The following is a 112444-nucleotide window of genomic DNA, read 5'->3' as shown; positions in this document are numbered from 1 at the left end:
TCCCACGAGGTAGGGCACCGCGGCAAGGACGTCGGTGGGGCTGGTCAGGGTCAGGCAGGGCGCGGAGGCGTTGGTCGTCATGAGGCATGAGGGTGCCCGGACGGAGGGTGTCTCCGATGCGCCGAACCGCGTTCTGGGGATAAGGGGATGGACAACTGAGTCGGGGCCGCGCGGGGTCAACGACTACTGGATGAGGGCGGGGTCGTGGATGATCGCGGGAGGCCAGGGGACGGAGGTCGAGGGGGTCAGGGGGTGGAGGTCGGGGGGACGGGAGTTGGGGCCAGGCGGTTGCGGACGAACAGGGCCGCCCCTGCCACCCCCGCCGGCATCGCGACAACCGCCACAAAAGGCACCAGGAACAGCAAGAACACCACCACCCCGAACCCCAACGCCCCCGCCTTGTTCCCCCGCAGCAGGGCGAACCGCTCCTTACGCGCCATCCCCCGCCGTTCCAGCGCCAGCGTCGTCAGCTCCACCGTCAGGAAGAACCCGGAGACCATGGCCCCCAGCACCGGCACCACCGTCTGCCCGACCACCGGCACGAATCCCAGGAAGAACAGCGGCACGGTGAAAAGCAGCACATACCCCAACGTCACCAGACTGTCCCGCAGAGACCGGGGCAAGGTACGCCACCACGGCTGCTCCTCCGCCCCCGGCAACGGATCCACCGTGGCGGACAGTTTCTCGTAGAACGGCTCCCCGATCGCCAGCGTGAGCGCCGTGAAGGTCAGCACCGCCAGCGCCAGCCCGCCGAGGACCAGCGCGATCGCGATCAGCGTACGGAAGAGGTCCCGCCACCCCCACGTGTCGGCGAACGGCGTAAGAAATTCCGCCATGTCGGACGCGTTCGTGCCGAGGAAGACCAACGCCACCACGTACACCACGAAAGCCAGCAGCGCCGGGATCAACCCGAACAGCCACCACCGGCCATGCTTGGCGACCCAGCCCACACCCTGAAAGAAGAAGCCGACGCCCGCCAAGAAGTCGCGTACTGATCGCATGCCCGGCACGCTAGCGCCAGAACGACGTCACCGCGTAGCCCAGTTCGCCGAAAAGTTCGCGGAGCAGCGGCAGCGAGATGCCGAGCACGTTGCCGTGGTCGCCCTCGATGCCGTCGACGAACCAGCCGCCCCGCCCCTCGATGCTGAACGCCCCGGCCAGGCCGAGCGGCTCACCGGTGTCGGCGTAGGCGGCTATCTCCTCGTCAGACGGCCGGCCGAAGTGAATCACGGTGGTGGACACCTCGGCCACCTGCCGGCCGGCGGGTACGTCGATGACGCAGTGGCCGGTCACCAGGCGTCCGGTCCGGCCGCGCATCATCCGCCACCGCTCGGCCACCTCCTCGGCCGTGGCCGGCTTGCCGTACGGCCTGCCGTCGAGCTCCAGGATCGAGTCGCAGCCGATGACCAGGCCCTCGTCGAGCCCGCTCGCGACCGCCGACGCCTTGGCCTTGGCCAGCTCAAGGGCGAGCGCGGCGGGCGAGTAGGCGGAGTAGGCCTCCTCGTCGACGCCGCTGACGATCACCTTGGGGTCGAGTCCGGCGCTGCGGAGCAGGGCCAGCCGGGCAGGGGACGCTGAGGCCAGGATGATCACCGCACCAGCTTACCGTTCACCGGTCGAAGTTCGGCTGCCCGGGTACGTCCATGGAATCGCCATCGAAGATCGAGCCGAGCAGCTCGCCCAGCTCGGCGGGAAGGGTGGCGCTCTCCTGGTTCAGGGTGTCGGCGACGGCCCCGGCCTCCATCCGACCGCGGGTCGCCCGCCCGGCCAGCAGCGACATGATCATGGGCGCGATCAGCGGCAGCAACCTCATGATCGTGCGAGCGTCGATCCCCACCAGCCGTGACAACCCCTCGGCCGCCTGCTCGGTGCCCTGCCCGCCGAGTACGTGCCCCAGGATGCTCTGCCCATCACGCGACAGCGACGCCACGTCACCGTTGAACGGGTCCGCGTCCACATGGTCGTCGAGAGCGGCGCACAGCGCCTCCGCACCTTCAGGGTGCGTGGCGTTGCGCGCCAGGCCGCCGATGATGGTGCCGGACACCGTCGTGAGCACGATGCGGGCCGTCGCGGTGTCCGTGCCGAGCAGCCCGGCGACCTCCTCCAGCCCGGCATCGCCGAGCTCTGCGAGAAGCTCGTCGTTGAGTGTCACATCGGAGACCTGCCCGGCACGGCCTCAATTTACGTTCCGGGCTTGCCCAAGTCCCCGGAAAGCCCGGCGGCGGCGTAGGCGCTCGCCTCGTCCAGCGTCTCGTGCTCCAGCAGGGCGGCGACGATGGCGTCGAGCTTGTCGCGGTTCTCGCCGAGGACGCGCAGCGCGCGCTCGTAGCACTCGTCCACGATCCGCCGCGCCTCCTCGTCGACAGTGGCGAGCATGGCGGGCGAGGCCTGCGGCGGCTGACCGTCGCTGGGCAGGATGGTCAGCGGCCCGACCTTCTCCGACATGCCCCAGCGCCCGACCATGCCGCGGGCGATCATGGTGACCTGCTCCAGGTCATTCTCGGCGCCGGTGGTGATCACGCCGAACACCACCTGCTCGGCCGCCATCCCGCCGAGCGCGCCGGTGATGCGCCCGCGGAGATACTGCTCGTCGTAGGCGTAACGATCGGTGTCGGGCGTGGACAGCGTGACGCCGAGGGCCCGCCCGCGCGGGATGATCGAGATCTTCCTGACCGGGTCGGCGCCCGGCTGCAGCATGCCGAGCAGCGCGTGGCCGGCCTCATGGAAGGCGGTTCTGGTGCGCTCCTCCTCCGGCATCACGATGCTGCGCGCCGCGCCGAGCTGCAGCTTCTCCAGCGCGTCGGCGAAGTCGGCGATGCCGACCTTCTCCTTGCCGCGCTTGGCGGCCAGGAGCGCGCCCTCGTTGACGAGGTTCGCCAGGTCGGCGCCGGTCATGCCGGGCGTGGTCTTGGCGATCTGGTCGAGGCTGACCTCGCCGTCGAGCGGCACGCTTCTGCTGTGTACGGCCAGGATCGCGGTACGTCCGGCGGCGTCGGGCAACCCCACCTGCACCGTGCGGTCGAACCGGCCCGGCCGCAGCAGGGCCGGGTCGAGGATCTCCGGCCGGTTCGTGGCCCCGATGACGATGACGCCCTCGACGCCGGAGAAGCCGTCCATCTCGGTGAGGATCTGGTTGAGCGTCTGCTCGCGCTCGTCGTGCCCGCCGATGCCGCCGGCGCCGCCCCTGGCCCGGCCGATGGCGTCGATCTCGTCGATGAACACGATCGAGGGGGCGACCTTGCGCGCCTCCTCGAACAGGTCGCGTACGCGTGACGCGCCCACGCCGACGATCATCTCGATGAACTCCGACGCGCTGGCGGAGAAGAACGGCACGTTCGCCTCACCGGCCACGGCGCGGGCCAGCAGCGTCTTGCCGGTGCCGGGAGGTCCAGCGAGCAGCACGCCCTTGGGCAGCTTGGCGCCGAGCCTGCGGTATTTGTCGGGGTCCTTCAGGTAGTCGACGACCTCGACGAGCTCGTTCTCGACCTCGTCGATGCCCGCCACGTCCGCGAACGTGGCCCGCACCTGACCCGCTTCGACCGGCTTGGCCGCCTTGGACCGGCCGAGGCCGCTCAGCCCGCCGCCGCCCATCATGCTGGCGCCGCGGCGCATGACCCAGATCCAGAGCCCTGCCAGCAGCAGAACGGGGAGCAGGGAGAGCAGCAGGTTCACGAAGAAGCCGCGCCCGCCGTTGATCGGGTCGGCCTTGATGTCGACCCCGCTGCTCTCCAGCTGCTGGTAAAGCTGATCGTTGTTGGCGAAGGCGGGGATCTCCGTCTTGAACTTCGTGTACGACTTGTTGCCGCTGTCCGGATCCTTGGCCGCGGCTCGCAGATCGCCCTCGACCGACAGGCCCGTGGCGTAGATGTCCTTGACGTTCTTCGAGGTCACCTGCTTGGTGAACTCGGTGTAGGACACCGTCTCGACGGAGCCGTTGTCGAAGAAGGAGGAGACCAGGAAGAACGCCGCGTAGACGACGAGCAGCGTGACGACGAAGCGCCACCAGTTGATCTTCGGGCGACCGCCGCCGGACGAGCCGGGCAGCCCTTCCGCGCGCCAGGGCGGCTTGGGCTTGTCTCTGTCAGGCGCCTGCGGCTGTCCCGAGCGTTTGTCAGGCGCCTTCGGCTGACCTGGGCGTTCCACGGCGTCACTCCCCCATATCGCCGTACATGATCTTCTAGCCTAGAACACGCACCCCGGAAACCACGCGCGTGATGTCACGCCACCTGTTCCGCTGCGACTCCGGCACTGTCACGAACGCCAGCCCCGGCTTGGCCATTCCCCCGTCGAGCACGACCACAGCCGCCCGCGAGACGTGCTTGCCGTACCTGACCAGGTACGTGAGCAGCCAGCCGCCCTTGATCGGCTGGGAGACCTGCCAGCGGATCCGGCCGCCCTCGGGATGGTGGTTGAGCGTCCAGCGGGCGGCGAGCAGCGCGGTGTCGCGCGCCGACTTCTGCTCCTCGATCGGGAGCGGGCAGGTGACGAGCATGCCCCGCTGGTTCGAGCCGCGCTTCAGCGGGAGCACCTGCTTGCTGGTGAACGGCGCCGCTTGGTGCGCCTTCCACGGCCTGCCGAGCCTGGGCACGACCAGGCCGGTCCGCCGGTCCTTGACCACTCCCCTGCCGGGCTTGGTCATCTTCAGCCGCGCGACCTTCTTCGGCAGCTTGGGGACCCGGGGGTCGGCGTACAGGGCCTCCATGGCGGTGTATCCGGGCGCCAGCGACGGGCCGGGAGTCGGCGTGGCCTGGGGAGCGGCCGCCGCCGCGGAGTCCACCGGCGAGGGCGTCACCGACGGCTCGGACGAAGCGGAGGGGGAGGCCGTAAGCCCGGATGCGGTCGGCACGGACGAGGTCGGCACGGTCGATGGCGCGGCAACCGGCCGTGCGGCGACCTCGTCCGGCCGCGACGGGAGCAGCATGACCAGCGTGACAGTGACGACCGCCACCGCGGTCACGACCGCGAGCCCCCGGTATAGATCCCGCATCCGAAGATCGCCGATGCGGGATCGCCTGGGTGAAGAAACAGGGGTTCCCGGCCTGGCAGCAGTTCTCACACGGGAACCTTCGGTCCCATCATCCCCATCGAGCACGATCGGGAGCGTACGACAAATCCCGCCATTCCGCTTATGAAGCGGCCGAAGTGTCATCATGGCTTCGTGGAACAGGTGGAGCTCCGATTCGACCCGGCCTCGCAAGCCTCCCAAACGCACACGAACCTCTCCGCGTTACGGCACGACGGCAGCGGCCTGTGGGTGGCCGGGGACGAGACCGCCACCATCGAGCATCTGGCCTGGACCGGCGTGAACTACGCGGGTCAGCGCACCTTCCGGCTGGCCGACTACGTAAGGCTGCCCGCCGGCCCTGAGGAAGAGGCGGACATCGAGGGCCTGGCCAGGGCCGACGGCCACCTGTGGGCCATCGGCTCGCACAGTCTCAAGCGCCGCCGCGTCAAATCGACCAAGGACCCGGCCAAGGCCGTCAAACGGCTGGCGACCGTGGTCCGCGAGGAGAACCGCTTCATCCTGGTACGCCTGCCGCTCGACCCCGCCACCAACGCCCCGCTGCCGGGCGCGATCCTCTCGGGCCAGGACAACATCGCCGCCCATCTGGCGGACGACCCGCACCTCGCGCCGTTCCTCGCGCTGCCCGGCAAGGACAACGGCCTCGACATCGAGGGCATCGCGGTGCTGGACGAGCGGGTCTACCTCGGACTCCGCGGCCCCGTGCTGCGCGGCTGGGCGGTGGTCCTGGAGATCAGGCCCATCGAGGCCCACCCGGGCCGGCTACGGCTGCGCGAGCCGTATCGCAAGCACTTCCTGGACCTGGGCGGGCTGGGCGTGCGGGACCTGTGCCCGTACGGCCGCGACGTGCTGCTGCTGGCCGGGCCGAGCATGAGCCTCGACGGGCCGGTGCGCGTGCTGCGCTGGCGGGTTCACCGAGCGGGCGAGGTGGTCGCGGCGGACGAGCTGGAGACGGTCGCCGAGCTGCCGTACGGCATCGGCTGCGACCATCCGGAAGGGCTGGCCGTGCTGGCGGACGGCCGGCTGATGATCGTCTACGACAGCCCGTCGCCCGCCCGGATCACCCCGGCGGGCGGCGTCCTGGCCGACGTGATCGAGATCTAGCGCCCATCATGACCGCCGGCGCCCATCATGACCGCCGGCGCCCGTCACGACCGCGCCCGTCACGACCGGGCGACCCGCCCGTACAGCCACGGCGCATCGGCGACGAACGTGCACGAACCCGGCTCGATCTCGGTGAACCCGGCGTCCCGCACCACGGGCAGCCCGGCGGCCACCTTCGCCTGGAAGTCGGCCGCCGCCGCGGTGCGCACCGTCACGGCCAGCCCGGCCGCCCGCCACGCGGCGCGCTCGGCCTCGTCGCTGGCCCACCAGGCGAGCTGGGCGGCGTGCCCGGCCTGGGCCATGGCCTTGCCCGCCGACATGGCGAGCCCGGGGTTGGCCCACAGGATCGGCGGCTCCGCGGGCGCGAGGTCGCCGGTGTCGGTCAGCTCGGTGCCCGACACCTGCAACCGAGCGAGGTCTCTGGGCCAGTCGTCGAGCGGCACGGGCGGGTGCACGCGCACCTCGGCCGTACGGTGCTCGACGGTACGGCCGGCCAGCGCCAGCGCCCTGCGCCACTCGGCGCCCCTGGCCCGGCGCACGACCTTGCGGATCCTGCCGGTGGACTGCCAGGCGTACAGCTCCGCACCCCACTCGCCGGGGTCGTCGAGCAGGCTCAGCACGGCCATCGCGGCCGCCTCCAAAGCGTCGGTACGCTCGGGCGGCGTCGCTCTCTCGATCCTGACCACCAGCGGCAGGACCATCAACTCTGGCTCACTCATCGCCCCTTAGCATGCCCGATGGCCAGGGACATGCCGGCGGCCAGGAGGCAGAGCGCGCCCGAGACGTACCAGGCCAGGTCGTAAGCGCCCAGGTGGTCGCGGGTGAGCCCGGCGCCCACGGCGGCGAACGCGGCGCCGATCTGGTGCGAGCCGAACACCCAGCCGAACACGATCGCGCCGTCCGCCCCGTAGATCCGGCGGCACAGCGCCACGGTCGGCGGCACGGTCGCCACCCAGTCGAGCCCGTAGAACACGATGAAGATCAGCATGCTGGGCTCGGTCGTGGCCGCGAACAGCCCCGGCAGCACCATCAGCGACAGCCCGCGCAGCCCGTAGTAGACGCCGAGCAGGACCTTCGGATTCACCTTGTCGCTGAGCCAGCCGGAGGCGATCGTGCCCGCGATGTCGAAGATCCCGATGATCGCGAGCAGCCCCGCCGCGACCGGCTCGGCCATGCCGTGGTCGTGCGCGGCGGGGATGAAGTGGGTGCCGACCAGGCCGTTCGTACTGGCGCCGCAGATGGCGAAGCCGCCCGCCAGGAACCAGAACGCCCGGGTCCGCGCCGCCGACCTGAGCACCGTGAGCGCCCGCACGGCCGCGTTCTGCTGGACGGGCTGGGTACGGACGACACCGGGCTCCGCCCCCAGCGCCGTGGTGCCCACGTCCTCCGGACGGTCACGCATCAGCCACCACACGAACGGCACCACCGCCAGCGCGGCTCCCGCCACGGTCAGCGAGGCCACCCGCCACCCCGGCCCCTCGGCCAGCTGGGCGAGCACCGGCAGGAAGATCAACTGGCCGGTGGCGCCGGCCGCGGTGAGCACACCGGTGACGAGCCCGCGGTGCCGTACGAACCACCGGTCGGTCACCGTCGCCACGAACACCAGCGCCATGGACCCCGTGCCCAGCCCGACGAACACGCCCCAGAACAGCAGCAGCTGCCAGCTCGCCGTCATCAGCACCGTGAGCCCGCTGCCGATGGCCACCAGCAGCAGCGCGAGCGACACCACCCGCCGCATCCCGAACCGGTCCATCAGGGCGGCCGCGAACGGCGCGGTCAGGCCGTAGAGCACCAGGTTGACCGACACCGCGAGCGAGATCGTGCCCTTGGTCCAGCCGAACTCCTCCTGGAGCGGAGTGATCAGCACACCGGGAGTGGCACGGAACCCGGCCGCCCCGAGAATAGCCACGAACGCGACGGCCGCGACGAACCAGGCCCGATGCAGCCGCCTGGTCCGGGTGGTGGTGCTTATGGTCATCCGCTAATCCTGATTTATCCGCACTCGGCGCCGCGAGTGGCCGGATAGCCAATATATGAAAGAATCCGGCCATGGCCCATCGGATCGCGGTCCTCGTCCTCGACCACTTCGCCCCTCTCGACCTGGGCGTTCCCGGCCAGGTCTTCTGGACGGCGGAGTCACCGGCCGGCGAGAAACTCTACGAGGTCGTCACCTGCTCCCCCGGCCGCCGGCCCGTGCGCTGCTCGGCCGGATACAGCGTCCTGCCCGACCACGACCTGGACGTCCTGGACACGGCCGACACGGTCCTGGTCCCCGGCATCCACGCGGGCCGGGCGATGAAGGACGGCACGATCCAGCCCTACCTGCGCGACGCCCTGCAGGGCCACAAGCGGATCATGTCGATCTGTACGGGCGCGTTCGTCCTGGCCGCAGCGGGCCTGCTGGACGGCCGCCCCGCCACCACGCACTGGCGCGAGGCCCCCCACTTCGCCGAACTGTTCCCCAGGGTCGACCTGGATCCCTCGGTGCTGTTCATCGACGACGGCGACGTTCTCACCTCGGCGGGCGTGGCGGCCGGACTGGACCTCTGCCTCCACGTGATCAGACGCGACCACGGCACCGAGGTGGCCAACCGGGCGGCCCGCCGCTGCGTCATGCCTCCCTGGCGGGACGGCGGCCAGGCCCAGTACATCGACCGCCCCTTCCCCGACCCGACGGGCACCAGCACCGCCCCGACCCGCACCTGGATGCTCGCCCACCTGGACGAGCCACTCGACCTGGACGCTCTGGCCGGATACGCGAAGATGAGCGTCCGCACCTTCACCAGACGCTTCCGCGAGGAAACCGGCCTGAGCCCGTCACGCTGGCTGACCAAGCAACGGGTCGACCACGCCAGACACCTCTTGGAAACGACGGACGCAGGAGTGGAGGAGGTGGCCCGCCGAGCCGGCTTCACCACGACGGTCTCCCTCCGCCAGCACCTCCACGCGGCGGTCGGCGTCGCCCCACTGACCTATCGCCACACCTTCCGCCGCTAGAGCCCTCCCCCTGGAGGGGTCTCCCCCCAGGGACCCCAGCCGCCACGGACCGCCACAGGAATCGAGACGGCTGCCCGCAACGGAAGCCACGGTCAACAAGACGCACGTATCGGCGCCCGGCCCCGTGCGGGTTCAGCGGCCGTGTTCCTGGAGGCCCTCAGCCACGTGCGGCGGGTGGCGGTGGGTGTGGCTTGCCGTAACGGATGGAAAGGGGTTTATCAGATCACTCGAACAGGTCCGGTTGTTCGCGGATGATCTGGTCGTGGAGGGGCTGGTAGTTGATCCAGCCGACCAGGTCGTTGCCGATCTGCTTATGAGTGAGCGCCGCGTTGTCCGGCTCGATGGGCACCACCTGCCCGGCCGCCTGGGCGACGAGCTGCACCTGCGCCGAGCGTTCCATCGTGATGAACCACCACGCCGCCGCGTCCACGCTGTCGCCCACGGTCAGCAGCCCGTGGTTACGCAGCACGACGGCCTTGTTGCCGCCCAGCGCGGCGGCGATGCGCTTGCCCTCCTCCAGGTCCGTCACCACGCCCGTGTAGTCGTCGAACAGCGAGACGTCCTCATAGAAGGCGCAGGCATCCTGCGTGATCGGCTCGATCACCCGCCCGAGCGCCGACAGCGCGCGCCCGTACACGGAGTGGCTGTGCGCGGCCGCCACCACGCCGGGCCGCGCCTGGTGCACCTGCGAGTGGATGGCGAAGGCCGCCTCGTTGACGGGGTAGCGGCCCTCGACCACCTTGCCCTCGTGGTTGACGAGGATCAGGTCGCTCACGCGGACGTGCTTGAACGACATGCCGAACGGGTTGACCCAGAAGTGGTCGGTCAGCTCGGGGTCCCGGGCGGTGATGTGTCCCGCGACACCCTCCTCGAAGCCCAGCTTGCCGAAGATCCGCAGCGCGGCGGCGAGCCGCTCCTGGCGATGTCGCCGCTCCTCCTCGACCGTCTCGAACGTCGGCGGCAGGCGAAAGATCAGATTCTCCGGCATGAGCCCTCCTCAGAGTCCGGGATCAGGTTAACCGAACCAGGTTCTGACAGCCTCGTCCAGCGAGCCGTCCGGGGTGCCCGCCCAGGCCACGTACCCGTCCGGGCGGATCAGCAGCGCGGCGGCGGGCGGCGCCGCGCACGTGGCCGTGACCACGTCGACCCGGCCGTCCCACACGTCCTTCCGAACGCTTCCCGCGAGGTCGAGCAGGAGCGGCCGGCCCTCCCGCATGAGCGTGGGGAGAGGCACGGGCTCCAGCTCCAGGTCAGGTACGAAGTGGCCGGTCAGCGGGTGCGCCGGGGCGTCCATGGGATAGGTGACATCGGCGCCCGACATGAGCGCAGATATCCGGCCACGTGCGCTCATGTCCTGGAGCAGCCCACCGAACACCTCGCGCAGCGCCGTCACCTCCGGCCCCGGCGACATGAGCGCGAGCTGGGCCTTGCTGTGCATGGTGACCCGCTCGGCGGCCAGCCGGCGCTCCCGGTCGTAGCTGTCGAGCAGGCCGGGCGGCGCCGTGCCGCGTACGGTGGCCGCCAGCTTCCAGCCGAGGTTGGCCGCGTCCTGGAGGCCCAGGTTCAGCCCCGGCGCCCCGACCGCGGAGTGCACGTGGGCGGCGTCCCCGGCCAGCAGCACCCTGCCCGCTCGGAAGCGGTCGGCCATCCGGGTGTTGCGCCCGCTGAGGCGGCGCAGCAGGTGCGGCCCCGGGCCGGGCGGCGCGGCCAGGGAGATGTCGACGCCCAGCACTCTGGACAGGCTCTCGCCCAGCTCGCCGAGCGTCATCTCGACGTCCTCACCGGGGTCGTCGCCGCCCCACTCGACGGAGCTGATCGTCAGGACCTCGGGACTCATGGGCAGCAGGGCGTACGCGCCCCGCTCGGTGCGGTGCCAGGCATACAGGGCCACCGTCCCCACACCGGGCAGCTCCAGCTCGGCCCGGTCCATCCGGATCGTCGCCTCCGGCAAGACGACGTGGCCGGCCCGCGAGATGACGGAGAACGCGTTCACGCCGGGGAAGCCGATGCCGGCCTGCTTCCTGACCGTGCTGTGGGCGCCGTCACAGCCGACCAGGTAGCGGGTGCGCAGCCGCTCACCGCTGTCCAGTTCGAGCGTCACGCCCGCCTCGTCCTGGGTGAGCGAGGTCAGCTCCCGCCCACGCCTGATCTCCACGCCCAGCTCGCGGGCCCGATCCTCGAACAGCTCCTCCAGGCGGGCCTGCTTGATGCCCATGGCGTACATCGTGTTGCCCTCGATCTCGGCCAGGTCGAGCGGCAGCGCGCCGAACAGGAACATCGGGATCGGCCGCGGCGGCTCGGCGACGCCCAGGAAGCGCCGGTAGAGGCCGCGCTGGTCGAGCAGCCTGACGACCTGCCCGACGATGCCGTTGGCCTTGGGCGCCTGGCTGCGCTCCGGCAGCCGCTCCAAAACGATCGGCCGGACTCCGGCCAGGGCCAGCTCACTGGCCAGCATCAGCCCGTTGGGGCCACCACCGGCGATGACGACGTCCGCGGTCATTGGGGCGCTCCTTGTGCTGTCGGGTTGGACAGTCGGGTGGCGAGTGGGTCGGGCAGTCCGATGGCGAGTGGGTCGGGCAGTCCGGTGGCGAGTGGGTCGGGCAGTCCGGTGGCGAGCTGTCGCATCGCCTCTTCGATCAGCGGGAGAAGCGGCACCGCGGGCTCGACGAGCAGCCAGTGGCGCACGGCCGTCTGCGTGGCCGTGATCACGGCCGTGGCGACCAGCTGCGGATAGAGGTCGCGTTCGTGGTCGGTGCCGGTGCGCTCGGCGACGGCCGCGGCCAGCTCGGCGTCGGCGGAGAAGAGCATCCGCAGCGACTCCCCCTCCATGGCGGGCGCGCTGGTCAGCAGCCGCAGGGCGGACCGCACCTCAGGGGCGGGCGGCTGCGTGGTCCGCTCCGCGTTCTCCCACGGCGCCAGCATGGCCCGCGTCACCGCCTCCCACAGCGGCTCGCCCGGCGGCCTGTCGCGCAGCACCTGTGCCGAGTGCCTGGTCCGGTCGACGTGGCGGGCGGCGAGCGCCTCCCACTTGCTGGAGAAGTAGTTGCTGAACGTCCGCGGCGACACCCCCGCCGCCTCGGCGATGTCCTCGACCCGCACGTTGTCCAGGCCGCGCTCCATGGCGAGCTGGAGCGCGGCGGCCATCAGGGCGTCGCGGGTCGCCTGCTTCTTTCGTTCGCGTAGCCCGGTCATGCCCCCAGACTACAGAATTTTGCGGACTCGGCAAGTTTTCTCATCCCGCAACTTTCTGCGTCACCCCCTGCACCGCATGGGGAGCCCCGCCGACAGCGCAAGCTGCCACCAGCACCTGAGCGGAAAACACCCTCTTCCCGCCACAAAGGATTCAGGAAAGGGCCTTCCCGAACATTAACGTGAATAAATCTCACCGCCACCGTCCACGTCGCACTCGGCACTCCCGGCGTTCCCGAGGACATAACCACCCACCCACCTCGTCTTTCGGCAAACGCGAAGAGAATACGCAATACATTTGCGATCTTCAGCTAGGATCAGTGGCGGTTCATTAAACCGCTCCGAGTTACGCTTTATAAGCACATGGGCGAACTATGCACACATTGCCTTGATGTCCATTCTGTTCGCATGTGCAGGCGATCAAGCAGAGAATGAGACAGGCGCGCTAACCAGCTCGGCCGCTTCGGAGTTGGCGCCTGGGGGCCCGGACAGCCAGTCAGTACCACTACGAAGATCGAAAGGCAGCCTAGTGGCCATCACCCCCCGATGCCTTGGGACACCAAGGAAAGAGAATCTCGGGCCGACAAAGCTCCACCGCGAGCAGTTGGTGCAGCTCGCCAAGATATTCGAGCAGACCGGCGGCTATTCCAGCATCTGGACTGACAGCAACTACGTCGTGTACGAGTCCGACTCATCAGCGGACATCGACGGCCTCGGCTCGACGATGACCCCGACGCTGAAGATGGTGCGGATGGTCCGGCGCGACCCCGTGAACAACGAGAAGATCATGGAGTTGACGCTCTCCTCGGGGACGGCCCTGCTGCTCCGCTACCGAGTGGACGAGACGGCGAACGACGCGGCCCGGATCAGGGAGATCTGCAACGAGAAGAAGCGGACCTGGGCGCAGTTCGCCCTCATCCCCGGTCTGGCCGTCGGCACCCTCGCGGCGATCGTCGGCGCGGCGGTCGCCAGCCGCTTCCTCGGCTCGTTCTCGGGCCCGGTGTGGTGGAGCCTGCTGCCGGTCACGATGGTCCCGCTGGTCCTCGGCCTGGGCTTCAAGTACCTGTGGAAACGGCTCGGCGCCGGCCTCACCCAGGCGGTCATCGTCAACGTTCCGGAGGGCTCGCAGGGCGGGCTGCTGTCACGGAAGCGGGATGACCTGATCGTCGCGGTGACCATGTTCGCGCTCAGTACGGCCACCAACGTGCTGTTCACCCTGCTGTTGCAGCACAAGTAGGATTCCCGGCACTTCCCGCCCAGGCGCGGGCCCTGGGCGGAAGGTACCGGGAGCCTCGATTGACGTGGCGGTGGAAGCTAGCTCGGCTCGGACCATCCCCACTGCGGCACCTCTCGGAGCGGGTGGAGTTGGTCATCGGTTTCGGCATGGGAGTTCTGCATCGCCACCTTCGACCCGAACTCCACATGGGACCGCAGCGCCTCCCGGAAAGGCACGTCTTCCGGCAGTCCGGCCTGATCGGCGGCCGCCATGTAAAGCTCGACGAACCGCTGACGCTGCTCCTCGGTGATCCCCAGCCCACGATGCGCGTCGATCAGCCGGGAAAAGCCACCCATTTCCCTGGAGAACAGGTCGGGCCCGCCGAAGGTCTCGGCCGTGAAAGCCGTCAGATGTGTCACGTGCTGCGGAAGTCCTTCACCGAACAATGGCTGGAGCAGTGGATCGGACAAGACGCTTCCATAGAAGATGTCGATGAACCTATGGAGCCCTTCTTGGCCGCCCGCGTGCTCAAAGAGAGTTTCCATGATTACATCATTACACCATCAATCGCCCAAGCGCTAGGTAGCTCCGGAGACCGCGGCATCCATCCGCACGCCAGGTTCTTACACGCGAACCGCGACTGCGTCTCGCCCACTGGCTGGCAGCCGACGCTCGTCATCGCCGTCCCGGCCTCCGCCGTCGCGGGCACCTACACCGGCACCATCACCCACTCGGTCGCCTGAGCGGCACCCTGGATGGGATCATGGCCTTCTCCCGCTACCGCCAGGAGCGCCATGCCGGTCCAAAGTACGTCCGTCGCCATTCGCACCCTCGAGGGCCTGCATCTCGCCGCAACGCTGGTGACGCCCGGTGAATCAGCCGAGTCCGCGGTCGTCCTGGTCCACGGAGGCGGAGTGACCCGTGAGGAGGGCGGGTTCTTCACCCGGTTGGCGGCCGGGCTGGGAGCGGCCGGCCTGGCCTCGTTGCGCTTCGACCTGCGCGGACATGGGGAAAGTGAGGGCCGCCAGGAGGAGTTGACTCTCTCGGCGATTCTCAACGACATCCGGGTGGCGCTTGCTCACGTACGCGAGGCGACCGGAGCGACCCGGCTCAGCCTGCTCGGTGCGAGCTTCGGCGGCGGGATCTGCGGCTACTACGCCGCCCATAGGCCCGACGAGGTAAGTCGGCTGGTGCTGCTCAACCCTCAGTTCGACTACAAGAAGCGCACCATCGACAGCAGGCCCTATTGGCATGACGACTACTTGGACGAGACCGTTGCCCGGCAGGTCACCGAACAGGGGTATATCGCCTTCACCCCGAGCCTGAGGCACGGCCGGCCGCTCCTCAACGAGGTCTTCTGGCTGCAACCGCATACGGTCCTCAGCGCGATCAAGGCGGCGACGCTCATCGTGCACGGCACCAAGGACACCCTGGTGCCGATCGAGTCCTCACGCGTCGCCGTGGGGCAGTCCACCGCCACCTGTACCTTGGTGGAAATCGAGGGATCGCAGCACGGCTTCGCCGTTCACGACGACCCCCAGTACCTCAACCCCCAGAGCAGAATCTGGCAGGCGTCGGTCATTGAGAGCGTCGCCAGTTGGCTACGGGCCGGCGATTAGGCGGTGCGCCCCTCGATCAAGGCATCCCGCAACGTCCGTACGTGCGGCCGCGCACTCCAGCACTCCAAGATCCGCATCGTGTCCACCAGGACGGTAGTCGTACGCCCAGAGCGGGTGGTCTGGGCGACCCGCGCGGCTTCAGCCCCGAGGATGGCCGCCTCATCCGGCTCCCCGATCATGGCCAGGGCGCGCCGGGGGTACGCCACAGGGCGGCGGGTTGCGCGGGTCCAGTGCGCACAGTGCGGTGGTGCCCTTATTACCCGAACCAAGCGCGTTCTAGTGAGCCTGCTTGAATTGCGAAGTACGGTCACAGACGGCGATCGAGTACGGCTACGCCTGCACACATGAGAAAACCCGGCCCACAAGGAGCCGGGTGGTATGTGCTTCCAGCATAGCAGGTGACCTTTGATAGGCGTCGGCGATCACTGTCACCAGCCCGGAGGGCGAGTGTAGGCCCCGACAGTTGGGGGCAGTTGGCACGTCATCAGGTCTCCTGCGACCAGTTGATACCACCAGTGGCGCCCCACGCCTTCCGAGGACTGCCCGCGCAGCGCACCTGCGAGATAGTTACTGCTGGGGTTGACGAGCCCGACCGGCACGCGCTGCCGCGCCTGCTCAATGGGAAAGCGCAGGTCGCTGTCGTTGGAGATGACCACCGCTGCGTCGATGCTGCCGGTGAAGACATCTAGGAGAAGGTGCGAGGCGACGTTGACGTCGGAGCCCTTCTCCTCACGGTAGGCGTAGGAGACCATGAAGCTCGCATCCGGGACCGGCGCGCCCGAGGAGCCACAGACCTGGATTGGCCACGCTGAGCGGGCGAGCGCGGGTCTGCCCATCCGATCTCGTACGGCCAGCGGTGCATGCTTAACCCGAGAGACGTAGTAGCCGAACTCAATGTGGTCGACACTGCGGCCAACTCGCAGGGCGTTGAGGTAGACACTTTGATCGCGCTGGCCGTCCGGGTTATCAGCGCCATCTATGCGGGCGGTGCAGTACACGACCCGCTCGACGTATGCACCCTGCCAATTAGTGCGCCGGCCAACAAGATCGGTTGCCAAGGCTCGGAGGTCGAGCCAGCGCCAGCCCGGCGTGCCCCGTCCACACAGGCCCCGCGCTCCGTAGTAGAGGTTGTAGCCGTCCACGTAGATTCCGACCCGCATGTGTGTGACCGTATCTTGAAGCGCCCACTCTCCGTTACCGAATCATGACAAGCCATCAACCTACGTTGCCAGACTCAGCACCGCCAACGCCACAGGATCGACGAGGAGGCGATGTCATGAGATCGTTCGCCCTCGGCATGTCCGACATCGCGGCTGCGCTCATCCTGGCCAGGCTGACTCGGCTTGACCAACTGAACCCACCCCTCAACAGCTAGCCATCATGATCTCTCCGGCGGAGATCTTCAGATGGCCCGATCGGTCAACGGGAACGGCGCGTGCGAAGCCCGCGCCCAAATCAAGCATCCGGAGCGGAAGCGGAGGCCCTGCAGGTTTCGCGGCTGGAAGCGGCGCCGGAGGCCCTTGAGCGCGAAGCTCCCCGATGAAGTCCTTTATAGGGAAAGAGTGGGCCTGATCAAAAAGCGGAACCCTGATCTAAGAGCGATACATCCTGGACATCCTTAGCGGATATCTATGACGCCCTGCAAGCGTGAAGGACGGTGATCCCATGACCATGGTGAAGACCGTGATCGAGATCGACCAGCAGGCTCTGGCGATAGCCGCCGAAGTTCTAGCACGAAGACAAAGAAGGACACGGTCAACGCAGCCCTCCGCGAGGTGGGGCAGCGGTTGGTGCGAATGCGAGCCCTGGCCGCGCTTGGCGAGATGGCCGACCGCGGAGACTTCGATGAGTTCGCCGAATACAAGGCATCATATCGCCGGTGACACCCGCCGTCATCGTCCCCAGGAGCGGGAGCGAGACGCGCGACTGCCGCGCCCTCACGGTGGCGGGGGCAGGCCGGCGATCGAACGCGCCGAGGAGGAAAGCCAATGACCAGCTTCAAGAAGTGGAGCGATATCCGCGAGGAGCATGTCGCGCGAGCCGGAGGAGAAGAGGAACTGATCAAGACCCGGCGCATGATCGAGGCGTACGTGCACGCCTGGCATCTGGCCGAACGGCGCAGGAACGGTGGACTCACACAGTCCGAGGTGGCCGAGAAAATGGGCGTGACCAAGATGCGCGTGTCCCAGATCGAGAACGGCGACGTCACCTCGGTAGAGGTGCTGGCCCGCTACATCGAGGCCATCGGCGGACGACTGGAACTGACCGCCACATTCGACGACGGCACCTATCGCATGGGCGACGCGACCGCGGCCATGTGACCCGATGGGGTTCTTGAACGCCCCCGGCGCCCAACATGTGCTCACTGGGGCGGCCGACGTTTCGCGGGTCGCACGCAACACTGGACGATGAGCGGTCTTGATCGCCTACACGTCGGCCACAGCTCCCGAACAGGCAATCTGTCTAAGAGCCAGAACATCCTGGCGTTTGACAGTATCGAGCGTGATCGATGTCCGGCCGACAAGGTCTTCAGATCGCCCTATCGGTCGACGGGAAACGCGTGGGCGAAGCCCACGCCCTAATCAAGCGCCCGGAGCGAAGCGGAGGTCCTTCAAGGGTCGCGGCCTGGCGCGACTGGAAGGCAACGCCTGAGGCCCTTGAGCGCGAACCGCCCCAACGAAGCCCTTGGAGGGGGAGTGGAGCTATGGGGATTCGAACCCCAGACCTCCTCCATGCCATGGAGGCGCGCTACCAACTGCGCCATAGCCCCTTGAACCGGCACCAAGTGTATCCGACTCCGGCCCCCTCCCAGCCCCGGCCAGCCGCCGCGCGGCCTCGCCACCAGCAGCTGGGCCGCCTCTCAAAGAAGCGGCCCAGCCGGAAAATTCCTGGTCAACGGCTACCCCACCGAGCGAGCCTTGTCGATGAGTCCTGCCAGCTCAGTCACCATCGGGTCCTCCGCCGCCCCCGCCAGCCGCCTGGCCTGCTCCCCCAGCGTCGGCAGGGTCAGCCCGAACGCCTCCCGGTCCCGCATGTACACCGCGAAAGCCGCCGCCACCACGTCCACCTGCAGCCGCACCGGCGCCTTCTCCCACACCGACTCGGTCAGCGCCCCCACGTCCACCGCCTTGCTCGTCTCGGCGGGGTTCCTGGTGTCGGGGTCCTGCCAGCGTACGGTCGCCTGGGCCAGTTGCCCGGTCGCGCCTGACTTGAGGCGTACCGCGTAGAGAGCCGTGACCGAGTGGCCGGGGCCGATCTCGCCGCCGTCCCGGGTGTCGTCGCGGAACTCCTCGGTGGACAGCGCGCGGTTCTCGTACCCGATGAGCTGGTAGCCCTCCACCACCGAGGGGTTGAAGACCACCTGTGCCTTGGCGTCGCGGGCCCGCAGTTCGATCGTGGCGGGGAGCTGCGAGGCGAAGACCTTGTCCGCGTCCTCCTGCGTGCTGACGTAGACGGCGGCGCCGTCGCCGTTGTCCGCCAGCTGTTCCATCAGCTGGTCGCCGTAGTTCCGGCCGACGCCGACGGTCAGCAGGGTGACCTGCCGGCCCGCGTACTCCTTGACCCGGTCCAGGATGGAACGCCACTCGGTGCTGCCCTGGTTGGCCAGGCCGTCGGAGAGCAGGATGACCCGGTTGGTGGCCGCGGGGCGGAACGCCTTGGCCGCCTGCTCATAGCCGGTGACCAGCCCGGCCTCCAGGTTGGTGCTGCCGGCCACGGTCAGCTGGTCGACCGCCGCGTGCAGTTCGGTACGGGCGGCCAGCGGCGTCATCGAGGCCAGCACCGTGGCCTCGTCGCTGAAGGAGACGATCGACACCTGGTCGCCCGGCGCGAGCTGGTCGATCAGCGTGTGCAGGGACTGCTTCACCAGGTCGAGGCGACCGGGCTCGGCCATCGACCCCGACACGTCGATCACGAAGGTGAGGTTGGCGGGGCGCCGCGCCGCCGCGTCGGAGGCGCGGGTCTGCAGGCCGACGCGCAGGACGGCCTGGTTGCGTGACGGCATCATGGCGCCGTCGACGTGCACGGTGAACCCGTCGTCCCGCGGCTGCGCGTAGTCCTGCCGGAACGAATTGACGAACTCCTCCGGCCGGATCTGCCCCGGTTCGGGCCAGCGTCCTTCCTGGAGGGTACGGCGGGCATAGGTGTACGAAGCGGTGTCCACGTCCAGGGCGAACGTCGAGATCTGCGCCGCCGACGTGTCCTTCTGTTCCTCGGGAGCGGCACTCTGGTTCTTCGCGGACGCGCTCGCCCGAGCCTCGGGCTTGGCGTCTGCGGGGAGTTCGGGCCCGGACGAAGCCGTCGGTGCGGCTCTGGACGAAGCGGGCGCCCGTAGAGCGGAGTCTCCCTTGGTTCCCCCGGGACCGCCGCAAGCGGCCAGTGCCAGTAGTCCAGCAATTCCGACGCTGATCGCCAAAGGACGAAATTTCATCGCAACCACCTCCGGCCGTATGACGGCTCCCGGAAATGGCGTGGCCGGGCCGGTGACGCAAGCGAGCACAAACCGCGATCAACACGTGATCCGCTCAGCCGACCGGCGCCGCCTCCTCCACCCGGCTGCGAATCGTGGACAACTCCGCGTTCACCAGCGTGAACGCCAGCACGGTGAACCAGGCGAACACAAAGGGCTCACCAGTGCAGCAGGAGCAACTCGGCCGAGAAACCGGGCCCAAGGGCGAGGAGAACGGCCGGCTCGCCCGGACGGCCGCGCGTTTCCTGCAGGACGTGCAGGACCGAGACCGACGACATGTTCCCGTGCTCGCGCAGTGACCGCCACGTGACCTCCAGAGCCGCCGGATCCAGGCCCAGTCGCTCCACGAGCTTGTCGATCACCTTCGGGCCGCCCGGGTGGCAGATCCAGGTGCCGACCTGTTCGGGGGTGAGTCCGTTGTCGGCGAGGAAGCCCCTGATGTCGCCCGCGAGCACCTTCTCCACGAAGGCGGTGAGTTCGGCGTCCAGCACGAGGCGAAAACCCCGCTCGCTCACCTGCCAGCCCATGAGGTGCTCAGTGCCCGAGTACAGCCGGCTGCGCGTGGCCACCACCTCCGGCCCGTGGCCGCGTCCCATCGCGATCACGGCCGCCGCGCCGTCGCCGAACAGGCCGCTGGCGACCAGGTTCGCGATCGAGGTGTCGTCGCGCTGGGTGGTCAGCGAGCACATTTCCACGCAGACCAGCGCCGCCACCTGTTCGGGCCAGCCGCGCAGGTAGTCGTTCAGCCGCGACAGGCCCGAGGCCCCGGCCGCGCAGCCCAGCCCGAACACCGGCACCCGCTTGACGTCCGGCCGCAGCCCCACGCGCTGCATCAGCCGCGCGTCCAAGGACGGCGTGGCGAGGCCGGTGGTCGAGCAGAACACCAGGTGATCCACTCGCCGCGGCGATACGCCCGCCTTGTCCAGCGCACCACGGAGCGCCCGTTCGGCCAGGTCGAGCGCGATCTCAAGGTAGATGTCGTTGGCGCGGCCGAACGAGTCGAGCTTGGCGTAGTCGTCCAGCGGGAGTGCCAGGTTCCGGCTCTGGACGCCGGTGGCTGCGTGGAAGCGTTCGAGCTGGTCGAGGTCGGCCTCGGTCAGCCGGGAGAATGCCTCGGTGATCTCCGCCTGCGCGTAGCGGTAATCGGGCAAAACAGTCTGTACCCCCGAAATGTGCATATATCTCTTCTGCCGCTGAAAGGGGCCGGCTAACCTGCGACCGCGCTCATGCCCGTACGCGCCGGGCCTTCAGTAGGCGAGCCGCCACAGAGACGTCACCTCGGCGGCCCGCGCGGCCCTCAGCGGGTCGGTGCCGTCGGACGCGCGCCGGTGGCGCGGCCGGGTGTCGAGCCGGTCCATGACGCGCAGCCCCGCATTCTCGAACGCCGCCATCAGGTCGGCACGGGACCGCAGGCCAAGGTGCTCAGCCAGATCTGACAGCACCAGCCAACCTTCGCCGCCCGGCTCCAGATGCTCGGCCAGGCCGTCGAGGAAGCCCTGGAGCATGCCCCCGCCGGGGTCGTACACCGCCCGGTCGAGCGGCGACGACGGCTCGGCGGGCAGCCAGGGCGGGTTGCACACGACGAGCGACGCGCGCCCCGACGGGAACAGGTCGGCCGCCACCACCTCGACCCGATCGGCCAAGCCCAGCCGGGACATGTTGTCGCGGGCGCAGACCACCGCGCGCCGGTCGAGATCGGTGGCCACGACCCGCTCGACGCCCCGCTTGGCCAGCACCGCGGCCAGAACTCCGGTGCCCGTGCCGAGGTCGAAGGCCAGCCCCTTGCCGGGCAGGGGCGCCTGGGCCACCAGACCAATGTATTCGCCGCGAATCGGGGAGAAAACTCCATAGTGCGGATGGATCCGGGCACCCAGCGCTGGGACCTCGACGCCCTTCTTGCGCCATTCGTGCGCGCCGATCAGCCCGAGCAGCTCGCGCAACGACCCCACGTAAGGGCTCTCCGCCGGCCCGAAGACCTCCTCGCACGCCTGCCGTACGTCGGGCGCGCGGGCGAGCGAGATGACGTGGCCTTCGTCGTAGGGGATCAGCAGCAGGCCGAGCGTCCGCGCCCGCCGGCCCTGGGCCTGGCGGTAGCGATCGAACGTGGCGCCGGGCTCGGCCGGCTCGCACCGGCGGCCCATCGCCTGGAGCATTTGCCGGGCGTTCTGGAAGTCGCCGCGCCACAGCAGGGCGGTGCCCTCGCGAGCCAGGCGGTAGGCGGTGTCGGCCTTCATCCGGTCGTCGGCGATCACCACCCGAGCCGGTGGCGGCGCCTCCAGTGCGGATCGCCACGCCGCCGAACACTCTTCGCCCGCCTCAGTCCATCTGATCATCAGACCCCGACCGTTTCACGGACGACCGTCCCGTGGCCAATCCATTTATCAGCAGCCCGGCCACGAGAGCGCGCAGCCCCTCGCCGTAGGTGTCGCGCGCGGTGAGCTCCTCCCACCGCCCGCCCACCTCCGCGAGGCGCGGCAACGCCTCGGCGTCGAGCGCGCCGAACACCTGCCGCCGATACGTCGGCCTGCCCTCCTCCCGCCTGCGCAGCGCCGCCGCCCGCGCGGTGATCTCCCCCGCCGTGTAATGCCAGATGATCCGGTACGCGGCCACGGCCCGCTCCAGGGGCAGCCCGGCGCGTACGGCCGCGTCAATGATCGTCTCCGGGTACCACAGCGCGTTGACCGAGAGCAGGTCGTCCGCCCTGAGGACGTCCACGATCCACGGGACCCCCGCCAGCGCCTCGTGCATGGCGATGGCCGCCGCGGCCATCCGCTCCCCCGGCTCGTCCGGGAGCTCGGGCCGGGGCATCGCCGCCGCGTAGTCGTCGAGCAGCAGCAGGAGCAGCTCCTCCTTGTCGTGCACGTGGTGGTAGAGGGCCATGGGCGTGGTGCCGACCTCACGGGCCAGCCTGCGCATCGTCAGGCTCTCCGTCCCTTCGGCCTCGATGAGCCGGTGAGCGGCGGACACGATGTCCGCCCTGGAGATCTTGGGCGGCCGTCCAGTACGTGCGGGCATCCTGTCATGCTACTTTCTATACGCGTATAAAAACTTGGTACAGGAGGTGGTGCGACATGAGCGACGAACGACTCATCGCCATGGGTGACGAACTGGTGAAGCTGCACGACGGCTTCCGGCGGGAGCTCGCGGAGCTGCGGCGGGCACCCGGCTCGCGGTCCGAACTGCGGGAGCACTGCCTGACGTTCTGCGACGCGCTGCACGCCCATCACACCGGCGAGGACGGCGTGCTGTTCCCGCACCTGGCGGACGCGCATCCCGAGCTGGTGGAGGTGCTGGCCCGGCTGCGCGCCGAGCACGAGGTGGTGGCGCGACTGCTGGCGCGGATCCGCGAGCTCCCCGACGAGGGTGACGTCGGCGCCGAGCTCGATCGGCTGTCCCGCGAACTGGAGGCGCACCTCGACTACGAGGAGGAGCAGTTGGTACCACTGCTCAACGCGATGACCGACTTCCCGGAAGGGCTCTAGCCGCGTCATAAGACGATTGTCATAGCGAGGTCAGGATGGATGGCACCTCCCGGCGCGCCCGGTTCTCGGAAGGATCGGTGGCATGCGACGAATCCTGCCGGCCTTCGGGCTCGCCCTCCTGTCCCTCGCCTACGGCGTGTTCGAGGAGGGGATCATGACGATGTCGCTGTTCAACCCCAACTACGCCGGTCAGCGGCTGCTCGATCTCGGGTTCGTGCCGGCCTTGGGGATCGGGGTGCCGTGGACGCTGTTCGTGCTGGCGCTGCACACCGTGTGGAGCATGAGCGTGCCCATCGCGCTGACAGAGGAGCTGACCGTGCGCGGCGCACCACGCCGTGGCTCGGCAAGGTCGGGCTGGCCGTCACCGCCGTGCTGGCCGTGCTGGCCGTGCTGGGCGCGGCCCTGACGACAGTGTTCAGCTACATGAACGGGCACTTCCTGGCGTCCGTGCCGCAACTGGTGTCGATCGTGCTGATCGTGGTGGCACTCGTCGTGCTGACCTTCCGCCTACCGCGCCGGACCAGCGCCGACCCGCAGACCCACCGGACGGACGCCGACCAGACGATCGTGCCGACGCCTCCCCCGCTCAACCTGGTCAGCCACATCGTGTTCGGCCTCGGCGCGCTGGTCCTGCTCGCGTTCGCCGCTCGCCGCGTCGCCGCTCCCGTTCCCGCTCCTTAGAACCGGTAGTCGAAGACGTACGAGTGCGAGCCGTCAGGAGCGATGAGGATGTCCATCTCGCCCCTGAGGCCGCTCAGCCCGCCAGTGCCCGAGTCCGGGACGACCGAGACGCGCAGTGACTGCTCGCCCCGGTCGCCCACCGCGAAGTGCTGCAGGACGAAGCTGCCCGACCGCCCTTCCAGCATCCCCACGACCCGCTCCATCGCCACGTACGCACGGGAGTCCGCCACCGGGGTCAACGCCATGATCATGCTGACCAGGCTGGTGCCGGTCAGGTCGCCGTGGAAGGTCTTGCCCAGCGTGACGTGGGCGAGCGACACGCCGTCGCCCTCCTCGTACGGAGGCTGGGGGGTCCAGTCGGCGGTGTCGAAGCTTCCCTTGGCTGTCATGCCTCCCATGATGCGGGTCATACCTGTCAGATCCGGTCAGGTATCCAGCAGCGTCCGTACGAAGTCGTTGCGGAACTTGCCCGCCGGGTCGTAGCGCCCCACCAGGTCCCGGAAGCGCTCCGGGCACGACGGCCACCGGGTGAACAGCTTGCCCCAGTGCGGCCGGGGATCGAACGGCGCCAGCCGCTCCTCGACCAGCTCGACCACCGGCAGCACCGCCGCGGTGTCCTTGACCCAGGTGAAGTGCACGCCCACGGTGTCGCGGCCGAGATACGGGCTGAGCCACAGGTCGTCGGCGGCGATCGTGCGTACCTCGGAGATCTGCAGCACCGGCCGGAGGCGGTCGCCGATGGCCCGCAGCTCGCGCAGCGCCTCGGCCGCGCGCCCCCTGGGCAGCAGGAACTCCGACTGCAGCTCGTCGCCCGCGCTGCTCGGCGGCGAGTCGGCCCGGAAGTGCGGCAGCCGCTCGTGCCACGGCCCCGGCACGCCGAGCTGCTCGGTGCAGCTGCCGGCCGGCATGCCCGGCACCGGGTGGCGGGGCCCGTCGGCCGCGCGGGTGCCGTGCCAGTCGCCGGAGGGCAGCTCGCTGCGGCGCTTGAGCCACACGTTGGTCGCCAGCCAGTCGGTGAACAGGCTCACGCTGTAGCCGGCCGACATGACGGCCTCGAAGTCGAAGTCGTCGGGCAGGCCCTCCCGGACGTACTGGCGCAGCTCGAAGGCGGGCACCAGGTCGAGCGTGACCGAGGTGACGACGCCGAGCGCGCCGAGCGCCACGACCGCGCCGGGGAAGTCGGCCTCGCCCCGCGCGAGGGTGACCAGGGAGCCGTCGGCGGTGACGAGGTCCAGCGCCGCCACGGCCGCCGACAGGCTCTGGTTGCCGCCGCCGGAGCCGTGCGTGCCGGTCGCGACCGAACCCGCCACCGAGATGTGCGGCAGCGAGGCCAGGTTGCCGAGCGCGAACCCGCCGGCGTGCAGCACGGGCGCGAGCTCCGCGTACGTCACCCGCCCGCCGACCCGCACGCGCGCCGCGGCCCTGTCGATCTCGATCTCGTACGGCAGGCGATCCAGAGCGACCAGGTCACCCGTCGAGTCGGCGACGTCGTTGAAGGAGTGGCCACTGCCTAACGCCCGGATGGAGGCAGTGCCGGCGACCAGGCTCTGGAGCTCGTCCAGGGCGGAGGGATGATGCACGTTTTTCATCTGAAAGGCGATGTTTCCCGCCCAATTCTTCAACGTCACTGCCCTACAGTTCCATAGCTCTTGTCAGCGCCGCGAGGGGGCGCTAGTTTCGGGTGCCGCCGACGAAAGCGCCGACGACATAGGCGCTCAGGGCGCCGCCGAGGAGAATTCCGTGCTCTACCTGTCCGAGGCCCTCGGTCTGGCCACGCTCGTGCTCTGGCTGTACTGCCTCTTCGACGCGATCACCACGCCGGAAGAGGCGTGCCGCAACCTGCCGAAGATCCTCTGGGTGCTCGTCGTCCTGCTGTTCCCGCTGGTCGGCTCCATCATCTGGCTGGTGGCCGGGCGGCCGCAGGCGCTCCCGGCGGCGCGGCCGACCGGGTTCCCCGAGTACGACCGGCCTGGGCGCGCGACCGCGAGCAACCCCGACGACGACGAGGAGTTCCTGCGCCGCCTCCGCGAGCGGGCCGAGGAACAGCGCAGGAACGCCCCCAAGCCACCTGACGACACCCCCAACGGCGACTAGAAGCCCTGCGCCAGCCGGTAGTACGCCTGGTTCCAGCGCAGTTCCTTGGCGAATCCCCGAGCCGTCGTGTCCGCGTCGATGACGAGCAGCTCGACCCCGAGCATGTCGGCCAGGTCGGTCAGCTCTTCGGTGCCCACCGCAGTCGAGAGCACGGTGTGGTGCGGCGCGCCGGCGGTCAGCCACGCCTCGGCGGAGGTACGCAGGTTCGGGCGGGGCCGCCAGACCGCGCGCGCCACCGGCAGGTTGGGCAGCGGGTGCGGCGGCGCGACGATGTCGATCTCGTTGGCCACCAGCCGGAACCGGTCCCCCATGTCGGCGAGCCCGACGACGACGCCGGGACCCGGCTCGGCGTCGAACACCAGCCGCACCGGGTCCTCCCGGCCGCCGATGCCCAGCGGGTGGATCTCGCACGACGGGGTGCCCGTGGCGATCGACGGGCAGACCTCCAGCATGTGCGCGCCGAGGATGAGCTCCTCGCCCGGCGTCATGTTGTAGGTGTAGTCCTCCATGAACGAGGTGCCGCCCGGCGCCATGGCCTTGAGGGTGCGCAGGAGTACCGAGGTCTTCCAGTCGCCCTCGCCGCCGAAGCCGTACCCGTCGGCCATCAGCCGCTGCACGGCCAGGCCGGGGAGCTGGCGCAGGCCGCCGAGGTCCTCGAAGTTCGTGGTGAACGCGCGGAATCCGCCGGCCTCCAGGAAGCCGCGCAGGCCCAGCTCGATCCTGGCGGCGTAGCGCAGCGACTCGTTCCGCTCGCCCAGCAGCTCCGGCGCCACCCGGTAGAGCTCGGCGTACTCCTTGACCAGCGCCGTCACGTCCGCGTCGGAGGCGGCGTCCACGGCCTCGACCAGCTCGTTGACGCCGTAGGTGTTGACCGAGACGCCGAAGCGCAGCTGCGCCTCGACCTTGTCGCCCTCGGTGACGGCGACGTCGCGCATGTTGTCGCCGAACCTGGCGAGCTTGAGCGTACGCACCTCCGCCAGGCCCGCCGCCGCCCGCGACCAGGCGAGCACCCGGTCGGCCACGAACGGGTCGCTGACGTGCCCGGCCACGGTCTTGCGCGGCACGCCCAGCCGGGTCTGGATGTGGCCGAACTCGCGGTCGCCGTGCGCGGCCTGGTTGAGGTTCATGAAGTCCATGTCGATGGAGCTCCACGGCAGCTCCACGTTGGCCTGCGTGTGCAGGTGCAGCAGCGGCTTGCGCAGCGTGTCCAGCCCGGCGATCCACATCTTGGCCGGGGAGAAGGTGTGCATCCAGGCGATCACGCCGGCGCACGAGTCGTCGGCGTTGGCCTCCAGCATCACCCGCCTGATCGCGGCCGCGTCGGTGAGCACGGGCTTCCACTCGACGGGTACCGGGAGCGCCGCGGCGATCCGCTGCGACTGCTCGGCGACCTGGCGCAGCGTGTCCTCGCCGTACAGCCCCTGGCTGCCGGTCAGAAACCAGATGTTCAACGCGGGCTCCTCTGTTGTCCGTAGACGTTCTGATAGCGGTCGTACAGGCGGTCGATGTCGTCCTGGGCGATGGCCAGCGGCTCGCCGAGCTGCCGGGCCACGTGCACCGTACGGGCGACGTCCTCGCACATCACGGCGGCCTTGACCGCGGCTTTGGGGGTCGGGCCGATGGTGAAGACGCCGTGGTTCTGCATCAGCACGGCCCGCGAGCGGTGCCCCTTGAGCGTCTTCACGATGCCCTGGCCGATGGAGTCGTCACCGATCAGCGCGAACGGCCCGACCGGGATCTCGCCGCCGAACTCGTCGGCCATGGCGGTCAGCACGCACGGGATGGCCTCGCCGCGCGCCGCCCAGGCGGAGGCGTAGGTGGAGTGGGTGTGCACCACCCCGTTCACTTCCGGCATGGCGCGATAGACGTAGGCGTGCGCGGCGGTGTCGCTGGACGGCGCGTGCTCGCCGGCCACCAGGTTGCCGTCGAGGTCGCAGACGACCATGTTCTCCGGCGTCAGCTCGTCGTAGGTGACCCCGGACGGCTTGATGACGAACAGGTCCTCGCCGGGGACCCGGCCGGAGACGTTCCCGGCGGTCCAGGCGACGAGGTTGTTGCGCACCAGCTCGGCGTGCAGGTCGCAGACCGTCTTCCGCATTGCCTCGGTCATGAGCTCACCCCGGCCGAGCCCTCGCGGGCCTCGTTCCTGATCGCGCGTAGCGTGTGCAGCATTCGTCCATCCCCGAAGTAGTCGTGCAGCGTGCGGTATTCGGCATAGAGCCGGTCGTAGGCGTCGGCCCGGTCCGCGTCGGGCACGTAGGCGTTCTCCTGCCGCGCGCCCATCACGGCCGCGGCCTGCTGGATGTCGTCGTACGCGCCCGCCGCGACGGCCGCGTGGATCGCCGAGCCGAGCGCGGGGCCCTGCTCGGAGTCGATGATCGAGAGCGGCCGGCGCAGCACGTCGGCGTAGACCTGCATGAGGAAGTGGTTCTTCAGCAGGCCGCCGGCCACCACGAACTCCGCCACCGGCACGCCCGACGCCTCGAACGTCTCGACGATCACCCGGGCGCCGAACGCGGTGGCCTCGATGAGCGCGCGGTAGACGTCCTCGGGCCTGGTGGCCAGGGTCTGGCCGACGACCACGCCGGACAGGTCGTGGTCGACCAGCACCGAGCGGTTGCCGTTGTGCCAGTCGAGCGCGACCAGGCCGTGCTGCCCGACCCGCTGCCCGGCGGCCAGCTCGGTCAGGTAGTCGTGCACCGACTGTCCCCGCTCCGCCGCGAGCCGCGCGTACGAGGCGGGCACGGCGTTGTCGACGAACCAGGCGAAGATGTCGCCCACACCCGACTGTCCCGCCTCGTACCCCCACAGCCCCGGCACGATCCCGTCGCGGACCACCCCGCACATGCCGGGCACCTCGGCCAGCTGGTCGGACGGCATCACGTGGCAGGTGGAGGTGCCCATGATGGCGACCATCTGGCCGGGCCGGACCGCGTCGGCCGCGGCGGAGGTGACGTGCGCGTCGACGTTGCCGACCGCGATAGCGATGCCCTCGGGCAGCTTGGTCCACTCGGCGGCCTGCGCGGTCAGCCGGCCGGCGAGCCCGCCCAGCGGAGACAGCTCCTGCCCCAACTTGCTGACAAATCCGGAGAAGCCGGGGTTGAGGGCGGCGAGGAAGTCCTCAGACGGATAGCCCCCATCCTGAAAAATCCCCTTGTATCCGGCGGTGCAGACGTTGCGGGTCTCGACCCCGGTGAGCTGCCAGATGATCCAGTCGGCCGCCTCGATCCACCGCTCGGCCCGCCCGTAGGTCTCCGGGTCCTCTTCGAGCACCTGCAGTCCCTTGGCGAACTCCCACTCCGAGGAGATCTTGCCGCCGTAGCGCGGCAGCCAGCTCTCCCCGCGCCGCGCGGCCAGTTCGTTGATCCGGTCGGCGTGCGCCTGCGCCGCGTGGTGCTTCCACAGCTTGGGCCAGGCGTGCGGCCGCTCGGGCGTCTGGAAGGCGAGCGGCGTGCCGTCACGGGTGGTCGGCAGCACCGTGCACGCGGTGAAGTCGGTGCCCAGGCCGACGACCTGTGCCGGGTCGATCCCGGCCGCGGCCACGGCCTCGGGCACCGCGGTGCGCAGCACGTCCAGCCAGTCCTGCGGGGACTGCAGCGCCCAGTCGGGTCCCAGCCGGACCTCGGAGCCGGGCAGCCGGTCCTCGATGACGCGGTGCGCGTACTCGTGCACGGCGGTACCGACCTCGGCGCCGTCGCCCACCCGCACCACCACGGCGCGGCCGGACAGCGTGCCGAAGTCGACACCGATCACGTATGTGTTGTTGTTAGCGTTCACACAATCTCCCTATATCCGGTACGGCGGAGGCCGTACCGGAGGTCAGGTCCGGCGGGCTGAGAACAGGCGCTGGAGCAGGATGAAGACGAAGAGCAGAAGTCCGATGAATATCTTGGTCCACCAGGAGCTGAGCGTGCCCTCGAAGCTGATGACCGTCTGGATCAGGCCCAGCACGAGCACGCCCAGCACGGTGCCGAGCAGGAATCCCGAGCCGCCGGTCAGCAGCGTGCCGCCGATGACGACGGCCGCGATCGCGTCGAGCTCCATGCCGACGGCGTGCAGCCCGTACCCCGAGAGCATGTAGAACGACAGCAGCACCCCGCCGAGCGCCGAGCAGAACCCGCTGACCGTGTAGACCGTGATCTTCGTCCGGGCCACGGGCAGGCCCATCAGCAGCGCGGACTGCTCGCTGCCCCCGGTGGCGTAGACGGAGCGGCCCAGGCGCGTGTAGTGCAGCACGTACGCCGCCACGAGCACCACCACCGCGGCGATGATCACACTCGGCGAGATCCACAGGCCGGCGAACAGGTCGAGCCTGGTCTGCGCGAACGCCGTGAACGTCGGGTCCTCGATCGGGATCGAGTCGGTGCCGATCGTGTAGCACAGCCCCCTGGCCAGGAACATCCCGGCCAGCGTGACGATGAACGGCTGGATCTCGAAGGCGTGGATGATGTACCCCATCACCAGCCCCAGCGCGGCGCCGATGAGCAGCACCAGCGGGATCACCAGATACGGCGGCCACCCGGGCCCCTTCATCAGGCTCGCCGAGATCATCGTGGACAGCGCCACCACCGAGCCGACCGACAGGTCGATCCCCCCGGTGAGGATCACGAACGTCATGCCGACGGCCACGACCAGCAGGAAGGCGTTGTCGATGAAGACGTTGAGTATCACCTGCCCGCTGGCGAACCCCTCGTAGCGGATGCCGCCCGCCACGAACATCGCCACGAACAGGCAGGCGGTCACCAGGACGGGCACATACTTGGCCGGGATCGTCCTGAGGCCGTTGAGCGTCACGGTCGTCATGCCGTCACCTGGACCTTCTCCTCGGCCGCCGGGCTGGGCGGCACGGCTCGGCGGCGACGGCCGAACACCTTCTCGCGGAACGACTTCGACTGGATGAGGCAGACCGCGGTCACCACGAGCGCCTTGAACAGCAGCGTGGTCTCCGGCGGCACCCCGATGGAGTAGATGGTCGTGGTCAGCGTCTGGATGATCAGCGCGCCGAGCACGGTGCCGCCGAGCGAGAAGCGCCCGCCCGACAGCGAGGTGCCGCCGATGACCACGGCCAGGATGGCGTCGAGCTCGACCCAGAGGCCGGCGTTGTTGCCGTCGGCGCTGGACACGTTCGAGCTGATCATCAGCCCGGCGACGCCGGCGCAGAGCGCGGCGAAGGCGTAGACCATGATGATGATGCCCCGCGATCGGATCCCGGCGAGCCTGCTGGCCTCGGCGTTGCCGCCGACCGACTCGATGAGCATGCCCAGGGCCAGCCTGCGGGTGAGGAACACGGTGATCGCCAGGACCACCAGGACCAGCAGGATGCCGAAGGGCACGGTCAGCAAGTAACCGCCGCCGATGACCTTGTACGAGGGGCTGTTGACGGTGATGATCTGCCCGCCGGTGATCAGCTGGGCCAGGCCGCGCCCGGCCACCATGAGGATCAGCGTGGCGATGATCGGCTGAATGCCGACGACCGCGACGAGCAGGCCGTTCCACGCCCCGAGCAGCACCGACAGGCCGAGCGCCAGCACCACGGCGGTGAACACGCCGGCGTCGTCGCTGATCTGCAGGCAGGCCAGCGCCCCCGCGATCGCCACCACCGAGCCGACCGACAGGTCGATGCCGCCGGTCGCGATGACCAGCGTCATCCCGAGCGAGACCAGGATGAGCGGGGCGCCGAAGCGCAGAATGTCGATCAGGCTGCCGTAGAGGTGGCCGTCGCGCATCTGGATCGAGAAGAAGTTCGCGGTGAAGAACACGTTGACGAGGAGCAGCAGGGCCAGGATGACGACCGGCCAGAGCAGGCGTCTCATTCCGCTCGCCCTCCGCTCGCTTTCCCGCTGGCAATGGTCTCCATGAGCACGTCCGTGGTGAGATCGTCGTCGTTGGGCAACTCGGCGACCAGCCTGCGGTCGCGCAGGACGCCGACCTTGTGGCTGAGCCGCAGCACCTCCTCCAGCTCGGCGGAGATGAACAGCACCGCCATGCCGCCGTCGGACAGCTGGGCGACCAGGCGCTGGATCTCGGCCTTCGCGCCGATGTCGATGCCGCGGGTGGGCTCATCGAGGATGAGCAGCCTGGGCTCCAGGATCAGCCACCTGGCCAGCAGGACCTTCTGCTGGTTGCCGCCGCTGAGGTCGCGTACGAGGTGCTCCGGGTTGGCCGGGCTGATCTTCAGCGCGGTGATGTACTTGCCGACCAGCTCGTCCTGCTGCTCACGCGGGACCGGTCTGGTCCAGCCCCTGGTGGCCTGCAGGGCCAGGATGATGTTCTCCCTGACCGTGAGGTCGGGGATCAGCCCGTCGGACTTGCGGTTCTCCGAGCAGAACGCGATCCGGTGGTTCATCGCGACGCGCGGCGTGCGCAACGAGACCGGCGTGCCGTCGATGCTCACCTCGCCGGCGCTCGCGTGGTCGGCGCCGAACAGCAGCCGCGCGACCTCCGTACGGCCCGAGCCCAGCAACCCGGCCAGCCCCACGACCTCGCCCTCGTGGACGGTCAGCGTGAACGGCTCGATCGCCCCGGCCCGGCCCAGCCCGCGCGCCTCCAGGAGCGGCCGGTCGAACACCTTGGCCTCGCCGTGCAGCTTCTCCAGGGCGGCGAGCTCCTGGCCGATCATCTTGGCGACCAGCTCGACCTGGCTGAGCTCCGCGGTGAGGTATTCGCCCACCAGCCGCCCGTTGCGCAGGATCGTCATCCGGTCGGAGATCTCGTAGACCTGGTCGAGGAAGTGTGAGACGAACAGGATCGCGATGCCCTCCTCCTTGAGGGAGCGCATCACGCGAAAGAGCTGCTCGACCTCGCTCGCGTCGAGGCTGGAGGTCGGCTCGTCGAGGATCAGCACCCGGGCCTCGATGTCGATGGCCCGCGCGATGGCCACCATCTGCTGGATGGCCGGCGAGTACGTCGACAGGGGCGCCGAGACGTCGAGGTCGAGCTCCAGCCGGGCCAGCAGCTCCGCGGCCCTGGCCCGCATCCGCGGCCAGTCGATCCGGCCCCAGCGCCGGGGCTCGCGGCCGACGAAGATGTTCTCGGCGACCGAGAGGTTCGCGCAGAGGTTGACCTCCTGGTAGACCGTGCTGATGCCGGCCCCTTGCGCCTCCAGCGGGCTGCCGAACGCGACGGGCTCACCAAGCAGCTCGATGGTGCCGGCGTCGATGGGGTGGACGCCGGTCAGCACCTTGATCAGGGTGGACTTGCCCGCGCCGTTCTCGCCCATGAGCGCGTGCACCTCGCCCGGCAGCAGTCGCAGGTCCACGCCGTCGAGAGCCTTCACGCCGGGGAACTGTTTGCCGATTCCGCTCATCAGCAGGATCGGCGCGGGTACGGCCATCGGCGTCCCTCTCCTCCTCTAGCTCGTGATCGTAAAGCTCGTGATCGTGTGGGTGGGCCGGCCCGCGAGGGCCGGCCCGGTCGGCGGTCAGTACTGGCGGTTGGGCAGAGCGGCCTTGGCCTGCTCCTGGTTGAACGCCGTCTCCTGCGTGATCACGCGGGTCGGCACGGTCTCGTTCTTGACGACCTTCTTGGCCAGGTCCATCAGCTGCGGGCCGAGCAGCGGGGAGCACTCGACGATGTAGTTGATCTTTCCGTCGGCGAGCGCCTGCATGCCGTCCTTGACGGCGTCGACCGTGATGATCTTGATGTCCTTGCCGGGCACCTTGCCCGCGCCCTCGATGGCCTCGATCGCACCCAGCCCCATGTCGTCATTGTGCGCGTAAAGCACGTCGATGTCCGGAGTGGACTTCAGGAAGGCCTCCATGACCTCCTTGCCCTTGGCCCGGGTGAAGTCGCCGGTCTGCGAGGCGACGATCTGGAACTTGGGCTCGGCCTTGATGATCTCCTGGAAGCCCGCCTTGCGGTCGTTGGCCGGCGCCGAGCCCGTGGTGCCCTGCAGCTCCACGATCTTGACCGGGTCGCTGCTGCTCTTGTACTCGTCCACCAGCCACTTGCCGGCCTTGCGGCCCTCCTCGACGAAGTCCGAACCGAGGAAGGTCTTGTAGAGCGAGGTGTCCTTGGAGTCCACGGCCCGGTCGGTGAGGATCACCGGGATCTTCGCGTCCTTGGCCTCCTTGAGCACGGTGTCCCAGCCCGACTCCACCACCGGCGAGAAGGCGATGACGTCCACCTTCTGCTGGATGTAGGAGCGGATCGCCTTGATCTGGTTCTCCTGCTTCTGCTGGGCGTCCGAGAACTTCAGGGTGATTCCGGCCGACTTGGCCGAGTCCTGCACCGACTTCGTGTTCGCGGTGCGCCAGCCGCTCTCCGCGCCGACCTGTGAGAAGCCCATGGTGATCGCGCCGCCACCGCCGCCACCGCTACCGCCGCTCGCGCCGCATCCGGCCACCGCCATGGCGGTGAACCCGGCGAGCATCAATACCGAGATCCTCTTCACTGCGTGGGGTCCCTTCTGATGTGAGCGCTAACACCACAGCCCGGGTGCGTGCGCGTTTCCTTCTGTGTGCGGCCTACCGCCGGGCCGTACTGGCCCGGGAGACGAGCGAGGGCGGGACCACGAGACGTTCGCACGCGTGGGAGCCTTGGCCCTCGATCTGCCGAAGGAGCACCTCGATGCTGTGTCTGCCCACCGCGCCGAAGTCCTGCCTGATGGTGGTGAGCGGCGGCGAGAAGAACTCCGATTCGGGGATGTCGTCGAAACCGACGACGCTCACCTGATCGGGCACTCTCACCCCCTGCTCGGTGAACGCCCGCAGCACGCCCAGCGCCATCTGATCGTTGGCGACGAACACCGCCGTGACGCCCTTCATGCTCGCCAGGCTGCGCCCCGCCTCGTATCCCGAGCGCGGGCTCCAGTCTCCGGCGAGCGGCTCCGGGGCCGTACGGCCCGCCTGCTCCAGCGCGGCCCGCCACCCGGCCACGCGCCCCTCGGCCTCCAGCCAGTCGGAGGGGCCGCGGATGTGCCAGACCGTCTCGTGCCCCAGGGAGAGCAGGTGCTCGGTGGCCATCCTGCCGCCGCGGACCTGGTCGACGCAGACGACCGACACGTCACCGGCCTCGCCGCCCTCGACGGCGACCGTGGGCACCCCGAACGGGAGCTCGCCCAGCGCCTGGGCGGCCGACCGTTGCGGCGCGACCACGACGATGCCGTCGACACCCTGGTCGGCCAGGTAGTCGAGAGCGTCGCTGACGCCGATCTTGTCGATGGACTTGAGGCTCACGATGCTGACGAAGTAGCCGGCCCCCCGGGCCGCCTGCTCGATGCCGTAGACCGTGCTGGCCGGGCCGTACAGCGTGGTGTCGAAGCTGACCACGCCGAGCGTCCTGGAGTGCTTGGTGACCAGGGCGCGGGCGACGAGGTTGCGGCGGTAGCCGAGCTTGTCGATCGCCTCCATCACCCGCGCGCGGGTCTCGCTGCGCACGTTGGGATGCTCGTTGAGCACGCGTGAGACCGTCTGGTGCGACACCCCGGCCTCCTTGGCCACATCGGCCATGACCGGCGGTCGACGCCCCTGGGTCGCTCCCACTGCCGTGCTCCCTTCCTGGCTTGGCATGACTGTGAACGTTAACAACAGGTCTCGTCAAGAGGTCGTCCGATTACGGTCGCGTCACACGAGCTCTCTTGACTTCGCAGTGAGCGGTCCTCATCTTTGGCGCTCAGGGACCCACTCTGAATGTTAACGCTAACATATCCACTGGACCACCGGCCCGAACCGGCTCTCCGCGCGCGGTTACGCCGACGACGCCGTGGAGTCGCGGATCACCAACTGGCAGGGCATGCGATGGACGCCCGGCGTGGCCCGTCCGTCGATGGCCGCGAACAGGTGCTGGGCGGCCGTCCTGCCGAGGAGTTCGAGGTTCATGTCCACGGTCGTCAGGGCCGGGCGTGTCTCGGTCGACAGCACCTCCCAGTTGTCGTAGCCGATCACCGCGATGTCATCGGGCACCCGCCGCCCCCGCTCGCGGACCGCCTCCACGAACCCGGCCGCGACCTGGTCACTGCCGCAGAACACCGCGTCGATCTCCGGCTGGGCCATCAGCAGCATCTCCGCCGCGTGCCGCCCCCACCGCTGCGACCAGGTGCCCCAGAGCGTCTCACCCGCCTGCTCCAGCCCCGCCTCCGACAGCGCCAGCTTCACCCCCGCCACACGATCGCGGGCGGCCTTGTAGTGCTCGGGCCCGGTGACGTGCGCGATCCGGCGCCGGCCCAGCGCGAGCAGGTGATTCACGGCCATCACCGCGCCGCCCACGTCGTCCGGCACGAACGACACGTCCTCCGGATCGTCCGACGGCCCGTAGGCGTAGACCACGGGCACTCCGAGGTCGCGGCTGACGGACGGCCGCAGGTTGGTGCTCTCGCCCACCACGATCAGCCCGTCCACGCGGCGCGACAGCAGCGCGCGCAGGTGGTGCTGTTCCCTGATGGCGTCGCCGCGGGCGTCGCAGAGCAGCACCGCCATCTCCCCCGCGCCGAACGCGTCCTCCGCCCCGAGCAGCACCGGGATGCCGAACCGGCCCGCGCTGTCGGAAGTGAGCAGCCCGACCGTCCGCGTCTGCCCGGACAGTAGCCCCCTGGCCAGGGCGTTCGGCTGGAAGGAGAGCTCCTCCGCCGCGGCGAGCACACGCTGACGGGTCGAGGCCCGCACGTCCTGCCGCCCGTTGAGCGCCTTGGAGGCCGTGGCGATCGACACCCCTGCCAGGGAGGCCACGTCGTTGATGGTCGCGCGCCTACCCGCCATATTTTTCGAAACCCTTTTCAGTAACCCGGTATCCAGGACAAACCATAATACCCATTGACAGGCCCCAATGTTTCTTCTACGTTTCCGAAAACCTTTTAGTTCACGGGGGTCCCGAAGGAGACAACCATGAGACGACGGCTGGCTGGGATCGCCTTCCTCGGTTTGTTAGCGCTCACAGCCGCCGCTTGCGGCAGCGGTGGGAGCGACAAGCAGCCACAGGCGGCAGGCCCGGTCACGATCACCATGTGGACCCGCGCGGCGACGCAGGCACAGAGCGAACGGCTGGTGAAGGCCTACAACAGCAGTCACAAGAACCAAGTGAAGCTGACCGTCATCCCGACGGACAACTACCAGCCGCGCATCGCGGCCGCGGCCGGGGCGAAACAGCTGCCGGACGTGTTCGCGGCCGACGTGATCTTCGTCCCGAACTACACCTCGCAGGGCCTGTTCATGGACATCACCGACCGGGTCGGCGCCCTGCCGTACAAGGCCGCTCTCGCGCCCTCCCACATGAAGCTGGGCACGCTGGACGGCAAGCTCTACACCCTGCCCCACACGCTGGACCTGTCGGTCTGGTTCTGGAACAAGGACCTCTACGCCAAGGCCGGGCTCGACCCGGAGAAGGGGCCCAAGACGCTGAAGGAGTTCGCCGAGCAGGCCACCACGATCCAGCAGAAGCTGGGCAAGGACGGCAAGGTGCACGGTACGTTCTTCGGCGGCAACTGCGGTGGCTGTTACGTCTTCACCTTCTGGCCCTCTGTCTGGGCGGCCGGCGCCCAGGTCATGAACGCCGAAGGCACCACATCGCTCAACGACCAGCCCGCGATGACCGAGGTGTTCAAGACCTACCACGACCTGTACGCGAAGAAGGTCACCGGCCCGACGGCCAAGGAGGAGCAGGGCCCGACCTGGACCGGCTTCTTCCCCAAGGGCGAGATCGGCGTCATGCCCATGCCGTCGACCACGCTCGGCACGATGCCCGCCGGGATGAAGATCGGCGTCACCCCCATCGCCGGTCCCGACGGCGGCGAGTCGACGTTCGTGGGCGGCGACTCGATCGGCATCTCCTCGACGTCCAAGAACGCCGACGCGGCCTGGGACTTCCTGTCCTGGACCGTCTCCGATGACGCGCAGGTCGAGGTCATGGCCAAGAACAAGGACGTGCTCGCGCGTACGGACCTGGCCAGCAACAAGTACTCGGCGGAGGACCCGCGGGTGGTCCTGATCAACTCGCTGGTCGCCAAGGGTCAGACGCCGTTCGCGTTGCGCTTCGGCCAGACGTTCAACGACCCGCAGGGACCCTGGCTGCGGCTTGCTCGCGAAGCGGTGTTTGGCGACGCCGCGAAGGTTCCCCAACTGAACGCCGAAATCACGAAGTCTTTGCAGCAATGAGTTTGACTCTCAGCAAGCCCAAGCGGCGGGCGGCGCACACGGTGCCGTCCGCCCGGTGGCGGGGCAGGCAGCTGCAGGGTTGGCTGTACGCCGCGCCGACCGCCGTCATCGTGGGCGTCCTGTTCATCGCGCCGCTGGTGCTGGTCGTCTGGATGTCGCTGAACCGCTGGCCGTTGCTGGGCCAGGCGGTCTTCAACGCCCCCGACAACTACACCAAGATCCCGAAGAACCCGCTGTTCTTCGACGCGGTGCTCTTCACGCTGAAGTACACCGCCATCACCACAGTCCTGCTGTCGGCCGTCGCGCTCGGCCTGGCCCTGCTGGTGCAGGAGCGCCGGCCGGGGGTCGCCTTCTTCCGTACCGCGTTCTTCCTGCCGGGAGCCGTCGGCTTCGCCGCCGCCGCGCTGCTGTTCTACGGCATGCTGAACAACGACTTCGGCCCGATCGACCCGCTGCTCCAGACGCTGGGGATCACGCACGAGCCGGTGAAGTGGATCGGCACGCCCAACATGGCGTTGTTCTCCACGATCGCGCTCGTGCTGTGGCGCTTCGCCGGGTTCAACATGCTCATCCTGCTGACCGGTCTGCAGTCGATCCCCGTCGAGGTGTACGAGGCGGCCAAGAGCGACGGCGCGAACCGCTGGCAGATCTTCACCAAGATCACGCTGCCACTGCTGCGCCCGACGCTGGCGCTGATGCTGATCCTCAGCATCACCGGCTCGCTGCTGGCCTTCGACCAGTTCTTCATCTTCACCAACGGCGGCCCGGACAACAGCACGGTCTCGATGGTCATGGTCGTCTACCGCGACGCGTTCTTCCGCTTCGACCTCGGTGGGGCGGCGGCGCTGTCCGTCGTGCTGCTGGTCGCCCTGGTCGGGTTCAACACTCTGCTGATGCGGAGGCTCAAGTGAGGTACTACCCCACTGTCACGGCGCTGGCCATCCTGTTCCTGTTCCCGCTGCTGTGGAGCGGCTGGGCCTCGCTGGAGGAGCCGTCCAACTACCTGAAGATGGCCCAGTTCGGCGAGGGCGTCGGCACCTACGCCACCAACAGCGTGCTGGTGTCGTCGATGACCGTCGCCGGCACGCTGATCGTCTCCGCGCTCGGCGGCTACGCCTTCGCCCGGTTCGACTTCCCCGGCAAGAACCTGCTGTTCCTGGCCACGCTGGCGATCCTCATGGTGCCCTACGCGACGATCCTCATCCCGCTCTACGTGCTGCTCGGCTACCTCGGCCTGCAGAACTCGCTGCTGGGGCTGTCGCTGGTGTTCGTGATGTTCCAGCTGCCGTTCGCGCTGTTCATGATGCGCAACGCCTTCGAGGCGATCCCGCGCGAGCTGGAGGAGGCGGCTCTGGTCGACGGCTGCGGCACCTTCCGGGCCTTCTCCCGGATCCTGCTGCACGCCGTACGGCCGGCGCTCGTCACGGTCGGCCTGTTCGCCTTCCTCGCCTCATGGAATGACTTCTTCGCACCGCTCATCCTGCTCAACGACGGCGCGTCGTTCACCCTGCCGGTGGCTGTGGTCAGCATGACGCAGGGCACGTTCGGCGCTATCGACTACGGCATGCTCCAGGCCGGCGTCATGGTCATGGCACTGCCCTGTCTCATCTTGTTCGTCATTCTGCAGCGCCACTACGTGCGCGGATTCATGTCGGGAGCTCTGCGTGGCTAATCCTGTCCTGCCCTCATCGGGCGTGCTGTCCCCCCTCGGCCTGGACGCCGTACGTCCGGCGCCCGGCTTCTGGGGCGACCGCATCGCCCTCAACCGGGACGTCACCATCGCCCACTGCCAGGAATGGGAGGAACGCGAAGGCTGGATCGCCAACTTCCGCGGGCGTCTCCCCCGCAAGGGCAGGGAGTTCTCCGACTCGGAGATCTACAAGCTGCTGGAGGCCATGGCGTGGGCCGACCACCCCGCGCTGCCCGAGCTGGCCGAGACCGTGGCCAGGGCCCAGGAGGGCGACGGCTACCTCAACACCCGGTGGACCGGCAACCGCTACATCGACTTCGAGTGGGGCCATGAGCTCTACTGCTACGGCCACCTCATCCAGGCCGGCGTCGCCAGGCTGCGCATGCACGGCGAGGACCGGCTGACCGAGGTGGTCAGGCGGGCGGCGGACCACATCTGCCGCCGCTTCATGGACACCTCGGAGACCTGCGGCCACCCGGTGGTGGAGATGGCGCTGGTCGAGCTGTACCGGGCCACCGGCACCGAGCGCTACCTGGAGATGGCCCGCCGCTTCGTCGAACGCCGCGGCCTGCCCGCGCTGGCCGAGATCCCGTTCGGCCGCGCCTACTTCCAGGACGATCTTCCAGTGCGGCGGGCGCAGTCGTTGCGCGGGCATGCCGTACGGGCGCTCTACCTGGCCAGCGGCGTCGTCGACGTGGCCGTGGAGACGGGTGACGAGGAGCTGCTGAAGGCCGTCGAAGCGCAGTGGGAGCGCGCGGTCGCCAGGCGCACCCACCTGACGGGCGGCATGGGCTCGCGGCACACCGACGAGTCCTTCGGCGAGGACTACGAGCTGCCGCCGGACCGCGCCTACTCCGAGACCTGCGCGGGCATCGCCTCGATCATGCTGGCGCACCGGCTGCTGCTGGCCACCGGCGACGCCCGGTACGCCGACGTGGCCGAGCGGACCCTGTACAACGTGCTGGCCACCGCGGTGGCCCTGGACGGCCGGTCGTTCTTCTACGCCAACCCGCTGCGCGTGCGGGTGCCGGCCGTGCCGCTGAACGGGGTCAACCACGCCGCCGAGGGCGGGCTGCGCTCGCCGTGGTTCGACGTGTCGTGCTGCCCGAACAACATCGCCCGCACGCTCGCCTCGCTGCCGGCCTACATGGCCACCAGTGACGCGGGCGGGGTGCAGATCCACCACTTCACACCCGGCGAGATCACCCACGGTCCGCTCGCGTTGCGGGTGGAGACCGGGTATCCGTGGTCGGGCGGGGTGCGCGTGCGGGTCCTTTCGGGTGGCAGCGGGCAGATCTCGCTGCGCGTACCCGCCTGGGCGAAGGGCGCCACGCTCGCGTACGGGCCGGCCGGGCCGGACGGCGGCGCGGACACTGGTGGATCGAACATTTCGCATATGTCGGGTAGTCGGGAGGTCGAGCCCGGGTACGCGGTCGTCGCGGGCGACTGGCGGCCCGGTGACGAGATCCGCCTCGACCTGCCCATGGCTCCCCGGTGGACCTTCCCCGACCGGCGCGTGGACGCGCTGCGCGGCAGCGTCGCGGTGGAGCGCGGGCCGCTCGTCTACTGCGCGGAGTCCGTCGCCGACGAGCCGCCACTCGCCGACGTGGCCGCCCGCATCTCGTCCGCACCCATCGACCGCCCGGCCGACCCCGCCGCCGGTCCCACTGTCGATCCCGCCGCCGGTCCCACTGTCGATTCCGTCGTGGAGATCGAGGTCGCCGTGGTGCTCGGCGCTCCGGCCACCGACGACTGGCCGTACGGACCGGTGCCCGACGCGCCGGAGGGCGCGGACACCGTGCTGCGGCTGGTGCCGTACCACCGCTGGGGCAATCGCGGCCCCGCCACCATGCGCGTCTGGCTGCCCGTCGCCGACTGACACCACCCCCCATGGAGAACCCCGTGCGCAGAACCCTCTCTGGCCTGGCCGCCTTAGCAGTCGCGGGCAGTCTGCTCGCCACCGGCTCCCCGGCCACGGCCGTCCAGGACGACCTCAGTATGCCGGTGTTCGCCGACGCCGACCCCGTCCCGGCCGAGCCCGTCCGCTACCAGCCGCGCAAGATGATGGAGGAGATCTACAAGAAGGAGAAGGGCGGCGACTCGTACTGGATCGACCGCATGCTGGCCCGCCCCGGCGACGACCCGGCGGGCACGTGGCTGATGTCGCGTGGCCGGGCGCTGTTCATGAAGGAGCACGACCCGTCGGTCATCGGCTTCGGCGGCAGCGTGGCGTACTGGGAGAGCATCGACAACCGGGACGCCTACAGCGTCTCGCTCGGCACGGACCTCAAGGAGGACGTGAGCAAGCGGTTGCAGATGCCCAGCCACTGGATCGGCCAGTACGCGGGCGGCGATCTGGCCGTGACCGTCAAGAAGTTCATCACGCACGAGAACGTGGCGGTCACCACGCTCGCGGTCACCAACAAGGGCACCGCGAAGCTCCAGGTGCCGGTCACGGTGACCTCTCCGTACACCAAGACCGCGGACGGCGAGCGTGAGCTGACCGGCGTGGTGGCGGCGAAGAACCGGCTGACCACGATCTTCCCCCGGCTCAGCGGTGACGGCCTGAAGGTCGCGGACGGCGCGCTGAAGGGGACGCTCTCGGTCGAGCCGGGCAAGACCGTGCGGACCAAGGTGCAGATGGGCTTCGTCACCGAGGAGTTGGCCGGCTCGCGCGGCGAGTACGACGGCTACAAGGGGCGCTCGCCGGAGAAGGCGCTGCGCCGCCAACTCCAGGACTACAACGGCTGGTGGGCGGAGAACCTGCCCTACATCGACGTGCCGGACGCCAACATCAAGAAGTTCGTCTACTACCGCTGGTGGTTGATGCGGTTCAACTTCCTCGACGCCGACATCCCGGGGAACGACTTCCAGTTCCCGACGTCGGTGGAGGGGGCGCTGGGCTACAACAACGCGATCGTGCTGACCGTGCCGATGTTCCTGCAGGATCTGAAGTATCTGCGGGATCCGATCTACTCGTACGGCCCGTGGGTGTCGGCCGGCGAAGTATCACGTAACTCGAAATATACGGATAACCCGGGTGACCCGGAGAACTGGTCGAACAGCTACACCCAGTACATCTCGGCTTCCGCGCTGGAGAGCTACCAACTCCACGGCGGCCAGCCCGCGATCCTGCGCAACCTGGCCCGCTACGCGGAGAAGGACGTCTACGGGCAGCTCAACGCCTACGACTCCAACAAGAACGGGGTCATCGAGTACGACTGGGAGGCGATGACCGGCAACGACGCCGACGCGGTGTCCTTCCACTACTACAACCGGGCGAACGAACGACTCGAGGGCGCCTATGTCTACGCCAACGCCATGGCGGCGGCGCAGGCGTACACGCTGATCGGCGACACGGCGAAGGCCGCTGAGCTGCGGGGCGTGGCCGACAAGGTGAAGAACGGCATCCTCACCCTGCTCTGGGACGACCAAAACAAGCTCTTCAAGCACCGCGACCTGCAGACGGGCAACCTGATCCCGTGGAAGGAATCGAACAACTACATCCCGTTCGCCACCGGCCTGGTCCCGACGGACGACCCGAAATATCGGGAGGCGCTCCGTCTATGGGCCGACCCAGCTGAATATCCAATTTTCCCGGCCTATACGGCTAATCAGAAGGACAAGGCGGAGGCCGCCGCGCAGGGGCATCCGGGGTCGAACAACTTCTCGCAGATCAACTCGACCCGGAATTTCTCGCTGTTCTCCAAGGCGCTGCGCGACTACACCTCGCCGTACATCACGGCCGAGCAGTACAAGCAGTTGCTGTACTGGAACGCCTGGTCGCAGTTCGTCGGCGGCGATACCCGTTACCCGGACGCCAACGAGTTCTGGTCGAACTGGAATCCCGCCACCAAGACCATCGACTACCGATCGTGGATCCACCATACGATCCTCGGTAGTAGCAACTGGACGGTCATCGAGGACGTGATGGGCCTGCGCCCGCGCTCCGACGGCAAGGTCGAGCTGTGGCCGGTCGACATCGGCTGGGACCACTTCACCGTCAACGGCATCAACTATCGCGGCAGCGACCTGAGCATCGTCTGGGACAAGCCCGGCGACGGCACCACGCATTACGCGGGTGTGCCCGAGGGTTACTCGATCCTCATCGACGGCAAGCGCAAGGTCACGCTGTCCGGGCTCGCGCACGCGATCTGGGACCCGGCCACGGGCAAGGTCGAAGGTGGCACGGTGGTGCACGCCGAGGCGGCGCGGTCGATGAAGGCCCCGGCCGAGGTGAAGCTGTCGGGTGACCGGGTCGAGGACCTGTTCCAGAAGGCCGGGGTCGATCTCGGCTCCACCCGGCCGAACCTGGTCAAGTCCGCCACGGCCTCGTACGGCGACCCGGCGGGCGCGGTGGACGGGTTCACGATCAACGAGCCGTACTGGGGCAGCAAGGGCTCCGGCAAGGCGCAGGACTGGCTGGAGGTGGACCTGGGCTCGGCCCGGCCGGTCGACCAGCTGCGGCTGTACTTCTACAACGACCGCAAGAGCTACAGCGAGCCCGCCCTGTACTCGGTGCAGTACCTCGACGGCTCCACCTGGAAGGACGTGCCCGGCCAGGCCAAGGACCCGGTCTATCCCCGGGCCAACCTCAACGAGGTCCGTTTCGGGTCCGTCTCCGCCCAGAAGCTGCGCGTGCTGGTCACCCACCGGCCGGGCTACTCGACGGGGTTGAAGGAGGTGCAGGCGTACGCCACCGGCTCGGCTCCGCCGTCCGCGGGCAACCGGGCTCCGTACGTGCTGGCCGTACAGGACGCGACCTTCAACCGTCCCGGGCAGGCCAGGCTGGACGCGGTCGTCAAGGACGACGGGCTGCCATCGGGGACGCTCAGCATGGGCTGGAGCGTCGTCGACGGGCCGGGGCAGGCGTTCTTCACCGACCCGGCGAGCCCGGCCACGGTCGCGTCGTTCACCGAGGCGGGCACGTACCACCTGAAGTTGACCGCCTCCGACGGCGCCAAGTCGGCGTCGGGCACGGTCGCCGTCACGGTGGGCGCGCTGGGCACGCAGGTGAACGTGGCGCCGTACGCGACGCCGACCGCCTCCTACACCTCGCCGTGGGAGAAGGTGACGGCGATCAACGACGGCATCGAGCCGCCGCGCTCCAACGACGGCGCCAACCCGCGCTGGGGCACCTGGCCGCAGCAGGGCACGCAGTGGGTGCAGCTCGACTGGCCGTCGCCGGTACGGGTGAACAAGGCGGACCTGTACTTCTTCGACGACGGCGGCGGTGTCCTCGTCCCGGCGTCGTGGAAGATCCAGGCGTGGGACGGCGACTCCTTCGAGGACGTGACCGGCGCCGCCTCCTACCCGACCGCGGCCGACGCCTACAACACGGTCTCGTTCGACACGGTGACGACGACGAAGCTGCGCGCCGAACTGGTGTCCGGGCCGGCGTCCGTCGGCGTGCTGGAGTGGAAGGCGTACGCGGTGCCGCCGGATTCGGTGCGGCCCGTGTACGTCCCGACGGTGGCCGGCACGCTGCCCCAGCTCCCGGCCAAGGTGGAGACGCTGTACGCGGACGGCGGCCGGGGTCAGGCCGCGGTGACGTGGCAGCAGGTGACCGCCGACCAGGTCAAGACCGGTGGCACCAGCTTCAAGGTCGCCGGCCTCGCCGAGGGCCTGCGCTCGCCCGTCGAGGCCACGGTGTACGTCAGGACGAGTCCGGCGGTGACCATCACCTCGATCGCAGAGGAGGCGGTGCGCACCCGGGCGGGCACCGCGCCGTCGCTGCCGGCGACCGTCGTGGCCACCTACAACGACGGGTCCAAGGACAGCTCGGTCGCAGTCACGTGGGCGGCGATCGATCCCGCCTCGTACGCCTCCCCCGGCAGCTTCTCGGTGACCGGGCAGGTGGCGGGCACCACGGTCCCGGCGAAGGCGACGGTGACAGTGGAGTGACCACCACGCTAAACCCGATATTCCGCAAATTTTCGGGTAGCTGGGAGCCCTCGCGATCTCATGGAGGGAACCTCGATGGGCTGGAGCTACCGAAAGTCGATCAAGCTCGGGCCGTTCAGGCTCAATCTGTCCCGCGGCGGCGTCGGACACAGCTGGGGCAACCGGTTGTGCCGTGTCACCCGCACGGCGGACGGCCGCCGCACGATATCGGTCAACCTGCCGGGTGGTTTCACCTGGCGCAAGACCACCCGGCATAACTAGCCGGATATTCCGAAGGGCCGGAGGCGAACGCCTCCGGCCCTTTTTCCTACCGCTCCCACCTGCGCGTTCTCCGGCTGGCTGAAGCGGCACCCCCGATAGTCTCAGCGGAGCGCTCTGGCCAGCGGCGTGTCGGCCGCCGGGTCCAACGGCTCGGTCAGCATGAACGGCATCTGCGCCATGAACCTGGGTCTCTCACCGAGGTGCTCCTGGGCGGCGTGCACGGTCAGCGGATGCACCAGGTAGGCGTCCCCCGGTGAGCCGGTCGCCAGCGCCACCGGCCGGCCCTCGCTGGCCGCCTCCACCAGCGCGCCCGCGCTGACATGGTCGTACACCTGGTGCTCACCCAGCGCCCCGAGGCTGTCCCGCTGCGACCCCACCCTGATCCGGGTCGGCGCGTCCGACTCGCCGACCTCCGAGAACAGCATCAGCACCAGGAGCGTATGCGAGCGGGCGGTCACCCCCCAGCTGCCGTCGGGCCGCGACACGTTGGCGTCCAGGTGCCAGCCACGGTCGTCGGCCGGCGGTCGCCGCGGGAACCGGATCGGGATGTTGCCCGCCGCGCCGCGCGGCTGCCAGCCGCCCTTCCCGCACACCGCCTCCAGCCCCGCCGCCAGCTCGGGCGATCTGGCCAGCTCACCGAACGGCCCCTGCCCGGTCAGGTCCGCGGCCCACACCACCGGCTCGCGCCATCCTTCGGGCTCGTCCGGCGACAGGCCGATCTGCTGCCACAGCAGCGCCTGCGCAGCCTCGCCCTGCTCGCGCGATCCGATCGTCAGCTTCACGAAGCCGTCCCGCACGAACGACTCCACCAGTGCCTCCATGCCGACCAAGCTATCCATGGCCGCAACCGGTTTTCCGAGTTTTGTAAGGCGGCTTGCGTTTTATCGGTAAGGTGGCTTACATTTCCCAGATGTCCGACACCTCGACCGTCTACGCAGAGCTCGTCGCCCGCCTCGGCCCCCCACTCGGCGTTGAGGAGGCGCGCGTCCACTGGGGCCGGTTGGTGCGCGCCGCCCAGGACGGCGACACCACGCTGATCACCCGCGAACGCTGGGAGTGGGCCGCCCTGATCCCGCTCTCCGGAGTATCCGGGCCGCTGACCGGTCTGCCCGCCCTGCCGCTGTCAACGGTCCGCCGCAAGCTGGGCGACCTCGTACGCCAGGCCGCCCAGCCGTACGACAGCGGCCCCATGCTCCTCACCCGCCACCGCGCCCCCGCGGCCGCCCTGGTCGGCGCCCGCTACCTGGCCGACCGGCGCGAACACCGCCTCGCGCCGGAGGACCTGCTGCGCGACGGCCACACCATCCTGTTGACCCAGCTGCCGGGACCGGCCTACTCCGCCGTCGCCCGCGACTCCGACGGCAACCCGGTCGCCACCGGACTGGGCGAGAGCGTCAACGAGGCCCTGCGCCGCCTGCGCCCGCCCGAGGCAGGGGCCTGATCACTAAGAAACACCCTTGAGACGCCATTTGCGGCGGATGAACATTTCATGAGTCTCTGCCAGTACAAACCAGGACAAGACCCCCGGACGGGCCTTGGCTTGCTACTGTCCTCTTAGCCGGGTGGGAGCGAGGAGATGACCAATGAATGACACGCCCCGACGGCCAGGGGTGTCGGCCAACGCTCCCAGCGTCGCCCGCATGAACGACTACTTCCTGGGCGGCAAGGACAACTTCGCCGCCGACCGCGAGGCCGCCGCGCGGGTCCTGGCGCTGATCCCCGATGCCAAGGCGATGGGCGAATACGTCCAGGAATTCCGCGAACGAGTCGTGCGCTACCTGGTCGAGCAGGGGGTCACGCAGTTCGTCCATGTCAGCTCCGGGCTGCCCACCAAGCGGAACGTCCACGAGGTGGCCCAGTCCCTCGACCCGGACGCCAATGTCGTCTACGTCGCCGACGACCCGGTCGCGCTCAACCACGCGCGGGCGCTGCTCGCCACCAACGCGCGCACGGGAGTGGTCGAAGGGGACATCCTCCACCCCGACGCCATGCTGGACGATCCCACCCTGAGCCAGCTGATCGACTTCGACCGGCCCGTCGGTGTCCTGATCGTTGGCGCGCTCCAGTACATCCCCGACGAGGACGGCCCGTTCGAGCACGTGGCCCGGCTGTGCGAGCGGCTGGCGCCCGGGAGCTTCCTCTGTCTCACCCACGCCGTCTTCGACGGCCGCCCCGAGATAGCCGAGCAGATCGCCGACGTCTTCCGGGAGGCGCTCAACCGGCCCAAGGGCGCTCCGCGCAACCGCGACCAGGCGGTGCGCTTCTTCGACGGGCTGGAGCTCGTCGACCCCGGCTTCATCTATGTCCGCCAGTGGCGCTCCAGCACCTGGATCTCCGAGCAGGAGACGAAGCGGGCCTGGGTCCTGGGCGGAGTCGCCCGCAAGCCGTGATCGTGCCGGCCGACCCTACCGGTCCGGGACCGAGGCGCGCGCCGACCGCACCTTGATCTCACCGAGCGCGGCCTGGCTGGCCCGAATGTCGGAGATCAGCACGTACGCGACCAGCAACAGCCCGAGGCAGAGGGCGTCGGCGCCCCACCAGGGGATCTTGGCGAGCAGCAGATAGCCCTCACCGTCGCTCAGGGACCTGATCACCACCGTGACCGCGGCCACCACCACGGTGACCATCAGCCAGCTGCGCAGCCGGGGCAGAGTCCCCTTGTTCCACAGCCGGATCCGCCAGCTCATGAACACGGTGAGCACGCCGAGCAGCGCACAGAAGCCGATCAGCCACCACGGCAGCGCGAAGGCGGTCTGCTCGGCGATCTGCGCCTGCGTGGTGCGCAGCTCGGCCTCGGCCTTCTGCTTGGCCAGCGTGGCGGCGTCGAGCTGCTTCTGCAGCTGGGCCACGCTCTTCTCCTGGCGCGTCTCCTGACGCGGCGGCGTGGAGACGTCCGTCGGCAGCATCCGCGCCACGACGGTCAGCATGATGGCCACGAAGGACAGCGCCAGGACGATGGACATGAACAGGTCGATGAAGCGCAGGTCGAGCGGCGGCGCGAACGATCTGACGGCGCGCTTCCTCACTGCTCCCTCACCAGGGTGTACTTCTGCGGCCGGCTCTCGGCGGCGCTCAACCGCTCCACCGCGGTGCGCAGCGCGTCCAGGCCCTTGACCAGCTCCTCGGTCCTGCCTCTGGACTGCGACAGCTCCTGGGTGAGCCCCTGCATGGCGGGCGCCACCTGCTTGGCGGGCAGGCGCGCGATATAGATGAGGAACACCTCATCGGCGGCCACCACGCTGGCCCGCTCCGCCCGCTCGATCAGCGCCATCCCACCGAACGCGAGCACGCTCAGGAACAGCGCGACCAGGGTGACGCCGAACGCCGACGCCAGCTCGGGCAGCACGTGCTGCTTGAGCGCGGTGATCAGCACCGCGGGGTCCCCCTGGTTGTCCAGGGCGTTCGAGAACGAGCTCACCATCGCGGCCATCGTCAGCGCGGTGCCGATGAACCCGAACACCGGCAGCGCCCAGATGAGCGCGTGGTCGAGGTGGTGCTTGTTGGCCATCTCGCTGTCGTCCAGCGCGGACCGGGCGCCCAGCACCGCCTCACAGTCGTTCCCGGCCTCGGCCGCCTCCTTGAACAGCTTGAGCCGCCGCCCCACCAGCGTGTCGTCGTTCGGCTTCACCGCCTGCACGTTCGCCACGGCCCGCGCGGTCGCGGCACTCTCCCGCCGGATATCCGGTACGGCCCTGACGAGCCTGAGAACGGTGGTCAGGAACACCGCGATGATCAGTGTGACCACGACCTCCGCGGCCGCCGGGGCCGTGGTCGCACCTACGGACACCAGCAGCGTTTCCACCGCTCTGGCCACGAGCAGCAGCGCGGAAACCATCAGGCCCACCACAGGCGCGAACGCCGAGTGACGCCAGCCGTACTTTGACACCCTTCAACCCCACTCCGGCCCACAAACTGTCAAAGGACTACCTAAGCACACGTAAAGCAACCATTGGGTTACGGAGGGCAGATCGGCTCTTCTCAATTCGATCGCAACGACGGCACCTCTCTCTGACACGAGTCGGGCGGCCGCGTCGGCTCGGGCGAGGGAAGGATACGCGCGGGACCAGCGGAGGAGCTTCGCTGCGCATAGCCGGAAATCATCACCCATCTCTGCGCGGCATCGCCGAATCCCACGTCCCCGCACCCTCAAGCGTCACAGCAGCCCTGTGCGAGGGTAAATTTTTCGCTCTGAATAGCGGGCGGAGGCCACGTTCCGCCTACACTCCACAGATGCGTTACGTCCCTTTTGTCCTAGTTTTTGCTGCCACGATCGCGTGTACCGCGACGCCCGTGGCAGCCATCACCAACGGCTCGGACGACGGTGACGCCCATCCGGAAGTAGGGGCACTCGTCGCCGAGAAGCCGCACTCCGACGGTACCTGGGCGTACTGCACCGGCACCCTCGTCTCGCCGACGGTCTTCCTCACCGCCGCCCACTGCGGGGAGCGCAATCAGAAGACGGCCCGGGTCTCCTTCGCCCAGCACTACCAGCCCGGCGGCCAGCTCTACGCCGGCCGGTACATACCCGACCCGCGGTTCACGACGAACTCGGATCTGCACGACATGGCAGTCGTCGTCTTCGACCAGCCCGTCTCGGGTATCCGCCCGGCCCAGTTGCCAGAGGTGGGCATGCTCGACCGCCTCAAGGCCGACGGCAAGCTGAAGTCCGTACGTTTCACCCCTGTCGGGTACGGCGCCCTCTCCCCGGCCAAGAAGGGGCACGGCGAGCAGTGGAAGTACACCGACACGCGCCGCCAGGCGTCCATCTCCTTCGAGGGCCTGTCTCCCAGATGGCTGGACCTGTCCCTGACCTCCAAGGCGGACGGCAGCACCTGCTTCGGCGACTCAGGCGGCCCGAACTTCCTGGGCGGCCCCGACTCGCACCTCCTTGTGGCCACCTCGATCAGTGGAGCCGACGACGCCTGCAAGGGCACCAACTACGACTACCGCCTGGACAAGCCGTCAGCCCGGCAATTCCTCGGCAAGTACGTCACTCTTCCCGAAGCTACAGGCTCCCCCGCTGACCTGAGGTAGTTCAGCTAGGAGACGCTGTCGACGATGGTTTCGAGGCGTTCGGCGCTCGGCGCGTGAACGTCGATGATGAAGCAGTCCTCGCCGGTGAGTCGGTAGACATGGGTGACCTCGGGCAGCTACGCGAAGCGGCAAGCGACTCAACTCGATCTTACGCACATATCGTGGGACGAACCGAATCTAGAGGACTGGTGCCAAGCGATCGACAAGGCCGTTGGGGAGAGCCCATCGACCGATACGGTGCTTGTCGCCCACAGCCTGGGCTGTCTTGCCGCCGCCTGCTGGGTCACCCGGCGTCGGCCGGACATCCGCGGAGTGTTCCTGGTGGCCCCACCGGACACTGCCGGAGCGAACTTCCCAGCCGATGCCTCCACCTTCACCGCGGTGAAGATGACACCGCTTCACGTGCCGGGCTTGGTCATTTTCAGCGACGACGACCCCTACTGCTCCTCAGACGTCGCGCTGCGCCTGACCGCTGACTGGCAACTCGACCACGTCGGCGTCGGTTTGGCCGGACACATCAACTCCGCCAGCCGACTCGGCAGCTGGAATTTCGGGCGCGCGTTGCTCACAGCATTCACCGCCGGCACGCGTCGGTCCTGACCGGCTTCCCACCGACCCCCGAAAGGCTCCGCTCGCGACGACCGGGCGGCCGACCTCACCAGCGATTCACCTTTCCTGGCCTTCGACGGTGCACGCGTGATCGTGGGTCAGGGCTCGTCCGACCCGCAGCCATGACGATCCCTGCTTGAGCACACCCTGAAGTGCCCGCGCAGACCCGCACCGGGCGCTGCTGGAGGCGATGACCGGCGGCTGGATCCGGCACAGACGCGAAGGTCACCGCCGTCCGGCAGAACACCGACAGTGTGACCCTTCAGGTGCGGCGGCAAAGCTGAGCGCCGCTACGTTTCAAGGTGGCGCATTCGACAGCCCGATCGTCCACGCTGACATCGATGTGAAGGGGTTGAGCCAGCTCCGGCCAGACAAAATCCTGGTCCAACGGGAAACGCACGGGCGAAGCCCGCATCCAGATAAGGCTGCCCGAGCGAAGCGAGGACGTACAGGGGTCGGGACCAGGCCCGACTGGAAGAAAACGCCTGAAGCCCAAAAGCGCGAAGCGCCAAAAGAGGCGAAGCCAATCGGGAAAAAAAGAAAACAGCCCGGAGCGAAGCGAAGGCCAATTAGCCCGACGCTGGGGGTCAGGGGGTTATCCCCCGGGGTAAACAACGAGGAGGCCACGGGGAAGCGAAGCCGCCCAAAGGGCGGCGAGCAACCAATACAACCCCGCCGACGAGCGTGGAGCTATGGGGATTCGAACCCCAGACCCCCTCCATGCCATGGAGGTGCGCTACCAGCTGCGCTATAGCCCCTTGATGCGTTCTTAGTGTATCGGAGTCTGGGGGCGTCTGTGTCACACACGATCCCCCGTGATACGTCTTAAGTCTCATGTCGACCTTCGAAGACCACCGCAGCCTGCTGACCGGCGTCGCCTACCGGATCCTGGGCAGCGCGGCCGATGCCGAGGACGTGGTGCAGGAGGCATGGCTGCGCTGGTCCGGCGTGGACGAGACGACCGTCGCCGATCCCCGGGCGTACCTGGTCAGGACCACGTCGCGGCTGGCCATCGACCGGCTGCGGTGGGCGAAGTCGCGGCGCGAGTCGTACGTCGGCCCGTGGCTGCCCGAGCCCATCAGCACCGCGCCCGACGTGGCGGAGCACGCGGAGCTGGCCGACTCCGTCGAGTTCGCGCTGCTCGTGGTGCTCGAAACGCTCTCGCCGCTGGAGCGGGCGGTGTTCGTGCTGCGGGAGGCGTTCGATCTGCCGTTCTCCGAGATCGCCGAGGTGATCGGCCGGGCCGAGCCCGCCACGCGGCAGCTGGCCAGGCGCGCCCGCGAGCACGTACAGGAGAAGCGGCCCCGCTTCGACGTGGACCGCGGCGAGCGGCGGCGCATCACCGAACGCTTCATCCGCGCCTCCACCAGTGGTGACCTGGACGGGCTGATCGAGCTGCTGTCCACCGACGTGACGCTGGTGAGCGACGGCGGCGGCAAGGCCCGCTCCCCGCTGCGCGCCCTGACCGGCGCCACGAACGTGACGCGCTTCCTGACGTCCATCACCACCCCCGACGGGGTCGCCAGATTCATGGCCTCGATCGGCTCAAGCGATGTCGTCACCCTGTCGTACGACCTGGCGAACGTGAACGGCGCACCCGCCGTGGTGGTCTCGGCCGCGGACCGGGTCATCACCGTCATCTCCCTGCTCATAACGGACGGCAAGATCGACACCATCTACCTCATCGCGAACCCAGACAAGATCACCCACCTCACCACCTCGCCCTGACGCATCCCGCCCCCACACCCACCTCACCACCTTGCCCTGACACATCCCGCCCCCACACCCGCTACGCCGTCCGGGCCACCGGTATCCCCGCCTCCTCCACCAGCGCCCGCAGATCCACCCCGCCACCCCGCAGGATCCGCCCCACCCCGTTCGAACAGTCGGCCAGCAACCCCCAGAGCAGCCGCTCCCCCGTCACCGCCCCCGGCCGCCACATCGCCACCTCCACCGCCTTGCGCGCGTGCATGGCCAGCGGCACCGCCCCCAACGGCCCGTACAGCGTCACCCGCAGCGGCTTGAGGCGCGACCGCGTCAGTCGCCACCGCGCGGGGTCGGAGGTCCCCTCCCTGGTACGGCGGTGCACGGCGTCTAGGTCGATCCCCAGAGTGGCGAGCAGCTCACGGGCATCACCGAGATCCACCTGCCCCCGCACGTCCTCAGCCGTCACGGTGAACCGCTCCAGCGAGAACGGCCGGATCTCGGCCAGGGCGAGCAGCAGGAGGTCAGGGGTGAGCGCCGGGCGTCCCGCGTCGAGAGCCAGCGTGCCGGCCCTGATCAGGGTGCGGCGGGCGGGGTCGGTGAATCTGGCGAGCATGTGGCTACCTTCCGACTCGGCGGGCGTGCTTACGGTGCGCGGACTGCCGCCTGACCCCGAGGGCGTCGGCGATCTGCTCCCAGGACCACCCCTGGTCCCGGGCGTTGGACACGTGCGTGGCCTCGAGCTCCTCCAGCAGAGCTCTCAGGGCGGCCACGGCCGCCAGACCCACGCCGGGATCGCGATCGGTGGCCGCCTCGGCCAGCTCGTTGACCTTCATGGTGTCAGCATGCGCTGACAAGCAGCCGCTTGTCAACACATGCTGACACTGACGACCCGGCGCCCGTCGGCCGAATCGGGGCTTTGGTAATTTCGCCCCATCATGTGCTACGACAACGATGCGAAACCACCCGTCCACGCCGCCCCCATCACCGGCACGAACGCCGCCGACATCAGGCTGGCCTCGGCCGACGGCACCACGTTCGCCGCCTACGAGGCCCGTCCCGACGACGTCCACGGGCCGGGCGTGGTCATCCTGCCCGACCTGCGCGGGCTGCACGACTTCTACAAGCAACTCGCCGTACGGCTGGCGGAGCAGGGTCACCCGGCCATCGCCATCGACTACTACGGCAGGACCGCCGCCGACGACGAGCGGGGCGAGGACTTCCCCTTCATGGAGCACGTCTCCAAGCTCAGCAGGGAGACCATCCAGGACGACATCATGGCCGCGGCCGACCGGCTGGGCAGGCCGGCGGTGGCGCTCGGGTTCTGCGCGGGCGGGCGCAACGCGTTCCTCGCCTCGGCGCCGCGCTTCGGGCTGGCGGGCGTGATCGGCTTCTACGGCGCGCCGGGCATCGTGGGCCCCTACGGTCCCGGGCCGACACAGCACGCGGCCGAGCTGGCCGCGCCGATCCTGGGCCTGTTCGGGGGCGCCGACGAGAGGATCACCGGTGAGCAGGTGAGCGAGTTCGGCGAGGCGCTGACGGAGGCGGGGGTGGCGCACGAGCTGATCACGTACCCGGGCGCCCCGCACGGCTTCTTCGACGCCACCGCCGCCGAGCACGAGCAGGCCTGCGCCGACGCCTGGAAGCGGGTACTCGCCTTCCTCAGCGACAAGTAGTACGCATGGTCAGCGCGGCATCCTCCAGATCCAGCTCGACCGTGACGATCCCGAGTTCCGCCGTACCCCGGACATGTGTGCCGCCGCACGGGATCGAGGTCTCCCCTTCCGGCAGCGCGCAGTGCCACGTACGGCGGGCCGTCAGCCCGGGCCCCGGCACGTCGAGCCAGACCGCCGCGTCGGCCGCGACCCACGCCTTGAGCCGGTCGTTCACCTCCGAGGCGACCTGCGAGAGATCCAGCCCCTCGGCGGAGAACCCCTTCTTCCGCAGGGACTTGCCGAGCCGGTAGACGTCCTCGCTGCCGAAGGGGGAGATCCGCGACGAGGTGATCGCGCTCTGGTCGAAGTCCGGGTGGCCGAGCCCGTCGGGCGCCGCGGGCTTGCGCCAGTGCCCGGCCAGGGCGGCGTTCAGGGCGAGCGCGGCCAGGTGGCAGGCGGTGTGCCCGGCCGACAGGGCCGCCCGATGGCCGGGGTCCACCTCCAGCGCGACCTCTGTCCCCACGGGCAGCGGGGTCTCGGTCACGTGGACGACCAGCCAGGCCCAGCCCTCGGTGCCCCGGCGTACCGGGATGTCGGGGCCGAGGAAGATTTCGCCGGTGCCCGACTGGGCCCCCGTGACGCAGTCGGCCACCGGCAGCCCGCCGATCGTGCCCCGGTCGGCGGGCTGGTCCGGCCAGGTGTGATCGAGCGGGTGGAACGGTGTTTCGGCGACGACGAGACCGTGCCGACCCCCCGCCGGCACGGCCCCGACGATTTCCGAGCGGCCACTGACATGACCGTCGGGGAAAGTGACAACTGTCGAGTTCATCCGCCCATTCTGGCAGGGACGGGCTTGCTCACCGGCAGGGACTCGTCCTCGAGATACCGGTCGCGTCCGGCGTACAGCCCGGTGAGCAGCTGCACGACCAGCACCGCGAACATCAGCGCGTACGGCAGCGTCCACCCACCGGTCATCTGGTGCAGCACCCCCACGAGCAGCGGCCCCGCACCCGCGATCAGGTAGCCGGCGCTCTGCCCGAACGCCGACAGCGCGGCGGTGGTCTCCGGCGTACGCGTCCGCAGGGCGAGCATCATCAGCGCCAGCGGGAACGACCCCATGCCGATCGCCACGAACGTCACCCAGACCGCCGCCGTCGAGATCGGCGCGAGCCACAGCCCGGCGAACCCGATGGCGTAGCTGGCGACCAGCCCGACGACCACCGGCCGCTGGTCGCGGAAGCGGGAGGCGATGACGGGCACCAGGATCGAGACCGGGATGCTCAAGGCGGTGAACACGCCGAGCAGGAGCCCGGCCTGGCCGGTGGTGTAGCCGCCGTCGGTGAGGATGGTGGCGAGCCAGCCGAACATGATGTAAGCGATCATGGACTGGCTGCCGAAGTAGATCGCGACCATCCAGGCCAGCTTGCTCCTGACGAGCCGGCGGATGCCCGCGTCCTCCTGGCCGATGCGCCGCTCCGGCTCACTGCGCAGGAGCGCAAGCCACGGAATGACGGCGATGGCGGCCAGGGCCGCCCACACGCCGAGCGCGATGTGCCAGTCACCTGACGCGCGCTCGATCGGCACGGTGGCCGCGGCGGCGAGCATGGTGCCGACGGCCAGCGCCACGGTGTAGACGGTGGTCATGATCCCGGTACGAGCCGGGAAGTGACGCTTGATCAGCGTCGGGATGAGCACGTTGCCGACGGCCCCGCCCGACAGCGCGACCGCGCTGCTCAGCAGGAACACCGGCGCGGAGCCGACCAGCGAGCGCACGAGCATGCCCACGCCGAGCGTGACGAGCGCGAGCAGCAGCAGCCGGTGCTCACCGACGCGCCTGGCCAGCGTGGGCGTGACCGCGCCGACCGTCGCGAAGGCCAGCACGGGTAGCGTGGTGAGCAGGCCGGTGCCGACGCTCGACATGCCGAGCGCGGTGGCGACCTGGTCGAGCAGTGGGCCCACGCTGGTGACCGCGGTACGCAGGTTGAGCGCCGCGAGGACGATTCCCAGCACGAGAAGCCAGACAAGGGATCTGCCTTTGGACTCTTGGTCGGCCTCTTGGGCGAGCACGCTCATGCGGGGACGGTCCTCCACTCATCAAGTCATGGGATGAATCGTCATGTTAACAGGCCCGAAACCCGCATTTATTCCTAAACATGGCAAACCCCCCGAGAACACCCGGGGGGTCTGCGGTGAAGCCATCACAGGATGGGGCGGGGCTCCTGCGGCGGCTCCTCACGCGGGGGTACAGGGCCGGGCGGCGGGCTGGGCACGGGGCCGGGCGGCGGGAGCGTGGCGCCGCCGGGGAACTCGCCGCCACCGCCGATGGTGCCGGGCGGCATCGGGCGGTCACCACCGCCGGGCGGGGTCGGCCGGTCCCCGGTCACGGGCGGCACCGGCTGGTCGCCGGCGTCGTAGCCGGAACCGCTCTGGTGCGGCCCGGGCACATCGCCGCGCCAGCCGCCGGTCTCGCCGCCGCGCGACTCGATGAACGACTTGAAGCGTTCCATGTCGTTCCTGATGCGCAGACGGACGATCTGCAGCCAGTCGCCGACCGTCTCGACGAAGCCCTCAGGGTCGTACTCCATCTGGAGCGTGACCTTGGTCGTGTTCGGATCGAGGTGGTGGAAGGTCACCACGCCCGCCTGGTGCGGCCGGTCGACCGACCGCCAGGCGATCCGCTCGTCCGGGTGCTGCTCGGTGATCTCGGCCTCGAACTCGCGCTTGACTCCCGCGATCTCGGTGACCCAGGCCGTACGCGTGTCGCTGAGTTGCTTGACTGATTCGACGCCCTCCATGAACTCGGGGAAGCTCTCGAACTGCGTCCATTGGTTGTATGCCACCCTGACGGGGACCTGGACATCTACGGAGTGCTCGATCGTGCTCATGAGTGGGCCCCTGCCCGAGCCCCCGGCCCGTTAACGCCTGCGCAGCAACCAGTAGAGGCCGACGAACGGCAGGACGAGCGGGATGAACAGGTAACCCTTCCCGTAGACCGACCAGACGGTGGCCTCCGGAAAAGCGGCCGGATCCAGGACGCTGGCCGTACCGATGAGCAGCACGCCCGCCAGCTCGACGCCCAGCGCCGCCAGCGCGAGGGTGCGCGCCCCACGGGCCAGCGCGACGGTGAGCAGGATGTAGACCAGCGCGGCGAGCGCCGACAGCGAGTAGGCCAGCGGCGCCTCGCCGAACTTGGTGAGGATCTGCACGGTGGCCCGCGCGCCCGCGGCGAGCGCGAAGAGCCCGTAGACGGCGACGAGCGCCCGGCCCGGCCCGCTGCCGATCGCCGGCCCGCTCATGGGAGGCCCTGCCAGATCTGCAGCAGCCGGCCCGTCATCACCGCGATCGCGAACCCGGCCACGGCCAGGATCGCCGGCCCCCACCGGCTCCGCTCGGCCAGCGCGAGGAAGACGCCCGCCGGCGGGATGACCGCCTGACCGGCCAGGTAGCCGTAGAGCGTGCCCTTCTCGGCGGGGCCCTGGCCGCCGACCACCGCGGCGATCACGATGCCCGCCTGGACCAGCACCGCCACCTCCAGCACGGCGAACCCGACGAGCAGGATCATGCCCATGGACCGGTTGCGGATCGCGGCGATCAGGCTCGCCAGGGCGAGCAGCAGCGAGCCGACGATCACGATCGTGGCGACGGTGGTGTTCATCGGGAAAAGGCTATCGCCCGGACAGGTCGCTCTCGATTCCGTCCAGCAGCCAGTTGAGACCTCGCTCGTAGGTGTCGTCGGCGCCCGCCACCCCGCCTTCGATCAGCGGCGCGAGCCGGGGGAACGCGCCGCTCGCGACCAGCTCCCGCATGTAGGGCTCGGCGAGGGCGGTCCGCTCGGCGTCACTGACCCCCATCCGGCGGGGCGCGGCACGTTCCAGCGACTCGCGGACGATGAAGCCCAGCGAGTAGTCGTCGATCGCGGCCAGGATCCGCCACTTGGCCAGCTGGTCGACCGCCAGCCCGTCGAGCGCGGCCAGCGACTGCTCGACATGACGCAGGCCGTTGGGGCCGACGGAGACGCGCTGGGAGACCAGGTCGACCCGCCACGGGTGCCGGAGCACCATCTCCCGCTCACGCCGGGCGATGGTCAGGATCGCCTCGCGCCAGTCCTCCGGCAGCGGCTCGTCGACCAGCACCTCCGCGGCGATCTCGTCGGCCATCAGGTCGAGCAGGTCTTCCTTGCGCTCGATGTAGGAGTAAAGGGTCATCGCGCGGGCGCCCAGCTCGGTGGCCACGCGCCGGATCGAGACGGCCCCCAGCCCTTCGGCGTCGGCGATCGCGATCGCGGCGGCCACGATCGCCTCCCGGGTCAGCGCGGGGCGTCGCTGCGGCGCGGGCCGCGACCAGACGGAACTCACGACCCCAGTCTAAGCGGGGCGATACACTGTACGAGTTATGTTACGTTGTACGGCATGCGATACAGCGTACGAGATCCCCTCAAGATGACCGGCCTGGTGGTCCTGCTGGGCGTGATCATGACGATTCTCGACACGACGATCATGAATGTGGCCGTCAACGCCCTGGCCCGCGACTTCCACACGACGCTCGCCACCATGCAGTGGGTGATCACCGGCTACCTGCTGGCCCTGTCCATGGCCATCCCGATCACCGGCTGGGCCGTCGGCCGGTTCGGCACGAAGACGGTCTGGCTGACCTCGCTGGTGCTGTTCGCCGGCGGCTCCGCCCTGAGCGCCGCGGCCTGGTCGGTGGGCGCCCTGATCGCCTTCCGCGCGGTCCAGGGGCTGGGCGGCGGCCTGCTCATGCCGGTCGGCCAGGCGATGATCGCCCAGGCCGCGGGCCAGGACCGGATGGGCCGGGCGATGGCCATGATCTCGGTGCCCGCGATGCTGGCCCCGGTGCTCGGGCCCGTGCTCGGCGGCGTGATCGTGCGCGACCTCGACTGGCGCTGGCTCTTCCTGGTGAACCTGCCCGTCTGCGTCATCGCCCTGGTGGCCGCGATCAAGCTGCTGCCCGGTGGGCAGCCCACCGGCGGGAGCCGCCTCGACGTGCTCGGCCTGGCACTGCTCTCCCCCGGTCTGGCCGCGCTGGTGTTCGGGCTGTCGGAGGTGGGCAACGGCGCCTCGCTCGCCCATCCGGCGCTGTGGGGCGGGCTCGCGCTGGTGGCGGCGTTCGCGGTGCGGGCGGTGCGGACGCCGGGCGGGCTGCTCGACCTGCGACTGTTCGGCGACCGTACGTTCGCCTCCGCGGTGGTCGCGTTGATCTGCTACTCGGCCGCGCTGTTCGGCGTCACGGTGCTCGTCCCCCTCTACAGCCAACTGGTCAAGGGCGGCGACGCGCTCGACGCGGGGCTGCTGCTGGCGCCGATGGGCCTCGGTGCTGCCCTGACCATGCCGATCGCCGGCAAGCTGACCGACCGGAGCGGGCCGCGCGGGGTCGGCGCGGCGGGCGTGGTGCTGGCGACGCTCGGCATGCTGGGGTTCGTGCTGTTCGGCGGGCTCGTCCCGATGTTCGTGCTGGGCCTCGGGCACGGGCTGGTCGCCCCGTCCGTGGCGGCCGCCGCGTTCAAGACGCTCGACCGGGCCGCCATGCCCGCCGCCTCGACGCTGAGCAACATCTCGGTACGGCTGGCGTCGTCGTTCGGCGTGGCGCTGCTGGCCGTACTCCTACAGGTCTTCACCACGGCAGGCGCCGCCGAGCCGTTCACCTACGCGTTCGGCTGCGCGATCGCGCTGGCGGCCGTCTCGCTGGTGCCGATCGCGCTCCTAAAATCGACTGTATGGAGAGAGTCCTCGTCAGCGCCTGCCTGATGGGCCGGCGGGTGCGCTATGACGGCGGCGCCAAGACCAGCGCCGACGCCCGGCTCGCCGCCTGGCGCGAGGAGGGCCGCCTGGTGCCGTTCTGCCCCGAGGTGGAGGGCGGGCTGCCGACCCCGCGCCCGGCCGCCGAGATCGAAGGCGGCGTGAGCGGCGCGGCCGTGCTGTCGGGGGCCGCCCGCGTGCTCACCGCCGACGGTTCCGACGTCACGGCCGAGTTCCTGGCGGGCGCGCGATCGGCGCTGGCCGTCGCCCGCTCCTTCGGCATACGGGTGGCGGTGCTGAAAGAGGGCAGTCCCTCGTGCGGCTCACTGACCGTCTACGACGGCACGTTCCGGGGCCGGCGCACCCCCGGCCAGGGCGTCACCACGGCGCTGCTGGAGCTCAACGGGATCCGCGTCTTCACCGAGGACCACGTCGCCGAGGCCGACGCCTACCTGCGCACTCTCGGCCCGTAGCCGAGGCTGACGCCTACCTGCGTACCCTCGACACGAAGCCGGCGCCGGCCAGGCCCGCGATCAGCAGCGCCGCCATCGCGCGGTGATACCAGGTGTTCAGCGCGGTCGTCTCGGCCGCGCCGAACGCCATCGCGAGTATCCCCATCAGCACCCCGGCCAGCGCGCCCGCGTGGGTGTGGAACAAGCCGTCCCACGCCCACGGCCGACGGCTCAGCGCGCCGTGGGCGCCGACGAGCATGGCCAGGCCGCAGAGCGTCTCCACGATCGTCGCCGGCACGATCACGGGCTCGCGCAGCGGGCCGAGCGGGAGCCCGGTGTGCAGCAGCGCCGCGCAGAAGAAGATCAGCGCGTAGGTCGCCGAGAGGGCTCCCAGTGCTTTCCGCAGTGCGTCCATGCGGTCACGTTCGCACCTGGGGCGGCGCTGGGAATCGGCTGTACGGCTATGGCTCGGCTACGCCGTCCGTAGTAGTGAGCGCCATCGCAGGCCCGCACCGTCCCTACCGTACGGGCCTGAGAAGCGACCCCTGGCTGTCCCTATGTGGACAGCTGTGACAAATGGGTCTTCTCAGGATCAAGTCCGCTAGTTACGTTCAGGCAGCGCGGCTGTTTACGGGGCTGTCCGCGCCTGCCACACATCCCAGACCGGGATCTAGCGACCTGACCTCTGTCCACCCCCCACGGAGGAACCCCCCGATGAAGCTCCTCGCGGCATTAGGTGCTCTCGCGCTGGCCTTACCCCTGGCGCTCAGCGCGCCCACACCAGCGGCCGTCGCGGCGGCACCGCCGAACATCTCCCTCAGCAACGTCAAAGCCCACCTGACGCAGCTGCAGACGATCGCCACCAACAACGGCGGCACCCGCGCGCACGGCCGGACCGGCTACCTGGCCTCGGCCAACTACGTGAAGGGCCAGCTGGACGCCGCCGGGTACACCACGACGCTGCAGTCGTTCACCTACAACGGCGCCACCGGCTACAACGTGATCGCCGACTGGCCGGGCGGCGACCCCAACGACATCCTCATGACCGGCTCCCATCTCGACAGCGTCACCGCCGGACCCGGCATCAACGACAACGGCTCGGGCTCGGCGTCGATCCTGGAGGTCGCGCTGGAGGTCTCGCGCCAGGCGCTGCAGCCCACGAAGCACCTGCGCTTCGCCTGGTGGGGCGCCGAGGAGCTGGGGCTGCGCGGCTCACAGTTCTACGTGAACAACCTGCCGGCCACCGAACGCGCCAAGATCAAGGCGTACCTGAACTTCGACATGGTCGGCTCCCCCAACCCCGGCTACTTCCTCTACGATGGCGACAACTCCGACGGCGTCGGCTCCGGGCCGGGCCCGGCCGGGTCGGCGGAGCTGGAGCAGACCCTGGCGGCGTACTTCTCCTCCATCGGCGTCCCGACCCGCGGCACCGACTTCGACGGCCGCTCCGACTACGGCCCGTTCATCGCGGTCGGCATCGCGGCGGGCGGCACGTTCACGGGCGCTGAGGGGATCAAGTCGAGCGCGCAGGCACAGCTCTGGGGCGGTACGGCCGGCCAGGCGTTCGACGCCTGCTACCACCGGTCCTGCGACACGAGCGCCAACATCAACGACACCGCTCTCGACCGCAACGCCGACGCCATCGCCTACTCCGTCTGGACGATCGCCACCGCCACACCGCCCGCGACCGTCTGGTCGGACACATTCGAGAGCGCCACCGGCTGGGTCACCAACGCCGGCGGCACCGACACCGCGACCACCGGCCAGTGGGAGCGCGGCGACCCGGAAGCGACGACCTCCAGCGGCACCAAGCAGCTCGGCACCACGGTGAGCGGCACGAACGACCTGGTCACCGGCAGACTGGCCGGGGCCGGCGCGGGCGAGAACGACCTGGACGGCGGCACCACCTCGATCCAGTCGCCGCCGATCACCCTGCCGACCGGCGGGACGCTCCGGCTGTCGCTCTCGTGGTATCTCGCGCACGGCAGCAACGCCTCCACCGCCGACTTCTTCCGTGTCAGGGTGGTGGGGAGCACTTCCAGCACGGTGTTCCAGCAGTTGGGGGCCGCGAGCAACCGAGACGCGGCCTGGAGTACGGCCACCGCCGACATCTCCGCCTTCGCCGGGCAGAGCGTCCGCGTCGTGATCGAGGCCGCCGACGCGTCAGGGGCCAGCCTGGTCGAGGCGGGCGTGGACGACGTCAAGATCACCCGGTAGGTAAATGACCCAATGAGCCCGGGCCGCGCGGGGCCTGGGCTCATTGCTGTCCGAAGCCTGGGCTCATTGCTGGCCCAAGCCTGGGCTCATTGCTGTCCGGAGGCGTGGAGGGCGGCGGCCGTACCGTCGATGAACGCGCGCAGCCCGTGTTCGAAGGCCTCCTCCCCGAGGGGATCGCCACCCTCCAGGAGAGCCGCGATCAGCGGGGCCGAGGCGCCGCGGTCGGGCCGGGCCGCCAGGACGGCGAGCCGCTCACCCGGCGGAGCGGCGGACTCCGGGCGCTCCGCCCGCACCTGCTTCTGCAGGACGAAGCCGTTGACATAGTGGGTGATGCCGGTGATCGTCCGCAGCGCCTGAGCCGGCGTGAATCCGCGGTCGACCATGGCACTCAGCTCCTCGTCGAACATCCGGACCGTCGCCGGCCGGAGCTGAACCGCGGCGCAGACGATGCGGGCGCCGTCGCGGTGCGCGAGCAGCGAGTCGCGGTAGGCGCGAGCGCGGCGGGCGAGCCACTCCTGCCAGGACTCTTCGTCGAGGGGCGGTCCCATCCCGGAGGCCAGGATGATCGCGTCGGCCATCCCGTCGAGCAACTGCTGTTTGGTGCGTATGTGCCAATAGAGCGCGGGCGACTGGACGTCGAACTCGGCGGCGAGCCGGCGCACCGTCAGCCCCTCCAGCCCGACCTCGTCGAGCAGCCGCAGCGCCGTCTCGATCATGGTTTCGCGGCTCAATCGGGGTCGCGTTGCCCTGTCCATCGATTTCCAGCTTATCTGCGCCAGACGGGCCGTCACCTGCCGGTTCTCCGTTTCCAGCGGTACGCGATGGCACCGCGGGTCACATGTGACTGTCGTCCGGCTTACTCCCGGTTTAGACCAGCCGGGATTGAATCGGAGGAACTCAGCTGGAGGACATAGTGACGCCAACGCGTTCTGACCACCCAAACGAGGACCTGTCGATCGGACCGGACGAGCCGCGCAGGCGCGTCCCACGACCGCTGATCGTTGCCGCGACCGTCGCACTGATGGCGACGAGCGGGATCGGAGTAGCCGCGGCGGCGTCGGGAACACCGGCGGAGACGCCGACTCCCACGCCCACGATCAGCGAGACACCCACCGAGACCCCGACCGAGACGCCGACATCGTCTCCCACCGCGACCGAATTGCCGCCGATCAGCCCTTGGGGCTTCGTCGGCGCGATGCACGGCGAGTTCGCGGTGGCGACCAAGGACGGTTGCGGCGTCGTCATGCTGCTCGCCCAGACCGGGCAGGCGACCGCCGTCGCGGCGGACTCCATCACCGTGAAGAGCCAGGACGGCTTCGAGAAGGTGTACGCCATCGGCGGGTCCACCCGCACGATCGCGGGACGCCGAGGCACCAGCAAGATCAAGGAGGGCGACTGGGTGTCGGTGACCGCCACCGCCAACGGCGACACCGGCACAACGCCCCCCACAGAGACACCCACAGAGACGCCCACAGAGACACCGACCGAGACACCGACAGAGACACCCACTGCGACCCCCACCGCGACCCCCACAGAGACGCCGACCGAAATTCCCACCGAAACGCCGACCGAGACACCCACGGAAACGCCCACAGTCGCGGCGACATTGGCGCCCACCGAGACCACCGCGCCAACAGCGACGGCGACGGCCGCTTACGTCTTCGACCTGTCGAGGCCCACCAAGAACTTCCGGAGCCACGGCTGGTGGCAGTCGAAGCAGTGGTGGATGAACCCGCCGACCTGGCGGACCCCGACCGCCTGCCCCACACCCACCGAGACCGTGACCCCGACCCCGACCGAGACCCCCACAGACACCCCGGCCCCCGACCCGACACCGACGATCACAGAGACCCCGACCCCAACGCCTACCCCGACCTCGTGAGCACCCGATAGCGGCGCGGCTCCTGTCCCGAGCAGCCCCCTCACCACCCCGGAAGTGCTCCGACCAGCCGCTCCACCCCTGAAGCCCGGTGGGGCGGCCGATGCGAGGCCAACCTCGCCGCCTGCCTTCGGTCTCACCCGCGCGCCGCCTATCATCGGACGCCGGGGGTCCTGACATGTTGCGGGCGTTCTTCAAGACCGAGACCGGCGGCACCAGCGTGCTGCTGGCGGCCACCCTGCTTGCTCTGCTGTGGGCGAACTCCCCCTGGGGCGGCACATACGAATCCTTCTGGCACACCGGCATGGGCCTGTCGTTCGGCAGCGCCACGTTCGAGCTCGACCTGCGCCACTGGGTCAATGACGGCCTCATGACCGTCTTCTTCTTCCTCATCGGCCTGGAGATCTCGTACGAGGCGCGGCTCGGTCAACTGCGGGATCGGCGGTTGATCGCGGTGCCGACGGTCGCGGCGCTGGGCGGGATGATGGTGCCGGCCGGTGTCTACCTGGCGCTGAACGCGGGTGGGCCCGCGGCCGGTGGGTGGGGGGTGCCGATCGCCACCGACACCGCGTTCGTGCTCGGCATGCTCGCCATCGTGGGCGCGCGGTGCCCGGAGCCGTTGCGGGTGTTCCTGCTGACGCTGGCGATCGTAGACGACGTGCTGGCGATCATCATCATCGCGCTCTTCTACACCGCGAGCCTGGACGTGATCGCCCTGGTGGTCGCCGCGGCGCTGCTGGCGGCGATCATGACGCTGCGGTGGCTGAGGATCTGGCGGGCGCCCGCGTACATCGTGCTCGGGTTCGCGCTGTGGGTGGCCACGCTGGAGAGCGGCGTGCATCCGACGCTGGTCGGCATCGCGCTGGGCATCCTGGTGTTCGTGTACGCGCCCAGCGACCGCAAGTTGCTCCGCGCCGACGAGGCCGTACACGAGTTCACCAGCGACCCGAGCCCGCGGGCGGCCAGGGTGGCGGCGCGCACGCTGCGGCGGGCCGTGTCCGTCAACGAGCGGCTGCAGCTCCTGCTCCACCCCTGGAGCAGCTATGTGATCGTGCCGATCTTCGCGCTGGCCAACGCGGGTGTCCGGCTCGACGCTGAGGCGCTGCGCACGGCCTTGACCTCGCCCATCACGATCGGGGTGGCGGCCGGACTGCTGCTGGGCAAGTTCGTCGGCATCTCGCTGGGCACCTGGCTGCCGCTGCGGTTCGGCTGGGGGATCCTGCCCGGCAACCTGGTCTGGGGGCAGTTGCTGGGCGGGGCGGCGGTGTCCGGCATCGGGTTCACGGTGGCGCTGTTCATCGTGGACCTGGCCTTCGACGACCCGGCGGTGCAGAGCCAGGCGAAGATCGGCATCCTGGCCGGGTCGCTGCTGGCGGCGCTGATGGGCGGGGCGATCTTCCGGCTGGCCTGGGACCGGGGCGGGGTGTGCGCGCCTCCCGACGCCGAACCGGAGGAGGAACTACCCGAGCTGCTGACCGAGCCCGTGGGACCCGACGACCACGTACGGGGGCCGGCGGACGCGCGGGTGACGATCGTGGAGTACGGCGACTTCGAGTGCCCCTACTGCGGAGCTCTCCATCCGGTCCTGGGCGAGCTGCTGCGGAAGTCCGCCGACGTGCGCCTCGTGTTCAGGCACTTCCCGCTGCGCACGGTGCACCCCCGGGCCTTTCCCGCCGCGGTGGTCGCCGAGGCGGCGGCGAGGGAGGGCCGGTTCTGGGAGATGCACGACACCCTCTTCGACAACCAGCGCTTCCTGACCGACACCGACCTGGCCCGCTACGCCGCCGAACTGGACGTCGAGCCGTGGCCCGACGTGCCCGCGCAGGCGGCGCGGGTCGACCGGGACGAGGAGTCGGGCCGCGCGAGCGGCGTCCGCGGGACACCCACGCTGTTCCTGAACGGTGTCCGCTACCAGGGCGACCTGGATCTCCGTTCGATCACCAAGGCAGTGGAAAGCGCGCGCCAATCCACGTAAGGTCGCCTCTCGACGAGAGATCGCTCGAAAATACGTGCGTGCCGGAGCCGGAGGACGAGGACGTATGTCATTAGCCAATGTGCTCTACATCATCCTCAGGCTGCTGATGAGCAGCCTGCTGATCGTGGGTGTCGTGCTGACGGCCAAGGCGAAGGCGGAGCACGGCCGGGCGGCCACCTTGGGAATGTTCGGCTGCCTCCTGCTCCTGTTCGGCGAACTCCTCAGCATCGTGCGCCTCATGTCGCAGGGAAGCCTGATGCGCGCGGTCGGCATCAACGCGTTCAGCATGGTGCTGGTCGCGATAGAGACGATCGCCACGCTCATCACCGCCGTCGGCGTGGGGTTGCTGATCTGGGCCGTGGTCGCCCGCCGCGCCCCGGCCCAGCTGCGGCAGACGCCGGGCTGGCCGCAACCCCCGCAGCCGCACGGCTGGCAGCAACCCCAGCAACCACAACAGCCGCAGCCCCAGCAGCCCGAGTGGCAGCCGCAGTCCCCGCCGCAGCCGCCCCCGAGCCGGCAGCCGGGCTGGCAGGACCCCGAACGGCCCGGCTGGCAGAGCCCGCAGGGCTAACCAGCCGCGCGATCGCCAAGGAATGTGACAATGTCTGGATAAAAGCTCTTTGCGGACGTCCGAGGGGATCATGACTCCAGAGCAGCCGGATCAGCCCGGACCCGACCCCAACCGGACCATCAGGCACCGCTGGCCGCAACCCGAGCCACCCCACCAGGATCACGGCCAAAGCCCTTACACCCAGCGCCTGCCGTACACCCCCGACATGCTCCCCGATGTCCCCCAATACGAGGCCAAGCCGCCGAAGTCGGGCTGGTGGTGGGTGATCGTGGTCGGCGGGATCGCGATCCTGGTGGTCGTCGTGGCCGTGGTCGCCCTCCTGTGGGCCCGGAGCACCGTCGAGCCACCCGTCAAACCGGGCTCGCAGCCGACCGCCGAACCGGCCGCGCAGACGCCCGCGCGGGTCACCGACACCAAGGCCCAGGTGTCCTACCTGATCCCGGCGGGCTGGACGAAGGCCGACCGGCCGTCCTCCACCTCGGGCATCGCCGCAGGCGGCGCGATCGTGGTCGCCTTCCCGCAGCGGCAGGGCGGCATCGGCGGCGCCGCCACGTCCGAGCAGTTGCAGGCCACGGCCGACGCCGTGGCACTGGACACGGCCCGGCGGTTCCTGCCCGACCTGGGCAGCCGGGACGGCCTGCGCACCCGGGCGCTGGAGGTCGGCGGTCAGCCGGCGGCCACGGCGTCGTTCCGGGTGGTGTTCAAGAGCGCCACCAAGGATCCGGCTTATGTCCGCATCGTGGCGGTACACACCGCCGACGGCGGCCTCTCCTATGTGTACGGCAGCACGGTGCCCGACGGCGACGCCGCCCGCCGGGCCCTCGACGGGGTGCTCGACAGCGTCACGCCCGCGTGAAGTCCATGGTCCAGGACGGGTTGCTCGACAGCGTCACGCCCGCGTGAAGTCCATGGTCCAGTTGGTCTCCCAGGTCTGCCCGCCGTCTGCCGAGAAGGCCTGCTCCCACCGGCAGGAGTCCGGACCGTGCACGGTCCAGATGAACCGGCAGCGCACCGGCGCGCCGTCGTGCTGTTCCTCGCCGTAGAACTCGCCCCGGTCGCCGTCGAAGGCACCGACCATGGGCGTCGTGTCGAGCGTTCCCCTGGAGGTGCTGGCCCAGTAGATCGACCACTGCTGTGTCGCGGGGTTGAAGATCCGGATGGTCAGCCCGGTGAAGCCCCTGGCTGGGCACTTGATCTCGTCGAAGCTCGCCGCGCCGTCGAAGTGGCGGCTGGCCACGCTGGTGCCGGGGAACTCGTCCCACTCGTCACTGCCCGTCAGCGGCTTGACGAGCCTGCGGTGGATGACGTTCCAGGAGCCGGCGAAGAAGTCGAAGTCGTTCATGCGGACGAACGTAGAGCAGGGTCACTGACAGGTAGTGTCAGTGAATGCGCGCCTCCCGGCTGGTCTCCCTCCTCCTGCTGCTGCAGACGCGAGGACGCATGACGGCCCAGGAGCTGGCCGAGCGGCTCGAGGTCTCCGTACGGACGATCTACCGCGACGTCGAGTCGCTGCACACCGCGGGCATCCCGCTGTACGGCGACGCCGGGCCGAGAGGCGGCTACCAGCTCCTCGACGGCTACCGCACCAGGCTCACCGGGCTGACCACGGACGAGGCGGAGTCGTTGTTCCTCGCCGGGCTGCCGGGTCCCGCGGCCGAGCTGGGACTGGCCGCCGTGGTGACGGCGGCGCAGCTCAAGCTGATGGCCGCGCTGCCCGTCGAGCTGCGCGACCGAGCCGGGCGGATCCAGGAGCGCTTCCACCTGGACGCCCCGACCTGGTACCGCGACCAGCAGCCGGTGACGCACCTGCCCGCCGTGGCCGACGCCGTGTGGAACGAGCGCGTCCTGGAGGTCAGATACCGCCGCTGGAAGGCGCCTCAGGAGGTCGAGCGGCGGCTGGAGCCGTACGGGCTGGTGGTCAAGGCGGGTCGCTGGTATCTGGTGGCGCGGGCCGGTGAGCAGGTGCGTACCTACCGGGTGTCACAGATCCTCGGCCTGCACGCGCTGCCCGAGCGGTTCACCCGGCCCGACGGCTTCGACCTGGCCGCCTACTGGCAGGCGTACCTGGCCGAGTTCGAGGCCCGGTTGCGGTGGGGCGAGGCGGTGATCCGGCTGTCGCCGCACGGGATGCGGCTGCTGGCCAACCTCATGACGCCCGGGGTCGCGGCGGCGGCGAAGGAGAGCGCGCGGCCGCCGGACGGCGAGGGCTGGACTCAGGTGACGGTCCCGATCGAGTCGATCGAGCACGCGGCGGGTGAGTTCCTCCGGCTCGGCACGGACGTCGAGGTCCTCGCCCCCGCCGAGCTCCGCGACCGCGTCGCCACCACGGCCGAGGAGCTGACCCGCCGCTACCACGGCCGGTGAACTGACCCCCGTCACCACGGCCGGTGAACTGACTCCCCGTCACCACAGGTGATCCGACCCGCGGGAGCTCACCGCAGGAGCGCCGTCTCCTCGGCCTGCCAGCAGTGCGTCCAGTGCCCCTCGCCCAACTCGGTACGGCCGGGCACCCGCTCCGAGCAGACCGGCAGCGCCACCGGGCAGCGCGGATGGAAGCGGCACCCGCTCGGCGGCTCGATCAGGCTCGGTGGCTCGCCGTGACGCCTCGCCTCCGGTGCCGTCACCCGGTCAGGGTCGGGCGCCGACTCCAGCAGCAGCTTCGTGTAGGGGTGGGCGGGCGACTGGGTGAGCGTCTCGCCGTCACCGCTCTCGATGAGCCGCCCGGCGTACATGACCGTGATGTCCTCGGCGAAGTACCGCGCGCTGGCGATGTCGTGCGTGATGTACAGGAGCGCCAGCCCGCTCTCGTCGGCCAGTTTCTCCAGCAGCCGCAGCACGCCGAGCCGGATCGACACGTCGAGCATCGACACGGGCTCGTCGGCGATGAGCGCGATGGGCCGCACGGCCAGCGCGCGAGCGATCGCCACCCGCTGCCGCTGCCCGCCCGACAGCTCGTGCGGCATCTTGTCCATGAACTGGTCGACCGGTGTGAGGCTGACCCGTTCGAGCAGCTCGGCGACCAGCTCCTGTTCGTGCGCGTCCGAGCGGACATGTCCGTGGATGCGCAGCGGTCGCGCCAGGTGGTAGCGGACCCGGTGGAAGGGGTTCAGCGACGCGAACGGGTCCTGGAAGATCAGCTGTACCTGCCGCCGGTAGTCGCGGAACGCCGCCCCCCGGTGCGCCTTCACCCGCTCGCCACGCAGCAGCACCTCACCCGAGGTCGCCGGGTACACCTGGGCGAGCAGCCGCGCCACCGTGCTCTTGCCACAGCCGCTCTCGCCGACCAGCGCGGTCACCGTTCCGGCGCGCAGCGCCAGAGACACCTCCTCGACCGCGCGCACCGGGGGCCGCCTCCCGAACCGGCCGCGCGGGCCACGGGCCGCGGTGAAGTGCTTGGTGAGGTTCCGGCCCTCCAGGATGATCTCGCCGCTCACTGGCGCACCCCCTTGTCGTCGTTCAGCAGGCACGCGACCTGCCCTTCCGCGCCCGGGACCAGCTCGGGCCGGCGCAGCGAGCACGTGTCCATGGCGAACCGGCAGCGCGGATGGAAGGCGCAGCCGGGTGGCAGTGAGCGCAGGTCCGGCGGGGTGCCGGGGATGCCGAGCAGTTCCTCGCGCGGCCCGTGCAGCCGGGGGAACGAGCGCAGCAGCCCCAGCGTGTACGGGTGGCTGGGCGCCTGGTGCAGCGCCTTGGCCGAGCCCGTCTCCACCACCCGGCCGGCGTACATGATGGCGATCCGGTCGGAGATCTCCATGAGCAAGGACAGATCGTGCGTGATGAACACGACCGCGAAGCCGTACTCCTCCCGCAGCGTCCTGATCTCGTGGAGGATCTCCCGCTGGACGACCACGTCGAGCGCGGTGGTCGGCTCGTCCATGATGATGATCTCGGGGTTGAGCGCCAGCGCGATGGCGATCGCGGCGCGCTGGCGCATGCCGCCCGACAGCTCGTGCGGGTAGCCGCGCCGCCGGTCGGCGCCGATGCCGACGCGTCGCAACAGCTCGACCGTCCGCTCGACACGCTCCTTGCGCGACATGCGCGGGGCGTGGACGCGGAGTACGTCGTCGATCTGGTCGCCGATCGTGCTGACCGGGTTGAGCGCGTTCATGGCGCTCTGGAAGACGACCGCCAGCTCCTTCCAGCGGAAGGCACGCAGCTCGCCACGGCCGAGCCCGAGCACGTCGACCGGCTCGCCGTCCCTGCGGTGGTAGACGACCGAGCCCGAGGTGATCGCCGCCGGAGGGCGCAGCAGCCGGGCGACGGCGTTGGCCAGCGTCGACTTGCCGCTGCCGCTCTCGCCCGCCAGGCCGAGGATCTCGCCCCGGCGCAGGTCGAGCGAGACGTCGGAGACGGCGTGCACGGCGCCGCTGCCCGACTGGTAGTCCACACTGAGCTCGCGGATCTCCAGGACATTCATGCGCGGGCCTTCCGGACCTTGATCGTCCGCAGACGGGGGTTGGCGATCTCGTCGATGCCGAAGTTGACCAGCGCCAGCCCGGTGCCGATCAGCGCGATGCACAGCCCCGGCGGGATGAACCACCACCATGCCCCGATGAGCAGCGCCTGCCCGTTCTGTGCGAAATACAGCATGCTCCCCCAGCTCACGGTCGACAGGTCGGCCAGGCCGAGGAAGGACAGCCCGGCCTCGGCCAGGATCGCGCCGACGACCGTGGCCAGGAAGCTGGTGGCGATGACGGGCAGCAGCACGGGCAGGATCTCGAAGAAGATGATCCTCAAGGGCCCTTCGCCGCTGGCCCGGGCCGCCGCCACGAAGTCGCGCCGCCGTACCGAGAGGGTCTGGGCGCGCAGCACGCGGGCACCCCAGGCCCAGCCCGTGACGGCGATCACCACCGCGACCGAGGCGACGCCGCGCTGCGGCAGGTAACCCGCCAGCACGATGATCAGCGGCAGCGAGGGCAGCACCAGGAAGATGTTGGTCAGCACCGAGAACGTCTCGTCGATCGCGCCGCCGAAGTAGCCGCCGACCAGGCCCACCGCCACGGCCAGCACAGTGGCGATCACCGCCGACAGCAGGCCGACGCCCATCGAGATCCGGGCGCCGTACACGATCTGGGTGAGGATGTCCTGTCCGGTCTGCGTGGTGCCGAGCCAGTGCGCGGCCGAGGGGCCCTGCAGGCCGTCGTTGCTGGTGGCGGCCGGGTCGGCGCCGATGAGCAGCGGGCCGAAGAGCGCCATCAGCGCGAAGAAGGCGAGGATGCCCACGCCGATCTTGATCTTCATTGGGCCTCCTGCCGGGTGCGGGGGTCGAGGACCACGTACGCGAGGTCGGCCAGGAAGTTGGCGACGAGCACGGCCAGCGAGATGACGAGGAAGATGCCCTGCATGAGCGGAAAGTCCTCGTTCTCTACGCCTTTGAGGAGCATCGACCCGATTCCCGGATAGGAGAACACGATCTCGGTCAGCACCGAGCCGCCCACCACGAAGCCGAGCGACAGCGCGAAGCTGGTGATGTTCGGCAGGATCGCGTTGCGGGCCGCGTAGGCCCACATGACCCGGCGGCTGGTCAGCCCCTTGGCCTCGGCCATCACCACGTAGTCCTCGCCGAGCGTGGTCACCATGACGTTGCGCATGCCGAGGATCCGGTCGGCCATCGAGGCGACCACGATCGTGACGGCGGGCAGCGTCGCGTGGTAGAGCACGCTCGTGGCGAACTCCCCGGTGAAGCCGGGCGCCACCTCCAGCCCGTACGCCCGGGAGACGGGGAACCACTGGAGCGTCACCCCGAAGACGAACACCAGCGCCAGCGCCACCCAGAAGTACGGCACCGCGTGCATGAACGTGGCGGCGGGCAGCACCCCGTCGAGCCAGGTGCCGCGCTTCCACGCCATCAGCACGCCCAGCGAGGTGCCGACGAAGTAGCTGATCAGCGTGGCCACACCGACCAGTCCGACCGTCCACGGCAGGCTGTCGGCGATGACCGTGGACACTTCGGTGGGAAAGAAGGTGATCGAGCGGCCGAGTTCCCCATGAGCGAGATTGCCCAGATAGTCCAGATACTGCTGCCACAGGCTCGCGTCGCTGATCCCGAAGGCCCGCCGCATCGCGTCGATGGCGGCGGGGTCCACGTTGTCCCTCATCCGGGCGACCAGCAGCTCGACCGGGTCCCCCGGCATGAGCCGGGGGATGAGGAAGTTGAGCGTGACGGCGGCCCAGGCCGTGAGCAGGTAGAACCCGAGCCGCCTGGCCAGAAACCTCACTTGGCCGCCGGCTTCAGGTGGAGCAGGACCACGGCGGCGTCGGGCGAGGTGTACGGCGAGGGCATCGCGTACGGGTCCTCCGCGGAGGGCCAGCCGACATACTTGTTCGTCCGGTACTGCGACCAGGCCGGACTGTAGAACAGCGGCACCGTCGGCAGCTTCTCCACCATGATCTTGCCCAGCCCTTGGACGGCCTTCTGCTGCGCGGCCTGGTCCTCGGTGGCCGCGTACTCGTCGATCAGCTTGTCGGTCTCGGCGTCCTTCCACCGCTCGTAGTTGCCGGTCCCCGGCTTGCCGACCGGCTGTGCCAGATCGCCGTAGAGCATCGAACGCATCTGGAAGTACGGCGTGGGCCCGGAGGGCGTGGCCCTGATCGACAGGTCGTAGTCACCCTTGCCGACCTTGGACACCCAGTCCGCGAACGCCACGCCCCGCGTGTCCACCTTGATGCCGACCTTGGCCAGGTCCTCCCTGATGAGCTGGGCGGCGTTCACCCAGTCGGTGAACGGCGAGGGCACCAGCAGGGTGAAGCTCAGCTTGGCCGGGTCGACGCCCTTGAGCAGCTCCTTGGCCTTCTCGAGGTCCACCTTGAAGGCCGCGTCCTTGTACTCCGCGGGCAGGTAGGCCTCGCCGCCCGGTATCGGCACGCTGGTCGGGTGCGCCGGCTTGGTGTAGCCGCGCTCGGCCACCCGGACGATCTTGTCCCGGTCGACGGCCAGGCTGATGGCCTGCCGGACCTCGGGCTTGGCCAGGATCGGGTTGGCCTGGTTGGGCAGCAGGTTCACCACCCCCTCGGGCGGGAAGAAGAACTTGTTGATCTCCGGCTTGCCCTGGACGTAGATCTTGTCGATGTCGGGCACGAACGCGCCCGCCCAGTCGAGCTCCCCCTGCTGAAGCGCCGTCTGCACCGCGTTGGCGGTGTAGGCGGGGAACTTCACCGTCGGCACCTCCGGCTTGCCCGGCTGCCAGTAGCCGGGGTTCTTCTCCATCTCGTAGAGCTGCGAGCTGAACTTCGACAGCTTGTACGGCCCGGTGCCCACCGGCTTGGGGTTGGTGAAGGTGACCGGATCCTGCTGCTTCTCCCAGATGTGCCTGGGCACGATGGGGGTGTTGCCGGCGATGTTGTAGAGCTTGGCGTACGAGGTGGACTTGAAGGTGATCCGCACCTTGTCCGGCGCGAGGACCTTGGTGCCCGCGATCTCCAGCGCGCTCCTGTTGAGCTGGGCGTTCTTGCCGAGCAGGTCGAAGGAGAACGCCACGTCGTCGGCGGTGAACGGCTGCCCGTCGGTCCACTTCACCCCCGGACGCAGGGTGAAGGTGATCGTCTTGCCGTCGTCGGACCACGCGTGCTCAAGAGCCAGCCAGGGGGTGACCTCGCCGGGCTTGAGCTTGTTGAAGAACTCCAGCGTCTCGTAGATCATCCCGGACGTGCCGAAGTTCACGTTCTCCAGGTGGTACGGATTGAAGTCCTCCTGGAAGGTGCCCGCGTCCACCGCGTGAATGACTAACGGCGGCGAACCGGCGGTGTTCTTGCTCGTGGAGCCGCTGCTCGAACAGCCGGCCACCGCGACGGCCAGAGCCGCGGTGACCACCAGGATTCGTTTCATTGAGATGCTGCCTTTCCGAGATGACGCGTCCGGAGATCGCGGGAGCCCTTCGGCGCGACGAACGCCTGGGCCCGGCGGAATCCGGCTGGTGCGCCGCGCACGATCGTCAGCGCGCGGTAGTAGTCCACGTACGGGAAGCCGTACGTCTCGCCTCGGGCGTACGCGTACCCCGTGATCGCCTCCGACCAGACCTCGTAGGCCTCGTCGGACAGGTCGACGAACACGTCGGGCGTGTAGCCGTCGGCGTCCTCCCAGTTGTCCGCGTAGTAGAGCTCGCTCGCCCAGTACGCGGGCAGCTCGCGCTCGAGTGTTCTCAGGCCGCCGTAGAAGCGGGCGTCCTGCACGATCCGGTGGGTGCGGGCGTGGTCCTTGTGGATGGACTCGCCCCAGTGGGTGAGGATGACGTCCGGTCTGAGCTCCCTGATCAGGTCGCCGACCCGCATCTTGACGTCCTCGTCCTCGGGCAGCAGGCCGTCCTCGTAGTCGAGGAAGCGCACGCCCGCGCCGATCGCCTGGGCGAACGTCTCCGCCTCCGCGCGCTTCTGCTCGGCGTACTCGGGGATGGACAGGCGCGGATGGCCGCGCTCCCCGAGCGTGAGGTGCAGCAGCGTCGCGCGGTCGCCGCGCAGGACGTGCTGGGCGAGCACGGCGCCCGCGGTCAGGTCCAGGTCGCCCGCGTGGGCACCGATGGCGAGCACATGGGTCGCCTCGCCCGCTTCATCACGTGGAGGCACATCGGTCACGCCGACCGCCTCATCACGTGGAAACGCCTGGTGACCTCGTAGCCGGCCCTGCTGTAGAGGCGACCGGCCGGGCTGGCCTCGCCGGTCCACAGGAACCAGGAGCTGTGCAGGGCTTCGGCCCGCATCATGGTCATGGTCAGATGGAGAAGGATCTTGCCGAGCCCGGTCCCTCGCTCGTCCGGATCGACCCCGAACGGCCCGAACCTCTCAGGGATCCCCCGGTAAGCCCCGTATAACGCGAACCCGACTATTTCCGCTTTTTTCGCGATGATCATGCGCCTGGTGTCGCGGTGCTGCCTGATCGCCTCGCCCCAGTCCGGGTTGAAGACGTCGGCCGCGAACCGGATGAGCTCCGGTAACTCCCCTTCACGCGGGCTGCGGAAGGCGTACCCCTCGCTCTCCCGCTTGGCCCGCAACACGTGCACCTCGTCGGGCGTCACGTAACCGACCAGCGTGCGGTCCATCGCGACCGGCGAGTAGAGCGTCTCGAACCCCAGCCCCTCCAGCAGCCGGTACCCGTCGGGGTAGAGCGCGGCGTCGGCTCCCGGCAGCACGTAGTTGGGCGTGTAGGAGGAGAAGTCGATCTTGGTCCTGCCCCGGGCTTCGAGGAAGGCGACCGCCTCGCCGAGCAACCGGCGCCCGAGCCCGGCCCCCCGGTGCTCGGGCGCCACGAAGAAGAACGGGATCCAGCCCGTCTCCGGCTCCAGGTCGGTGCCCGGGGCGAGCAGGGTCAGCCGGCGCACGGCGTACGCGCAGCCGGCCACCTGCCCGTCGATCACGGCGACCCGCAGGCCCTCGGGGTCGAAGTTGGGGTCGAGCAGCACGCAGTCGCGGAACCACCCGGAGGTCGTGGGGTCGCCTGGCATGCTCCGATTCCAGGCGTCTATGAGGGAGATCTCGTCCCCCGAAGCGAACGCGCGGACAGTGACCATGGGGGTCCTTTCACCCTGGGCTCTGCTTTCCCACCCTCCCCAGTGATTAAGGCCCAGGTCAAGAGGTATCAGGAAAAAATTTTCCCCGACGGTGTAGACCTAGAAAATTACTTTCGCCTCCGGTAAATATGTAACGTTGACCTTGATCCGGCCGGTCAGAGGACGCGGAACCAGAGGTTCGTCGCCTGCGGCGCGCTGGTCAGGCTCAGGCGTTCGAGCTTGACGTCGGCCCCGCCCGGCCGGTCGAACAGCCGGACCCCGTCGCCGAGCAGGACGGGCGCGATGAACACGAGGATCTCGTCGAGCACACCGGCCTCGAGGCACTGCCGGGCGGTGTCGGCGCCGAGGACGTTGACATACTTGTCCCCCGCGGCGGCCTTGGCGGCGGCGACGGCGCCGTCCAGGTCCCCGACGAAGGTGACACCCGGCACCGGCGTGTCCGGCGCGTGGTGGGTGAGCACGAACTGCGGTCCGGTCCATCCCCCGCCGAACGGCTTGCCCTCCTTGTCGGTGCCCCTGTGCGGATCGTCGCCGCGGAAGGTGCGGTTGCCGACGAGCAAGGCACCGATCTTGCCGATGACCTCGTCCACCAGCGGGTTGGGCCCGATGTGCTCGGTCAGCCAGGACATGTCACCACCTGCCCCCGCGATGAACCCGTCCAGCGACATGGTGCACGAATACAGCAGCTTGCTCACGACGTACCTCCATCAATCATGGTTGACACTGATGAGACCGAGGCTCGCGCGAAAACTCATCGGTGCGTCGGCGGCAGCCCGAAAACCGCGAACAGTCCGGGATCGTGGAAGGCGGTCTCTCCCGGAAGGAACGCTATGACAGCCCGGACGGAACCGGCTCATTCCACCGGCCCGTCCGCCTGCCTCCAACGCCTTGACCCCGCTGACTACCCCGTGCCCGCGGTGAACACCACGTCCACCCAGTAGTTGCTGGCCTGGTAGCTCTTCGACGGGAAGCCGTTCGTCGCGCCATACCGATACACGCCGTTGCCTCCTCCCGCGCCGCTCGCCAGAGCGAGGAGCGGACCGTTGGTGTACTGGGTGGCGAAATACTGCCTGTCCACCGCGTAGTTCCCCGAGGTCGTGAAGTACGAGACCACATAGGTGGTGTTGGCGGCGATCGTGACAGGCGTGGCGAAGTCCATCCGCTGCCAGCCGCTCGCCGTCTCATTGGCGAACGTCCCGGACGCCAGCAACTGCCCGGCGCTGGTCCACAAGTACCCGGTATGGGTCCCGGTGTTCTGCGCCCCCTTGTAGAACCGGACCCCCAGGATCCGCCCACTCGTCGTCGCCCTGAACTTCACGCCCAGCGCGAGGGCCACCGGATCGTCCGCTGACGGCACCGCCGGAATCGTCGAGTCAGTCCACAGGCTGTTCGTCGGCGTCGGCGTCGGGGTCGGGGTGGGAGTCGGCGTGGGCGTTGGTGTGGGCGTTGGTGTGGGCGTGGGCGTGGGGCCGGAGGTGTTGAAGACGACGTCCACCCAGTAGTTGGTCGCCGAGTAGGTCTTGCTGGGGAAGACGCTGCTCCCCGAGTAGGTGTACACGCCGTTGCCGCCGCTGCTCGCACTGTCCGGGGCGGTGAGAGGACCCCGTACGACCGCGGTCGAGAAGTACGAGACGTCCCTGGCGTATCCACCGTTGGGCGCGAAGTACGAGGCCACATAGGTGGTGTTGGCGCTCACCGAGACCGGGGTCGCGAAGTTCACCTGCTGCCAGCCGGTCGCCGTCTCACCGGTGAACGTCGCCCTTCCCAGCAACTGGCCACCGCTGGTCCACAGGCTCCCGACGTGGGTACCGGTGTTGCTGGCGCCTTTGTAGAACCTGAGCGCCGAGATGGTGCCCGACGTCGAGGTCTGGAACTTCACCCCGACTTCGACCGGGCTCGTGTCATCGGCCGCGGGCACGGAGGGCACCGTGGACGACGCCCAGAGGCTGCAGGGGCAGTCCGTGGTCGAGTTGACCGTCCTCGTCGTGACGGGCGACTGGATGTTGCCGCTGTCGTCGACCGCCCTCACCATGATCGTCTTGGCGCCACTGCCTTGGATCGTCCATGCGTACTGCCAGGTGGCTCGGCCCGTCGCCTGGCGCCAGGTGGCGCCGCCGTCGACCGACACCTCCACGGCGCCCACCACGCCTCCGCCGGTGTCGGCCGCCGTTCCCTGGACCTGGATGGTTCCAGGCGCTACGTTCTCGCCGGCGGCCGGAGCCGTGATCGTCGAGGTCGGAGGGATGGTGTCGGTCGACGCCGTCGCCGCTACCAGCCCCGGTTGGAGGCTGGCCGGCTGGGCCTTCATGTCGGCCAGGATGTTGACCGTCGCCTGTTGCATCCGGACATCTGTGGGGGTGCCCGCGCGGTCATGGACACTGTCCAGGCCCCACGCCCACTGGACCGTTCCGGCGCCGAAGACCAGCGCGCCACTCGGCGCCTTGGAGAACGCCAGATTGTGCGTCGCGGTCCCGGCACCGTAGGTGCTACCGAAGTCGAGCAGGAATTTGTTGGTCGAGGACAGCGTCGTTTGGGAGAGCCGCACCGTCCCCGGCGGCGTGAAGTCGTTGTCCGGGGACTCGTCCCATTCGAACCCGAGCGTTCCCGCCGGGAACGTCGCAGTCTGCCCAGGTTGCAGGCTTGCCACGGACGTGTTGCGCCAGAACCGCATCGGCCCGTACTCCGCCGGAACGGTCATCGCGTCGTTGACGGTGCCGTTGATCCTGAAGAAGGTTTCGCTCACGCGGTTCTCCGGCCTGCCTCCGTCCGACGGCGGTGAGAAGCGCGGATCGCGCCATGTCCCGGTCCATTCCGGGCTGGGGTCGATCTTGGCGTTGGCGTGCGTCTCCTTGTAGCAGACCATCGTCCGGAACGGCGTCATCGCGCCGGTGATGCTCGGTTCCCATCTGGTCTTCCAGAAGATCTCGTTGCCGGAGAAGAAGGCCACGTTCACGCCGCCGTCGCGGGCGGTCTCCACGGTGTTGCGCATCTGGTTCGACCAGTACTCGTCATGCCCGACGGAGAGGAACGCCTTGTGCTCCAGCAGTTCCTGACCGCGCGTGACGCTGTCCACGCCGCTGAAATAGCTCACGTCATATCCGTTGGCCTCAAGCCATCGGACCATGGGGTATTCGGCGTTGAAGAAGAAGGTCTCCGGGGCGTCCATGGAGAAGGGGTCGCGTGTCTTGAACGGACGGTTGTAACTCACCTTGTAGGCGCGGCCCACGGGATTGCCGAAGTAGAGGCTGTTCCCGCCGTACCTGTTGTAGGCCTGCCAGGTCGTGTCGGAGGTCTGCACAAGAACGTCCGAGCCCCTGGTGTCGTCCCGGACCACGAAAATGATGTGGCTGGCACCGGTCGTTCCGTCCTCCCGGACCAGCTTCGCGATATAGACCCCGGAGACGGCGTCGCTGGGCACCGCCCAGGAGGTCGACACCGCCCAGTTCCCGCAGTCGATGAGCCCGGTCGAGGTGTCCTCCGCGCATACGGGCTGCGACTGGGGCAGGGGGACGGACGGCTGGACCGTCGTTATCTTTCGCGCTCCCATTCCGCCGTAATAGCCGATGCGGTAGATGTCGAGGCGATAATCGCTCGCCACGGTGTCGACCTTGAACAGCACGGTCTCCCCGTGATTGACGCTCATCTGCGTCGCATAGCCCTGGATGGTGCCGCTGCCCGCTCCCGAGATATCCCATTCGCTGGCGGGGTTGCCGGGCTTGTTGTTCTCTATGCAGATGACGGAGGTCGGCGGGCAGACAGCGGCGGCTCTCCTGCCGCCGACCGGCTCTCCTGAACGGGCCTCCCGCGCCTGCCGGCGGGTCCCTTTCGCGACACGGGCCGCGAAGCCCGACGCGCTCGGCGCCGGTTCCGCATGGCCCGTACCCGCAGGGGCCTTCGCGGCGGGCATGCCGGCCGAGGCCGTACCCGCACGGACCATGCGCGCCTCCGCACCGGATCCGCCCCCTGGCCCGCACACCAGGCCGGCCACCATGGCGACGACCAGCCCAGCCCAGGGCAGCCGACGCCTCCCCCGGGCCTTCTTCTCACGCTCCGACATGTGCCACCCCCGGTCGCAGTACCCCACGCAACAGAGCCGGATAGAAGACGGCGCAAGCCGTCAAGATCATCGACTCAGTGAGGAATGCTATGGGCCGGACTGGTTACTTCTGGAGCGAGCGGTGATACGACAGCAGCTCTTATGAAATGGGCGTGTCGCCGCTTATAACGAGGAAAATCCCGGCAACCCGCCCGCGCGGCGGCCAAGGCACAACGGATCTTTTAAAATCCAGCTCTTGTCGCCCGGCCGAAGATCTCGACTAGTTCGTTGGCGCAGTGGTCCGGGTCGAGGCCATCCACGATGCGATCGGCCATCGCGTCGATCGACGCACGCAGGGCCGTGCCCATCAGCACGCCGTCGAACGCCCTGAAAACCCCCGTACGCTGCCCATCCGTGAACAGCGCCACCAGCCTGGCGATCGCGGCGTCCCGCTCGTGATCACCCGCGAACGCCTGGTTGTGCGCGATCTGCTGCACTGCGCGCACGTGTTCAGGATGGGCGGCGATGAAGGCGATGTTGGCCCGGATGAATGCCTCCAACTGCGCATCGGCTCCGGAGGCGGCCTGCAGCGTCGGACGCATGAAGGCGGCCGCGTCGGTGATGACCTGACTCACGACGGCCTCGAAAAGCTGCTCCTTGTTGGAGAAGTGGTAGGAGATCAGCCTCTTGCTGCTGAGCCCGGCGTGCTCGCAGATGGCCTCGAACGTGGTCTCCGCGTAGCCGCGCTCGGCGAGCACGGCGATGGTGGCGGAGGCGATCTGGGCTCTGCGGGCCTCGGTGGCCTCACGACGAGTTCCGGAGGTCTGCATATCACCCCAGCTTGCCACGCTTCGGGTACGCCTCACGTACGGCACGGCGGTTGACGATGACCGCGACGGCGGCGACCAGGACGCCGACCACCCCTTGCTCCGCCTTCATCCAGCCGGGATAGCCGCTGTCCGGCGCGAGGAGGATGAGCACGATTCCGATGGGCGCGGCGAAGCTGATGAAGCGGATGCGCAGGTAGGCCGATCGCTTGCCGCGTGCGGCCTGCCCGGCCAGGGCCACGAGCCAGACGGAGGCGGCGGCCACGGCGGCCCCGCGCAGCCACACCACCCAGTTGCCACCGATGACGGCGGCCACGCCCAGCGTCGCGATCGAGATGACGAGCACGGCGACGAAGAGCATCCGGACCAGATTCCACGGTTTCTTATCCATGCGTATAAATTTATACGGACGGATAACAAACCGCAAGGGTCGTCGGATCGAGTCGCCGCCAAGTCCCGTGGCGCTGACCACAGAACGGAACATGTGTCCAAGACGCCCTGGCCCTGCGCTCGGGCCGACGCAGCCGGAGCCGTCGATCCGGAAGCCGCCTTCTCCGGGGGACAGATGGTGGCCGGTCAAGGGCGTGAGGCGGACCTGGGCGCAGAACCGGAACCAAAGGCGCTTGCGGCCCATCCGATCTCGGCGACCAGTCGTTCGACGCGTGCGCGCCCAAGCGTGTCGCCCAGCTCATCCGCTTCGACCACGCGGCCCACCGCCGGCCATGGCGCCGCCTTGGTAGCGGCAGAGAGCGGCTACGCGGTCGGCGTCATTCCGGTGAAGGTCATGACTTCTCTATGAAGGTGGGACTGGTCGCGGTCGCGGTCTCGCCGTTCCTCGCGATCGACGATCTCGTCGTGCTCTCCTACGTGGGCGAACCCGGCTGAGCGGGTGAGAAACCACACCGAGTTGCCGACGCGCCCAGCCCGGGTCACAACGGCGGTGGACGTCCTGGCGGGAAGGCTGAACGGCACCGTCCTGTCGGTGCCGCTGCCCCCTGTTTGGTACACCCTCTGAAGCACTTGTACGGCGTCCACGAACGTTCGCCGCGTATCCGTTCCACCCTCCCCCGAGGGGCCCTTCCAAGGACCACAGCCGAACCACCCGCTCCCGTTCCCGGCGACAGACCGCCTTCCTCTTCCCTCAGCATGGGCGAAGCGCCTAAATAAGACAGCCCGCGCGAAGCGAGGACGTACAGGGGTCGGGACCAGGCCCGACTGGAAGAAAACGCCTGAAGCCCGAAAGCGCGAAGCGCCAAAAGAGGCGAAGCCAATCGGGAAAAAAGAAAACAGCCCGGAGCGAAGCGAAGGCCAATTAGCCCGACGCTGGGGGTCCGGGGGTTATCCCCCGGGGTAAACAACGAGGAGGCCACGGGGAAGCGAAGCCCCCCGAAGGGGGGCGAGCCGACCAATACAACCCCGCCGACGAGTGGAGCTATGGGGATTCGAACCCCAGACCCCCTCCATGCCATGGAGGTGCGCTACCAGCTGCGCTATAGCCCCTGGTCACCGCGACGAGCTGGCTCGTTACGGCGCTCCGAGAGCTTACAGCCATCGCTACGATTCGCCTAATCGCGCCGTCCCTGGGCCGCACTGGCCACCAGTACGGCCAGCCCGTCCAGCTGGCGCCGCAGCCCGAACTCGAAGAGCGTGTCCAGGTCGAGGTCGAGTCCCGGCTGCACGATGACCCGGGCCATGGTCGGGAAGCCGCCGGAGGAGAGCACCTCGGCCAGCTGTCCCTCCCTGACCGCCGCCATCCCTTCATCGTCGGCCTCCGGGGGCGCCGCGACCCCTCGTACGAACCCCGCCAGGGACACGCTGGCGTGCAGCATGGCGTTGGGAGTGAGGCCGAGGCCGTCGATGGCGCGCAGGATCCATTCGGTGTGCGCCATTGCGTTGCGGACGAACTCGGGCCTGGTGAGCGGGATGGCCTGGGACAGCCAGGGATGGCGGCGGTGGAGGCGCCACTGAAGCCGCAGCGACACCTCAAGCTGGGCGCGCCAACCGGGCGGCGGCTGTGCGGGCAGCGGAATCTCGCCGTAGGCGGCGTCCGCCATCAGGTGTACGAGCTCGTCCTTGCTTCGTACGTGCCGATGAAGCGACAGGAGCGAGGCACCGAGCTCGGTGGCGAGCCGGTCCATGGAGACGGCGGCGAGCCCTTCACCGTCGGCGATCTTGATGGCCACGCCGAGGACGCGCTGCTTGGTCAGGTCCGCAGGGGCGGACTCCAACCCCCCACCGCCGTCGGCTGAACCCTCCGCATCGGGCACAACATCAACGTGGGAGACCACCACGGTGCCGATCCCGGGCACCGGACGTACCAGCCCTTCGTCCCGAAGCGCTCCGATCACCTTGCTGGCCGTGGCCATCGCCACTCCCCAGTCACGCATGATCTGCCGGGTGGAAGGGATCCTGTCCCCCACCGCCAGCTCCCCTGCGGCGATCCGCCGCCGCAGCTCGCCGACGATCCGGAGGTAAGGCACCTCACCTCGGTCCACCGCGAAGTCTCCTCATCGCCCTAGCGCACTAAGACGAAATAACACCACATCCCCTCCGCCACTCGCACTAGAGCTACAAATCCGCTATTGCCGGAAGAATCCGCTCACGCAGCAGCCCCAGGCTCGCACAGCAGGCCCAGGGCCAGGCGGGGCTAGGCGTCCGGACGGTCGTCGCTGTTGACCGGCTCAGGCAGCGTGCCCGCGTTGTGTTCGAGCAGCCGCCACCCCTTACGCCCCTCCTGCAACACCGACCAGGAGCAGTTGCCGAGCCCGCCCAGCGCCGGCCAGAGCTCCTCGGGCAGCCCCAGCAACTCACAGATGCCCAGCCGCAGCGCCGCCCCGTGCGAGGCCACGACCAGCAGGCCGTCGTCGTCGAGCCGGTCCGCCCAGCGGCGCATGGCGACGGCCACCCGGCCGGCCACGTCGGCGACCGGCTCGCCGTCGGGGGCCTCCCAGTCCACGTACTCCCTCGGCCAGCGGGCGGCGATCTCGTCGCGGGTCAGGCCCTCCCACTGACCTCCGCCGCGTTCGCGGAGGTCCTTGTCGACCGACACCTCGAGACCGACGATCCGGCCCAGTGCCAGCGCGGTGTCGTTGGCCCGCTGGAGGTCGGAGGAGACGATGACGGTGGGCCGCAGCGAGGCCAGTAGGGAGGCGGCCCTGGCCGCCTGGGCGACACCGGTCTCGTCGAGCGGGATGTCGGAATGACCTTGGAAGCGGTGCTCCACGTTCCACAGCGTCTGGCCATGCCTGAGGCAGACGATCCTCTTGCTCAAGTGCGAGCCCGCTGGATGTTGGCCTGCGCCACGCTCTCCGGGAGCGGGATGGCCGGGCAGTCCTTCCAGAGGCGCTCCAGCGCGTAGAAGGTGCGGTCCTCCTCGTGCTGCACGTGTACGACGATGTCGAGGTAGTCGAGGAGCACCCAACGGCCCTCGCGCTCACCCTCGCGGCGTACCGGCTTGGCGTCGGCCTCGATGCGCAGCCTGTCTTCGATCTCGTCGACGATGGCGCGGACCTGGCGGTCGTTCGTGGCGGAGCAGAGCAGGAACGCGTCGGTGATGACGAGTTGCTCGCTCACGTCGTAGGCGAGAATGTCATCGGCCAGCTTGTCGGCCGCGGCCTCGGCGGCGATCTGGACGAGCTGGACGGCTCTTTCGGATGCGGTCACGATGCGGGTCGGTCCTCCTGTGTCGGCAACATGCCCCTATGTTGAGGGTACCCGTTACCGCTCCAGAGCCCCACGTACGGCACGAGCACCTTCAGCCCTCTGCGTGGTAAAGGCCGCGTTTGTTGATGTACTGCACGATTCCATCCGGCACCAGATACCAGATCGGCTCACCCTTCTCCACCCGCTGCCTGCACTCCGACGAGGAAATGGCCAGCGCGGGGATCTCCAGCAACGTCACCTTCCCCGGCGGCAGGCCCGGATCGTGCAGCGTGTGGCCGGGCCGCGTACAGCCCACGAAATGGGCCAGTTCGAACAGCTCCTCGGCGTCCTGCCAGCTGAGGATCGCGCCGAGGGCGTCGGCTCCGGTGATGAAGTAGAGCTGTGCCTCAGGTCCGTAGATCGCGGAGATCTCACGCAACGTGTCGATGGTGAAGGTCGGCCCGGGCCGGTCGACGTCCACCCGGCTCACGGAGAAGCGGGGGTTCGACGCGGTCGCGATCACGGTCATCAGGTAGCGGTCCTCGGGCGCGGACACCTCGCGCTCCGACTTCTGGTACGGCCGGCCTGTGGGCACGAAGACGACCTCGTCGAGATTGAAGTGGTGAGCCACTTCGCTGGCGGCGACCAGGTGACCGTGGTGAATCGGGTCGAACGTCCCACCCATCACTCCCACGCGTCGCTTTCCCTGGACACTCGGCGCGTTCATCATGAAAGGACCCTACGCGGCGGCTATCGACACGAACATGGCACCCCCCGATGTCCAAAGCGGTCACCAACCCCGCCACGAACCCCGGTGATGAACGCGCGCCGTCCCGGCTGCCGACGTAGCATGCCGGGCATGACGACCACCCCGGACCGCAACCGCGTCCAATTGCCCGGCATCTCGTCTCGTGCCTACGAACACCCCGCAGACCGGTCCGCGCTGGTCGCTCTGCGTAAGTTGAGTGGGTTCGACACAGTTCTCAAGCAGATGTCCGGCCTCATCAGCGAGCGCCGCCTGCGCCTGATGTACCTGGCGTCGGCCGTGCGGGTGAGCGAGACCCAGTTCCGCTCCCTCTACGACATGGGCCGCGACGCCGCCTATGTCCTCGACCTGCACCGGATCCCTGAGATCTACGTCCAGCAGGACCCGCAGGTCCAGGCCAAGGCCATCGGTTTCGACGACCCGTTCATCGTGGTGACCACCGGCCTGCTCAACCTCATGAACGAGGAGGAGCAGCGCTTCGTCATCGGTCACGAGACCTCGCACATCCTGTCGGGCCACGCCGTCTACCGGACAATGCTCGACATCCTCACCCGCCTGGCCACCCGTGTGGCCTGGATCCCGCTCGGCTACATCGGCCTGCGCGCGATCGTCGCGGGCCTGGAGGAGTGGTACCGCAAGTCGGAGCTCTCCTCCGACCGCGGCGGCCTGCTCACCGGCCAGGACCCGGACGCGGCCAAGCGCGCGCTGATGAAGCTCGCCGGCGGCGCCTACACCCACGAGATGAACATCGAGGCGTTCCTGGAGCAGTACCAGGAATACGACACCGCGGGCGACCTGCGCGACGGCTTCCTCAAGGTGCTCAACCTGCTCGGCACCACCCACCCGTTCGCCGTGGTGCGCGTGGCCGAACTGGACAAGTGGCACCGCGGCGGCGAGTACGATCGCATCCTCGGCGGCGACTACCCGCGCAGGGAAGACGACGCCAGCGCCCGGGTCACCGACGAGATCAAGGCCGCGGCCGAGTCCTACCGCGCGTCGTGGTCCCAGTCGCAGGATCCGTTCATCGGCGTGCTGCGCGACGTGGCAGAGGGCGCGGTCAACGCGGGCGAGCGCATCTTCAACCGTTTCTCGCGCCGCGACGGCGGCCAAGGCTAGCCCGCAGCCGGTCAAGCAGCCGGTCAAGCCGGGTCACAGAAGCAGCGCGATAGCGCGCACCGCAGCCGCGCACAGGGCGACGAACCCGCCCAGCACGGCCAGTGCGCGCAGCCCTTCCCTGCGTAGGTCCGGCAGATGGGCGCCGACCCGCTCGATCTCGCGTCCGGTGATGCCGCCGCACAGCATCCCGAACACGACACCCGCGGCGGTGACCGGCGCGGGCTGCTGCCACCAGTCGGCATCGATCTGGCCACCGCCGATCAGCCAGAGCGCACCACCCGCCGCCACCGCGACGGGCACGCCCGGCCACACCACGGCGGTCGCGGTCGCACCGGTGAACGCGAACGGGAAGAGCACCACGCGCAGGGTCACCCTGACCCGGCGCGAGACCCGCTTCCTGACCATCCAGTGGCTCATCCAGAGCGTCCTGGTCAGCAGCACGAACGCGGCCGTGATCCCGATCGTGGCGATCGGCCAGATCACCGACGCCACCACACAGGGCACGGCCAGCACCGCGAGCAGCAACAGCGCGGCGTTGCCCGCGGGCAACGTGGTGGAGCCCGACTCCGACCTGAGTCCGGTGTTGCGCGTGCCCGGCGTCCGGGGCTTCCCGGTCACGGCCTTCGTGCGGCTCCGTACAGGCGTGGCCTTGATGCCCTCGCCCGTACGGAGCCGTGGCCCCGTGCCCTTTCCATCCGCGCTCGTGCGGCTCCGGGGTGCGGGCACCTTCCCGTCCGTACTCGTACGGCCTCGCGGCATCGGGAGCTTCCCGTCCGCGTTCGTCCGCGTCCGCGGCGCGGGCACCTTCCCGTCGTCCACCGTCCGGCCGCGCGGCTTGGCCTCCTCACCGGTCCGGCTACGCGGCTTGGCCTCCTCCGCCGTGCGGCTGCGGGTTTTCGCCTCCTCTGCCGTACGACTGCGCGGCTTGGCCTCCTCAACGGCTCGGCCACGTACCGCGACGCCCTCCTCAGCCATGGAGACGGCACGGGCGGGATCGGGCTCGGCGGGGCTGGTCGCCTTGGCCAGCCGGGACAGGCGGTCGGCGAGCAGCGCGGCCGTCGGGCGCTTGCCCGGCTCCCGGTTCAGCGCGGCCCGCACCAGCGACAGCAACGCCACCGGTACGCCCTTGAGGTCGGCCTGCCCGTTGAGCACCGCGTACATCTGCGCCTCGGCCGTCCCCCGCCCGAACGTCGGCCGCCCGGTCGCCGCGAACGCCACCGTCGCCGCCCACGCGTGGATGTCGGCGGGCGAGTCGACGTGCTCGTCGGCGAAGATCTCGGGCGCGGTGTAGCCGGGCGTGCCGAGGAAGGTACCGGTCAGGGTGAGCCGGGTGGCGTCCACCACCTGCGCGATGCCGAAGTCGATGAGGACCGGGCCCTCGGCGCCCATGATGATGTTCGCGGGCTTGAGGTCGCGGTGCACCACGCCGGCCGCGTGGATGATCGCGAGCGCGGTGGCGATGCCCTGTGCCAGCTCCACCAGCTGCGTCATGTTGAGCGGGCCGCTGTGGCGCACCCGGTCGAGCAGTGTGGCGCCCTCGATGTTCTCCATGACGAGGTAGGGCCGCTCGCACGAGAGGTCGGCGTCCACCACCTTGGCCACGTACGGGCTCTCGACCCGGCGCAGCGCCCGGACCTCGCGTTCGAGCCTGACCCGCATGGAGGTGTCTTCGGCCAGGTCGTGCAGGACCTTGAGGGCGACACGCTCACCGCGACGGGAGCTGGCGAGATAGACCTCGCCCATGCCGCCCCGACCGAGCCTCTCGAGCAGGGTGTACGGCCCGACCTTGCCGAGCTTGGTCACCGTCCCTCCCCGCCCGGCGCGCCCATAAGGGTCAACACCCTAGCGTTGGGAGGCGTGATAGCGCGTGCGGCGCGCCGAAGCTTTATCGGTGGGGTTGCTCGGACAGCATGCTGTCGAGCTCCGTCGTAGGCTCCGCCGACAGGTCCTTCCTGCCCTTCCTGCGCCAGTGGATGTGGCCCCGGCTCTCCATCCAGAGCAGCACCCGATCCGCACCGAACAGCACCACGGCCGCGAAGGCCAAGGCGATGACGATCTCCATGTGGTCCAGTCAACCGAGCTCCTCCGCTGACCGGTCACGCCGACACGCCGCCGCTGCCCAACCCCGTCAGGCGCCTGACCTTGGGATGACCGTGCCGGCTGAGGTACGCAGATGCCCCTCGCCGGTATAGACCCATTTGGTGGACGTCAGCTCGGGCAGCCCCATCGGGCCGCGCGCGTGCAGCTTCTGGGTGGAGATACCGATCTCCGCGCCGAAGCCGAACTCGCCGCCGTCGGTGAACCGGGTGGAGGCGTTGACCGCGACGGCCGCCGAGTCGACCAGCGACACGAACCTGCGCGCCGCCTGCTGCGACCGGGTGACAATGGCGTCGGTGTGACCCGAGCCGTAGCGCCTGATGTGGGCGACGGCCTCCTCCAGCGAGCCGACGACGGCCGCGGCGATGTCGAGCGAGAGGTATTCGGTGAGGAAGTCGTCTTCGGTGGCCGGCTCCACCTCGCCGTAGGCGGCGATCCGGTCGTCGCCGTGCACGGTCACGCCCGCGTCCTTGAGAGCCTGGAGCGCCCGGGGCACGAACGCGTCGGCGACCCCGGCGTGGACCAGGAACGTCTCGGCCGCGTTGCACACCGACGGCCGCTGCGCCTTGGCGTTGACCAGGATGTCGACGGCCAGGTCCAGATCGGCGTCGGCGTCGATGTAGACGTGGCAATTGCCGACACCCGTCTCGATCACCGGGACCGTGGACTCCTCGACAATCGAGTTGATCAGCGACGCGCCCCCTCGCGGGATCAGCACGTCAACCAGGCCGCGGGCCCGCATCAGCTCCTTGACGGAGTCGCGGGTCAGGCCAGGCACGAGCTGCACCGCACCGGAGGGCACCTCGGTGCTCTCCAGCGCGTCCTGCATCACCCGCACCAGCACGGTGTTGGAAGCGTAGGCGCTGGAGGAGCCCCTGAGCAGAGCCGCGTTGCCGCTCTTGAGACAGAGCGCGGCGGCGTCGACGGTGACATTGGGGCGGCCCTCGTAGATGATGCCGATCACGCCCAGCGGAACCCTGAGCTGGCGCAGCTCCAGGCCGTTGGGCAGCGTGCTGCCCCGGATCACCTCGCCGACGGGGTCGGGCAGGTCGGCCACCTGGCGTACGGCCTCGGCGATGGCCTCGATCCTGGGCCCGTCGAGACGCAGCCGGTCGATCATGGCCTCCGGCGTGCCCTGCTCCCGCGCCTGCGCGACGTCCTTGGCGTTGGCCTCGACGATCTCGGCGGTGTGGGCGACAAGGGCGTCGGCGACCGCGCGCAACGCCCGGTCCTTGGGCGCCCGCGGCAGCGGGGCCAGCTCGGCGGCGGCCTCTCGCGCCGCGCGGGCGACCTTCAGGAACTCCTCGGACATCACACGCTCCTCTGTCGGCGGCCAGCGTGCCCGCCGCCTGCGTAGTTGTGGGCTTCCAGTATCCGGCTGCCCGGTTGTGGACTTTCCGGTGACCTGCTGCCCAGTTGTGGACTTCTAGTATCCGGCTGCCTAGTTGTGGACTTCCGGTGACCTGCTGCCCGGTTGTGGGCTTCCAGTTTCCGGCTGCCTAGTTGTGGGCTTCCAGTATGACGATGTCGTCGCGGTGGATCAGCTCGCGCTCGTATTCGGGACCGAGCTCGTTGCCCAGGTCTCGCGTCGAGCGGCCGAGCAGTCCGGGGATCTCCACCGCGTCGAAGTTGACCAGCCCCCGCGCCACCACCCCGCCACGCGGCCCGCACAGGTCCACCGGGTCGCCGGCCGCGAAGTCGCCCTCCACCGAGGTGACCCCGGCGGGCAGCAGCGACTTGCGCCTGGACACGATGGCCTCCACCGCGCCGTCGTCGAGCAGCAGCCGCCCGCGTCCGGTGGTCGCGTGGGCGAGCCAGAGCAGCCGGGTGCCGGGGTGACGGCCGCCCGGGTGGAAATAGGTACCGACATCGACCCCGGCCAGCGCCTGGGCGGCGTGCGCGGCGGCGGTCAGCACGACGGGCACGCCGGCGCCGGTGGCGATCCTGGCGGCCTGCACCTTGGTGACCATGCCGCCGGTGCCGACCGCCGCGCCGTTCTTGCCGAGCTCGACGCCGACCAGGTCCTCGGGGCCGCGGATCTCGGCCAGCCGCCGGGACCCGCTGCGGCTCGGCGGTCCGTCGTAGAGAGCGTCGACGTCGGAGAGCAGGACCAGCGCGTCGCTGTGGATGAGGTGGGCGACCAGGGCCGCCAGGCGGTCGTTGTCGCCGAAGCGGATCTCGTCGGTGGCGACCGTGTCGTTCTCGTTGACGATCGGCACGATGCCGAGCTCCAGCAGCCGGTTGAGGGTGCGCTGGGCGTTGGCGTGGTGGGCGCGGCGCATCATGTCGTCGGCGGTCAGCAGCACCTGCCCGACGCGCAGGCCGTAGCGGGCGAAGGATGAGGTGTAGCGGGCGACGAGCACGCCCTGGCCGACGGACGCGGCGGCCTGCTGGGTGGCGAGGTCACGGGGGCGCGCGGTCAGCCCCAGGGGGCCGAGGCCCGCCGCGATCGCTCCGGAGGAGACCAGGACCAGCTGGGTCCCGGCGCGGCGGCGGGTGGCCAGCACGTCGACCAGGGCGTCGACCCGGTCGACGTCGATCATGCCCTGGGTGGTGGTGAGCGACGAAGAGCCGACCTTGACGACGACCTTCGACGCTGAGCTGATCTGTTCTCGGCTGACCTGTTCTCGGCTGACCTGTTCCCGCACGTTCGAAGCCTATCGGAGCCCGGTAACCCGACCTTCCAGCCGGTACTCCCGCCTCCGGCAACCGACCGAAGGCCGGGATGCCTCCGGAGACAGGCCACCCGGGACGGGAAGCCGCCCGGGGGCAGGCCGCCCGGGACGGGAAGCCGGGGACGCCCGGGGCCCAGGGCCGGGGGGCCGGGCCGGGGGGCCGCCCGGGACCGAAAGCCGGGCCCCGGGGCCCGGGGCCCCCGGGGACCGAAAGCCGGGGCCCGGGGCCCGGGGGCCGAGGCCGCCGGGGACCGAAAACCGGGGGCCGGGTGCCGCTAGCCGAACCGGTTGTCGGAGCCGCGCGGCCCCTGTCGTACGGACTCGGCGTTGAGCGTGGGCTGCCAGTCGAAGACGTAGCCACCCTCCATCGACCCGATGACGACCTCCGCGCCCGCGGTGGCACCGGCCTTGACCAGCTGATCCTCGATGCCGAGCCGCTCCAGCCGGTCGGCCAGGTAACCGACGGCCTCGTCGTTGCTGAAGTCGGTCTGCCTGATCCAGCGCTCGGGCTTCTCGCCGGTGACCTGGAAGAGGTTGTCGTTGACCCGGCGGACGCTGAACCCGGTCTCGCCGAGCTGCTTGGGCCGCAGCACCAGCCGCGTGGGCTCCTCGACGGGCTTGGCGGCCCTGGCCGCGGCCACCCATTCGCCCATCGCGAACGTCAGCTCCCGCAGCCCGTCATGGGTGGCGGCCGAGACGGTGAAGACCCGCAGCCCCCGCTCCTCGAACTCGCCCCTGACCAGATCGGCCAGCTCCCGGGCGTCCGGCACGTCGGCCTTGTTCAGCACGACCATGCGGGGCCGGCCTTCGAGCTTGCCGTAGGCCTCCAGCTCGGCCTCGATCACCTCGTAGTCGGTGATCGGGTCGCGTCCCGGCTCCATCGTGGCGCAGTCGATGACGTGGACGAGCATGTCGCACCGCTCGACGTGGCGCAGGAACTCGTGCCCGAGCCCCTTGCCCTGCGACGCCCCCGGGATCAGCCCCGGTACGTCGGCGACGGTGAAGATGGTCTCGCCCGCGGTCACCACGCCAAGATTCGGGATCAGAGTGGTGAACGGGTAGTCGGCGATCTTCGGCCGGGCCGCGGACAGGGCCGCGATCAGCGACGACTTCCCCGCGCTGGGGAAGCCGACCAGCGCCACATCGGCGACGCTCTTGAGCTCCAGCATGACGTCGAGCGCGTCCCCCGGCTCCCCGAGCAGCGCGAACCCGGGCGCCTTGCGCTTGGTGCTGGCCAGCGCCGCGTTGCCGAGCCCACCGTGACCGCCTTCGGCGATCACGTAGCGGGTGCCGACTCCCACCAGGTCGATGAGCACCTCACCGGTGGCGGCGTTCTTGACGACCGTCCCATTGGGCACCGGGATGATCACGTCCCCGCCGTTGGCCCCGTCGCGGTTGGACCCCTGGCCCTGCTTACCGTTGTCGGCGCTGCGATGCGGCCGGTGATGGTATTCGAGCAGCGTGGCGGTGTTGGGGCTCACCTCAAGGATCACCGCGCCGCCACGCCCGCCGTTCCCACCGTCGGGCCCGCCGAGCGGCTTGAACTTCTCCCGGTGCACGGACGCGCAGCCGTTGCCGCCGTCACCCGCCTTGAGGTGCAGCACCACTTGGTCCACAAAGTCAGCCATCCCGGCCCCTCCTCCTAGGCCGATCAAGGCCCATCACGTAACCCGGTCCACGGACCGGGGCCAAGAATGCGCACGTCACGGCGCTCGGCCACGTCCACCGGAGGAGCGTGCCCCTGGACGGGCCCCGGCCCCGCACGGCGGGTGGGGCCCACCGCGCTGAGCCGTACATCAAAAGCCGTTAAAACGCACTCAGGGACGGATCGAGAACCCGATCCGCCCCTGAGCAGGAAACTCTGAGAATCTACTCCGCCACCGGAACGATGCTCACCGCGCGACGACCGCGCTTGAGACCGAACTGCACGTGGCCGGCGGACAGCGCGAACAGCGTGTCGTCGCCGCCGCGGCCGACGTTGTCGCCGGGGTGGAAGTGGGTGCCACGCTGCCGGACGATGATCTCGCCCGCGTTGACCAGCTGGCCGCCGAAGCGCTTGACGCCCAGGCGCTGGGCGTTGGAGTCACGGCCGTTCCGGGTGGACGACGCGCCCTTCTTGTGTGCCATCTGTCTAACTCCCCGATCAGGCCTGGTCGATACCGGTGATCTTCACCTGGGTGTACCGCTGACGGTGACCCTGGCGCTTCTTGTAACCGGTCTTGTTCTTGTACTTCAGGATGCGGATCTTCGGTCCCTTGGTCTCACCGAGGATCTCGGCGCTCACCATGAACTTGCCCGCCTCCGTGGTCACATCGCCGTCGTTGACGACGAGGACCGTCGGCAGCGAAACCGAAGTGCCGACCTCGCCGGCGACCTTGTCCACCTCGAGGACGTCACCGACGGAGACCTTCTGCTGCCTGCCGCCGCAACGAACGATCGCGTACACCGCGGAACCCTTCTACTGACTTCTGAATGCTGCGCCCGGCATTCGGTGCTGTCTGGAACCGACGAACCGAGTAGGCGCGCGAACAGGGCGCGCCGCTGGACGCACCGATTCTCAAGAGTACCGGATTAACGGTGCCCTGGTCGAACCGGACGGATCGTCGGGGCAGTCCGCCGAGGAGCGCTCCCTTGCGGGAGCGCCTGGCTACTCGGCTGACTTGGCTCGGCGAGAGCGTCGCCGCCCTCTGCCGGAAGTCTGGCCCGCTTGGTCGTCCTCAGCCGGGACGTCTTCAAGCGCATCGGTCACGGTATCACGGCTGCCGGAGTCCTTGGCCGCGGACACCTTGTCCGAGACCGCCTTCTCGACGGCCATCTTGCCCTGGGTGCCGCGTGGCTCCGGCTTGGACTCGACCGGCTCCGTGGAGACGATCAGACCCCGCCCGTTGCAGCAGTCACACGGCGTGGAGAACGCCTCCAGCAGCCCCTGACCGACCCGCTTACGCGTCATCTGGACCAGGCCCAGCGAGGTGACCTCCGCCACCTGGTGCTTGGTCCTGTCGCGCGCCAGGCACTCCAGCAGCCGCCGCAGCACCAGGTCACGGTTGGACTCCAGCACCATGTCGATGAAGTCGATCACGATGATGCCGCCGATGTCGCGGAGCCTGAGCTGGCGGACGATCTCCTCGGCCGCCTCCAGGTTGTTGCGGGTGACGGTCTCTTCGAGGTTGCCGCCCTGCCCGGTGAACTTGCCGGTGTTGACGTCGACGACGCTCATCGCCTCGGTACGGTCGATCACCAGCGAGCCGCCGCTGGGCAGCCAGACCTTCCGGTCCATCGCCTTGCCGAGCTGCTCGTCGATCCGGTAGGACTCGAACACGTCGCCCTGCTCGGTGTCCCACCTGGACAGGCGCTCGCCGAGGTGCGGCGCGACGTACTTGACGTACTCCTCGACCGTCTCCCACGCCTCCTCGCCCTGCACGACCAGCGAGGTGAAGTCCTCGTTGAAGACGTCGCGGACCACGCGGACGGTCAGGTCCGGCTCGGCCGAGAGCAGCTCGGGCGGGCTGGCCGACTTGGCCTTCTTCTGGATGTTCTCCCACTGCGCCGACAGGCGGGCCACGTCGCGGGCCAGCTCGTCCTCAGAAGCGCCCTCCGCGGCCGTGCGCACGATCACGCCGGCGTTCTCGGGCATGACCTTCTTCAGGATGCTCTTGAGCCGCGTACGCTCCTTGTCGGGCAGCTTGCGGCTGATGCCGGTCATCGAGCCGTCGGGCACGTACACGAGGTAACGGCCCGGCAGGCTGATCTGTGACGTCAGGCGGGCGCCCTTGTGGCCGATCGGGTCCTTGGTGACCTGCACCAGCACCGACTGGCCGGACTTCAGCGCCGCCTCGATGCGCTTCGGCTGGCCTTCCAGGCCCGCGGTGTCGAAGTTGACCTCACCGGCGTACAGGACGGCGTTGCGGCCCTTGCCGATGTCGACGAAGGCGGCCTCCATCGACGGCAGCACGTTCTGCACCTTGCCGAGGTAGACGTTGCCGACGTAGGACTGGCTGGCCTCGCGGTTGACGTAGTGCTCGACGAGCACGCCGTCCTCCAGCACCGCGATCTGGGTGCGGTCGCCCTGGCGACGCACCACCATCATCCGGTCGACCGACTCGCGCCGAGCCAGGAACTCCGACTCGGTGATGATCGGCGGACGCCTGCGGCCCAGCTCGCGGCCCTCACGACGGCGCTGCTTCTTGGCCTCGAGCCTGGTGGAGCCGCGCACGCTCGTGACGCCGTCGGCGGAGATGTCATGCCCGGCGGCGCGGCCCGTGCGGGGCGCGCGGATGCGCACGACGGTGTTGGGCGGGTCGTCTCCGGCCGGCTCGGCGCCGTCGTCGGCACCCCGGCGCCTGCGGCGGCGACGCCGGCGGGAACTGGACGCCTCTTCTTCCTGAGGCTCGTCGCCCTGTTCGTCGTCGGACTCGTCGGAGTCGTCGTCGGAGTCGTCACGCTCGCGCGCCTTGCCACGGCCCCTGCCGCCACGACGGCGACGACGACGGCGGCTGCCGCCCTCCTCCTCCTCCTCCTGCTCGTCGGCGGAGTCGGCCTCCTCGTCCGTGACCGTCTCCGCGGCCTCCTCGGGCTCCGGGGCCGCCTGCTCGGGCTGCGGCTGCGGCTCGGGACGCCGGGCCGCGGCGGGCTTGGCCTGGGTCGGGTCCGGCGCCTGGAACAGCGGCGCGAAGATGGCGGCCGGGCGCTGGAAGGCGGTCCCCTGCTGGCCCTGCGCCCGCGCGGACAGGCCGAACGGGTCGGCGAGCAGGCTCGGCCGGTCGACCTCGTCGAGGTCCTCGCCGGCGGGCTCGTCGTCCAGCGGCTCGTCCTCGGGCAGGAGTTCGGTGACGTCCTCTTCGGCGTCGGCGCTGCCCAGCCGCTCGGCGGCCGCCTCGCCGACGCCCGCCGCGACCTCGGCGGAGCGTCCGGGAGCCGTCTCAACGCTCTCAGCGGCCGCCTCAGGCTCTGTCTTCTTGCGGGTGCGGCGGCGCTTGGGCGGAGCGGCCTCGACCGCCTGCTCGCCCCCCTCAGCCGCCTCCGGGGTGCTCACGGCCGCACCGCCGGCGCCGGTCACGCCTTCGGGGACACCACCGCTGGCGTCCTGCGCGCTCTCCGCGGCCTCGCCGTCGGCCTTCTTGCTGGTACGGCGGCGCGTGGTCGTGGCCGTCGACCGGGTCCTGGCGGCCCTCTTGGGCTTCTCCTCAGTGACGGTGTCGGCGGCCTGCGCCACGGCGTCATCAGTGGCCTGCGCCACGACGGCCTCGACCGGGCTCGCAGGCTCGACCGGGCTCGGGGGCTCGTCGGTAGCGGCCGCGACCGTGGTCGTGACCCTGGGCGACGGCTCCTCTGGCAGCTCGGGCGGCGGTCCCGCCGGCCGGCTCGCGGCACGGCGACGCTTTGTCACCTTGGACTGTTCAGTTGTCTCCCCGCCGGGGCCGTTGGCCCCGCCGTTGGGCTCGTTCTCGAGCATGCGGGCGCTCTCCCGTCAGCTCCCGGGCGCGTCGCCGCGCCGCGCAGGAGCTCTCGTGTCTCGTTGTCCGCCCGCACCCCTGGAGAGGGGCGCGGGCGCCAAGTCCTGTCAGCGGTCGTACCCCGCTCACGCAAGGCACGTCCTTAACCGTCGACCTGCTCACCCGCCGAAACCGCCTCGCCGCCGCGCGTAATGTCGCGGTCCAGGCCGAGCGGATCGGCAAGCGCACCGGTGCTGACGTCAAGCGGCCCCTGCGCCAGCCTGGTCACCTCGGGGGGAACCGGCGGCGCGAAGTCGGCCACAAGGCGCAGCCCTGTGAGCACATCGTCGGGTCGTACGGCAGGAATCACGTGCCGAACAACCATGCGCAGTATGACACACGACTGTCCTGGCACCTGAGCTGCGGTTCTGTCTGCTCCCTCGGGCACCTCGAGCCTCAGCACCGCCTCCCGGGCGTCGAAGCGTCGGGGCCCCTTCTTGGTGAGGCGTTCGACCTCCACGGCCTCGGCGGCGAGGAATTTCGCCACCGCCGTCTCCGCGAGCTCCCAGTCGGCGCCGGGCAACCGCACATCCCACTCAGAGGCCTCCAAGCGGTCGGCCAGCCCACCAACGGTGGCCTCCACGACGTCGAGCACGTCGAGACCAGGCGGCAGAGAGCCGTCCAGGTCGTCACGGATCCGTCCGGGTTCGCACGGTTTCGTGACGCCGATCTCGAGGTATTCGGCCTCGCTGGCGACGCCGGTCGGCGCCGCGCCCGCATAGGAGATCTTCGGATGGGGTGAGAAGCCCGCACTGTAGGCCACCGGAATGCCGGCACGGCGGACCGCTCTCTCGACGGCCCGCGAGATGTCGCGGTGGCTGGTGAAGCGCAGACGTCCGCGCTTGGCGTAGCGCACGCGCAGGCGCTGCACCGTAGGCGCGGGCGGAGGCCCATCAGGAACAGGTTTCAGAGCTGGTCGTCCTTCCCGTGTAAGTGTTTCCTTCGTCTCAGGATATGCCGCTCCGGAGACTCAACGTCCCAGATCATGTACGGCGAGGCACGGGCCGCGCACTCAGCGCGGCTAGACCACCGTGAGAGGAAGAAGTTTCTTACCCGTCGGGCCGATCTGGATGTCGGTCCCCATGGTCGGGCAGACGCCGCAGTCATAGCACGGAGTCCAGCGGCAGTCCTCGACCTCGGTCCCGGAAACGGCCTCCTGCCAGTCCTGCCAGAGCCATTCGCGGTCGAGCCCGGCGTCGAGGTGGTCCCAGGGCAGGACCTCGTTCTCCTCGCGCTCGCGCACGGTGTACCAGTCGACGTCGACGCCGGCCTTCTCGGTCGCGGCCATCCAGCGCTCGTACGAGAAGTGCTCGCTCCACCCGTCGAAGCGCCCGCCGTCCTCCCAGACGGCCCGGATCACCGCGCCGACCCGGCGGTCGCCGCGCGACAGCAGGCCCTCCACGATCGACGGCTTGCCGTCGTGGTAGCGGAAGCCGATGGCCCTGCCGTAATTCTTGTCGCCCCGCAGCGAGTCACGCAGCGCCTTGAGCCGCCGGTCGACGGTCTCGTGGTCGGCCTGGCTCGCCCACTGGAAGGGCGTGTGCGGCTTGGGCACGAATCCGCCGATGGAGACCGTGCAGCGGATGTCGCGCGAGCCGGTGATCTCGCGGCCCGCCTTGATGACCTTCTTGGCGAGATCGGCGATGCCGAGCACGTCCTCGTCGGTCTCGGTGGGCAGCCCGCACATGAAGTAGAGCTTCACCTGCCGCCAGCCCTGTGAGTAGGCGGTGGTGACGGTGCGGATCAGGTCTTCCTCGGTGACCATCTTGTTGATCACCCTGCGCATGCGCTCGGACCCGCCCTCCGGGGCGAAGGTCAGGCCGGAGCGCCGGCCGTTGCGGGAGAACTCGTTGGCCAGGTCGATGTTGAACGCGTCGACCCGGGTCGAAGGCAGCGACAGCGAGGTGTTGGTGCCTTCGTAGCGGTCGGCCAGTCCCTTGGCCACCTCGCCGATCTCGGAGTGGTCGGCGGACGACAGCGACAGCAGGCCGACCTCGTTGAAGCCGGACTCCTTGATCCCGTTCTCGACCATGGCGCCGATCGTCGTGATCGACCGCTCGCGGACCGGGCGGGTGATCATCCCCGCCTGGCAGAAGCGGCAGCCACGCGTGCAGCCGCGGAAGATCTCCACGCTGAACCGCTCGTGCACGGTCTCGGCCAGCGGGACCAGCGGCTTCTTCGGATAGGGCCACTCGTCGAGGTCCATGACCGTGTGCTTGTGCACCCGCCATGGGACGTCGGGCCTGTTGGGCGCGACCCGCTTGATGCGGCCGTCGGGGTGGTAGTCGACATCGTAGAATTTCGGAACGTAGACGCCGCCGGACTCGGCCAGCCGCATGAGCAGCTCGTCGCGCCCGCCGGGGCTGCCCTCGCCCTTCCACTCGCGGATGACCTCGGAGATCGCGATCGCGATCTGCTCGCCGTCGCCGAGCACGGCGGCGTCGAGGAAGTCGGCGATCGGCTCGGGGTTGAAGGCCGCGTGGCCGCCCGCCAGCACGATCGGGTCGTCATCGCCACGCTCGACGGCCAGCAGCGGAATGCCGGCGAGGTCGAGCGCGGTCAGCATGTTGGTGTAGCCGAGCTCGGTGGAGAACGACAGGCCCAGCACGTCGAAGGCGCGCACCGGCCGATGGGCGTCCACGGTGAACTGCGGTATGCCCTCCGCGCGCATGAGCGCCTCGAGGTCGGGCCAGACGGCGTAGGTCCGCTCGGCCAGGGTGGCGGGCAGCTCGTTGAGGATCTCGTAGAGGATCGCGACGCCCTGGTTGGGCAGGCCGACCTCATACGCGTCCGGATACATCAGCGCCCACCGTACGTCGGTGGACTCCCAGTCCTTCACGGTCGAGTTGAGCTCACCCCCGACATACTGGATGGGCTTCTGCACCTTGGGCAGCAGCGCTTCCAGGCGGGGAAAAATCGACTCGACAGTCATGGCACCCAGACTAGCGGCGCTCAGACCGTGGCAGGTCCCGGGATGTCGATGTCGTTGCCGCTGAGAACGATCAGTTTGTGTCCCTCGTAGCAGGTCAGCTCGATGGCGATGACCCCGCTGGCGAGGTTGTGGACGGCGGTGATGTGGCTGGCGGGCAGGAGGAAGCGCTCCTCGCACTCGTCGCAGTAGGCCAAGAACATATTGTCAATTAAACGACTGCTCGCGGATCCGGATCGACTGTAGAAGCCCGATCGAGATGAGATTCGCGAACGTGGCCGTACCTCCGTAGGAGACGAACGGCAGCGGCAGCCCGGTGATCGGCATGATGCCAATGGTCATGCCGATGTTGACGAACGTCTGGAACGCCAGCCAGCACACGATCGTCCCGGCCACGAGCGTGCCGAACCTGTCCTCGCACAGCCGGGCGATCCTCAGCCCGCGCACCAGCACCACGCCGAGCAGCAGCACCAAGGTGAGCGAGCCGAGGAACCCGAACTCCTCCCCCGCGACCGTGAAGATGAAGTCGGTGTGCTGCTCGGGCACGAACCGGCCGGTCGTCTGCCCACCGTCGAAGAGCCCCTTGCCGAACAACTGCCCCGAGCCGATGGCGATCAGCGACTGCGTGCTGTTGTAGCCGACGCCGCGCGGGTCGACGCGCGGATCGAGAAAGGCGGTGAACCGCGCGACCTGGTACGGCTCCAGCATCCCGAACGCGAACACGCAGAACACCCCGACCCCGGCGATCAGCGTCAGCAGGATGATCCACCTCTTGCGCACTCCCGCGATCACCAGCCCGGCGGCCGTGATCACGGCCAGCACGAGCGTGGTGCCGAGGTCGGGCTGCAACATCACCAGCCCCATCGTCAGCAGCGCGGCGAACAGCGCCAGCCAGGCGTCGAGCCCGCGCGGCCGATCGCTGCCCTCACCGGGCTGGGCCAGCAGCATCGCGATGATGAGCAGCAGGCCGAGCTTGGCGAACTCCGACGGCTGCACGGCGAAGCCGCCCCCCAGCAGGATCCACGAGTGCGAGCCGTTGATCGTCGCACCCAGCGGTGTGATCACCAGTCCCAGGCCGGCCAGCGAGAGCAGGAACGCCAGGGGCGCGTACGCGCGCATCGCGCGATGGTCGATGACGGTCACCGCCGCGCAGAGCAACGTCCCGATGGTGAGGTTGAGTACGTGCTTCTTGACCAGCCCCGTGGAGCCGGGCGCCCAGGTACGGGTCGACGACCAGACGAGCAGCGTGCCGATCACGCAGAGCGCGGCCACCGCGACCAGCATCACCCCGTCGAGCCGCCACATGGCCGACTGCGCGCCCACCGCCCGCCGGGCGAACGAGCGCCGCCCGCCCATCAGCGTGCGGTCCATCATCCTCCCGCCTCCGTGCCGCCCTCCTTTTTGGTGCCCTTGCTCTTGCCGCCCTCCCCTGTTCCGCCCGCCACGGCGCCACCTGTCCCCGCGTCACCTGTCCTCGCGCCGCCCGTTCTCGCGCCGCCCGTCCCCGCGCCGCCCGTCCCCGCGCCGCGTGCTCCCGGGCCGCGTGCCCCCGGGCCGCTCGTACCCTCGCCGTCCGTCGTCGCACCGTCCGCCACCGTGCCGTCGGTCGTCTTGCCATCGGCCACCGTGCCGTCGGCCGAGATCTTCGGCAGCTTGGACACCGGCCGGCCCGCGGGCAACGCGGGCTTGTTCTTGGCGAAGCCGAAGATGCCCTCGTAGATCTCGCGTGCGGCGGGCGCGGCGGTGGAGGCGCCCATCCCGCCCTGCGAGACCATGACGACCACGACGAAGTGCGGGTCGTTCGCCGGTGCGAACGAGGCGAACCAGGAGGTGTCCTCCTTGCCCCACACCTCCGCGGTGCCGGTCTTTCCGCCGATCCGCACCTTGTTCATCGGGAACCCGGCGAACGCCCCCGCCGCGGTGCCGTCGGAGGGTACGTCGCTGAGCGCGTCCTTGATGTAGAGGCGCTCTTTCTTCGACAGCGGCAGCTTGCCGACCACCGGCACGTCGATGCGCCTGACCAGCGCGCCGTCGGGCCGGACCGTGGCCCAGCCGATGCGCGGGCTGCGCAGCTTCCCGTCGCTCACCAGCGCCGCGTACGCCCTGGCCAGCTGGAGCGGCGTCACCAGCACGTCGCCCTGGCCGATCGAGAAGTTGGCCGAGTCACCCGCCCGCAGCAGGAAGCCTTCGAGGCAGTTCTCGTTGGCCAGCCGCTTGAGGAACTCCGCCCGCGACTTGTCGGCCACCTCCGGATAGCCGCTCTTGGCGCGCCGGCAACTGGTGCCGCTCGTCTGGGCCCACATGTTCTTCTTCCAGGTGCGGTCCGGGATGCGCCCGGCCGACTCGCCCGGCAGGTCGATGCCCGTCGGCTTGCCGAACCCGAACGCCTTGGCCGTGTTGGCGAACACCTCCTTCGGCGCCTTCTTCGGATTGAGCCCGCCGTCCTTCAGCCACTGGTCGTAGCCCGCCCGGTAGAAGATCGTGTCGCAGGACTTGACCAGGGCGGTGTGCAGGTTCATGGAGCCGAGACCGATGCCGTGGAAGTTGTGGAAGGCCCGGTCGCCCACCATGACCGCCCCCGGGCAGTCGTACGTGCCGTTCAGCGGATACCCGGCCCGCAGCATCGACGTCACCGACGACACCTTGAACGTCGAACCGGGCGCGAACATCCCATTCAGCGCCCGCGACACCAGCGGCTTACCCGTGGCGTCCGACAGCAGCCGCTGATAGCCACGGTCGGAGATTCCGCCCGCCCATACGGCCGGGTCGTAGCCGGGCATGCTGGCCAGCGCGATCACCCGGCCGGTGTCGGGTTCGAGCACGACCGCCGCGGCGCCGTCCGCCTTGGGGGCGTTCTTCATGGCGTGCTGCAACGCCTGCTCGGCCAGGTCCTGCACGCGGGCGTCGATGCTGGTGACCAGGTTGTCGCCGCTGACGGGCGCCACCTGCTCCTCCACCCCGATGGCCTTGCCCATCCGGTCGACCTGCACCCGCCGCAGCCCGGCCTTGCCGCGCAGCTCGTCGTCGTAGATGTACTCGAGGCCGTCGCGTCCGACCAGGTCGACGCCGGAGAAGGCGGCCTTCAGCCCTTCGCGCTTGGCCAGCTCGGCCTCGGTGACCGGCTGCAGGTAGCCGAGCATCTGCGCACCGGCCTTGCCTCCGGGATACTGCCTGACGGACTGGATCTCGGCGGAGATGCCGGGAAACTCCTCCTGCCGCTCCAGGATCTGCAGCGCCTGGCGGGTGTCGGCCCGCTCCTCCACCGGAATCGGCTGGTACGGCGAGCCGGTCCAGCAGGGCTTGGTCACCCCGGGGCCGCACGGCGTGATGCGCTTCTGCAACTGCTTGACCGGCTGGCCCAGCACCTCGCTGAGCTTGCGCAGCACCGGAACCCCCTGTTCAGGCATCCTGATCAGCCCGGTCCGGTCGACCGAGACGACCAGCGAGGTCTGGTTGCGCACCAGCGGCCGCCCCGAGGAGTCGAGTATCTGCCCGCGCACGGCCGGCACGATCACCGACCGCGTCCTGGTCTCCGTGGCCCTGGTGACCAGCTCCTGCCCGCGCACCACCTGCACCTGCCAGAGCCGCACGCTGAGCACCGCCAGCACGCCCATCACGATCACCTGCAGCACGACCAGCCGGGTCCGCATCCTGATCATTGCGGGAACCTCGGGTGCGGCCTCTCACGGGTGACCAACCAGATCGCCAGCGGCGAGAGGATCAACGTGTAGACGACGGTCACCGGCACCTGCTCGGTCAGCGTCGACAGCGTCACCCGCGGATCGGCGATCAGCCCGCCGAGCGCCGCCGACACCAGCGGCGCCATCAGCACACACAGGACGACGGTGGTGGCCGGACCGCCCACCCCCCGCCCGGCCACGTAGCCGACCAGCGCGAACACGAACGCGTACTGACCCACCAGATGCGCCGTGGGCGGCACGATGTCGACCAGCAGTCCCGCGCAGAACCCGATGATCGCCCCCGCCACCGGCCCGCGCAGCAGCGCCATCGCCACCACGACGAGCAGCACCACGTCGGGCGCTCCCCCGGCCGGCAGCGGCAGCCGGTTGATGAGCATGACCTGCAACAACACCGCTGCCAGCACGCACAGCCCAACGATCATCGCGGCTCCTCCTTGGGTGGTAGCACGGCGTCCCTCGGGTCCTTCGCCGGCGCCGCCACCACCACGCCGACCACGTCGAGCGCGGTCAGATCCGCGTACGGTCTGGCGTAGGCGATGCGGGTCAGCTCGCCCGGCGTCGCCTCCACCCGCTCGATCACCCCGATCGGCACCCCGGCGACGTACGGCGCGCCGCGCTGGGAGCCGAAGCTGACAATGCGGGTCCCACGGGTGATCGCCGCGGTCGAATCCAGCAGCCGGAAGCGCACTAGCCGCCCGTTCTCCCCCACCCCGTTCACGACGCCGATCTCCTGGCCACCTTCGAGCCGGGCACCGGCGGCCGAGCCCGGGTCGCTGATCAGCACCACGGTCGAGCTGTCGGCTGACGCCTGAATCACCCGGCCGACCAGCCCCTCACCGTTGAGCACGGTCATCTCGGGGCGTACGCCGTCGCCGGTGCCGACGTCGATCTCGATGGCGTCCTCGAAGCCGGGCTGGCCGCGCCTGGCGACCACGTTCGCCGTCACGATCTTGTAGCCGCCGAGCCCCGCCACGCCGAGCAACCGCTTCAGCTCCGCGGCGCGGGCCGCGTCGAGCCGGCCCGCGGCCAGACCGGCTCGCAGCCTGACATTCTCCGCCTTGACCCGGTTGAGCTCGGCCTGGGCGGCGGGGGCGTTGACGATGGCGTGGAAGAAGCCGCCGACCGGGCGGACCACGGAGGCGCCGACCTGCTCGACCGTACCGAAGAACCACGAACCGGCCGTACGCAGCGGCCACAACGGCGAGGCCGCGCCGGCGCGGTGGTCGACGGTCAGGATGACCAGCGCCACCGTGAGCAGCGTTCCCAGAATCAGCCGGGCGTGGCGGGACTCTCTCATCAGCGACGTGACTCCGGTACGAGCACCTGGTGCAGCGCCTCGAACTCCTCGACGCACTTGCCCGAGCCGAGCGCCACCGAGTCGAGAGGGTTCTCCACGAGGTGGACGGGCATGCCGGTCTCGGTCTTGATACGTTCGTCCATGCCCTTGAGCAGCGCGCCCCCGCCGGTGAGCGCGATGCCGCGGTCCATCAGGTCACCGGACAGCTCCGGCGGGCACTTGTCGAGCGTGACCTTGACGGCGTCGACGATCGTGTTGACCGGCTCCTCCGTCGCCTTGCGAATCTCCTCGCCGGACACCACGACCGTCTTCGGCAGGCCGCTCACCAGGTCACGGCCGCGGATCTCGGCGTGCAGGTCCTCACCAATGGGGCACGCCGAGCCGATGGCCATCTTGATCTCCTCGGCGGTGCGCTCGCCGAGCATGATCGAGAACTCCTTCTTCGCGAAGGTGATCACCGCCTGGTCGAGCTCGTCGCCGCCGACCCTGATGGACTGGCTGGTCACCACGCCGCCCATGGAGATGATGGCCACCTCGGTGGTGCCGCCGCCGATGTCGACGACCATGTTGCCGGTCGGCTCGTGCACCGGCAGCCCCGCGCCGATCGCCGCGGCCATCGGCTCCTCAACGATGTAGACCTTGCGGGCCCCGGCCTGGTATCCGGCCTCCTTCACCGCCCGCTGCTCCACCCCGGTGATGCCGCTGGGCACGGCGATGATGATGCGCGGCTTGGCGAAGTGCCGCCTCTTGTGCACCCGCTGGATGAAATAGCGCAGCATCCGCTCAGTGACATCGAAATCGGCGATCACACCGTCCTTGAGCGGCCGGACGGCCACGATGTTGCCCGGCGTCCGGCCGATCATGCGTTTGGCCTCGATGCCGACCGCGACGATCTTCCCGGTGGCAGTGTTGATCGCGACGACCGACGGCTCATTGAGCACGATGCCCCGGCCGCGCACGTAGACCAGCGTGTTGGCGGTGCCGAGGTCGACCGCCATATCACGGCCGAGAAACGCGAGCTTGCTGCCCATGGGGAACGGAGCCTTCCGTAACGTCGTTCGCGAATGACTACGGATCGAATTCGAATCGTAACGTGACGTTACCCACCAGGGCGCGCAATGAGCCCCCTGTGCCCCACAAATTCTTCAGCCCATCCGGAAGCCCCGATGTCGCCGCAGGCGAAGGACAACATTGGGCCTCCGTCTTGCACCGTTTTGACCCACCCGCCGTCGGCGACCGCTCGTCGGGCACCTGGGGATCTAACCGCCCTGTACCGTGGCCAGGCCAATCCACGGAACATGGCCCACAGCGCGCACGTCACGGCGCCCGGCCACGTCCACCGGAGGGGCGTGCCCCTGGACAGGCGCCGGCCCCGTGCGGCGAGTGGGGTGCACCGGGCTTGCCGTACAAGATCCAAAAAGCCTGCCATACCCAGGCCGCACGCGGCCTCGCACAGCCGAGTTAGCCGGACAAAAATCGCGCAAAAAAAGCGCCCGCCATATGGCGGGCGCTCGGCGCATCAGAGACGTCGGAGAAAACGGAGACGTCAGAGAGAGGCAAGAGAAACTAGAAAGTCAGAAAACTAGAACCGGTCCGGGAAGAAGATCTTGATCTCCCGCGCGGCCGACTCGGGCGAGTCGGAGCCGTGCACGATGTTCTCGCCGATCTCCAGCGCGTGGTCGCCGCGGATCGTGCCGGGCGCCGACTTGACCGGGTCCGTGAGCCCCGCCAGCGCGCGGAACGCCTCGACGGCGCGCGGCCCCTCCAGCACCAGCGCGACCAGCGGCCCCGAAGTGATGAACTCGACGAGCTCGCCGAAGAACGGGCGCTCGGAGTGCTCGGCGTAGTGGGCCTTGGCGGTGTCGACGTCGAGAGTGCGCAGGTCCATCGCAGCGACCTTCAGGCCCTTGCGCTCCACGCGGGCGATCACGTCACCGATGAGGCCACGCTTCACCCCGTCGGGCTTGATCAGGACAAGAGTGCGCTCGGACACTTGAGGTTCTCCTTCGAACAGGGTGTGGTTCGGGGCTGCGGCCACATGCACCGGCTTGGCTGCGCGGGGGATCGGCCCGGGGGCGCAGGCCCTCGCGCCGAGGTGGCTGCGGCTCAGCTTACCGCCCGCCACGGCTCTCCCGTTTCCACACGACCGAGCCCCATCCGTGCTCACACCCCGCCCCACCGGCGCGCCTCGCGCCCCCCACACCTGCACACGATTCGATCGGCGACGCACCATCGACCAACGGCCTGGGAGATGGCACCCCAGGGAACCGGTCCTACCCGGTGGCCCTCCAGGCCGTCCTACCCGGTGCTCCAACGGGCGACCTCACACGGTAGTCCTACGGGCCAGGCCCAGCGCGGGATCTTACGGGCCGGTCCTCAGGGTCCTCAGGGCGGGCCCGTCCTGCGGGCGGGCCCGTCCTGCGGGCGGGCCAGTCCTGCGGGCAGCCCACGCAGGGTCCTATGGGCCGATGCCTCGGCTCGACCCAGCGGGCCCGCCCTGCACGCGGTCCTATAAGCCGGTGCCTCGGCTCGACCCAGCGGGCCCGCCCTGCACGCGCACCTATGGGCCGGTGCCCTGACGCGGTCTGGCGGGCCAGGGCACCGAAATGGCCCTATGGGCCGGTGCTACGGAGTGGTGTCTTCGGGGGATTGGGCCTGAGGCGGGACAGGTGGGACAGGACCGGTCACTTCGCCCACCCCCTCCACGCTCGCGCCATTCCCGTCAGTTGCGCCGAAGGCGTCGGGGGACACGGGGACGCGCGGTATCGCCCCGGTAGGCCGATCCTCATCCCCGGCTGTCGACTGGGCAGGCACTTCGACGGCGTCCACCGCCATGGGCGGCTCGCGGCGCTCAGACCGACCGCTCCGCACCGGAGGGACCGCCGCCTCGGCGCCCGAACCTTCCCCAGCCACCTTCGCGACCACGTCCACACCCGTTGAAGACCCCGAAGATCCCGAAGACTCCGCATACGCCGAATGACCGGCTACACCCGGCGAAGACACCGAAGGCGCCGAATCATCGCCCGTCAGCTCGGCCGCTTCATCTTCATCGGCCGGAGCCCCGCGCCGCGAGAGCAGTTCCGCCAGGACGATGACCGCGACCACCAGGAACCCGCCGATCAGCGACCACAGATGCAATGTGCCCACGAACCGATCCACCAGCTGCTGCGCCACCGTGACCCCGCGCAGCATCATCAACTGCACCCCGGTAGCCAGCAGATAACCAGCCAGCACACCGGGGAAACACAGCGCCAGGCCGAACAGCGCCGCCCCGATGCCCGCCTGGCTGAGCGCGGACGTGAGCGCCACCGCCGCCCCCGCCGCCAGCAGAGTGAACGGGATCACCAACACGAGCCCATCGGCCGCCGGCACCAGGACTCGTACCGAACACAGACCGATCACCATCGCCAGCAGCCCCAGCGGCGCGAGCCACCGCGCTCCGGCGAACAGCCGCACCGCGATGGCGGAGGCCAGCGCCAGCACACCCGCCACCACGAACGGGATCCACAGCCCGGTCATGCCCGGACCGCCGAGGCCGCGCATCTCCACGTACGTGACCTGGGCCAGGCTCGGGAGCAGCACGATGCCGACCGCGACCATGACGTACGCCAGTGTGCGGCCCTCACGGCTGCCGAAGAAGGCCATCACGAGCAGCGCGACGATCGCCAGCACGGCCAGCAGGATGACCAGGCCGGCCCCCCACTCCTCACTTGCGGTGCTGATGGCCACCACCGAAATGCCCACCGCGGGGACGCTCGCGAACAGCAAGCGGCTACGTTCGGCGGCCCGTGGCGTGGGCATCGGCGGCTGGCCCTGGACCAGCCAGACGACGAAGTAGACCGCTGCCAGCGCGAGCGCGATGCCCGTCAGCAGCGGGTACGGCTGGAGCGTGATCTTCCAGTCGCTCACCTGGTCAAGAGGCCACAGCGCGAGCGCCTGGGCGGTGAGCAGGCTGAACGCGAGCATGCCGGTCCAGATTGCCCGCAATGCCATGGAGCGCTCCCAGGCCGCGAGCAGCGTGGCGGGGAAGAGCAGGCCCGCGCCGATCCCGTGCAGCACGCGTAGCGTCGCCACCAGGAACGTCGAGCCCGCGAAGCCGCCCGCGACGTCGGCCAGCGCGAGCACCGTGAGCCCGCCCAGCAGCATGTGGGGGACCTTGACGTGGCGCAGCGCCACCGCGGCGAGCGGCACCGTGAGGATCATCGCCGGGAGCGCCAGCCCGTGCGCGCGCATCAACGCGAGCTTGTCGAAGCCGTCGGGCAGCAGACCCGAGACCACGGACACGGTGTTGGGGATCGCGAGCATCGCCAATGGCAACACGACGATGATGAGCAGCCCGAGCACCGAGTCGAGCAACCATGGGGACCTGACGCGTGCGGTGGGTCCCGCGCTGTGTGCGTTCGGGGACCGCTGGATCGGGGGGACGGCCATGTTCGCCGACTTTAGCGGGAAGTCACGCCCTCGACACGGCGAGCGACGAATATCGCGGTAATCCATAGCGCCGCGAAGATCACTCCTAGGAAGAACATCGTCGGCACGAGGAACCCCGTGCCGATGGCCAGGACCTGCAGGATGGTGCCCGCGACGTACGCGAAAGGCCGCTTGAGCAGCCCGGCGACGATCACGCACAGCACGGCCAGCCCGATACCGACAGTGACCGCCACCGCCGTCTGAACGCCGCTGTTGATCGCCACCGGCGTAATCAGCGCGGCGACGATGGCCTCCATGCCGAGAACGCTCGCGCCGAGCCGGCGCATGCCTGGGGTGACCTGGAAGTTCATCACACGCTCCCCGCCTTGAGCAGGTGGCGCGCGTCTCCGGCCGTCACGACCGAGCCGATGATGAGCACCCCCGTGCCGCTGAACTCACCGTGGGCGTCGGCGATGCCGATGCCCATGTCGATGGCCTCGTCGAGGCGTTCGACGACCCGCACCCTGTCCTCTCCGAACAGCGGTATGGCCACCTCCGCCAGCTCGGCGGGCGACATCGACCGAGGCGAGGAGTTACGCGTGACGACGATCTCGTCGAGAATCGGCTCCAGCAGGTCGAGCAGGGTATGCACATCCTTGTCGCGCATCACCGCGACGACGCCCACGACCTTGGCGAAGTCGAACGCCTCCTGCATGCCCTCGAGCGAGGCCTGCATGCCGCCGGGGTTGTGCGCCGCGTCGACGACGACCGTGGGGTTGCGGCGCAGGATCTCCAGCCGCCCCGGTGAGGACGCCCCCGCGAACGCCTGGCGTACGAGCTCCACGTCGAGCGGGTCGTCACCCCCCGTCAGAGCCTCCACAGCGGCCAGTGCGCAGGCCGCGTTGCTCGCCTGGTGTTCGCCATAGAGCGGCAGGTAGACCTCCTCGTAGACGCCCTTGAGGCCGCGCAGCGTGAGCAGCTGTCCGCCCATGGCCACCTCTCGGGCGAGGACACCGAACTCGAGCCCTTCACGCGCGACCACCGCGCCGACATCGACGGCCCGGCGCATCAGCACCTCGGCGGCCTCCAGCTGCTGCTGGGCGAGTATGGCCGTGGCGCCGGGCTTGATGATGCCCGCCTTCTCCCCGGCGATGCTCGGGATATCGGGCCCGAGCCGGTCGGTGTGGTCGAGCGAGATCGGGGTGACGACGGCGACGGTGCCGTCCGCGACGTTCGTCGCGTCCCAGGACCCGCCCATGCCGGCCTCGACGACCGCCACGTCCACCGGAGTGTCGGCGAACGCGGCGAAGGCCATGGCCGTGAGCAACTCGAAGAACTGGATCCGCCGCCCCTGCGTATCGGCGAGCTCAACGTAAGGGGCGATCTCTTCGTATACCTGAGCGAACCGCTCCTCGCTCAGCGACTCGCCATCAACGGTGATGCGTTCGCGCACTGAGACGAGATGCGGGCTCGTGAACCGGCCCACACGCAGATTGCGCTCCTTGAGCAGCGCTTCGGTCAAGCGCGCCGTGCTCGTCTTACCGTTCGTGCCCGCTATGTGTACGACAGGGTATGCCTGCTGCGGCGAGCCGAGCAGGTCCATGAGAGCCGCGATCCGGTCCAGCGTCGGCTCGAAGTCCCACTCGACGCCTCGCTCCATGATCGCGCGTTCAACCGCACGAAAGTCCACCCCCCAACCCTACTGACCGTACGGAGCGCTCTCCCACGCCACCGCCTGATGATCAGCAGTTTCGGTGCTCCAGCTTCGCCTGCCATTGGCAATTCACAGTACGTGGATGCACAGCCGACGGCTTGTGCCGTCAGGCAAGGACGCACCAGACAAGAAAAGCCCAGCACCTGGCAAACAACCCGGCCGGAACGCAAAAAAGGGTCCCACGCGCCAAGGCGTGAGACCCATAACCGTAAACGGCCCCAGCAGACTACGGCCCTTAGCCGTAAACGGTCCCAGCGCGCCGCGGCCCTTAGCCCCGAACAGCCCCAACGGACTACAGCCCTTCCGCGGCCCTAAGCCGCCAACCGCCCGCCCCAGCGGGCCGCCACAGTCCTTCCACATCTGGCCCGCCACGGTCCTTAGCTGGCCCGCCACAGTCCTTCCCCGCACCTACCCACACCCCACCCACGCGTCCAACCCCGTAACGCAGAAAAGGGCCCCACGCGTATGCGTGGAGCCCAATTCCCGACAATCAAAGATTGTCCGGCGGTGACCTACTCTCCCACACCCTCCCGAGTGCAGTACCATCGGCGCAGGGAAGCTTAACTTCCGGGTTCG

Annotated in this window: 109 protein-coding genes, 3 tRNA genes and 1 rRNA gene (1 of these 113 cut by a window edge); 30 read left to right on the top strand and 83 right to left on the bottom strand. The window is 69.3% G+C overall.

The window, feature by feature from the left end:
- From AB0H88_RS24930 to AB0H88_RS24905, 6 genes are all read right to left on the bottom strand, one after another.
- A protein-coding gene (locus AB0H88_RS24930; protein WP_357648252.1) for a DUF4192 domain-containing protein crosses the window boundary here: on the bottom strand, positions 1-81 show its 5' end (the start). The gene continues 990 nt to the left of window position 1, outside the view; only the first 81 of its 1071 coding nucleotides appear in the window; the start codon lies at positions 79-81; its stop codon lies beyond the left edge, outside the window.
- Positions 82-245: 164 nt separating this feature from the next.
- Positions 246-1001 carry an EI24 domain-containing protein gene (locus AB0H88_RS24925; RefSeq protein ID WP_357648250.1) on the bottom strand — a complete coding sequence of 252 codons (756 nt, stop codon included), beginning with the start codon at positions 999-1001 and terminating at the stop codon, positions 246-248.
- A 10-nt stretch (positions 1002-1011) separates the two neighbouring features.
- On the bottom strand, positions 1012-1593 hold the full coding sequence (locus AB0H88_RS24920; protein WP_357648248.1) for a nucleoside triphosphate pyrophosphatase: 582 nt from the start codon (positions 1591-1593) through the stop codon (positions 1012-1014).
- A gap of 16 nt (positions 1594-1609) precedes the next feature.
- Entirely contained in the window at positions 1610-2152 is a 543-nt protein-coding gene (locus tag AB0H88_RS24915; protein ID WP_357648246.1) for a DUF937 domain-containing protein, read from the bottom strand.
- Between the two features lie 29 nt (positions 2153-2181).
- Complete coding sequence (gene ftsH / locus AB0H88_RS24910) at positions 2182-4143, bottom strand: ATP-dependent zinc metalloprotease FtsH (protein ID WP_357648244.1); 1962 nt, start codon at positions 4141-4143, stop codon at positions 2182-2184.
- A gap of 34 nt (positions 4144-4177) precedes the next feature.
- Positions 4178-4987, bottom strand: coding sequence for a hypothetical protein (locus AB0H88_RS24905; protein ID WP_357648242.1), 810 nt, complete (start codon positions 4985-4987; stop codon positions 4178-4180).
- Positions 4988-5158: 171 nt separating this feature from the next.
- On the opposite strand from AB0H88_RS24905, the gene AB0H88_RS24900 reads away from it, so the two are divergent.
- The gene (locus tag AB0H88_RS24900) at positions 5159-6127 is read left to right on the top strand and encodes a DUF3616 domain-containing protein (protein ID WP_357648240.1); all 969 of its coding nucleotides are present in this window, start codon (positions 5159-5161) and stop codon (positions 6125-6127) included.
- Between the two features lie 59 nt (positions 6128-6186).
- On the opposite strand, the gene AB0H88_RS24895 is transcribed toward AB0H88_RS24900, so the two are convergent.
- Both AB0H88_RS24895 and AB0H88_RS24890 read right to left on the bottom strand, forming a co-directional pair.
- Complete coding sequence (locus AB0H88_RS24895; RefSeq protein ID WP_357648238.1) at positions 6187-6846, bottom strand: peptidyl-tRNA hydrolase; 660 nt, start codon at positions 6844-6846, stop codon at positions 6187-6189.
- The gene (locus tag AB0H88_RS24890) at positions 6843-8105 is read right to left on the bottom strand and encodes an MFS transporter (protein WP_357648236.1); all 1263 of its coding nucleotides are present in this window, start codon (positions 8103-8105) and stop codon (positions 6843-6845) included. Before AB0H88_RS24890 ends, AB0H88_RS24895 begins: the two co-directional genes overlap by 4 nt.
- A gap of 71 nt (positions 8106-8176) precedes the next feature.
- Here AB0H88_RS24890 and AB0H88_RS24885 point away from each other — a divergent pair, with 71 nt between their 5' ends.
- Complete coding sequence (locus AB0H88_RS24885) at positions 8177-9124, top strand: DJ-1/PfpI family protein (RefSeq protein WP_357648234.1); 948 nt, start codon at positions 8177-8179, stop codon at positions 9122-9124.
- Positions 9125-9347: 223 nt separating this feature from the next.
- Here the strand turns inward: AB0H88_RS24885 and AB0H88_RS24880 are convergent, their stop codons facing one another.
- From AB0H88_RS24880 to AB0H88_RS24870, 3 genes are read right to left on the bottom strand one after another with little or no spacing between them, the layout of a single operon-like run.
- Positions 9348-10112, bottom strand: coding sequence for a class II aldolase/adducin family protein (locus tag AB0H88_RS24880; protein WP_357648233.1), 765 nt, complete (start codon positions 10110-10112; stop codon positions 9348-9350).
- A 27-nt stretch (positions 10113-10139) separates the two neighbouring features.
- The gene (locus AB0H88_RS24875; RefSeq protein ID WP_357648231.1) at positions 10140-11624 is read right to left on the bottom strand and encodes an FAD-dependent monooxygenase; all 1485 of its coding nucleotides are present in this window, start codon (positions 11622-11624) and stop codon (positions 10140-10142) included.
- Positions 11621-12316: a TetR family transcriptional regulator gene (locus tag AB0H88_RS24870; RefSeq protein WP_357648229.1), complete on the bottom strand. Its 696-nt coding sequence runs from the start codon at positions 12314-12316 to the stop codon at positions 11621-11623. The genes AB0H88_RS24875 and AB0H88_RS24870 overlap by 4 nt, the downstream gene beginning before the upstream one ends.
- 604 nt (positions 12317-12920) lie before the next feature.
- Between AB0H88_RS24870 and AB0H88_RS24865 the strand changes: the two genes are divergently transcribed.
- Complete coding sequence (locus AB0H88_RS24865; protein ID WP_357648227.1) at positions 12921-13550, top strand: hypothetical protein; 630 nt, start codon at positions 12921-12923, stop codon at positions 13548-13550.
- A 77-nt stretch (positions 13551-13627) separates the two neighbouring features.
- On the opposite strand, the gene AB0H88_RS24860 is transcribed toward AB0H88_RS24865, so the two are convergent.
- Positions 13628-14074, bottom strand: coding sequence for a group II truncated hemoglobin (locus AB0H88_RS24860; RefSeq protein ID WP_357648225.1), 447 nt, complete (start codon positions 14072-14074; stop codon positions 13628-13630).
- A gap of 249 nt (positions 14075-14323) precedes the next feature.
- Here AB0H88_RS24860 and AB0H88_RS24855 point away from each other — a divergent pair, with 249 nt between their 5' ends.
- Positions 14324-15148, top strand: coding sequence for an alpha/beta fold hydrolase (locus tag AB0H88_RS24855; protein ID WP_357648223.1), 825 nt, complete (start codon positions 14324-14326; stop codon positions 15146-15148).
- Here AB0H88_RS24855 and AB0H88_RS24850 read toward each other — a convergent pair.
- Together AB0H88_RS24850 and AB0H88_RS24845 are read right to left on the bottom strand one after the other, a co-directional pair.
- Positions 15145-15354 (bottom strand): hypothetical protein, encoded by a 210-nt coding sequence (locus tag AB0H88_RS24850; protein ID WP_357648221.1) that lies wholly within the window; start codon positions 15352-15354, stop codon positions 15145-15147. The genes AB0H88_RS24855 and AB0H88_RS24850 overlap by 4 nt on opposite strands.
- A 222-nt stretch (positions 15355-15576) precedes the next feature.
- Positions 15577-16308, bottom strand: coding sequence for an NYN domain-containing protein (locus AB0H88_RS24845; protein WP_357648219.1), 732 nt, complete (start codon positions 16306-16308; stop codon positions 15577-15579).
- A gap of 828 nt (positions 16309-17136) precedes the next feature.
- Between AB0H88_RS24845 and AB0H88_RS24840 the strand changes: the two genes are divergently transcribed.
- Positions 17137-17469, top strand: a complete 333-nt coding sequence (locus AB0H88_RS24840) for a helix-turn-helix domain-containing protein (protein ID WP_357648217.1) — start codon at positions 17137-17139, stop codon at positions 17467-17469.
- Between the two features lie 376 nt (positions 17470-17845).
- On the opposite strand, the gene AB0H88_RS24835 is transcribed toward AB0H88_RS24840, so the two are convergent.
- The 5 genes from AB0H88_RS24835 to AB0H88_RS24815 form a co-directional block, all read right to left on the bottom strand.
- Positions 17846-17918 (bottom strand) — tRNA-Ala (locus AB0H88_RS24835).
- Positions 17919-18047: 129 nt separating this feature from the next.
- Positions 18048-19577, bottom strand: a complete 1530-nt coding sequence (locus tag AB0H88_RS24830) for a von Willebrand factor type A domain-containing protein (protein ID WP_357648215.1) — start codon at positions 19575-19577, stop codon at positions 18048-18050.
- Positions 19578-19774: 197 nt separating this feature from the next.
- The gene (locus AB0H88_RS24825; RefSeq protein ID WP_357648213.1) at positions 19775-20794 is read right to left on the bottom strand and encodes a 3-oxoacyl-[acyl-carrier-protein] synthase III C-terminal domain-containing protein; all 1020 of its coding nucleotides are present in this window, start codon (positions 20792-20794) and stop codon (positions 19775-19777) included.
- 69 nt (positions 20795-20863) lie between these two features.
- A complete protein-coding gene (locus AB0H88_RS24820; RefSeq protein ID WP_357648211.1) occupies positions 20864-21949 on the bottom strand; it encodes a class I SAM-dependent methyltransferase in 1086 nt (361 codons plus the stop codon).
- On the bottom strand, positions 21933-22631 hold the full coding sequence (locus tag AB0H88_RS24815; protein ID WP_357648209.1) for a helix-turn-helix domain-containing protein: 699 nt from the start codon (positions 22629-22631) through the stop codon (positions 21933-21935). Before AB0H88_RS24815 ends, AB0H88_RS24820 begins: the two co-directional genes overlap by 17 nt.
- A 56-nt stretch (positions 22632-22687) precedes the next feature.
- On the opposite strand from AB0H88_RS24815, the gene AB0H88_RS24810 reads away from it, so the two are divergent.
- The 3 genes from AB0H88_RS24810 (at position 22688) to AB0H88_RS24800 (ending at position 23779) form a co-directional block, all read left to right on the top strand.
- A complete protein-coding gene (locus tag AB0H88_RS24810; protein ID WP_357648207.1) occupies positions 22688-23098 on the top strand; it encodes a hemerythrin domain-containing protein in 411 nt (136 codons plus the stop codon).
- Positions 23099-23180: 82 nt separating this feature from the next.
- Positions 23181-23504, top strand: a complete 324-nt coding sequence (locus AB0H88_RS24805; protein ID WP_357648206.1) for a hypothetical protein — start codon at positions 23181-23183, stop codon at positions 23502-23504.
- Positions 23468-23779 (top strand): hypothetical protein, encoded by a 312-nt coding sequence (locus tag AB0H88_RS24800; protein WP_357648204.1) that lies wholly within the window; start codon positions 23468-23470, stop codon positions 23777-23779. The genes AB0H88_RS24805 and AB0H88_RS24800 overlap by 37 nt, the downstream gene beginning before the upstream one ends.
- Here AB0H88_RS24800 and AB0H88_RS24795 read toward each other — a convergent pair.
- The gene (locus AB0H88_RS24795) at positions 23776-24168 is read right to left on the bottom strand and encodes a DUF3224 domain-containing protein (RefSeq protein ID WP_357648202.1); all 393 of its coding nucleotides are present in this window, start codon (positions 24166-24168) and stop codon (positions 23776-23778) included. The genes AB0H88_RS24800 and AB0H88_RS24795 overlap by 4 nt on opposite strands.
- Before the next feature lie 36 nt (positions 24169-24204).
- The gene (locus tag AB0H88_RS24790) at positions 24205-25368 is read right to left on the bottom strand and encodes an FAD-binding protein (RefSeq protein ID WP_357648200.1); all 1164 of its coding nucleotides are present in this window, start codon (positions 25366-25368) and stop codon (positions 24205-24207) included.
- A 151-nt stretch (positions 25369-25519) separates the two neighbouring features.
- Between AB0H88_RS24790 and AB0H88_RS24785 the strand changes: the two genes are divergently transcribed.
- Positions 25520-25873, top strand: a complete 354-nt coding sequence (locus AB0H88_RS24785; RefSeq protein ID WP_357648198.1) for a PLDc N-terminal domain-containing protein — start codon at positions 25520-25522, stop codon at positions 25871-25873.
- Here the strand turns inward: AB0H88_RS24785 and araA are convergent.
- The 9 genes from araA to AB0H88_RS24740 all read right to left on the bottom strand — a co-directional run bounded on the left by araA (position 25870) and on the right by AB0H88_RS24740 (position 36537).
- Positions 25870-27324 carry an L-arabinose isomerase gene (gene araA, locus AB0H88_RS24780; protein ID WP_357648196.1) on the bottom strand — a complete coding sequence of 485 codons (1455 nt, stop codon included), beginning with the start codon at positions 27322-27324 and terminating at the stop codon, positions 25870-25872. The genes AB0H88_RS24785 and araA overlap by 4 nt on opposite strands.
- On the bottom strand, positions 27321-27983 hold the full coding sequence (locus AB0H88_RS24775; protein WP_225288802.1) for an L-ribulose-5-phosphate 4-epimerase: 663 nt from the start codon (positions 27981-27983) through the stop codon (positions 27321-27323). Before AB0H88_RS24775 ends, araA begins: the two co-directional genes overlap by 4 nt.
- The gene (gene araB / locus AB0H88_RS24770; RefSeq protein WP_357648194.1) at positions 27980-29650 is read right to left on the bottom strand and encodes a ribulokinase; all 1671 of its coding nucleotides are present in this window, start codon (positions 29648-29650) and stop codon (positions 27980-27982) included. The genes AB0H88_RS24775 and araB overlap by 4 nt, the downstream gene beginning before the upstream one ends.
- 42 nt (positions 29651-29692) lie before the next feature.
- Positions 29693-30676 (bottom strand): galactofuranose ABC transporter, permease protein YjfF, encoded by a 984-nt coding sequence (yjfF, locus tag AB0H88_RS24765; protein ID WP_357648193.1) that lies wholly within the window; start codon positions 30674-30676, stop codon positions 29693-29695.
- Entirely contained in the window at positions 30673-31686 is a 1014-nt protein-coding gene (locus AB0H88_RS24760) for an ABC transporter permease (RefSeq protein WP_357648191.1), read from the bottom strand. The genes yjfF and AB0H88_RS24760 overlap by 4 nt, the downstream gene beginning before the upstream one ends.
- Positions 31683-33206: a sugar ABC transporter ATP-binding protein gene (locus AB0H88_RS24755; RefSeq protein ID WP_357648188.1), complete on the bottom strand. Its 1524-nt coding sequence runs from the start codon at positions 33204-33206 to the stop codon at positions 31683-31685. Before AB0H88_RS24755 ends, AB0H88_RS24760 begins: the two co-directional genes overlap by 4 nt.
- A gap of 87 nt (positions 33207-33293) precedes the next feature.
- Entirely contained in the window at positions 33294-34265 is a 972-nt protein-coding gene (locus tag AB0H88_RS24750; RefSeq protein ID WP_357648186.1) for an ABC transporter substrate-binding protein, read from the bottom strand.
- Positions 34266-34338: 73 nt separating this feature from the next.
- Positions 34339-35322 (bottom strand): LacI family DNA-binding transcriptional regulator, encoded by a 984-nt coding sequence (locus AB0H88_RS24745; protein ID WP_357648639.1) that lies wholly within the window; start codon positions 35320-35322, stop codon positions 34339-34341.
- A gap of 237 nt (positions 35323-35559) precedes the next feature.
- On the bottom strand, positions 35560-36537 hold the full coding sequence (locus tag AB0H88_RS24740) for a LacI family DNA-binding transcriptional regulator (RefSeq protein WP_357648184.1): 978 nt from the start codon (positions 36535-36537) through the stop codon (positions 35560-35562).
- Positions 36538-36693: 156 nt separating this feature from the next.
- On the opposite strand from AB0H88_RS24740, the gene AB0H88_RS24735 reads away from it, so the two are divergent.
- From AB0H88_RS24735 to AB0H88_RS24710, 6 genes are read left to right on the top strand one after another with little or no spacing between them, the layout of a single operon-like run.
- Complete coding sequence (locus AB0H88_RS24735) at positions 36694-37959, top strand: sugar ABC transporter substrate-binding protein (RefSeq protein ID WP_357648182.1); 1266 nt, start codon at positions 36694-36696, stop codon at positions 37957-37959.
- On the top strand, positions 37956-38870 hold the full coding sequence (locus tag AB0H88_RS24730; protein WP_357648180.1) for a sugar ABC transporter permease: 915 nt from the start codon (positions 37956-37958) through the stop codon (positions 38868-38870). The genes AB0H88_RS24735 and AB0H88_RS24730 overlap by 4 nt, the downstream gene beginning before the upstream one ends.
- Positions 38867-39631: a carbohydrate ABC transporter permease gene (locus AB0H88_RS24725; protein WP_357648178.1), complete on the top strand. Its 765-nt coding sequence runs from the start codon at positions 38867-38869 to the stop codon at positions 39629-39631. Before AB0H88_RS24730 ends, AB0H88_RS24725 begins: the two co-directional genes overlap by 4 nt.
- Positions 39624-41528, top strand: a complete 1905-nt coding sequence (locus tag AB0H88_RS24720; RefSeq protein ID WP_357648176.1) for a beta-L-arabinofuranosidase domain-containing protein — start codon at positions 39624-39626, stop codon at positions 41526-41528. The genes AB0H88_RS24725 and AB0H88_RS24720 overlap by 8 nt, the downstream gene beginning before the upstream one ends.
- A 23-nt stretch (positions 41529-41551) precedes the next feature.
- Positions 41552-45553 (top strand): Ig-like domain-containing protein, encoded by a 4002-nt coding sequence (locus AB0H88_RS24715; RefSeq protein ID WP_357648174.1) that lies wholly within the window; start codon positions 41552-41554, stop codon positions 45551-45553.
- A gap of 60 nt (positions 45554-45613) precedes the next feature.
- Positions 45614-45814: a DUF4236 domain-containing protein gene (locus tag AB0H88_RS24710; RefSeq protein WP_357648172.1), complete on the top strand. Its 201-nt coding sequence runs from the start codon at positions 45614-45616 to the stop codon at positions 45812-45814.
- A 101-nt stretch (positions 45815-45915) separates the two neighbouring features.
- On the opposite strand, the gene AB0H88_RS24705 is transcribed toward AB0H88_RS24710, so the two are convergent.
- The gene (locus AB0H88_RS24705; protein ID WP_357648170.1) at positions 45916-46635 is read right to left on the bottom strand and encodes a phytanoyl-CoA dioxygenase family protein; all 720 of its coding nucleotides are present in this window, start codon (positions 46633-46635) and stop codon (positions 45916-45918) included.
- A gap of 89 nt (positions 46636-46724) precedes the next feature.
- Between AB0H88_RS24705 and AB0H88_RS24700 the strand changes: the two genes are divergently transcribed.
- A complete protein-coding gene (locus AB0H88_RS24700; protein ID WP_357648168.1) occupies positions 46725-47255 on the top strand; it encodes a hypothetical protein in 531 nt (176 codons plus the stop codon).
- Positions 47256-47397: 142 nt separating this feature from the next.
- Positions 47398-48204: an SAM-dependent methyltransferase gene (locus AB0H88_RS24695; RefSeq protein ID WP_357648166.1), complete on the top strand. Its 807-nt coding sequence runs from the start codon at positions 47398-47400 to the stop codon at positions 48202-48204.
- A 15-nt stretch (positions 48205-48219) separates the two neighbouring features.
- On the opposite strand, the gene AB0H88_RS24690 is transcribed toward AB0H88_RS24695, so the two are convergent.
- On the bottom strand, positions 48220-48840 hold the full coding sequence (locus tag AB0H88_RS24690; protein WP_357648164.1) for a hypothetical protein: 621 nt from the start codon (positions 48838-48840) through the stop codon (positions 48220-48222).
- Positions 48837-49649, bottom strand: coding sequence for a hypothetical protein (locus AB0H88_RS24685; protein ID WP_357648162.1), 813 nt, complete (start codon positions 49647-49649; stop codon positions 48837-48839). Before AB0H88_RS24685 ends, AB0H88_RS24690 begins: the two co-directional genes overlap by 4 nt.
- A 455-nt stretch (positions 49650-50104) precedes the next feature.
- Here AB0H88_RS24685 and AB0H88_RS24680 point away from each other — a divergent pair, with 455 nt between their 5' ends.
- A complete protein-coding gene (locus tag AB0H88_RS24680; protein ID WP_357648160.1) occupies positions 50105-50848 on the top strand; it encodes a trypsin-like serine protease in 744 nt (247 codons plus the stop codon).
- Between the two features lie 5 nt (positions 50849-50853).
- On the opposite strand, the gene AB0H88_RS24675 is transcribed toward AB0H88_RS24680, so the two are convergent.
- Complete coding sequence (locus tag AB0H88_RS24675) at positions 50854-50916, bottom strand: hypothetical protein (RefSeq protein ID WP_357648637.1); 63 nt, start codon at positions 50914-50916, stop codon at positions 50854-50856.
- 34 nt (positions 50917-50950) lie between these two features.
- Between AB0H88_RS24675 and AB0H88_RS24670 the strand changes: the two genes are divergently transcribed.
- A complete protein-coding gene (locus AB0H88_RS24670) occupies positions 50951-51448 on the top strand; it encodes an alpha/beta hydrolase (RefSeq protein WP_357648158.1) in 498 nt (165 codons plus the stop codon).
- 694 nt (positions 51449-52142) lie between these two features.
- Here AB0H88_RS24670 and AB0H88_RS24665 read toward each other — a convergent pair.
- A tRNA-Ala gene (locus AB0H88_RS24665) sits at positions 52143-52215 on the bottom strand.
- Between the two features lie 76 nt (positions 52216-52291).
- Here AB0H88_RS24665 and AB0H88_RS24660 point away from each other — a divergent pair.
- Complete coding sequence (locus AB0H88_RS24660; RefSeq protein ID WP_357648156.1) at positions 52292-53185, top strand: RNA polymerase sigma-70 factor; 894 nt, start codon at positions 52292-52294, stop codon at positions 53183-53185.
- Between the two features lie 61 nt (positions 53186-53246).
- Here AB0H88_RS24660 and AB0H88_RS24655 read toward each other — a convergent pair whose 3' ends face one another.
- Positions 53247-53777 carry a Clp protease N-terminal domain-containing protein gene (locus AB0H88_RS24655; protein ID WP_357648154.1) on the bottom strand — a complete coding sequence of 177 codons (531 nt, stop codon included), beginning with the start codon at positions 53775-53777 and terminating at the stop codon, positions 53247-53249.
- Positions 53778-53781: 4 nt separating this feature from the next.
- The gene (locus tag AB0H88_RS24650; protein ID WP_357648152.1) at positions 53782-53997 is read right to left on the bottom strand and encodes a helix-turn-helix domain-containing protein; all 216 of its coding nucleotides are present in this window, start codon (positions 53995-53997) and stop codon (positions 53782-53784) included.
- A 102-nt stretch (positions 53998-54099) separates the two neighbouring features.
- Between AB0H88_RS24650 and AB0H88_RS24645 the strand changes: the two genes are divergently transcribed.
- Positions 54100-54837, top strand: a complete 738-nt coding sequence (locus AB0H88_RS24645) for a dienelactone hydrolase family protein (RefSeq protein ID WP_357648150.1) — start codon at positions 54100-54102, stop codon at positions 54835-54837.
- Here the strand turns inward: AB0H88_RS24645 and AB0H88_RS24640 are convergent.
- The 6 genes from AB0H88_RS24640 to AB0H88_RS24615 form a co-directional block, all read right to left on the bottom strand.
- Positions 54824-55645, bottom strand: coding sequence for a metal-dependent hydrolase (locus AB0H88_RS24640; protein WP_357648148.1), 822 nt, complete (start codon positions 55643-55645; stop codon positions 54824-54826). The genes AB0H88_RS24645 and AB0H88_RS24640 overlap by 14 nt on opposite strands.
- On the bottom strand, positions 55642-56889 hold the full coding sequence (locus AB0H88_RS24635; RefSeq protein WP_357648146.1) for an MFS transporter: 1248 nt from the start codon (positions 56887-56889) through the stop codon (positions 55642-55644). Before AB0H88_RS24635 ends, AB0H88_RS24640 begins: the two co-directional genes overlap by 4 nt.
- A gap of 125 nt (positions 56890-57014) precedes the next feature.
- The gene (locus AB0H88_RS24630) at positions 57015-57701 is read right to left on the bottom strand and encodes an SRPBCC family protein (RefSeq protein WP_357648144.1); all 687 of its coding nucleotides are present in this window, start codon (positions 57699-57701) and stop codon (positions 57015-57017) included.
- Positions 57702-57731: 30 nt separating this feature from the next.
- Entirely contained in the window at positions 57732-58112 is a 381-nt protein-coding gene (locus tag AB0H88_RS24625; protein ID WP_357648142.1) for a hypothetical protein, read from the bottom strand.
- Entirely contained in the window at positions 58109-58471 is a 363-nt protein-coding gene (locus AB0H88_RS24620; protein WP_357648140.1) for a hypothetical protein, read from the bottom strand. The genes AB0H88_RS24625 and AB0H88_RS24620 overlap by 4 nt, the downstream gene beginning before the upstream one ends.
- A gap of 10 nt (positions 58472-58481) precedes the next feature.
- The gene (locus AB0H88_RS24615; protein ID WP_357648138.1) at positions 58482-59171 is read right to left on the bottom strand and encodes a TetR/AcrR family transcriptional regulator C-terminal domain-containing protein; all 690 of its coding nucleotides are present in this window, start codon (positions 59169-59171) and stop codon (positions 58482-58484) included.
- A 54-nt stretch (positions 59172-59225) separates the two neighbouring features.
- Here AB0H88_RS24615 and AB0H88_RS24610 point away from each other — a divergent pair, with 54 nt between their 5' ends.
- On the top strand, positions 59226-60581 hold the full coding sequence (locus tag AB0H88_RS24610; protein WP_357648136.1) for a DHA2 family efflux MFS transporter permease subunit: 1356 nt from the start codon (positions 59226-59228) through the stop codon (positions 60579-60581).
- On the top strand, positions 60551-61045 hold the full coding sequence (locus AB0H88_RS24605) for a DUF523 domain-containing protein (RefSeq protein ID WP_357648134.1): 495 nt from the start codon (positions 60551-60553) through the stop codon (positions 61043-61045). The genes AB0H88_RS24610 and AB0H88_RS24605 overlap by 31 nt, the downstream gene beginning before the upstream one ends.
- A 13-nt stretch (positions 61046-61058) precedes the next feature.
- On the opposite strand, the gene AB0H88_RS24600 is transcribed toward AB0H88_RS24605, so the two are convergent.
- Positions 61059-61439, bottom strand: a complete 381-nt coding sequence (locus AB0H88_RS24600; protein ID WP_357648132.1) for a hypothetical protein — start codon at positions 61437-61439, stop codon at positions 61059-61061.
- A gap of 299 nt (positions 61440-61738) precedes the next feature.
- Between AB0H88_RS24600 and AB0H88_RS24595 the strand changes: the two genes are divergently transcribed.
- Entirely contained in the window at positions 61739-63241 is a 1503-nt protein-coding gene (locus tag AB0H88_RS24595; protein ID WP_357648130.1) for a M28 family peptidase, read from the top strand.
- An 86-nt stretch (positions 63242-63327) separates the two neighbouring features.
- Here AB0H88_RS24595 and AB0H88_RS24590 read toward each other — a convergent pair whose 3' ends face one another.
- Positions 63328-63957, bottom strand: coding sequence for a TetR/AcrR family transcriptional regulator C-terminal domain-containing protein (locus AB0H88_RS24590; RefSeq protein WP_357648128.1), 630 nt, complete (start codon positions 63955-63957; stop codon positions 63328-63330).
- A gap of 305 nt (positions 63958-64262) precedes the next feature.
- Here AB0H88_RS24590 and AB0H88_RS24585 point away from each other — a divergent pair, with 305 nt between their 5' ends.
- From AB0H88_RS24585 to AB0H88_RS24570, 4 genes are all read left to right on the top strand, one after another.
- Positions 64263-65123, top strand: coding sequence for a hypothetical protein (locus tag AB0H88_RS24585; protein ID WP_357648126.1), 861 nt, complete (start codon positions 64263-64265; stop codon positions 65121-65123).
- 175 nt (positions 65124-65298) lie between these two features.
- Positions 65299-67095: a Na+/H+ antiporter NhaA gene (gene nhaA / locus AB0H88_RS24580; protein WP_357648124.1), complete on the top strand. Its 1797-nt coding sequence runs from the start codon at positions 65299-65301 to the stop codon at positions 67093-67095.
- A 64-nt stretch (positions 67096-67159) separates the two neighbouring features.
- Positions 67160-67666 carry a hypothetical protein gene (locus AB0H88_RS24575; protein ID WP_357648122.1) on the top strand — a complete coding sequence of 169 codons (507 nt, stop codon included), beginning with the start codon at positions 67160-67162 and terminating at the stop codon, positions 67664-67666.
- Positions 67667-67736: 70 nt separating this feature from the next.
- The gene (locus AB0H88_RS24570) at positions 67737-68522 is read left to right on the top strand and encodes a hypothetical protein (protein WP_357648120.1); all 786 of its coding nucleotides are present in this window, start codon (positions 67737-67739) and stop codon (positions 68520-68522) included.
- Between the two features lie 33 nt (positions 68523-68555).
- Here AB0H88_RS24570 and AB0H88_RS24565 read toward each other — a convergent pair whose 3' ends face one another.
- Positions 68556-69008 (bottom strand): hypothetical protein, encoded by a 453-nt coding sequence (locus AB0H88_RS24565; RefSeq protein WP_357648118.1) that lies wholly within the window; start codon positions 69006-69008, stop codon positions 68556-68558.
- Positions 69009-69052: 44 nt separating this feature from the next.
- Here AB0H88_RS24565 and AB0H88_RS24560 point away from each other — a divergent pair, with 44 nt between their 5' ends.
- Entirely contained in the window at positions 69053-70030 is a 978-nt protein-coding gene (locus AB0H88_RS24560; protein WP_357648116.1) for a YafY family protein, read from the top strand.
- 68 nt (positions 70031-70098) lie between these two features.
- Here AB0H88_RS24560 and AB0H88_RS24555 read toward each other — a convergent pair whose 3' ends face one another.
- From AB0H88_RS24555 to nadD, 16 genes are all read right to left on the bottom strand, one after another.
- Positions 70099-71100 carry an ABC transporter ATP-binding protein gene (locus tag AB0H88_RS24555; RefSeq protein ID WP_357648114.1) on the bottom strand — a complete coding sequence of 334 codons (1002 nt, stop codon included), beginning with the start codon at positions 71098-71100 and terminating at the stop codon, positions 70099-70101.
- The gene (locus AB0H88_RS24550) at positions 71097-72083 is read right to left on the bottom strand and encodes an ABC transporter ATP-binding protein (RefSeq protein ID WP_357648112.1); all 987 of its coding nucleotides are present in this window, start codon (positions 72081-72083) and stop codon (positions 71097-71099) included. Before AB0H88_RS24550 ends, AB0H88_RS24555 begins: the two co-directional genes overlap by 4 nt.
- Positions 72080-72907: an ABC transporter permease gene (locus AB0H88_RS24545; protein ID WP_357648110.1), complete on the bottom strand. Its 828-nt coding sequence runs from the start codon at positions 72905-72907 to the stop codon at positions 72080-72082. Before AB0H88_RS24545 ends, AB0H88_RS24550 begins: the two co-directional genes overlap by 4 nt.
- Positions 72904-73884 (bottom strand): ABC transporter permease, encoded by a 981-nt coding sequence (locus tag AB0H88_RS24540; RefSeq protein WP_357648108.1) that lies wholly within the window; start codon positions 73882-73884, stop codon positions 72904-72906. The genes AB0H88_RS24545 and AB0H88_RS24540 overlap by 4 nt, the downstream gene beginning before the upstream one ends.
- Positions 73881-75491, bottom strand: coding sequence for an ABC transporter substrate-binding protein (locus AB0H88_RS24535; RefSeq protein WP_357648106.1), 1611 nt, complete (start codon positions 75489-75491; stop codon positions 73881-73883). The genes AB0H88_RS24540 and AB0H88_RS24535 overlap by 4 nt, the downstream gene beginning before the upstream one ends.
- Positions 75488-76234 (bottom strand): PIG-L deacetylase family protein, encoded by a 747-nt coding sequence (locus AB0H88_RS24530; protein ID WP_357648104.1) that lies wholly within the window; start codon positions 76232-76234, stop codon positions 75488-75490. Before AB0H88_RS24530 ends, AB0H88_RS24535 begins: the two co-directional genes overlap by 4 nt.
- Entirely contained in the window at positions 76231-77166 is a 936-nt protein-coding gene (locus AB0H88_RS24525; RefSeq protein WP_357648103.1) for a GNAT family N-acetyltransferase, read from the bottom strand. The genes AB0H88_RS24530 and AB0H88_RS24525 overlap by 4 nt, the downstream gene beginning before the upstream one ends.
- A 155-nt stretch (positions 77167-77321) precedes the next feature.
- Positions 77322-77861, bottom strand: a complete 540-nt coding sequence (locus tag AB0H88_RS24520) for a dihydrofolate reductase family protein (RefSeq protein WP_357648101.1) — start codon at positions 77859-77861, stop codon at positions 77322-77324.
- Between the two features lie 206 nt (positions 77862-78067).
- Positions 78068-81223 (bottom strand): DUF4082 domain-containing protein, encoded by a 3156-nt coding sequence (locus tag AB0H88_RS24515; RefSeq protein WP_357648099.1) that lies wholly within the window; start codon positions 81221-81223, stop codon positions 78068-78070.
- A gap of 221 nt (positions 81224-81444) precedes the next feature.
- The gene (locus AB0H88_RS24510) at positions 81445-82032 is read right to left on the bottom strand and encodes a TetR/AcrR family transcriptional regulator (protein WP_357648097.1); all 588 of its coding nucleotides are present in this window, start codon (positions 82030-82032) and stop codon (positions 81445-81447) included.
- 1 nt (position 82033) lies between these two features.
- Positions 82034-82420, bottom strand: a complete 387-nt coding sequence (locus tag AB0H88_RS24505) for a hypothetical protein (RefSeq protein ID WP_357648095.1) — start codon at positions 82418-82420, stop codon at positions 82034-82036.
- Positions 82421-83456: 1036 nt separating this feature from the next.
- Positions 83457-83529: transfer RNA gene (locus tag AB0H88_RS24500), tRNA-Ala, on the bottom strand.
- 65 nt (positions 83530-83594) lie between these two features.
- The gene (locus AB0H88_RS24495; RefSeq protein ID WP_357648093.1) at positions 83595-84524 is read right to left on the bottom strand and encodes a TetR/AcrR family transcriptional regulator C-terminal domain-containing protein; all 930 of its coding nucleotides are present in this window, start codon (positions 84522-84524) and stop codon (positions 83595-83597) included.
- Between the two features lie 152 nt (positions 84525-84676).
- Entirely contained in the window at positions 84677-85300 is a 624-nt protein-coding gene (locus tag AB0H88_RS24490; protein WP_357648091.1) for a histidine phosphatase family protein, read from the bottom strand.
- Positions 85297-85692, bottom strand: a complete 396-nt coding sequence (rsfS, locus tag AB0H88_RS24485; RefSeq protein WP_357648089.1) for a ribosome silencing factor — start codon at positions 85690-85692, stop codon at positions 85297-85299. The genes AB0H88_RS24490 and rsfS overlap by 4 nt, the downstream gene beginning before the upstream one ends.
- A gap of 91 nt (positions 85693-85783) precedes the next feature.
- Positions 85784-86401: a nicotinate-nucleotide adenylyltransferase gene (gene nadD / locus AB0H88_RS24480; RefSeq protein ID WP_357648087.1), complete on the bottom strand. Its 618-nt coding sequence runs from the start codon at positions 86399-86401 to the stop codon at positions 85784-85786.
- 120 nt (positions 86402-86521) lie between these two features.
- Between nadD and AB0H88_RS24475 the strand changes: the two genes are divergently transcribed.
- Positions 86522-87553 (top strand): M48 family metallopeptidase, encoded by a 1032-nt coding sequence (locus AB0H88_RS24475; RefSeq protein WP_357648086.1) that lies wholly within the window; start codon positions 86522-86524, stop codon positions 87551-87553.
- A 33-nt stretch (positions 87554-87586) separates the two neighbouring features.
- Here AB0H88_RS24475 and AB0H88_RS24470 read toward each other — a convergent pair whose 3' ends face one another.
- The 21 genes from AB0H88_RS24470 to rrf form a co-directional block, all read right to left on the bottom strand.
- Positions 87587-89356: a serine/threonine-protein kinase gene (locus AB0H88_RS24470; RefSeq protein WP_357648084.1), complete on the bottom strand. Its 1770-nt coding sequence runs from the start codon at positions 89354-89356 to the stop codon at positions 87587-87589.
- Positions 89357-89438: 82 nt separating this feature from the next.
- Positions 89439-89615: a hypothetical protein gene (locus AB0H88_RS24465; RefSeq protein WP_357648082.1), complete on the bottom strand. Its 177-nt coding sequence runs from the start codon at positions 89613-89615 to the stop codon at positions 89439-89441.
- 66 nt (positions 89616-89681) lie between these two features.
- Positions 89682-90962: a glutamate-5-semialdehyde dehydrogenase gene (locus AB0H88_RS24460; protein ID WP_357648080.1), complete on the bottom strand. Its 1281-nt coding sequence runs from the start codon at positions 90960-90962 to the stop codon at positions 89682-89684.
- A gap of 187 nt (positions 90963-91149) precedes the next feature.
- A complete protein-coding gene (proB, locus tag AB0H88_RS24455; protein ID WP_357648078.1) occupies positions 91150-92298 on the bottom strand; it encodes a glutamate 5-kinase in 1149 nt (382 codons plus the stop codon).
- Positions 92299-92600: 302 nt separating this feature from the next.
- Complete coding sequence (obgE, locus tag AB0H88_RS24450) at positions 92601-93953, bottom strand: GTPase ObgE (protein ID WP_357648076.1); 1353 nt, start codon at positions 93951-93953, stop codon at positions 92601-92603.
- A 241-nt stretch (positions 93954-94194) separates the two neighbouring features.
- Entirely contained in the window at positions 94195-94452 is a 258-nt protein-coding gene (gene rpmA / locus AB0H88_RS24445; protein ID WP_219532025.1) for a 50S ribosomal protein L27, read from the bottom strand.
- Positions 94453-94468: 16 nt separating this feature from the next.
- Positions 94469-94771: a 50S ribosomal protein L21 gene (gene rplU / locus AB0H88_RS24440; protein WP_357648074.1), complete on the bottom strand. Its 303-nt coding sequence runs from the start codon at positions 94769-94771 to the stop codon at positions 94469-94471.
- Positions 94772-94972: 201 nt separating this feature from the next.
- A complete protein-coding gene (locus AB0H88_RS24435; protein ID WP_357648072.1) occupies positions 94973-97777 on the bottom strand; it encodes an Rne/Rng family ribonuclease in 2805 nt (934 codons plus the stop codon).
- Between the two features lie 143 nt (positions 97778-97920).
- A complete protein-coding gene (locus AB0H88_RS24430) occupies positions 97921-98673 on the bottom strand; it encodes a TIGR03936 family radical SAM-associated protein (protein WP_357648070.1) in 753 nt (250 codons plus the stop codon).
- 165 nt (positions 98674-98838) lie between these two features.
- Positions 98839-100749: a TIGR03960 family B12-binding radical SAM protein gene (locus AB0H88_RS24425; RefSeq protein ID WP_357648068.1), complete on the bottom strand. Its 1911-nt coding sequence runs from the start codon at positions 100747-100749 to the stop codon at positions 98839-98841.
- 20 nt (positions 100750-100769) lie between these two features.
- Positions 100770-100949, bottom strand: a complete 180-nt coding sequence (locus AB0H88_RS24420) for a hypothetical protein (RefSeq protein WP_357648066.1) — start codon at positions 100947-100949, stop codon at positions 100770-100772.
- 4 nt (positions 100950-100953) lie between these two features.
- On the bottom strand, positions 100954-102120 hold the full coding sequence (gene rodA, locus AB0H88_RS24415) for a rod shape-determining protein RodA (protein ID WP_357648064.1): 1167 nt from the start codon (positions 102118-102120) through the stop codon (positions 100954-100956).
- On the bottom strand, positions 102117-104405 hold the full coding sequence (gene mrdA, locus AB0H88_RS24410) for a penicillin-binding protein 2 (protein WP_357648062.1): 2289 nt from the start codon (positions 104403-104405) through the stop codon (positions 102117-102119). Before mrdA ends, rodA begins: the two co-directional genes overlap by 4 nt.
- Positions 104402-104869: a rod shape-determining protein MreD gene (gene mreD / locus AB0H88_RS24405; protein WP_357648060.1), complete on the bottom strand. Its 468-nt coding sequence runs from the start codon at positions 104867-104869 to the stop codon at positions 104402-104404. Before mreD ends, mrdA begins: the two co-directional genes overlap by 4 nt.
- A complete protein-coding gene (mreC, locus tag AB0H88_RS24400; protein ID WP_357648059.1) occupies positions 104866-105744 on the bottom strand; it encodes a rod shape-determining protein MreC in 879 nt (292 codons plus the stop codon). The genes mreD and mreC overlap by 4 nt, the downstream gene beginning before the upstream one ends.
- Entirely contained in the window at positions 105744-106775 is a 1032-nt protein-coding gene (locus AB0H88_RS24395; protein ID WP_357648056.1) for a rod shape-determining protein, read from the bottom strand. The genes mreC and AB0H88_RS24395 overlap by 1 nt, the downstream gene beginning before the upstream one ends.
- A 551-nt stretch (positions 106776-107326) precedes the next feature.
- On the bottom strand, positions 107327-107737 hold the full coding sequence (gene ndk / locus AB0H88_RS24390) for a nucleoside-diphosphate kinase (RefSeq protein ID WP_214642928.1): 411 nt from the start codon (positions 107735-107737) through the stop codon (positions 107327-107329).
- 632 nt (positions 107738-108369) lie between these two features.
- Positions 108370-110175, bottom strand: a complete 1806-nt coding sequence (locus tag AB0H88_RS24385) for a hypothetical protein (RefSeq protein WP_357648054.1) — start codon at positions 110173-110175, stop codon at positions 108370-108372.
- 11 nt (positions 110176-110186) lie between these two features.
- Positions 110187-110525, bottom strand: a complete 339-nt coding sequence (locus tag AB0H88_RS24380; RefSeq protein WP_357648052.1) for a DUF4233 domain-containing protein — start codon at positions 110523-110525, stop codon at positions 110187-110189.
- Positions 110525-111814 (bottom strand): folylpolyglutamate synthase/dihydrofolate synthase family protein, encoded by a 1290-nt coding sequence (locus AB0H88_RS24375; protein ID WP_357648635.1) that lies wholly within the window; start codon positions 111812-111814, stop codon positions 110525-110527. Before AB0H88_RS24375 ends, AB0H88_RS24380 begins: the two co-directional genes overlap by 1 nt.
- A 553-nt stretch (positions 111815-112367) precedes the next feature.
- Positions 112368-112444: ribosomal RNA gene (rrf, locus tag AB0H88_RS24370) — 5S ribosomal RNA — on the bottom strand; the annotation flags it as partial.

Source organism: Nonomuraea sp. NPDC050680, from assembly GCF_040654555.1.
Classification (GTDB): Bacteria; Actinomycetota; Actinomycetes; order Streptosporangiales; family Streptosporangiaceae; genus Nonomuraea.
This window is presented reverse-complemented; position numbering and strand designations above follow the sequence as displayed.

What these genes read in the sequence shown, in the direction of transcription:
- AB0H88_RS24925 (WP_357648250.1), bottom strand. Translation starts at nt 1,001, where the DNA reads ATGCGATCAGTACGCGACTTCTTGGCGGGCGTCGGCTTCTTCTTTCAG.
- AB0H88_RS24905 (WP_357648242.1), bottom strand. Translation starts at nt 4,987, where the DNA reads ATGCGGGATCTATACCGGGGGCTCGCGGTCGTGACCGCGGTGGCGGTC.
- AB0H88_RS24895 (WP_357648238.1), bottom strand. Translation starts at nt 6,846, where the DNA reads ATGAGTGAGCCAGAGTTGATGGTCCTGCCGCTGGTGGTCAGGATCGAG.
- AB0H88_RS24890 (WP_357648236.1), bottom strand. Translation starts at nt 8,105, where the DNA reads ATGACCATAAGCACCACCACCCGGACCAGGCGGCTGCATCGGGCCTGG.
- AB0H88_RS24885 (WP_357648234.1), top strand. Translation starts at nt 8,177, where the DNA reads ATGGCCCATCGGATCGCGGTCCTCGTCCTCGACCACTTCGCCCCTCTC.
- AB0H88_RS24880 (WP_357648233.1), bottom strand. Translation starts at nt 10,112, where the DNA reads ATGCCGGAGAATCTGATCTTTCGCCTGCCGCCGACGTTCGAGACGGTC.
- AB0H88_RS24875 (WP_357648231.1), bottom strand. Translation starts at nt 11,624, where the DNA reads ATGACCGCGGACGTCGTCATCGCCGGTGGTGGCCCCAACGGGCTGATG.
- AB0H88_RS24870 (WP_357648229.1), bottom strand. Translation starts at nt 12,316, where the DNA reads ATGACCGGGCTACGCGAACGAAAGAAGCAGGCGACCCGCGACGCCCTG.
- AB0H88_RS24860 (WP_357648225.1), bottom strand. Translation starts at nt 14,074, where the DNA reads ATGGAAACTCTCTTTGAGCACGCGGGCGGCCAAGAAGGGCTCCATAGG.
- AB0H88_RS24855 (WP_357648223.1), top strand. Translation starts at nt 14,324, where the DNA reads ATGCCGGTCCAAAGTACGTCCGTCGCCATTCGCACCCTCGAGGGCCTG.
- AB0H88_RS24845 (WP_357648219.1), bottom strand. Translation starts at nt 16,308, where the DNA reads ATGCGGGTCGGAATCTACGTGGACGGCTACAACCTCTACTACGGAGCG.
- AB0H88_RS24840 (WP_357648217.1), top strand. Translation starts at nt 17,137, where the DNA reads ATGACCAGCTTCAAGAAGTGGAGCGATATCCGCGAGGAGCATGTCGCG.
- AB0H88_RS24830 (WP_357648215.1), bottom strand. Translation starts at nt 19,577, where the DNA reads ATGAAATTTCGTCCTTTGGCGATCAGCGTCGGAATTGCTGGACTACTG.
- AB0H88_RS24825 (WP_357648213.1), bottom strand. Translation starts at nt 20,794, where the DNA reads ATGCACATTTCGGGGGTACAGACTGTTTTGCCCGATTACCGCTACGCG.
- AB0H88_RS24820 (WP_357648211.1), bottom strand. Translation starts at nt 21,949, where the DNA reads ATGATCAGATGGACTGAGGCGGGCGAAGAGTGTTCGGCGGCGTGGCGA.
- AB0H88_RS24815 (WP_357648209.1), bottom strand. Translation starts at nt 22,631, where the DNA reads ATGCCCGCACGTACTGGACGGCCGCCCAAGATCTCCAGGGCGGACATC.
- AB0H88_RS24810 (WP_357648207.1), top strand. Translation starts at nt 22,688, where the DNA reads ATGAGCGACGAACGACTCATCGCCATGGGTGACGAACTGGTGAAGCTG.
- AB0H88_RS24805 (WP_357648206.1), top strand. Translation starts at nt 23,181, where the DNA reads ATGCGACGAATCCTGCCGGCCTTCGGGCTCGCCCTCCTGTCCCTCGCC.
- AB0H88_RS24795 (WP_357648202.1), bottom strand. Translation starts at nt 24,168, where the DNA reads ATGACAGCCAAGGGAAGCTTCGACACCGCCGACTGGACCCCCCAGCCT.
- AB0H88_RS24790 (WP_357648200.1), bottom strand. Translation starts at nt 25,368, where the DNA reads ATGAAAAACGTGCATCATCCCTCCGCCCTGGACGAGCTCCAGAGCCTG.
- AB0H88_RS24775 (WP_225288802.1), bottom strand. Translation starts at nt 27,983, where the DNA reads ATGACCGAGGCAATGCGGAAGACGGTCTGCGACCTGCACGCCGAGCTG.
- yjfF (WP_357648193.1), bottom strand. Translation starts at nt 30,676, where the DNA reads ATGACGACCGTGACGCTCAACGGCCTCAGGACGATCCCGGCCAAGTAT.
- AB0H88_RS24760 (WP_357648191.1), bottom strand. Translation starts at nt 31,686, where the DNA reads ATGAGACGCCTGCTCTGGCCGGTCGTCATCCTGGCCCTGCTGCTCCTC.
- AB0H88_RS24755 (WP_357648188.1), bottom strand. Translation starts at nt 33,206, where the DNA reads ATGGCCGTACCCGCGCCGATCCTGCTGATGAGCGGAATCGGCAAACAG.
- AB0H88_RS24745 (WP_357648639.1), bottom strand. Translation starts at nt 35,322, where the DNA reads ATGGCCGATGTGGCCAAGGAGGCCGGGGTGTCGCACCAGACGGTCTCA.
- AB0H88_RS24735 (WP_357648182.1), top strand. Translation starts at nt 36,694, where the DNA reads ATGAGACGACGGCTGGCTGGGATCGCCTTCCTCGGTTTGTTAGCGCTC.
- AB0H88_RS24730 (WP_357648180.1), top strand. Translation starts at nt 37,956, where the DNA reads ATGAGTTTGACTCTCAGCAAGCCCAAGCGGCGGGCGGCGCACACGGTG.
- AB0H88_RS24710 (WP_357648172.1), top strand. Translation starts at nt 45,614, where the DNA reads ATGGAGGGAACCTCGATGGGCTGGAGCTACCGAAAGTCGATCAAGCTC.
- AB0H88_RS24705 (WP_357648170.1), bottom strand. Translation starts at nt 46,635, where the DNA reads ATGGAGGCACTGGTGGAGTCGTTCGTGCGGGACGGCTTCGTGAAGCTG.
- AB0H88_RS24700 (WP_357648168.1), top strand. Translation starts at nt 46,725, where the DNA reads ATGTCCGACACCTCGACCGTCTACGCAGAGCTCGTCGCCCGCCTCGGC.
- AB0H88_RS24695 (WP_357648166.1), top strand. Translation starts at nt 47,398, where the DNA reads ATGAATGACACGCCCCGACGGCCAGGGGTGTCGGCCAACGCTCCCAGC.
- AB0H88_RS24685 (WP_357648162.1), bottom strand. Translation starts at nt 49,649, where the DNA reads ATGGTTTCCGCGCTGCTGCTCGTGGCCAGAGCGGTGGAAACGCTGCTG.
- AB0H88_RS24660 (WP_357648156.1), top strand. Translation starts at nt 52,292, where the DNA reads ATGTCGACCTTCGAAGACCACCGCAGCCTGCTGACCGGCGTCGCCTAC.
- AB0H88_RS24655 (WP_357648154.1), bottom strand. Translation starts at nt 53,777, where the DNA reads ATGCTCGCCAGATTCACCGACCCCGCCCGCCGCACCCTGATCAGGGCC.
- AB0H88_RS24650 (WP_357648152.1), bottom strand. Translation starts at nt 53,997, where the DNA reads ATGAAGGTCAACGAGCTGGCCGAGGCGGCCACCGATCGCGATCCCGGC.
- AB0H88_RS24645 (WP_357648150.1), top strand. Translation starts at nt 54,100, where the DNA reads ATGTGCTACGACAACGATGCGAAACCACCCGTCCACGCCGCCCCCATC.
- AB0H88_RS24640 (WP_357648148.1), bottom strand. Translation starts at nt 55,645, where the DNA reads ATGAACTCGACAGTTGTCACTTTCCCCGACGGTCATGTCAGTGGCCGC.
- AB0H88_RS24635 (WP_357648146.1), bottom strand. Translation starts at nt 56,889, where the DNA reads ATGAGCGTGCTCGCCCAAGAGGCCGACCAAGAGTCCAAAGGCAGATCC.
- AB0H88_RS24630 (WP_357648144.1), bottom strand. Translation starts at nt 57,701, where the DNA reads ATGAGCACGATCGAGCACTCCGTAGATGTCCAGGTCCCCGTCAGGGTG.
- AB0H88_RS24625 (WP_357648142.1), bottom strand. Translation starts at nt 58,112, where the DNA reads ATGAGCGGGCCGGCGATCGGCAGCGGGCCGGGCCGGGCGCTCGTCGCC.
- AB0H88_RS24620 (WP_357648140.1), bottom strand. Translation starts at nt 58,471, where the DNA reads ATGAACACCACCGTCGCCACGATCGTGATCGTCGGCTCGCTGCTGCTC.
- AB0H88_RS24610 (WP_357648136.1), top strand. Translation starts at nt 59,226, where the DNA reads ATGCGATACAGCGTACGAGATCCCCTCAAGATGACCGGCCTGGTGGTC.
- AB0H88_RS24605 (WP_357648134.1), top strand. Translation starts at nt 60,551, where the DNA reads ATGGAGAGAGTCCTCGTCAGCGCCTGCCTGATGGGCCGGCGGGTGCGC.
- AB0H88_RS24600 (WP_357648132.1), bottom strand. Translation starts at nt 61,439, where the DNA reads ATGGACGCACTGCGGAAAGCACTGGGAGCCCTCTCGGCGACCTACGCG.
- AB0H88_RS24595 (WP_357648130.1), top strand. Translation starts at nt 61,739, where the DNA reads ATGAAGCTCCTCGCGGCATTAGGTGCTCTCGCGCTGGCCTTACCCCTG.
- AB0H88_RS24590 (WP_357648128.1), bottom strand. Translation starts at nt 63,957, where the DNA reads ATGATCGAGACGGCGCTGCGGCTGCTCGACGAGGTCGGGCTGGAGGGG.
- AB0H88_RS24585 (WP_357648126.1), top strand. Translation starts at nt 64,263, where the DNA reads ATGGCGACGAGCGGGATCGGAGTAGCCGCGGCGGCGTCGGGAACACCG.
- nhaA (WP_357648124.1), top strand. Translation starts at nt 65,299, where the DNA reads ATGTTGCGGGCGTTCTTCAAGACCGAGACCGGCGGCACCAGCGTGCTG.
- AB0H88_RS24575 (WP_357648122.1), top strand. Translation starts at nt 67,160, where the DNA reads ATGTCATTAGCCAATGTGCTCTACATCATCCTCAGGCTGCTGATGAGC.
- AB0H88_RS24570 (WP_357648120.1), top strand. Translation starts at nt 67,737, where the DNA reads ATGACTCCAGAGCAGCCGGATCAGCCCGGACCCGACCCCAACCGGACC.
- AB0H88_RS24565 (WP_357648118.1), bottom strand. Translation starts at nt 69,008, where the DNA reads ATGAACGACTTCGACTTCTTCGCCGGCTCCTGGAACGTCATCCACCGC.
- AB0H88_RS24560 (WP_357648116.1), top strand. Translation starts at nt 69,053, where the DNA reads ATGCGCGCCTCCCGGCTGGTCTCCCTCCTCCTGCTGCTGCAGACGCGA.
- AB0H88_RS24550 (WP_357648112.1), bottom strand. Translation starts at nt 72,083, where the DNA reads ATGAATGTCCTGGAGATCCGCGAGCTCAGTGTGGACTACCAGTCGGGC.
- AB0H88_RS24545 (WP_357648110.1), bottom strand. Translation starts at nt 72,907, where the DNA reads ATGAAGATCAAGATCGGCGTGGGCATCCTCGCCTTCTTCGCGCTGATG.
- AB0H88_RS24535 (WP_357648106.1), bottom strand. Translation starts at nt 75,491, where the DNA reads ATGAAACGAATCCTGGTGGTCACCGCGGCTCTGGCCGTCGCGGTGGCC.
- AB0H88_RS24525 (WP_357648103.1), bottom strand. Translation starts at nt 77,166, where the DNA reads ATGGTCACTGTCCGCGCGTTCGCTTCGGGGGACGAGATCTCCCTCATA.
- AB0H88_RS24515 (WP_357648099.1), bottom strand. Translation starts at nt 81,223, where the DNA reads ATGTCGGAGCGTGAGAAGAAGGCCCGGGGGAGGCGTCGGCTGCCCTGG.
- AB0H88_RS24510 (WP_357648097.1), bottom strand. Translation starts at nt 82,032, where the DNA reads ATGCAGACCTCCGGAACTCGTCGTGAGGCCACCGAGGCCCGCAGAGCC.
- AB0H88_RS24505 (WP_357648095.1), bottom strand. Translation starts at nt 82,420, where the DNA reads ATGGATAAGAAACCGTGGAATCTGGTCCGGATGCTCTTCGTCGCCGTG.
- nadD (WP_357648087.1), bottom strand. Translation starts at nt 86,401, where the DNA reads ATGATGAACGCGCCGAGTGTCCAGGGAAAGCGACGCGTGGGAGTGATG.
- AB0H88_RS24475 (WP_357648086.1), top strand. Translation starts at nt 86,522, where the DNA reads ATGCCGGGCATGACGACCACCCCGGACCGCAACCGCGTCCAATTGCCC.
- AB0H88_RS24465 (WP_357648082.1), bottom strand. Translation starts at nt 89,615, where the DNA reads ATGGAGATCGTCATCGCCTTGGCCTTCGCGGCCGTGGTGCTGTTCGGT.
- AB0H88_RS24460 (WP_357648080.1), bottom strand. Translation starts at nt 90,962, where the DNA reads ATGTCCGAGGAGTTCCTGAAGGTCGCCCGCGCGGCGCGAGAGGCCGCC.
- obgE (WP_357648076.1), bottom strand. Translation starts at nt 93,953, where the DNA reads ATGGCTGACTTTGTGGACCAAGTGGTGCTGCACCTCAAGGCGGGTGAC.
- rpmA (WP_219532025.1), bottom strand. Translation starts at nt 94,452, where the DNA reads ATGGCACACAAGAAGGGCGCGTCGTCCACCCGGAACGGCCGTGACTCC.
- AB0H88_RS24435 (WP_357648072.1), bottom strand. Translation starts at nt 97,777, where the DNA reads ATGCTCGAGAACGAGCCCAACGGCGGGGCCAACGGCCCCGGCGGGGAG.
- AB0H88_RS24425 (WP_357648068.1), bottom strand. Translation starts at nt 100,749, where the DNA reads ATGACTGTCGAGTCGATTTTTCCCCGCCTGGAAGCGCTGCTGCCCAAG.
- AB0H88_RS24420 (WP_357648066.1), bottom strand. Translation starts at nt 100,949, where the DNA reads ATGTTCTTGGCCTACTGCGACGAGTGCGAGGAGCGCTTCCTCCTGCCC.
- rodA (WP_357648064.1), bottom strand. Translation starts at nt 102,120, where the DNA reads ATGATGGACCGCACGCTGATGGGCGGGCGGCGCTCGTTCGCCCGGCGG.
- mrdA (WP_357648062.1), bottom strand. Translation starts at nt 104,405, where the DNA reads ATGATCAGGATGCGGACCCGGCTGGTCGTGCTGCAGGTGATCGTGATG.
- mreD (WP_357648060.1), bottom strand. Translation starts at nt 104,869, where the DNA reads ATGATCGTTGGGCTGTGCGTGCTGGCAGCGGTGTTGTTGCAGGTCATG.
- mreC (WP_357648059.1), bottom strand. Translation starts at nt 105,744, where the DNA reads ATGAGAGAGTCCCGCCACGCCCGGCTGATTCTGGGAACGCTGCTCACG.
- AB0H88_RS24395 (WP_357648056.1), bottom strand. Translation starts at nt 106,775, where the DNA reads ATGGGCAGCAAGCTCGCGTTTCTCGGCCGTGATATGGCGGTCGACCTC.
- AB0H88_RS24385 (WP_357648054.1), bottom strand. Translation starts at nt 110,175, where the DNA reads ATGGCCGTCCCCCCGATCCAGCGGTCCCCGAACGCACACAGCGCGGGA.
- AB0H88_RS24380 (WP_357648052.1), bottom strand. Translation starts at nt 110,525, where the DNA reads ATGAACTTCCAGGTCACCCCAGGCATGCGCCGGCTCGGCGCGAGCGTT.
- AB0H88_RS24375 (WP_357648635.1), bottom strand. Translation starts at nt 111,814, where the DNA reads ATGGAGCGAGGCGTCGAGTGGGACTTCGAGCCGACGCTGGACCGGATC.